Origin of the sequence: Mycetocola zhadangensis, from assembly GCF_003668565.1 — a bacterium.
In the GTDB taxonomy this organism is placed as follows: domain Bacteria; phylum Actinomycetota; class Actinomycetes; order Actinomycetales; family Microbacteriaceae; genus Mycetocola_A; species Mycetocola_A zhadangensis.
The window spans coordinates 743,735-857,904 of record NZ_RCWJ01000001.1 but is presented as its reverse complement, the minus strand read 5'-3'; the positions used below and the strand labels follow the sequence as shown (position 1 = coordinate 857,904).

112 protein-coding genes and 3 tRNA genes (2 of these 115 running past the window's edge) are annotated in these 114,170 nt (G+C 63.4%); 40 read left to right on the top strand and 75 right to left on the bottom strand.

What is annotated here, in order from left to right; translation table 11 throughout:
- The 6 genes from aceE to D9V28_RS04115 all read left to right on the top strand — a co-directional run.
- Positions 1–2,505 carry the 3' portion of a pyruvate dehydrogenase (acetyl-transferring), homodimeric type gene (aceE, locus tag D9V28_RS04140; protein WP_121658396.1) on the top strand. 222 nt of this gene lie to the left of the window's left edge, so only the last 2,505 of its 2,727 coding nucleotides appear in the window; its start codon lies off the left edge, out of view; its stop codon occupies positions 2,503–2,505.
- Between the two features lie 17 nt (positions 2,506–2,522).
- Complete coding sequence (locus tag D9V28_RS04135) at positions 2,523–3,719, top strand: PucR family transcriptional regulator (RefSeq protein ID WP_121658395.1); 1,197 nt, start codon at positions 2,523–2,525, stop codon at positions 3,717–3,719.
- Positions 3,720–3,820: 101 nt separating this feature from the next.
- Positions 3,821–4,735, top strand: coding sequence for an ACP S-malonyltransferase (locus D9V28_RS04130; RefSeq protein WP_121658394.1), 915 nt, complete (start codon positions 3,821–3,823; stop codon positions 4,733–4,735).
- A 26-nt stretch (positions 4,736–4,761) separates the two neighbouring features.
- Entirely contained in the window at positions 4,762–5,766 is a 1,005-nt protein-coding gene (locus D9V28_RS04125; protein WP_121658393.1) for a beta-ketoacyl-ACP synthase III, read from the top strand.
- Between the two features lie 83 nt (positions 5,767–5,849).
- Positions 5,850–6,098, top strand: a complete 249-nt coding sequence (locus D9V28_RS04120) for an acyl carrier protein (RefSeq protein WP_108391126.1) — start codon at positions 5,850–5,852, stop codon at positions 6,096–6,098.
- Between the two features lie 119 nt (positions 6,099–6,217).
- Entirely contained in the window at positions 6,218–7,453 is a 1,236-nt protein-coding gene (locus tag D9V28_RS04115) for a beta-ketoacyl-[acyl-carrier-protein] synthase family protein (protein WP_121658392.1), read from the top strand.
- 147 nt (positions 7,454–7,600) lie between these two features.
- Here D9V28_RS04115 and D9V28_RS04110 read toward each other — a convergent pair whose 3' ends face one another.
- Positions 7,601–8,104 (bottom strand): DUF3145 domain-containing protein, encoded by a 504-nt coding sequence (locus D9V28_RS04110; RefSeq protein ID WP_121658895.1) that lies wholly within the window; start codon positions 8,102–8,104, stop codon positions 7,601–7,603.
- A gap of 210 nt (positions 8,105–8,314) precedes the next feature.
- On the opposite strand from D9V28_RS04110, the gene D9V28_RS04105 reads away from it, so the two are divergent.
- From D9V28_RS04105 to D9V28_RS04095, 3 genes are read left to right on the top strand one after another with little or no spacing between them, the layout of a single operon-like run.
- Positions 8,315–8,893 carry a PadR family transcriptional regulator gene (locus tag D9V28_RS04105; RefSeq protein ID WP_121658391.1) on the top strand — a complete coding sequence of 193 codons (579 nt, stop codon included), beginning with the start codon at positions 8,315–8,317 and terminating at the stop codon, positions 8,891–8,893.
- A 33-nt stretch (positions 8,894–8,926) separates the two neighbouring features.
- A complete protein-coding gene (locus D9V28_RS04100; protein ID WP_121658894.1) occupies positions 8,927–9,457 on the top strand; it encodes a DUF488 domain-containing protein in 531 nt (176 codons plus the stop codon).
- Between the two features lie 3 nt (positions 9,458–9,460).
- Positions 9,461–11,980, top strand: coding sequence for an ATP-dependent DNA ligase (locus D9V28_RS04095; RefSeq protein ID WP_121658390.1), 2,520 nt, complete (start codon positions 9,461–9,463; stop codon positions 11,978–11,980).
- Positions 11,981–11,983: 3 nt separating this feature from the next.
- On the opposite strand, the gene D9V28_RS16525 is transcribed toward D9V28_RS04095, so the two are convergent.
- The 6 genes from D9V28_RS16525 to D9V28_RS04065 all read right to left on the bottom strand — a co-directional run bounded on the left by D9V28_RS16525 (position 11,984) and on the right by D9V28_RS04065 (position 17,085).
- Positions 11,984–12,367, bottom strand: a complete 384-nt coding sequence (locus D9V28_RS16525; RefSeq protein WP_483403577.1) for a four-helix bundle copper-binding protein — start codon at positions 12,365–12,367, stop codon at positions 11,984–11,986.
- Positions 12,368–12,515: 148 nt separating this feature from the next.
- Positions 12,516–13,622, bottom strand: a complete 1,107-nt coding sequence (locus D9V28_RS04085) for a Gfo/Idh/MocA family protein (protein ID WP_229727718.1) — start codon at positions 13,620–13,622, stop codon at positions 12,516–12,518.
- Positions 13,607–14,305, bottom strand: a complete 699-nt coding sequence (locus D9V28_RS16220) for a ThuA domain-containing protein (RefSeq protein WP_121658388.1) — start codon at positions 14,303–14,305, stop codon at positions 13,607–13,609. Before D9V28_RS16220 ends, D9V28_RS04085 begins: the two co-directional genes overlap by 16 nt.
- Positions 14,306–14,773: 468 nt before the next feature.
- Positions 14,774–15,124 carry an SHOCT domain-containing protein gene (locus D9V28_RS04075; RefSeq protein WP_121658387.1) on the bottom strand — a complete coding sequence of 117 codons (351 nt, stop codon included), beginning with the start codon at positions 15,122–15,124 and terminating at the stop codon, positions 14,774–14,776.
- A gap of 26 nt (positions 15,125–15,150) precedes the next feature.
- On the bottom strand, positions 15,151–15,618 hold the full coding sequence (locus tag D9V28_RS04070) for a DUF6325 family protein (protein ID WP_121658386.1): 468 nt from the start codon (positions 15,616–15,618) through the stop codon (positions 15,151–15,153).
- Between the two features lie 213 nt (positions 15,619–15,831).
- Entirely contained in the window at positions 15,832–17,085 is a 1,254-nt protein-coding gene (locus D9V28_RS04065) for a cation:proton antiporter (RefSeq protein ID WP_121658385.1), read from the bottom strand.
- Between the two features lie 348 nt (positions 17,086–17,433).
- Here D9V28_RS04065 and D9V28_RS04060 point away from each other — a divergent pair, with 348 nt between their 5' ends.
- Positions 17,434–19,809, top strand: a complete 2,376-nt coding sequence (locus D9V28_RS04060; protein WP_220700446.1) for an arylsulfatase — start codon at positions 17,434–17,436, stop codon at positions 19,807–19,809.
- A gap of 56 nt (positions 19,810–19,865) precedes the next feature.
- The gene (locus tag D9V28_RS16035) at positions 19,866–20,030 is read left to right on the top strand and encodes a hypothetical protein (RefSeq protein ID WP_183086451.1); all 165 of its coding nucleotides are present in this window, start codon (positions 19,866–19,868) and stop codon (positions 20,028–20,030) included.
- Positions 20,031–20,347: 317 nt separating this feature from the next.
- Here D9V28_RS16035 and D9V28_RS04055 read toward each other — a convergent pair whose 3' ends face one another.
- The 3 genes from D9V28_RS04055 to D9V28_RS04045 form a co-directional block, all read right to left on the bottom strand.
- Positions 20,348–21,625 carry a vanadium-dependent haloperoxidase gene (locus D9V28_RS04055; RefSeq protein WP_121658384.1) on the bottom strand — a complete coding sequence of 426 codons (1,278 nt, stop codon included), beginning with the start codon at positions 21,623–21,625 and terminating at the stop codon, positions 20,348–20,350.
- A gap of 465 nt (positions 21,626–22,090) precedes the next feature.
- A tRNA-Ile gene (locus tag D9V28_RS04050) sits at positions 22,091–22,164 on the bottom strand.
- Between the two features lie 9 nt (positions 22,165–22,173).
- A complete protein-coding gene (locus D9V28_RS04045) occupies positions 22,174–23,436 on the bottom strand; it encodes a glycosyltransferase (RefSeq protein WP_229727717.1) in 1,263 nt (420 codons plus the stop codon).
- A 265-nt stretch (positions 23,437–23,701) separates the two neighbouring features.
- Here D9V28_RS04045 and D9V28_RS04040 point away from each other — a divergent pair, with 265 nt between their 5' ends.
- Positions 23,702–24,079 carry a YciI family protein gene (locus D9V28_RS04040; RefSeq protein ID WP_121658383.1) on the top strand — a complete coding sequence of 126 codons (378 nt, stop codon included), beginning with the start codon at positions 23,702–23,704 and terminating at the stop codon, positions 24,077–24,079.
- Complete coding sequence (locus D9V28_RS04035; protein ID WP_121658382.1) at positions 24,061–25,311, top strand: RNA polymerase sigma factor; 1,251 nt, start codon at positions 24,061–24,063, stop codon at positions 25,309–25,311. Before D9V28_RS04040 ends, D9V28_RS04035 begins: the two co-directional genes overlap by 19 nt.
- Positions 25,312–25,383: 72 nt before the next feature.
- Here the strand turns inward: D9V28_RS04035 and D9V28_RS04030 are convergent, their stop codons facing one another.
- Positions 25,384–26,043, bottom strand: a complete 660-nt coding sequence (locus D9V28_RS04030; protein ID WP_220700445.1) for a TetR/AcrR family transcriptional regulator — start codon at positions 26,041–26,043, stop codon at positions 25,384–25,386.
- A gap of 30 nt (positions 26,044–26,073) precedes the next feature.
- On the opposite strand from D9V28_RS04030, the gene D9V28_RS04025 reads away from it, so the two are divergent.
- Positions 26,074–27,189, top strand: a complete 1,116-nt coding sequence (locus tag D9V28_RS04025; protein ID WP_121658380.1) for a flavin-containing monooxygenase — start codon at positions 26,074–26,076, stop codon at positions 27,187–27,189.
- A 19-nt stretch (positions 27,190–27,208) separates the two neighbouring features.
- Here D9V28_RS04025 and D9V28_RS04020 read toward each other — a convergent pair whose 3' ends face one another.
- Positions 27,209–28,135 carry a DMT family transporter gene (locus D9V28_RS04020; protein ID WP_371869988.1) on the bottom strand — a complete coding sequence of 309 codons (927 nt, stop codon included), beginning with the start codon at positions 28,133–28,135 and terminating at the stop codon, positions 27,209–27,211.
- Between the two features lie 42 nt (positions 28,136–28,177).
- On the opposite strand from D9V28_RS04020, the gene def reads away from it, so the two are divergent.
- Entirely contained in the window at positions 28,178–28,744 is a 567-nt protein-coding gene (gene def, locus D9V28_RS04015) for a peptide deformylase (RefSeq protein WP_121658379.1), read from the top strand.
- Positions 28,745–28,843: 99 nt separating this feature from the next.
- On the opposite strand, the gene D9V28_RS04010 is transcribed toward def, so the two are convergent.
- The 5 genes from D9V28_RS04010 to dusB all read right to left on the bottom strand — a co-directional run bounded on the left by D9V28_RS04010 (position 28,844) and on the right by dusB (position 34,205).
- A tRNA-Asn gene (locus D9V28_RS04010) sits at positions 28,844–28,916 on the bottom strand.
- 56 nt (positions 28,917–28,972) lie between these two features.
- Positions 28,973–29,818, bottom strand: a complete 846-nt coding sequence (locus tag D9V28_RS04005) for an ATP-binding cassette domain-containing protein (protein WP_121658378.1) — start codon at positions 29,816–29,818, stop codon at positions 28,973–28,975.
- 49 nt (positions 29,819–29,867) lie between these two features.
- Positions 29,868–31,733, bottom strand: coding sequence for a DNA primase (dnaG, locus tag D9V28_RS04000; RefSeq protein ID WP_121658377.1), 1,866 nt, complete (start codon positions 31,731–31,733; stop codon positions 29,868–29,870).
- A 53-nt stretch (positions 31,734–31,786) separates the two neighbouring features.
- Positions 31,787–33,055, bottom strand: a complete 1,269-nt coding sequence (locus D9V28_RS03995) for a deoxyguanosinetriphosphate triphosphohydrolase (protein ID WP_121658376.1) — start codon at positions 33,053–33,055, stop codon at positions 31,787–31,789.
- Entirely contained in the window at positions 33,045–34,205 is a 1,161-nt protein-coding gene (gene dusB / locus D9V28_RS03990; RefSeq protein ID WP_121658375.1) for a tRNA dihydrouridine synthase DusB, read from the bottom strand. The genes D9V28_RS03995 and dusB overlap by 11 nt, the downstream gene beginning before the upstream one ends.
- 69 nt (positions 34,206–34,274) lie before the next feature.
- On the opposite strand from dusB, the gene D9V28_RS03985 reads away from it, so the two are divergent.
- Positions 34,275–34,724, top strand: coding sequence for an aminoacyl-tRNA deacylase (locus D9V28_RS03985; protein WP_121658374.1), 450 nt, complete (start codon positions 34,275–34,277; stop codon positions 34,722–34,724).
- 7 nt (positions 34,725–34,731) lie between these two features.
- On the opposite strand, the gene D9V28_RS16030 is transcribed toward D9V28_RS03985, so the two are convergent.
- Both D9V28_RS16030 and D9V28_RS03980 read right to left on the bottom strand, forming a co-directional pair.
- Positions 34,732–34,872, bottom strand: coding sequence for a hypothetical protein (locus D9V28_RS16030; RefSeq protein WP_183086416.1), 141 nt, complete (start codon positions 34,870–34,872; stop codon positions 34,732–34,734).
- Positions 34,869–35,549, bottom strand: coding sequence for a DsbA family oxidoreductase (locus D9V28_RS03980; RefSeq protein ID WP_121658373.1), 681 nt, complete (start codon positions 35,547–35,549; stop codon positions 34,869–34,871). The genes D9V28_RS16030 and D9V28_RS03980 overlap by 4 nt, the downstream gene beginning before the upstream one ends.
- Before the next feature lie 712 nt (positions 35,550–36,261).
- On the opposite strand from D9V28_RS03980, the gene D9V28_RS03970 reads away from it, so the two are divergent.
- Both D9V28_RS03970 and D9V28_RS03965 read left to right on the top strand, forming a co-directional pair.
- A complete protein-coding gene (locus D9V28_RS03970) occupies positions 36,262–36,615 on the top strand; it encodes a hypothetical protein (RefSeq protein ID WP_121658371.1) in 354 nt (117 codons plus the stop codon).
- A 113-nt stretch (positions 36,616–36,728) separates the two neighbouring features.
- Positions 36,729–37,091 carry a hypothetical protein gene (locus D9V28_RS03965; RefSeq protein ID WP_147440906.1) on the top strand — a complete coding sequence of 121 codons (363 nt, stop codon included), beginning with the start codon at positions 36,729–36,731 and terminating at the stop codon, positions 37,089–37,091.
- A gap of 91 nt (positions 37,092–37,182) precedes the next feature.
- On the opposite strand, the gene D9V28_RS03960 is transcribed toward D9V28_RS03965, so the two are convergent.
- The 13 genes from D9V28_RS03960 to hrcA all read right to left on the bottom strand — a co-directional run bounded on the left by D9V28_RS03960 (position 37,183) and on the right by hrcA (position 50,050).
- Complete coding sequence (locus D9V28_RS03960; RefSeq protein WP_121658369.1) at positions 37,183–37,983, bottom strand: isoprenyl transferase; 801 nt, start codon at positions 37,981–37,983, stop codon at positions 37,183–37,185.
- Positions 37,984–37,985: 2 nt separating this feature from the next.
- Positions 37,986–38,720, bottom strand: coding sequence for a DNA repair protein RecO (recO, locus tag D9V28_RS03955; RefSeq protein ID WP_121658368.1), 735 nt, complete (start codon positions 38,718–38,720; stop codon positions 37,986–37,988).
- Between the two features lie 111 nt (positions 38,721–38,831).
- Entirely contained in the window at positions 38,832–40,592 is a 1,761-nt protein-coding gene (leuA, locus tag D9V28_RS03950; protein ID WP_121658367.1) for a 2-isopropylmalate synthase, read from the bottom strand.
- A 261-nt stretch (positions 40,593–40,853) separates the two neighbouring features.
- Positions 40,854–41,540: a response regulator gene (locus tag D9V28_RS03945; RefSeq protein WP_220700444.1), complete on the bottom strand. Its 687-nt coding sequence runs from the start codon at positions 41,538–41,540 to the stop codon at positions 40,854–40,856.
- Entirely contained in the window at positions 41,537–42,739 is a 1,203-nt protein-coding gene (locus D9V28_RS03940; protein ID WP_121658366.1) for a sensor histidine kinase, read from the bottom strand. Before D9V28_RS03940 ends, D9V28_RS03945 begins: the two co-directional genes overlap by 4 nt.
- 84 nt (positions 42,740–42,823) lie before the next feature.
- Positions 42,824–43,798: a GTPase Era gene (gene era, locus D9V28_RS03935; RefSeq protein ID WP_121658365.1), complete on the bottom strand. Its 975-nt coding sequence runs from the start codon at positions 43,796–43,798 to the stop codon at positions 42,824–42,826.
- A gap of 2 nt (positions 43,799–43,800) precedes the next feature.
- Positions 43,801–45,099, bottom strand: coding sequence for a hemolysin family protein (locus D9V28_RS03930; protein WP_121658364.1), 1,299 nt, complete (start codon positions 45,097–45,099; stop codon positions 43,801–43,803).
- A 3-nt stretch (positions 45,100–45,102) separates the two neighbouring features.
- Positions 45,103–45,564 (bottom strand): rRNA maturation RNase YbeY, encoded by a 462-nt coding sequence (ybeY, locus tag D9V28_RS03925; RefSeq protein ID WP_121658363.1) that lies wholly within the window; start codon positions 45,562–45,564, stop codon positions 45,103–45,105.
- The gene (locus D9V28_RS03920) at positions 45,561–46,577 is read right to left on the bottom strand and encodes a PhoH family protein (RefSeq protein WP_229727758.1); all 1,017 of its coding nucleotides are present in this window, start codon (positions 46,575–46,577) and stop codon (positions 45,561–45,563) included. The genes ybeY and D9V28_RS03920 overlap by 4 nt, the downstream gene beginning before the upstream one ends.
- A gap of 124 nt (positions 46,578–46,701) precedes the next feature.
- Positions 46,702–47,052: a histidine triad nucleotide-binding protein gene (locus tag D9V28_RS03915; protein ID WP_121658361.1), complete on the bottom strand. Its 351-nt coding sequence runs from the start codon at positions 47,050–47,052 to the stop codon at positions 46,702–46,704.
- 47 nt (positions 47,053–47,099) lie between these two features.
- Entirely contained in the window at positions 47,100–47,843 is a 744-nt protein-coding gene (locus D9V28_RS03910; protein WP_121658360.1) for a 16S rRNA (uracil(1498)-N(3))-methyltransferase, read from the bottom strand.
- A gap of 1 nt (position 47,844) precedes the next feature.
- Positions 47,845–48,945 (bottom strand): molecular chaperone DnaJ, encoded by a 1,101-nt coding sequence (gene dnaJ / locus D9V28_RS03905; protein ID WP_121658359.1) that lies wholly within the window; start codon positions 48,943–48,945, stop codon positions 47,845–47,847.
- Positions 48,946–49,027: 82 nt separating this feature from the next.
- Entirely contained in the window at positions 49,028–50,050 is a 1,023-nt protein-coding gene (hrcA, locus tag D9V28_RS03900; RefSeq protein WP_121658358.1) for a heat-inducible transcriptional repressor HrcA, read from the bottom strand.
- A gap of 240 nt (positions 50,051–50,290) precedes the next feature.
- Here hrcA and D9V28_RS03895 point away from each other — a divergent pair, with 240 nt between their 5' ends.
- Positions 50,291–50,914: a DUF4870 domain-containing protein gene (locus D9V28_RS03895; RefSeq protein ID WP_121658357.1), complete on the top strand. Its 624-nt coding sequence runs from the start codon at positions 50,291–50,293 to the stop codon at positions 50,912–50,914.
- Positions 50,915–50,930: 16 nt separating this feature from the next.
- Here the strand turns inward: D9V28_RS03895 and hemW are convergent, their stop codons facing one another.
- Genes hemW through lepA form a run of 3 tightly spaced genes read right to left on the bottom strand, consistent with a single transcriptional unit; the run spans position 50,931 to position 54,694 of the window.
- Complete coding sequence (gene hemW, locus D9V28_RS03890; protein ID WP_121658356.1) at positions 50,931–52,154, bottom strand: radical SAM family heme chaperone HemW; 1,224 nt, start codon at positions 52,152–52,154, stop codon at positions 50,931–50,933.
- Between the two features lie 29 nt (positions 52,155–52,183).
- Entirely contained in the window at positions 52,184–52,837 is a 654-nt protein-coding gene (locus D9V28_RS03885; RefSeq protein ID WP_121658355.1) for a DUF1990 domain-containing protein, read from the bottom strand.
- A gap of 3 nt (positions 52,838–52,840) precedes the next feature.
- On the bottom strand, positions 52,841–54,694 hold the full coding sequence (gene lepA, locus D9V28_RS03880; RefSeq protein ID WP_121658354.1) for a translation elongation factor 4: 1,854 nt from the start codon (positions 54,692–54,694) through the stop codon (positions 52,841–52,843).
- Between the two features lie 262 nt (positions 54,695–54,956).
- Here lepA and rpsT point away from each other — a divergent pair, with 262 nt between their 5' ends.
- A complete protein-coding gene (gene rpsT / locus D9V28_RS03875) occupies positions 54,957–55,217 on the top strand; it encodes a 30S ribosomal protein S20 (protein ID WP_121658353.1) in 261 nt (86 codons plus the stop codon).
- Positions 55,218–55,330: 113 nt separating this feature from the next.
- On the opposite strand, the gene holA is transcribed toward rpsT, so the two are convergent.
- From holA to D9V28_RS03850, 5 genes are all read right to left on the bottom strand, one after another.
- Positions 55,331–56,371, bottom strand: a complete 1,041-nt coding sequence (gene holA, locus D9V28_RS03870) for a DNA polymerase III subunit delta (RefSeq protein ID WP_121658352.1) — start codon at positions 56,369–56,371, stop codon at positions 55,331–55,333.
- A gap of 44 nt (positions 56,372–56,415) precedes the next feature.
- The gene (locus tag D9V28_RS03865) at positions 56,416–58,833 is read right to left on the bottom strand and encodes a ComEC/Rec2 family competence protein (RefSeq protein WP_121658351.1); all 2,418 of its coding nucleotides are present in this window, start codon (positions 58,831–58,833) and stop codon (positions 56,416–56,418) included.
- Positions 58,830–59,492 (bottom strand): ComEA family DNA-binding protein, encoded by a 663-nt coding sequence (locus D9V28_RS03860; RefSeq protein ID WP_121658350.1) that lies wholly within the window; start codon positions 59,490–59,492, stop codon positions 58,830–58,832. Before D9V28_RS03860 ends, D9V28_RS03865 begins: the two co-directional genes overlap by 4 nt.
- Before the next feature lie 111 nt (positions 59,493–59,603).
- Positions 59,604–62,156 carry a leucine--tRNA ligase gene (leuS, locus tag D9V28_RS03855; protein ID WP_183086415.1) on the bottom strand — a complete coding sequence of 851 codons (2,553 nt, stop codon included), beginning with the start codon at positions 62,154–62,156 and terminating at the stop codon, positions 59,604–59,606.
- 74 nt (positions 62,157–62,230) lie between these two features.
- On the bottom strand, positions 62,231–63,610 hold the full coding sequence (locus tag D9V28_RS03850) for an anthranilate synthase component I family protein (RefSeq protein WP_121658348.1): 1,380 nt from the start codon (positions 63,608–63,610) through the stop codon (positions 62,231–62,233).
- Positions 63,611–63,671: 61 nt separating this feature from the next.
- Here D9V28_RS03850 and D9V28_RS03845 point away from each other — a divergent pair, with 61 nt between their 5' ends.
- The gene (locus D9V28_RS03845; protein WP_220700443.1) at positions 63,672–64,130 is read left to right on the top strand and encodes a nitroreductase/quinone reductase family protein; all 459 of its coding nucleotides are present in this window, start codon (positions 63,672–63,674) and stop codon (positions 64,128–64,130) included.
- A 4-nt stretch (positions 64,131–64,134) separates the two neighbouring features.
- Here the strand turns inward: D9V28_RS03845 and D9V28_RS03840 are convergent, their stop codons facing one another.
- From D9V28_RS03840 to D9V28_RS03820, 5 genes are read right to left on the bottom strand one after another with little or no spacing between them, the layout of a single operon-like run.
- Positions 64,135–64,755 carry a TetR/AcrR family transcriptional regulator gene (locus D9V28_RS03840; protein ID WP_121658347.1) on the bottom strand — a complete coding sequence of 207 codons (621 nt, stop codon included), beginning with the start codon at positions 64,753–64,755 and terminating at the stop codon, positions 64,135–64,137.
- Between the two features lie 17 nt (positions 64,756–64,772).
- Positions 64,773–66,491, bottom strand: a complete 1,719-nt coding sequence (gene cydC, locus D9V28_RS03835; protein ID WP_121658346.1) for a thiol reductant ABC exporter subunit CydC — start codon at positions 66,489–66,491, stop codon at positions 64,773–64,775.
- The gene (gene cydD / locus D9V28_RS03830; RefSeq protein ID WP_147440905.1) at positions 66,488–68,134 is read right to left on the bottom strand and encodes a thiol reductant ABC exporter subunit CydD; all 1,647 of its coding nucleotides are present in this window, start codon (positions 68,132–68,134) and stop codon (positions 66,488–66,490) included. Before cydD ends, cydC begins: the two co-directional genes overlap by 4 nt.
- Positions 68,135–68,143: 9 nt before the next feature.
- The gene (gene cydB / locus D9V28_RS03825) at positions 68,144–69,181 is read right to left on the bottom strand and encodes a cytochrome d ubiquinol oxidase subunit II (protein ID WP_121658344.1); all 1,038 of its coding nucleotides are present in this window, start codon (positions 69,179–69,181) and stop codon (positions 68,144–68,146) included.
- Positions 69,182–69,190: 9 nt separating this feature from the next.
- On the bottom strand, positions 69,191–70,603 hold the full coding sequence (locus D9V28_RS03820) for a cytochrome ubiquinol oxidase subunit I (RefSeq protein WP_121658343.1): 1,413 nt from the start codon (positions 70,601–70,603) through the stop codon (positions 69,191–69,193).
- 130 nt (positions 70,604–70,733) lie between these two features.
- Here D9V28_RS03820 and D9V28_RS03815 point away from each other — a divergent pair, with 130 nt between their 5' ends.
- The 4 genes from D9V28_RS03815 to D9V28_RS03800 are packed head-to-tail and all read left to right on the top strand — an operon-like array spanning position 70,734 to position 73,845.
- On the top strand, positions 70,734–71,102 hold the full coding sequence (locus tag D9V28_RS03815; protein ID WP_121658342.1) for a BlaI/MecI/CopY family transcriptional regulator: 369 nt from the start codon (positions 70,734–70,736) through the stop codon (positions 71,100–71,102).
- Between the two features lie 19 nt (positions 71,103–71,121).
- Positions 71,122–72,060, top strand: coding sequence for a M56 family metallopeptidase (locus D9V28_RS03810; protein WP_121658341.1), 939 nt, complete (start codon positions 71,122–71,124; stop codon positions 72,058–72,060).
- A gap of 19 nt (positions 72,061–72,079) precedes the next feature.
- Complete coding sequence (locus D9V28_RS03805) at positions 72,080–72,754, top strand: DedA family protein (protein ID WP_121658340.1); 675 nt, start codon at positions 72,080–72,082, stop codon at positions 72,752–72,754.
- Positions 72,755–72,801: 47 nt separating this feature from the next.
- Positions 72,802–73,845: an App1 family protein phosphatidate phosphatase gene (locus D9V28_RS03800; protein WP_229727716.1), complete on the top strand. Its 1,044-nt coding sequence runs from the start codon at positions 72,802–72,804 to the stop codon at positions 73,843–73,845.
- 29 nt (positions 73,846–73,874) lie between these two features.
- Here the strand turns inward: D9V28_RS03800 and D9V28_RS03795 are convergent, their stop codons facing one another.
- A complete protein-coding gene (locus tag D9V28_RS03795; protein ID WP_121658339.1) occupies positions 73,875–74,573 on the bottom strand; it encodes an SOS response-associated peptidase in 699 nt (232 codons plus the stop codon).
- 100 nt (positions 74,574–74,673) lie between these two features.
- Between D9V28_RS03795 and D9V28_RS03790 the strand changes: the two genes are divergently transcribed.
- Entirely contained in the window at positions 74,674–75,819 is a 1,146-nt protein-coding gene (locus D9V28_RS03790) for a winged helix DNA-binding domain-containing protein (RefSeq protein WP_121658338.1), read from the top strand.
- Between the two features lie 10 nt (positions 75,820–75,829).
- Positions 75,830–76,885: an FUSC family protein gene (locus D9V28_RS03785; RefSeq protein WP_121658337.1), complete on the top strand. Its 1,056-nt coding sequence runs from the start codon at positions 75,830–75,832 to the stop codon at positions 76,883–76,885.
- 28 nt (positions 76,886–76,913) lie between these two features.
- On the opposite strand, the gene D9V28_RS03780 is transcribed toward D9V28_RS03785, so the two are convergent.
- Both D9V28_RS03780 and D9V28_RS03775 read right to left on the bottom strand, forming a co-directional pair.
- On the bottom strand, positions 76,914–77,930 hold the full coding sequence (locus tag D9V28_RS03780; protein ID WP_147440904.1) for a glycoside hydrolase family 3 N-terminal domain-containing protein: 1,017 nt from the start codon (positions 77,928–77,930) through the stop codon (positions 76,914–76,916).
- Between the two features lie 44 nt (positions 77,931–77,974).
- Positions 77,975–79,021, bottom strand: coding sequence for a zinc-binding dehydrogenase (locus tag D9V28_RS03775; RefSeq protein WP_121658335.1), 1,047 nt, complete (start codon positions 79,019–79,021; stop codon positions 77,975–77,977).
- A 95-nt stretch (positions 79,022–79,116) separates the two neighbouring features.
- On the opposite strand from D9V28_RS03775, the gene D9V28_RS03770 reads away from it, so the two are divergent.
- Positions 79,117–79,833, top strand: coding sequence for a trimeric intracellular cation channel family protein (locus D9V28_RS03770; RefSeq protein ID WP_121658334.1), 717 nt, complete (start codon positions 79,117–79,119; stop codon positions 79,831–79,833).
- Between the two features lie 98 nt (positions 79,834–79,931).
- Positions 79,932–80,522 (top strand): NADPH-dependent FMN reductase, encoded by a 591-nt coding sequence (locus D9V28_RS03765; RefSeq protein WP_121658333.1) that lies wholly within the window; start codon positions 79,932–79,934, stop codon positions 80,520–80,522.
- Between the two features lie 16 nt (positions 80,523–80,538).
- Here the strand turns inward: D9V28_RS03765 and D9V28_RS03760 are convergent, their stop codons facing one another.
- Complete coding sequence (locus D9V28_RS03760) at positions 80,539–80,949, bottom strand: YchJ family protein (protein ID WP_121658332.1); 411 nt, start codon at positions 80,947–80,949, stop codon at positions 80,539–80,541.
- Between the two features lie 112 nt (positions 80,950–81,061).
- Here D9V28_RS03760 and D9V28_RS03755 point away from each other — a divergent pair, with 112 nt between their 5' ends.
- Positions 81,062–81,358: a hypothetical protein gene (locus D9V28_RS03755; protein WP_121658331.1), complete on the top strand. Its 297-nt coding sequence runs from the start codon at positions 81,062–81,064 to the stop codon at positions 81,356–81,358.
- A 9-nt stretch (positions 81,359–81,367) separates the two neighbouring features.
- The gene (locus tag D9V28_RS03750) at positions 81,368–81,904 is read left to right on the top strand and encodes a hypothetical protein (RefSeq protein ID WP_121658330.1); all 537 of its coding nucleotides are present in this window, start codon (positions 81,368–81,370) and stop codon (positions 81,902–81,904) included.
- 465 nt (positions 81,905–82,369) lie between these two features.
- Here D9V28_RS03750 and D9V28_RS03745 read toward each other — a convergent pair whose 3' ends face one another.
- A complete protein-coding gene (locus tag D9V28_RS03745; RefSeq protein WP_147440903.1) occupies positions 82,370–82,735 on the bottom strand; it encodes a hypothetical protein in 366 nt (121 codons plus the stop codon).
- A gap of 26 nt (positions 82,736–82,761) precedes the next feature.
- Positions 82,762–83,748, bottom strand: coding sequence for a hypothetical protein (locus tag D9V28_RS03740; RefSeq protein WP_121658328.1), 987 nt, complete (start codon positions 83,746–83,748; stop codon positions 82,762–82,764).
- A 139-nt stretch (positions 83,749–83,887) separates the two neighbouring features.
- Here D9V28_RS03740 and D9V28_RS03735 point away from each other — a divergent pair, with 139 nt between their 5' ends.
- Entirely contained in the window at positions 83,888–84,469 is a 582-nt protein-coding gene (locus D9V28_RS03735; protein WP_121658327.1) for a cysteine hydrolase family protein, read from the top strand.
- Positions 84,470–85,413: 944 nt separating this feature from the next.
- On the opposite strand, the gene D9V28_RS03725 is transcribed toward D9V28_RS03735, so the two are convergent.
- From D9V28_RS03725 to rplU, 11 genes are all read right to left on the bottom strand, one after another.
- On the bottom strand, positions 85,414–85,617 hold the full coding sequence (locus D9V28_RS03725) for a MerR family transcriptional regulator (RefSeq protein WP_121658325.1): 204 nt from the start codon (positions 85,615–85,617) through the stop codon (positions 85,414–85,416).
- Between the two features lie 173 nt (positions 85,618–85,790).
- Positions 85,791–85,866: transfer RNA gene (locus D9V28_RS03720), tRNA-Ala, on the bottom strand.
- 85 nt (positions 85,867–85,951) lie between these two features.
- Entirely contained in the window at positions 85,952–86,329 is a 378-nt protein-coding gene (rsfS, locus tag D9V28_RS03715) for a ribosome silencing factor (RefSeq protein ID WP_121658324.1), read from the bottom strand.
- Between the two features lie 21 nt (positions 86,330–86,350).
- Positions 86,351–87,550: a hypothetical protein gene (locus D9V28_RS03710; protein WP_121658323.1), complete on the bottom strand. Its 1,200-nt coding sequence runs from the start codon at positions 87,548–87,550 to the stop codon at positions 86,351–86,353.
- Positions 87,547–88,146, bottom strand: coding sequence for a nicotinate-nucleotide adenylyltransferase (gene nadD / locus D9V28_RS03705; RefSeq protein ID WP_183086414.1), 600 nt, complete (start codon positions 88,144–88,146; stop codon positions 87,547–87,549). Before nadD ends, D9V28_RS03710 begins: the two co-directional genes overlap by 4 nt.
- A 6-nt stretch (positions 88,147–88,152) precedes the next feature.
- On the bottom strand, positions 88,153–88,350 hold the full coding sequence (locus D9V28_RS03700) for a hypothetical protein (RefSeq protein ID WP_121658321.1): 198 nt from the start codon (positions 88,348–88,350) through the stop codon (positions 88,153–88,155).
- Positions 88,351–88,400: 50 nt separating this feature from the next.
- Positions 88,401–89,714, bottom strand: coding sequence for a glutamate-5-semialdehyde dehydrogenase (locus tag D9V28_RS03695; RefSeq protein ID WP_121658320.1), 1,314 nt, complete (start codon positions 89,712–89,714; stop codon positions 88,401–88,403).
- Positions 89,715–89,724: 10 nt separating this feature from the next.
- Positions 89,725–90,534, bottom strand: coding sequence for a glutamate 5-kinase (proB, locus tag D9V28_RS03690; protein ID WP_121658319.1), 810 nt, complete (start codon positions 90,532–90,534; stop codon positions 89,725–89,727).
- Between the two features lie 3 nt (positions 90,535–90,537).
- The gene (gene obgE, locus D9V28_RS03685) at positions 90,538–92,094 is read right to left on the bottom strand and encodes a GTPase ObgE (protein ID WP_121658318.1); all 1,557 of its coding nucleotides are present in this window, start codon (positions 92,092–92,094) and stop codon (positions 90,538–90,540) included.
- 86 nt (positions 92,095–92,180) lie between these two features.
- A complete protein-coding gene (rpmA, locus tag D9V28_RS03680; RefSeq protein ID WP_108391235.1) occupies positions 92,181–92,441 on the bottom strand; it encodes a 50S ribosomal protein L27 in 261 nt (86 codons plus the stop codon).
- Positions 92,442–92,459: 18 nt separating this feature from the next.
- The gene (gene rplU, locus D9V28_RS03675; protein WP_121658317.1) at positions 92,460–92,768 is read right to left on the bottom strand and encodes a 50S ribosomal protein L21; all 309 of its coding nucleotides are present in this window, start codon (positions 92,766–92,768) and stop codon (positions 92,460–92,462) included.
- 219 nt (positions 92,769–92,987) lie between these two features.
- Here rplU and D9V28_RS03670 point away from each other — a divergent pair, with 219 nt between their 5' ends.
- Positions 92,988–93,272 (top strand): DUF4031 domain-containing protein, encoded by a 285-nt coding sequence (locus tag D9V28_RS03670; RefSeq protein ID WP_121658316.1) that lies wholly within the window; start codon positions 92,988–92,990, stop codon positions 93,270–93,272.
- Positions 93,273–93,304: 32 nt separating this feature from the next.
- On the opposite strand, the gene D9V28_RS03665 is transcribed toward D9V28_RS03670, so the two are convergent.
- Positions 93,305–95,869 carry an Rne/Rng family ribonuclease gene (locus tag D9V28_RS03665; RefSeq protein WP_371869996.1) on the bottom strand — a complete coding sequence of 855 codons (2,565 nt, stop codon included), beginning with the start codon at positions 95,867–95,869 and terminating at the stop codon, positions 93,305–93,307.
- 261 nt (positions 95,870–96,130) lie between these two features.
- On the opposite strand from D9V28_RS03665, the gene D9V28_RS03660 reads away from it, so the two are divergent.
- Positions 96,131–96,724: a vitamin K epoxide reductase family protein gene (locus D9V28_RS03660; protein ID WP_121658314.1), complete on the top strand. Its 594-nt coding sequence runs from the start codon at positions 96,131–96,133 to the stop codon at positions 96,722–96,724.
- An 81-nt stretch (positions 96,725–96,805) separates the two neighbouring features.
- Here the strand turns inward: D9V28_RS03660 and ndk are convergent, their stop codons facing one another.
- The 11 genes from ndk to D9V28_RS03605 form a co-directional block, all read right to left on the bottom strand.
- Positions 96,806–97,222: a nucleoside-diphosphate kinase gene (ndk, locus tag D9V28_RS03655; protein ID WP_121658313.1), complete on the bottom strand. Its 417-nt coding sequence runs from the start codon at positions 97,220–97,222 to the stop codon at positions 96,806–96,808.
- Positions 97,212–97,589: a DUF4233 domain-containing protein gene (locus tag D9V28_RS03650; RefSeq protein ID WP_229727715.1), complete on the bottom strand. Its 378-nt coding sequence runs from the start codon at positions 97,587–97,589 to the stop codon at positions 97,212–97,214. Before D9V28_RS03650 ends, ndk begins: the two co-directional genes overlap by 11 nt.
- Positions 97,586–98,950, bottom strand: a complete 1,365-nt coding sequence (locus D9V28_RS03645; RefSeq protein ID WP_121658311.1) for a bifunctional folylpolyglutamate synthase/dihydrofolate synthase — start codon at positions 98,948–98,950, stop codon at positions 97,586–97,588. Before D9V28_RS03645 ends, D9V28_RS03650 begins: the two co-directional genes overlap by 4 nt.
- A complete protein-coding gene (gene ileS / locus D9V28_RS03640; protein WP_121658310.1) occupies positions 98,943–102,347 on the bottom strand; it encodes an isoleucine--tRNA ligase in 3,405 nt (1,134 codons plus the stop codon). The genes D9V28_RS03645 and ileS overlap by 8 nt, the downstream gene beginning before the upstream one ends.
- A gap of 352 nt (positions 102,348–102,699) precedes the next feature.
- Positions 102,700–103,701 (bottom strand): DUF1648 domain-containing protein, encoded by a 1,002-nt coding sequence (locus D9V28_RS03635; protein WP_121658309.1) that lies wholly within the window; start codon positions 103,699–103,701, stop codon positions 102,700–102,702.
- Positions 103,698–104,048, bottom strand: coding sequence for a GntR family transcriptional regulator (locus tag D9V28_RS03630; RefSeq protein ID WP_121658308.1), 351 nt, complete (start codon positions 104,046–104,048; stop codon positions 103,698–103,700). Before D9V28_RS03630 ends, D9V28_RS03635 begins: the two co-directional genes overlap by 4 nt.
- 627 nt (positions 104,049–104,675) lie before the next feature.
- On the bottom strand, positions 104,676–105,191 hold the full coding sequence (locus tag D9V28_RS03625) for a hypothetical protein (protein ID WP_121658307.1): 516 nt from the start codon (positions 105,189–105,191) through the stop codon (positions 104,676–104,678).
- A 44-nt stretch (positions 105,192–105,235) separates the two neighbouring features.
- Positions 105,236–105,814 (bottom strand): hypothetical protein, encoded by a 579-nt coding sequence (locus D9V28_RS03620; RefSeq protein ID WP_147440902.1) that lies wholly within the window; start codon positions 105,812–105,814, stop codon positions 105,236–105,238.
- Between the two features lie 41 nt (positions 105,815–105,855).
- A complete protein-coding gene (locus D9V28_RS03615) occupies positions 105,856–106,353 on the bottom strand; it encodes an RNA polymerase sigma factor (RefSeq protein ID WP_121658305.1) in 498 nt (165 codons plus the stop codon).
- A 32-nt stretch (positions 106,354–106,385) separates the two neighbouring features.
- Positions 106,386–106,799, bottom strand: coding sequence for a hypothetical protein (locus tag D9V28_RS03610; protein WP_121658304.1), 414 nt, complete (start codon positions 106,797–106,799; stop codon positions 106,386–106,388).
- A gap of 813 nt (positions 106,800–107,612) precedes the next feature.
- Positions 107,613–107,858, bottom strand: coding sequence for an SHOCT domain-containing protein (locus D9V28_RS03605; protein WP_121658303.1), 246 nt, complete (start codon positions 107,856–107,858; stop codon positions 107,613–107,615).
- A 286-nt stretch (positions 107,859–108,144) separates the two neighbouring features.
- Here D9V28_RS03605 and D9V28_RS03600 point away from each other — a divergent pair, with 286 nt between their 5' ends.
- Both D9V28_RS03600 and D9V28_RS03595 read left to right on the top strand, forming a co-directional pair.
- Positions 108,145–108,459, top strand: coding sequence for a hypothetical protein (locus D9V28_RS03600; protein WP_147440901.1), 315 nt, complete (start codon positions 108,145–108,147; stop codon positions 108,457–108,459).
- A 179-nt stretch (positions 108,460–108,638) separates the two neighbouring features.
- Entirely contained in the window at positions 108,639–109,370 is a 732-nt protein-coding gene (locus D9V28_RS03595; RefSeq protein WP_121658301.1) for an AAA family ATPase, read from the top strand.
- Positions 109,371–109,386: 16 nt separating this feature from the next.
- Here the strand turns inward: D9V28_RS03595 and D9V28_RS03590 are convergent, their stop codons facing one another.
- A complete protein-coding gene (locus tag D9V28_RS03590) occupies positions 109,387–109,989 on the bottom strand; it encodes a TetR/AcrR family transcriptional regulator (RefSeq protein ID WP_121658300.1) in 603 nt (200 codons plus the stop codon).
- A gap of 147 nt (positions 109,990–110,136) precedes the next feature.
- On the opposite strand from D9V28_RS03590, the gene D9V28_RS03585 reads away from it, so the two are divergent.
- The 4 genes in view from D9V28_RS03585 to D9V28_RS03570 are tightly spaced (each overlapping or abutting the next) and all read left to right on the top strand, a layout consistent with a single transcriptional unit that may run on beyond the window.
- Entirely contained in the window at positions 110,137–111,795 is a 1,659-nt protein-coding gene (locus tag D9V28_RS03585) for an ABC transporter substrate-binding protein (protein ID WP_121658299.1), read from the top strand.
- Positions 111,770–112,759, top strand: a complete 990-nt coding sequence (locus D9V28_RS03580; RefSeq protein WP_121658298.1) for an ABC transporter permease — start codon at positions 111,770–111,772, stop codon at positions 112,757–112,759. The genes D9V28_RS03585 and D9V28_RS03580 overlap by 26 nt, the downstream gene beginning before the upstream one ends.
- The gene (locus tag D9V28_RS03575; RefSeq protein WP_121658297.1) at positions 112,756–113,613 is read left to right on the top strand and encodes an ABC transporter permease; all 858 of its coding nucleotides are present in this window, start codon (positions 112,756–112,758) and stop codon (positions 113,611–113,613) included. The genes D9V28_RS03580 and D9V28_RS03575 overlap by 4 nt, the downstream gene beginning before the upstream one ends.
- Positions 113,610–114,170 carry the start of a dipeptide ABC transporter ATP-binding protein gene (locus tag D9V28_RS03570; RefSeq protein ID WP_121658296.1) on the top strand. 1,053 nt of this gene lie beyond the right edge of the window, so only the first 561 of its 1,614 coding nucleotides appear in the window; its start codon is at positions 113,610–113,612; its stop codon lies off the right edge, out of view. The genes D9V28_RS03575 and D9V28_RS03570 overlap by 4 nt, the downstream gene beginning before the upstream one ends.

The following is a 114,170-nucleotide window of genomic DNA, read 5'->3' as shown; positions in this document are numbered from 1 at the left end:
GAGCCTGAGTTCCCCGGGAACGAAGACATCGAGCGCCGGTACCGCGCCTGGATTCGCTGGAACGCAGCGATCACCGTGCACCGCGCACAGCGCCCAGGTATCGGTGTCGGCGGGCACATCTCGACCTACGCGTCGTCTGCCGCGCTCTACGAGGTCGGTTTCAACCACTTCTTCCGCGGCCAGGACCACCCGGGCGGAGGCGATCAGGTCTTCATCCAGGGTCACGCCTCACCCGGCACCTATGCCCGTGCGTTCCTCGAAGGCCGGGTCTCGACCGACCAGCTCGACGGGTTCCGCCAGGAGAAGTCGCACGCTCCTCACGGCCTTTCGTCGTACCCGCACCCTCGCCTCATGCCGGAGTTCTGGCAGTTCCCGACGGTGTCGATGGGCCTCGGCCCGATCAACGCCATCTACCAAGCACAGGCCAACAAATACCTGACGAACCGAGGCATCAAAGACGCCAGCGACCAGCAAGTCTGGGCGTTCCTCGGTGATGGCGAGATGGACGAGGTCGAGAGCCGTGGCCAGCTTCAGGTCGCCGCGAACGAGGGACTCGACAACCTCAATTTCGTCATCAACTGCAACCTGCAGCGCCTCGACGGTCCCGTGCGAGGCAACGGCAAGATCATCCAGGAACTCGAGAGCTTCTTCCGTGGCGCTGGCTGGAACGTCATCAAGGTCGTCTGGGGCCGCGAGTGGGATGACCTGCTCGCCCGTGACTCGAGCGGAGCCCTGCTCAACCTGATGAATGCGACGCCCGACGGCGACTACCAGACGTACAAGGCAGAGAGCGGCGCGTTTGTTCGCGAAAACTTCTTCGGCCGCGATGAGCGCACGCTGAAGCTGGTCGAGGACTACTCGGACGAGCAGATCTGGAACCTCAAGCGCGGAGGCCACGACTACCGCAAGGTGTACGCCGCCTTCAAGGCAGCCGCTGAGCACAAGGGCCAGCCGACGGTCATCCTCGCGAAGACCGTGAAGGGTTATGGTCTCGGTCCGTCCTTCGAGGGCCGCAACGCGACGCACCAGATGAAGAAGATGACTCTGGACAACCTCAAGATGTTCCGCGATGAGATGCGCGTTCCGATCACGGACTCACAGCTCGAGGAGAACCCTTACCTTCCGCCGTACTACCACCCCGGTACGGATGACGAGGCGATTCAGTACCTGCACGAGCGCCGTCGCGCCCTCGGCGGATACGTCCCTGAGCGCCGGTCGAAGTACACAGACATCAATCTGCCTGACGACTCCACCTACGCGATCGCGAAGAAGGGTTCCGGCACCCAGGAGATCGCCACGACGATGGCGTTCGTCCGGCTGCTCAAGGATCTGATCCGCTCGAAGGACTTCGGCAACCGCATTGTGCCGATCATTCCTGACGAGGCACGCACCTTCGGAATCGACGCGTTCTTCCCGACCGCGAAGATCTACAACCCGAAGGGGCAGCACTACACCTCTGTTGACCGTGAGCTTCTGCTCGCTTACAAGGAGAGCCCCCAGGGCCAGATCCTTCACGTCGGCATCAACGAAGCAGGTGGCGCAGCTGCGTTCACCAACATCGGAACCACGTACTCGACCCAGGGTGAGCCGCTCATCCCGATTTACGTGTTCTACTCGATGTTCGGTTACCAGCGCACCGGCGATGCTCTGTGGGCTGCCGGTGACCAGATGGCGCGAGGCTTCATCATCGGCGCCACGGCCGGTCGCACTACCCTGACCGGTGAGGGCCTCCAGCACGCTGACGGCCACTCCCCTCTCCTGGCCTCGACTAACCCGGCAACCGTCACGTACGACCCCGCTTACGGCTATGAAATCGGACACATCGTCCGTGCGGGCCTCGAGCGCATGTACGGCGGTAAGCACGAAGACCCGAACGTGATGTACTACATCACCGTTTACAACGAGCCGATCGTTCAGCCAGCTGAGCCGGAGAACCTCGACGTCGACGGGCTCCTCCGCGGTATCTACAAGGTCAAGGGTTCAGAGGTCGAAGGCCCGCGTGCTCAGCTGCTCGCTTCCGGCGTCTCCGTTCCGTGGGCGATCGAAGCACAGAACCTCCTCGCTGAGGACTGGGGTGTTTCAGCCGACGTGTGGTCTGTCACCTCCTGGTCCGAACTGCGCCGCGACGGGATCCGCGCTGAGGAATACAACTTCCTCAACCCGGATGCCGAACCTCAGGTTCCGTACGTCACCGCACGTCTGAAGGACGAGCAGGGTCCGTTTGTCGCGGTGAGCGACTTCATGCACGCGGTACCTGACCAGATCCGCCAGTTCGTTCCCGGCGACTTCGCGACCCTTGGGGCTGACGACTTCGGATTCTCGGACACCCGCGCCGCCGCACGTCGCTACTTCAAGATCGACGGTCCGTCGATGGTCGTTCGCACTCTGGAGATGCTCGTGGCCCGAGGAGAAATCGACGCGTCACTGCCCGGTCGCGCGATCGAGAAATACAACCTCCTCGACGTCAACGCGGGAACCACCGGCAACGCCGGTGGCGAGAGCTAACCATCGCCACCCCGCCCGTGCCACGCTCAAAAGGCGAGACGCTCGCCTGGCTGCGCCGGCTGTCTGGTGAGCTTGCCACCACGACGCTGAAGCAACTCGAGGACACGCTGCCCTGGTATGCAGAAATGCCACCAGGGCGGCGGTCCGCGGTCGGGCTCGTTGCCCAAGCCGGCATAACCTCGTTCATCGCCTGGTTCGACGACCCCAAGTCGACACCGTGGATCGCGGCCGACGTGTTCGGAGCTGCGCCACGCGAACTCCTGCGCTCGGTGAGTTTGCAGCAGACGCTGCAGCTCATCCGTGTGACCGTCGAGGTTGTCGAGGAGCGGATCAAGGACGGCGGTGAGGACCTCCGCGAGGCGATCCTGCTTTATTCTCGCGAGATCGCCTTCGCGGCTGCCGATGTCTACGCCCGCGCCGCCGAGGCCCGCGGGCTCTGGGATGCCAGGCTCGAAGCCCTCGTCGTTGACTCCATCCTCTCGGGTGAAGCGGACGATGAGCTTCCGAGCCGAATCGCTGCGCTGGGCTGGCACGGCCACGGCGAAGTCGCTGTTCTTGTGGGAACCACACCCCCACAGCTCGACGTCGATCAGCTTCGCCGCACCGCGCGACACATGGCTGCCGATGTTCTCATCGGTGTTCAGGGCGGAAGGCTTGTTCTTGTCATCGGCAGGGCGGAGACATCGCACGGGGTTGACGACGAGGAGATCGGTACGGCCGCATCACTCAGCTTCGTTGAGATTGCGACACATCTCGAACCCGGATTTGGATCGGGTTACCTGGTTCTCGGACACGCTGTTCCGACGCTCGTTGAGGCGTCGAGGAGCGCTCGTGCGGCCCTCGCAGGATTCGCGGTTGCCCGCGCATGGCGTCACGCGCCGCGACCGGTGCAAGCCGATGACCTGCTGCCCGAACGGGCACTCGCCGGGGACGCTTTAGCTCGCACCACACTCATTGAGCGGATCTACAAACCCCTCCACGCTCACTCCACGGAACTCGTGACAACGCTTTGGTGCTACCTCGACAACGGGCGTTCCCTCGAAGCCACAGCACGTGAACTCTTCGTCCACCCGAATACCGTTCGCTATCGACTCAAACGCGTATCGGATGTCATCGGCTGGGATGCGACTGGCGCTCGCGAAGCGCTCATTCTTCAGTCAGCACTGATCCTCGGGTCCATCGCCGAACCCGACGGTCTTAAGCGTCGCCGCTAGACGGCAACCGAAAAGGCTATGTGGGACATGCACAAGCGAATCCCCCATTCTTGTGCTGTGTTCAACACAGCAGGGACTCGGTCAGTTGGCAGACTAGGACGGTGATCGTAATCGTCTGCCCTGGACAGGGCTCCCAAACTCCCGGTTTCCTTTCCCCATGGCTTGAGAACAACGACTACCTTCGCCTCGTCGAGCAGTACTCCGAGGCTGCGGGGGTCGACCTCGTCAAGCACGGCACCGAATCCGACCAGGACACGATCCGCGACACGGCAGTCGCCCAACCGCTCATCGTGGCGGCTGGCCTGCTCACCTTGCGGGCGCTTGCCGACGCAGGACATCCCGCGACCGTGCCGGGGATCGCGGGGCACTCGGTTGGAGAGATCACGGCAGCAGTTGGTGCTGGGGTGCTCACCGAAGACGACGCCATGCGATTCGTGGCCGCTCGTGCACGAGCGATGGCAGCGGCTGCTGCAACGACACCGACGGGAATGAGCGCGGTACTTGGCGGAGACGTCGATGCATTGCTCAGCCGTCTCGACGAACTCGGCCTCCAGCCGGCAAACTTCAACGGGGGTGGGCAGATTGTTGTTGCTGGAGCGCTCGATGCTCTCGCCCGTCTCTCGGAGGATCCCGTGCCAGGAACTCGCGTGATTCCGCTCCAGGTGGCTGGCGCCTTCCATTCTCGTTATATGGAGCCCGCACGCGAATCCCTGGCATCCGTTGCCGCTGGACTGACGGCATCCGACCCGGCTCTTCGCTTGTGGAGCAACAACGACGGCAGCATCGTCGACAATGGCTCGCGTTTTGTCGAGCTTCTTGTCGAACAGGTCGCCTCGCCGGTTCGCTGGGACCTCTGCATGGAGGCTTTCGCTCAGAGTGGCGTCTCGGGCATCGTTGAGGTTGCACCGGCAGGCGCGCTGACCGGCCTCGCCAAGCGTGGCCTGAAGGGCACCCCTGCCGTTGCCGTCAAAACCCCAGCTGACATTCCGGCAGCGCTCGAACTGCTTTCCGCATAATCAATCTCCGCAACCGAGAGAGACGAATGACCATTCCTATACTTCAGCAGTCCCAGGGACCCGCGTTCACACGGATTTTGGGGATGGGCGCCGCTCGCGGTGACCTGTCCGTGCCGAACGACGACCTCATTGAGCCCATCAACTCATCTGATGAGTGGATTCGTCAGCGCACAGGGATCATCGAGCGCACCCGAGCCAGCCAGGACGTGCTCGCCGTCGACCTCGCGTCCGACGCCGCGAAGGAAGCGATCGAGGCCTCAGGCATCGACCCTGCCCAGATCGACGCCGTGATCATCGCCACGATCAGCAACATCCAGCAGACCCCGTCGATGGCTGCCGTGGTGGCCGATCGTGTTGGTGCGAACCCCGCCGCCGCCTACGACGTCAACGCGGCCTGCGCCGGGTACCCCTATGCGATCGCCCAGGCGGACTCGCTCATCCGCACCGGCGTCGCGAAATACGCCCTCGTGATCGGCGCTGAGAAACTTTCTGACGTTGTCGACCCGGAAGATCGCTCCATTTCCTTCCTGCTTGGAGACGGTGCAGGCGCAGCGGTCATCGGACCAAGCGACTTCCCCGGCATTTCCGCAACGGTCTGGGGTTCAGACGGGTCCAAGGCCGGAGCCGTCGGCATGAACGCGACACTGCAGGAATACCGCCGCGGCGAAGCACCATGGCCCACCCTGCGCCAGGAAGGGCAGACCGTCTTCCGCTGGGCAGTCTGGGACATGGCAAAGGTTGCGAAGGAAGCCCTTGAGAAGGCCGGCGTCACCGCAGACCAGCTCGCCGCGTTCATCCCGCATCAGGCGAACATGCGCATCATCGACGAGTTCGCCAAGCAGCTGAAGTTGCCGGAGAGCGTTGTGATCGCCCGCGATATCGCGACGACAGGCAACACAAGCGCCGCGTCCATTCCGCTCGCCACCCATCGACTCCTGCAGGAGCACCCTGAGATTTCCGGCGGTCTGGCCCTGCAGATCGGCTTCGGAGCCGGACTGGTATTCGCGGCCCAGGTCGTCGTCCTCCCCTAGCCACACCCCTCATATGCCCGAACCGGGCGCAATGACCCCAATAGACTGGTTCACGGTCAATCGATACTCAAGGAGATAACACCATGGCACTGTCCACTGAAGAAGTCCTCGCCGGCCTGGCCGAGCTCGTCAACGACGAAACCGGAATCGCTGCAGACACCGTCGAGCTCGACAAGTCCTTCACCGACGACCTCGACATCGACTCGATCTCGATGATGACCATTGTTGTCAACGCAGAAGAGAAGTTCGACGTGAAGATTCCGGATGAGGAAGTCAAGAACCTCAAGACCGTCGGCGACGCCGTCGACTTCATCGTCAAAGCACAGGGCTAGCCCCCTGCGATGATGAGGACCGGGTCGCGGCAGACCCGGAACCCGGTCCCTCATCACGCCGCACGAGCCATCCCTGAGATCGCTTGTATCGCTGACCAGCACCAAGAGAGTTTCATCGAATGACCAAAAGAATTGTCGTAACCGGAATTGGTGCGTCGTCACCGATCGGCGGGACCGCCCAGGATTCCTGGGACAGCCTCCTCGCCGGCGCATCCGGTGTTCGCACCCTCGAACAGGACTGGGTAGCCAAGTACGAGCTCCCCGTCACCATTGCCGGGCAGGCCGCCGTGAAGCCAACGGATGTGCTCCCCCGCATCGAGACCAAGCGTCTCGATCCCTCCAGCCAGTTTGCGCTCATCGCCGCGCGTGAAGCATGGGCTGATGCCGGAACCCCCGAGGTCGACCCCGAGCGGCTTGGCGTCGACTGGGCGACCGGTATCGGTGGAGTGTGGACCCTGCTTGACGCCTGGGACACCCTGCGCGAGCGTGGACCTCGTCGTGTGCTTCCGATGACCGTGCCGATGCTGATGCCCAACGGTCCAGCTGCGGCGATCGGTATGGATCTCGGAGCCCGTGCCGGAGAGCGCACTGTTGTCTCCGCGTGCGCCTCAAGCACTGAGTCGATCGCGAATGCTTTTCAGCACCTGCAGGCCGGGCTCGCTGATGTCATCATCGCCGGTGGTTCGGAAGCCGCGATTCACCCGCTTCCGATCGCGTCATTCGCCGCCATGCAGGCATTGTCGAAGCGAATGGACGACCCGGCGACTGCGTCGCGTCCGTATGACATCTCGCGCGACGGATTTGTCCTCGGTGAGGGAGGAGCGGCCCTTGTGCTTGAGACGCTCGAGCACGCTCAGGCCCGCGGAGCACGGATCTACGCCGAGGTGCTCGGCGGAGCAGTCACCAGCGACGCTTACCACATCACCGCTCCCGACCCCGAGGGATCGGCAGCTGCCCGCGCGATGATCGCCGCAGTGGAGAATGCCGGTCTCACGTTGACCGATGTCGTGCACGTGAACGCGCACGCGACATCAACTCCGGTAGGCGACATCGCCGAGTACAACGCGCTGCGCCGGGTCTTCGGCGACCACCTCGACTCGATCGCCGTCAGCGCCACCAAGGCGTCGACGGGACACCTCCTCGGTGGCGCCGGCGCGATCGAAGCGCTGTTCACCGTCAAGGCGCTGCACGAACGTGTAGCTCCCCCGACAATCAACCTGGAAAACCAGGACCCGGCGATCCCGCTCGACGTCGTGACGTCACCGCGCGACCTCGGCTCAGGCGACCTCCTGGCGATCAGCAACTCGTTCGGTTTCGGCGGCCACAACGCCGTCGCCGCTTTCAAGAGCTTCTAAGCACGAACAGAACCCCGCACGGCGACCGCCGTGCGGGGTTCTGTTCGTTTCAGGACCAGTCGGTTTCACCATCCGCACCTGTCGGGAATCATCACCGACCTGCACAGCGTGCCACCGTTGGCCCCGGGTTTCGAGGGCGAAGAGCGCCTAACCGACCTTGTGCAGCCAGATGACGCTCGAGTTGTCAGAGGCGTGGCGGAACGGTTCGAGCTCGTCGTCCCAGGCCTGACCAAGCGCAACCCGCAGTTCGCGGTGCAATTCGGCAGGGTTCGAACCGCCGACCTCCATGGCGTAACGGATGCGATCCTCAGGAACGACAACGTTCCCGGCGCTGTCTGTCTGTGCGTAAAAGATACCGAGGTCCGGAGTGTGCAACCAACGGCCCCCGTCTGAGCCGGCGGTCGGGTCTTCGGTCACTTCGAATCGAAGGTGCTCCCAGCCGCGCAACGACGAAGCCAGGGCAGCGCCCATGCCGGGCAACCCTTCCCAGTAGTACTCGGCGCGCTGGGCGCCCTTCAGCACCGGCTGGTCCCCCCACGAGAAGTTCACAGCACGACCAAGAGCGCGACCGGCAGCCCACTCAACGTGCGGGCACAGAGCGCGCGGTGAGGAGTGAACCAAAATCACTCCTCGTGCGACAGATGCCACCATGTTTTCCTCCTTTTTCCCGTGGTACGTCTTCCCCAACGACCGGTGAAAAAAAGCAAGCAGCAGCATCCGTTATTCAGTTGTGGCGCGAAGGCGTCTCCGTCATTATGCCCCAGATAGCACAGGAATCACAACGATGTGATTATGTCGACCCGGCGTGTCTTCATAAAACTCTATACTGGGTAGAGATTGGCGAGAGACCCGAGGAGCCCCATGGCCGTGAAAGACGCGATTCTGGCGATCCTCACACTCGGTTCTGCCTACGGGCTGCAGTTGCGCGACGAACTCATCACTCGCGCTCCGCACCGCGCCGGGCTCAACGTCGGGCAGATCTACTCGACGCTTGACCGGCTGTCGAAGGCCGGGCTCATCAGGTCAGACGATGCGACGGACGACAATCTTCCTCTCTACGCCCTGACGTCGGCCGGGCGCCAGGCTGCGGAGGACTGGTTCGGCTCCCCCACCCCGCCTGACGTTCGGGACTGGTTCGACATGGCCGACCAGGTGCTCGTCGCCTCCAGCATCCCTGGGGCTCCGTGGCGCGCAATCGTGAACGGACAGATCCGGTCATGGACGGCGATAACGGATGCTGTCGCCAGCGATCCGCACGATACGTCGAGTTCCGTGCAGGGCGCTTTGGCAGTCGCAGCAGAGAACCACGTTGCCCAAGCGGCCCTGACCTGGCTTCGCGAGACCGAAGCTCGACTGACCGACGTTGGGGATCCTGCGGTGCCGCTTCGCAGCATCCGTCCACAACGTGGCAGGCGACCCGGGACATTGTCGAGGCCTTGAACCGTGCCGAACGCCGTCGATACCCTGCGAAGCATGGGACATGTTTTCACCGTCGGCCACTCGACGCAAGCGATCGAGCAGTTCGTGACCCTGCTGGCCGGATACGGCATCACCTCCGTCGCGGATGTGCGGACGGTTCCGAAGTCACGACACAACCGACAGTTCTCTGACGAGGCGCTGAGCGCGAGCCTCGGGGATCGCGTCATCGAGTACCGACATCTTCCTGCGCTTGGCGGGTTGAGGCGTCCATCGAAGGACTCCCTCAACGCCGGGTGGAACAATGCGTCGTTTCGTGGTTATGCCGACTATATGCAAACCGAAGCATTCGCGAATGGGCTCGAGGAGCTGATCGCACTGGGCAGCGGAAAGACCGTCGCTGTCATGTGCGCCGAGGCCGTGCCGTGGCGCTGCCATCGATCTCTGATCGGTGACGCGCTGCTCATTCGCGACTTCGCGGTCGACGATGTTCTGAGCGCCACAAGTATTCGGCCGCACGTTCTGACGGGCTTCGCCAGGGTCGACGGGCTCACCATCACATACCCGCCCGTCGACGGGGAGGCCTGAGCGATGGCGGCGCAAACCGGCTCACGGCAGGTCGTGAGCGTTGACGGGCGGCGCGTGACCCTGACGAATCTGGACAAAATCCTGTACCCGGAGACCGGAACCACCAAGGCCGATGTGCTCCGTTATTACGCCGAGATCGCTGACGTGATGATTCCCTACACCGCGCAGCGCCCGGCCACCCGTAAACGGTGGGTGCACGGCGTGGGCACACCCGCCGAGCCGGGTGAGGTTTTTTATCAAAAGAATCTCGACCCGGCATCAACGCCCGAGTGGGTCGCGCGCCGATCGATCGAGCACAGCAGCCGAAACAACGACTATCCGCTCGTCAACGATCGAGCGACACTGACCTGGCTGGCCCAGATTGCCGCACTCGAGATACACGTTCCGCAGTGGCAGTTCGAGCGCACGGGTGGCGCGCGCAATCCAGACCGGCTCGTGCTCGACCTTGACCCAGGCGAAGGGCTCAGCCTGCCCGACTGCGCGCACGTTGCCCTCCTGGCGCGGGACATCCTCACCGGCATGGGCCTGAACCCTTTGCCTGTGACCAGCGGAAGCAAAGGCATCCACCTTTACTCGGCGCTCGACGGCTCGCTCACCAGCGACCAGGTGTCTGACGTTGCCCACGAACTCGCGCGGGCGCTCGAGTCCGACCACCCAGACCTCATCGTGAGCGACATGAAGAAGACGCTTCGGGTGGGCAAGGTGCTGATCGACTGGAGCCAGAACAACAGGGCGAAAACCACTATTGCGCCTTACTCCCTTCGCGGTCGGTTTGCCCCAACCGTTGCCGCGCCGCGCACCTGGGAGGAGCTCGAGTCTCCGTCCCTCGCGCAACTCGATTTCGAGGAGGTGCTTGATCGGGTGGCCCGTTCAGGCGACCTGCTCGCCCCCCTGGCCCCCGCTCGGACGGCGGGACTCGAACCAACACCGGAGCATATGGCGCGGTTCGAAAGCACAGCCGCTGCCCAGGACCGCCTCGCGAAGTACCGCAGCATGCGTGATGGAACGAAGACACCCGAGCCAGTGCCTGATGAGGCGGCAACCCTCACGAGCGGAAACTCGTTCGTGATTCAGGAACACCATGCCCGAAGGCTGCACTACGACTTTCGGTTGGAACACGAGGGCGTTCTGGTCTCCTGGGCCGTGCCCAAAGGGCCACCGCTTGACGGTGCGGAGAACCACCTTGCCGTGCAGACCGAGGACCACCCGCTGGAGTATGGAACCTTTGAGGGACGGATCCCGAAGGGTGAGTACGGTGCGGGAGAGGTCAGTATCTGGGACTCAGGTTCGTTCGAGCTGGAGAAATGGCGCGAGGGCAAAGAAGTTATCGCGACCCTCACGGGGAGACCAGACGGCGGGCTCGGCGGGGTGCCGCGAAAATACGCTCTCATCCACACGCGGCGCCCGGGGGCGGAAAACAACTGGCTCATCCACCTCATGGACGGCACGGCCAGGAAGACCGGCTCACAGCATCCGTCTCCCCCGAAATCTCCGGACGCGGTAACAGCCCAGGAGCCGCGGAGAAAGAGCACAAAACGGTCGTCCATCACCGCCCCGACGACACCACTCAACCGGACCGTCATCGAGCCAATGCTCGCTGCGGCCGGTGGAGCGAAGGATCTCGATGGAGAACACGACTGGGCGTTCGAGATGAAATGGGACGGTTACCGGGCGGTCGTTTACATCGAGGATGGTGACGTCCGTCTGTTCAGTCGCAACGGCAACGACCTCACCGACACGTTCCCTGAACTCGCGCAGCCGCTTCGAGATGCCGTCGGCGCACAATCTGCCGTCCTCGACGGCGAAGTCGTGGCTCTCGATAAGAAGGGCCGGCCGAGTTTTCACCTCCTCCAGTCGCGCGCCGGTCTCAGCGAGGACGAATCGGCGGCGCGCTCGGCGAGCATCGAACTCATGCTCTTCGATCTGCTTGAGCTCGAGGGACACGACATCACCGGCGACGACTATGACGTTCGGCGAGCGGCGCTCACGCAGGTGGTGACTCCGACCGGACCTGTCCGGGTCCCGCCAGAGTTCGATGGGGATTTTGAAGCCGCTCGAGAATCGAGTTCGCAACTGGGGCTCGAGGGGGTTGTGGCGAAGGAACGAGACAGTCCCTATCTGCCTGGGAAACGGTCACGCTCCTGGATCAAGGTCAAGCACGAAATGATGCAGGAGGTGGTGATTGTGGGCTGGCGGCCGGGTGCGGGGAGCGCGACGAACGCTGTGGGCTCGCTCGTCCTCGGCATCCCCGATGAGCAAGGCATTCGTTACGCGGGTCGCGTCGGTACCGGCTTCACGGATAAGGACAGGCGGTCATGGGTCAAGAAGTTCACGCAGATGGCGGTCGAATCTCCCCCGGTGCACGACGCCCCAAGCGACGAAATCTCGCACGCAAAGTGGATCCGCCCCGAACTCGTCGGCGAAGTGACATTTCTGCAGTGGACATCCAGCGGGGCGCTTCGGCACTCCTCGTGGCGCGGCTGGCGCCCGGACAAAACCGCCCGTGACGTACGCATCGAGTAGCGGCTAAACGTCGAGCAACCGCTGGCACGCCGCTTCACAACGTCGACACGCGTCGGCGCAGACCCGGCAATGGCTGTGCCGCTCGGCGTGCCGCTCGCATTCTTCGGCGCTGAGCGCGCTGGCGGCTCGGCAGGCCGCCAATAGTGCGCGCCGCAGGTTTGCGTCATACGTCGGGTGGCGAGACAACACTTTTGCTGTCGTTCCAGCAACGTCCGCACAGTCAAGCGTCGCTCGAATGCAGTCGGCGAGGTCGGGCAGGTCCGGTTCTGACAGGCAGGCTTCCGCACAGGCCGTCGCTGTTTGCGCCCCTTCAATGCAGGCCTCGATGCACTCGGCCAGTGCTGCCCGATCGATGTGCGGAAGCGGCCGTGGATGGGCTCGAAGCATCGTCGTCGCATAACTCATCGCTAACCCCTTTGTTGCGGTGCGACGGTGCTCGCCACTACAGGGGTGTCGCACGTGCCCCCTCGTGCACCCACCATAGATTGGCGAGCATGAGTCCGCCAGCCTTTTCCGGCATTGGGCGCGAAACGACCTACGCCCGCACGCTCAGCTCCGTCAGCGGCACTGGTGTTGGGCGTTCACACGTGCTGCTGATCGAAATCGACTGGCCTGACCGAGCCGACGAGAGCACCGACTCCATGACGTCCAATGCGTGGAACGCGAGCCGCGCGCTCGCGCGAGGTTCGACATCCTTTTCTGTAACCGCGAGATCGTGAAGCCCGACCCCGCGGCTCGCGTCAACATAGCCTGCGGAGACCGGGAGGGTTTCCCACTCCGTCGAGCCGAGCCCACACAGTTTGACGTCGCCGTCGAACCGGTTGGGGTCGGGAACGATCAGCGAACCTCTCTCCCCGTGGATTTCGATGTTTGCAGCCTGGGTGGCGACCGCGTCGAAGCTCATGACGAGCGTGGACAGGGCCCCGGACTCGTGGACGAGCACGCCGGTCACATGTGTGTCCGTAGAAACGGCGATGGACTCCCCCTTCCTCGGGCCTGACCCGATGGTTCGTGAGTCGCGGGTGTGGCTGGCTGCCCCGATCACGGAAGCCACAGGACCGAGAAGGGTGATGAGCGCTGAGACGTAGTACGGCCCCATGTCGAGGAGGGGCCCGCCACCCGGCAGGTAGTAGAAGTCTGGGTTCGGATGCCATCTCTCGTGCCCTGGAGTCATCATCGTCGCTGTGGCGGAGATCGGGGTGCCGATGAGGCCGTCGTCGATCGCTCGCCGCGCGGTTTGGGTGCCGGTTCCGAGCACGGTGTCAGGAGCGCAGCCTATGGTGAGGCCGGCTTTCTCCGCGGCGGCGAGAATCGTGGCCGCCTGTACGGTGTCCGCGGCGAGTGGTTTCTCGCCGTACACCTGTTTGCCCGCCAAGATCGCTTGACGCGCGATTTCGGCGTGTGCGGCAGGAATCGTCAGGTTGAGCACGAGCTGTACTTCGTTGTCGGCCATCAGTTCGTCAACGCTGAGCGACCGCACCCCGTCATACTCTGCCGCAACAGCGTCCGCGCGCGAGCGATCCAGATCTGCAACCGCGACGAGACGCACCGACTGGAGCTTGGGAAACGTCTCGAGATAGGCACCGATGATGTGGCCGCAACCGACGATGCCTATTTTCAGCGGCGCTACCTGCTTGCCCACAACATGCCCCTCTCTACGATGGTTCGGACGTGCTCGTTCTGAAGCACCTCGACCGAATGGCCCGGGGTTGCCACGAAGATGCGACCGGCGCCCCACTGCCGTGTCCACACCGCGGGACACACGACCGGTCGAGACCATGCGTCCCACTCGCGAGCCGGGAGCGTTGTTGTTGCGAGCACATCGATGTAGTCGTCGGTGAGCACCCAATACTGCTCGGTGGTCAGGTCGAAGTCGGGAATCCCCACGGTGATTGGATGTGTGCGGCCCGCCTCGGTCATTTCCACACGGTAGTCGATGAAATTGTCGGAGGCATCGCCCACCAGCTCATCGGGGTGTTTTCCGGGATGGCAGGCGAATTGACCACCGATGAGGTGGAGGTAGTCCGAGTTGTTCCGGTACGAATCCGCGATACCGCCGTGCCAACCCGCCAGGCCGGTTCCAGCTTCGATGGCGGACCGAAGACCGGCGACTTCCTTCCTCTCGATCGTGCTCATCGTGTTGCACTGAACGATGAGGTCGACGGTCGCCATGTAGTCCACCTCAGCGTAAATCGCCGGGCCGTCTTCTACTCTCACCGTGTACCCGGACGACTCGAGGTGAGGGATAAACAGGTCGGTTGTCTCGACGGGTTGGTGCCCGTCCCAGCCTCCTCGCACAACGAGAGCGGTGCGGTTGGTTGCCATAACTTTTATCTCCCTCGATCGCGCGCGACTGTGGCCGACTATCGGCAACGCAGTCACGAGTTTGCGCGCCGGACGCGACTGCCTCCGCGGTCGTGAGGATCGCCCCGTCGCGACAGTGTCTAAATGTAGCGAGACACAACAAACAAAGTCAACCGCGCGCAGACGTGCGAGCCTCGCAGTCCCGTCTGCGCTATCGTCCAGCGGTATGAGCTTCCGCGGTCAGTTTGTGACGCCCGCTTGCGAGCGCCCCGCAGGAGAAGTTCCTCCCTCGAACCCGCCATACCGAGCCCACGCGAGCACCCGCCCAAAGAAGACATCCCGGTGACTGTGGAACCGGCATCCGTTCTCAGCGCTACCGCAGATCAACCGTATCGAGCCCCCGCGCCGTCGGTTGAGTGAGGAGAATGCGATTTGCAACGTCGCCCTCTTTCGAGGTGAACAACGCGGGTGAACGCGCGCCCGGAACAGTTAACCGAGCAGTTTGGCTTTGGCTGCGGTGAACTCTGCGTCAGACAGGATTCCCTGCGCGTGCATGGTCGCGAGGCTTTGCAGTTGCGACTGCAGGTCGCCCCCTGGCGAGGATGGCGCCGCGGCCGCCTGCTGCTGCTGCTGCTGATATTGAGCTGCCTGTTGAGCGGCAGCCTGCATCTGGGCCTGCTGTTGCTGCGCTTCATACGCTTGCGCCTCCGCTGCTTGTTGCGCGCTTGCTTCCTGGCGCGAGCGAACCCCACCGGAAACCGCCGTTGCGGTGCCAGCCACAACTGCCGTAGTTGCTGCAGCACGGAGCAGCCCCCCGCGTCCTGCACGTCGACCCAGCATAATTTTCTCCTTTGGCTTGGTTGGGGTCACGCCGTTGCGGCGGTGACAACTTCGTTGATGACCGGAGCGGGAATTCGCTCCGTGAGAAGGACGCGGCCGCCAGCTCGGTAGAGCGTCTGAGCGAACTCGCGGACCCAGAGGTGTTCGATGACCAGAAGCGCCGCAGAGGTGTCCGGCGGAATCGCGTCGGCGAGGTCATCGACGTCTTCTTCTCCGGCGAGTCCGAGCTCTAGGACCTCGAGCCCTTCCAAGCCGTATTTGTCCTCGATCTCCTCAAGCTCCATGACCGTGAGGTCCCCGTCGCTGGAGCGAGAAACGAAGAGCAAATCGAGCAGACGAATGCTACCTGACTGCACCAGCTCGAGGATCGCGTCGAGGACATTCGGGCCGGGGTGTGCTCCATCGAACCCGATCAGAAAGATCTCGACGGGACCATACTTGAATTCGGCTTCCTCAGCAGTGGGCTGCGTGCCTTCGCTGGTTTCGCTTTTCATCGGATATTCCTCTCGGCGCGTATATTGACACGCAAACATCGGTCGGTCATGTTGGGACTGACGCTAGTGCTGTGAGGCAGGGTGATCATCATCCCTCGGGGATGAAACAATCAGTGTCACTTCGCAGGGCGGCGGCTCGCTGTCGTGGGCTCTCCGACACAGGCTTGCAACGGCAAGACGTTGCGATGTGACCACACCTACCCGCTTCCTGGGCTAGTCCCCCGCGTCCATCGCACGGCGATCGCTGCGAAGGTTGTTGTTGTTGTGCCTGAGTGCGTAGCGACGCCCGAGCGGACCGGCCGAGACTCCATGCAGCACCACGCTCAGGAGTACGGTGCACGCAACAGCGGATACAGCGCGACCGACTGGTTCCGAGTTGCCCAGCTCCTCGATTGCCAACAGCGCGAATACGACCGAAGCGAGACCGCGCGGCCCGAACCAGCCCATGAACAACGCGGTTGAGGTGTCCAAGCCTGTTCTCGGCAATGCGAGAGCCACTGGCACCATCCGAATGACAGTGAGGCTGGTTACGGCGTACAGGATCGTCGAAACCGACATGAACTCGAGAGCTGCCGGCACCAGTGAGGCGCCGAAAAGAAACCACACCCCGAACGCCAGCACCTGACCGAGCAGCTCGGGCAGTTCCCCGACTTCACGGAGTGCCGAGTCATCAAGCCGCATACACGCACCGAACGCGATGCCCGCGACAAAGGCCGCAATGAACCCATTGCCCCCGAAAGTCAGGGCGAGCGCGAAACTGCCGAGTGCGGCAGCCAGTGCCGCGACGCGTCGTCCACCGAAGGAGACCCAGTTGCGTTGCCATCCCAACGTGATGAGCCTCGCTCCACCCCACCCTATGGCAAGCCCGACGAGTACCCCGATGCCCAGTTCCACGAGCGGCCCTGCTCCTGCTTCGTGCCCGCCATTGACGCTGAGCTGAGTCGCCGCGACCGCTAGAGCGAAAACGACTATTGGCGTGACGATGCCGTCGTTGAGCCCGCTCTCGACGTTGAGTGCGCGTCGAACCCGCGTCGGAATGCGTTCATCACCAATGGTTTGCGCGCTGAGTGCTGCGTCGGTTGCGGCCAGCGAAGCGCCGACGAAACCCGCAAGCGCCCAGCTCAGATCAACGAAAAGCACTGCAGCGGCTAACGTGCCCAGAAGCACTGTCAGGGGCAAACCGATAGCCAGCAAACGAACGGGCACGCTGATATCGTGCCTCAAGTCCGACACGTTCACCCTGGACGCGTCAGAAAACAGAACCATGGCGAGCGTCAATTCCGCCAGAAGATGAACGGATTGCGTCTCGATGTTGACCGAGATGGGCCCCCACTCCGGATTTGCCAGCAGGAAGCCCGAGACGGTGAACACGACCGGACCCGTAATGTTCCAGCGAGCGAGGCGATCCGAAATCACTGCCCAGCCCAAGACGATCACCATCAAGATGGCGAATGCTGATTGGGTCACCGGCTCGTCCTTTCTGCTTATTGGGTGACTGCTGCGCGTCTCGAGATTCAATGGATGACGCGACGATAGTCCCGCGCCGGGTCCTCAACCTCACGCTGCGTGTATGAGATGTATCGCGTGCGCCCTCACACGCACGCAGCTTGCACGCCGCAGCTACTCGTGCGTTCTGATGGTGGGTCTCCCTAATTGGTCCAAACCTGTGCCCGATACGACAATTCATCCGTCCGGGGTGATTCGCGCCGACCAACATCCGCGAAGTGTAAGCCCCAACGAACTGGGGGCACTCGCGTTTGCCCACGCGGGTTCCAATCCCAGAGCCACTTTCGCTCGGGCACATTGGTCCGAGCGGTGAAGGAGTATCAGGTGTCTATTGAGGAATACGAACAGGGACAACCGTTCCCCGGGACAGTTGCACGAACGATCGAGGAGTCAAAGCCAGCCTGGCCGGCGCCACGAAGGTCGCGGGAAGGATCGCCGAATATCCTGTTCGTTGTCCTCGATGACGTCGGATACGGCCAACTGTCCTGTTTCGGTGGGCTCGTGGACACACCGAACATCGACAGGATTGCTGCGAGCGGCCTGCGCTACGCGAATATGCACACCACAGCGTTGTGCTCGCCCACCCGCTCGAGCATCCTCACCGGACGCAATCATCATTCCAACGGTGTCGCCTGCATTATGGAATTGGCAACAGGCTACCCGGGCTACGACGGTCGCATGCCATTCGAAAACGGTATGCTCCCCGAGATACTGGTTGAACAGGGCTACAACACGTTCTCGGTCGGAAAGTGGCATCTTTCCCCGTCGGAGGACAACACTCCGGCCGGTCCGTTCCATCGTTGGCCTTTGGGTCGCGGGTTCGAGCGTTTTTACGGATTCCTCGGCGGTGAAACAAACCAGTGGTATCCAGACCTGACCCAGGACAATGCTTCGGTTCGCCCACCGTCCACGCCCGAAGAGGGCTACCACCTGAGCGAAGACCTTGCGGATCAAGCGATCAAAATGATCGTCGACGCGCAGGTGAACGCTCCGGACCGCCCCTTCTTCATGTACTACGCGAGCGGTGCCGGGCACGCCCCTCACCATGTTCCGAAGGAATGGGCCGACCGTTACGCCGGCGCATTCGATATGGGGTGGGATGCGTACAGAGAGACGGTGTTTGACCGGCAGAAAGAACTGGGGCTGCTTCCCCATGATGCCGAACTATCGCGCCACGATCCCGACGTGCCGGAATGGGACACGCTCTCCGATGATGAACGTCGTCTTTACTCGCGCATGATGGAGGTCTACGCAGGATTTGTCACACACGCGGATCACCACCTCGGCCGTGTCCTCGACACGCTGGAGAAGATAGGCGAGCTGGACAACACGCTCATCATGATCATCTCGGACAACGGCGCTTCCTCCGAGGGTGGCGTGTCAGGGTCATTCAACGAGATGCTCTTCTTCAACAATGTGCCGGAGGATTTTGAAGAGACGCTGGCCAGGATCGATGACTTGGGCGGTACCAAGTCCTACAACCACTATCCATGGGGCTGGACCTGGGCCGGCAACACTCCCTTCCGGCGCTGGAAGCGAGAAACATATCGCGGCGGCGTAGCCGACCCGTTCGTCGTCGCCTGGCCCGCTGGCTTTTCAGCGCGGGGTGAGATCAGGAGCCAGTACGCCCACGCAATCGACATGGTGCCCACTGTTCTCGATGCGCTCGACATCGAACCGCCGAAGGCCATACGGGGCGTGAGACAAGCTCCCATCGAGGGCGTCAGCTTCGCCCACACCTTCATGGATGCCGACGCCCGAACGACTCATACAACTCAGTACTACGAGATGTTCGGGCACCGTTCCATCGACCATGACGGATGGCGCGCTGTCTGCCCGTGGCCTGGCGCCAGCTTCACCGAGTCGGCAGAAGTCGGTCGCAAAGTGGGTGACCCGATCACAGCCGAACTGCTGGAGCAACTTGACCGTGAGGGGTGGGAGCTTTACGACATCACGGAGGATCCCTCGGAATCTCGCAACGTGGCATCCCACCATAGGGATCGACTAGAAAAGATGATCGCTCTCTGGTGGTCTGAAGCAGAGAAGTACAAAGTTCTGCCGCTGGATGGCTCACTGCAGTCCCGTCTGGCCACCGAACGCCCACAAACGTCCAAGCCTCGCAGCCAATATGTCTACTACCCGAATGGTTCGGTCGTTCCGGCCTTCGCGGCTCCGCCGATTTTCAATCGACCATACTCGATCGAGGCGGACGTGGACCTGCCTTCGGATCGCGTTGAAGGTGTCCTTGTGGCTCAGGGAGGCGACGCTGGCGGATACAGCCTGTACTTCGACAAAGGCCGCTTGACATACGTCTACAACTACGTGGGGCGAGACGAATTCGAGGTGTCCTCGCCTGATCCAGTGTCCTCAGGCCGACACGTGATTCGATTTGAGTTCGAGCCGACCGGAGAACCGGACTTTGGAAACGGCAAGGGCGTTCCTGGGAAAGCTCAGCTTTACCTCGACGGCGCCCTGATTGCCAGCACCGATTTCCCCCACACCACACCATTCCTTTTCGAGCTCGAAGGCCTGAGTTGCGGCTATGACTTCGGTGCGCCGGCATCCAGTGGCTACGAACCGCCTTTCGAGTTCACTGGGAGGATCCATTCGGTCACGTTCGACCTCGCCGGCGCGCTCATCAAGGATGACGACACCGAGATAGCACGCCTGATGGCGCAACAGTGACGCGGGCGGCCCGGGACTCCGTATACGCTGTGGGTGTTGTCGACCGAAGGAATCGTATGCCCCCACACATCGAGCACTCCCCGCCGGAGCGCGCCACCGACCCGAGCGAGCCAAGCGCACCCGACCTCGAGACTGATGAGAGCACACCTCCCCGTCCCGAGGAAGAGATCGCTGACGTCGTGCGGGCCGAACCCGACGTCGAGGACCACCCAACGATGTGAATGCATTTCTCCGGCAATCCATTGCGCGGCTTGTACCGCGCTGAGCCGGGCGACAATCGTGGTCGACGCATCTATCTTCCTGCACGCGGAACGGGCGCTCTCCCGACTCACGGTTTAGAGGGGGCTGCCGACCCAGCACCCTTCGCCACGTGGTTATGTGCGCCCGGGGGCGGCTCAAATACCGTCGTTGGCGAGAACAACAACACGCTCAAAGGCCAGGGCACGTCGGGAGGAAAGGGCCTCCCCCGCGTCTGCGCGGGAGAGACTCTTTAGTCCGAAACCCATGGGCTCCCCTCGGTCCATTTTCGAACCAGACATCAGTTCACAGGTTGGAAGTAGTTCTCGATCACCCAGTTCGACACCCGGTGTCCGAGCTCGTTACCGTCCGTCATCGCCGAACGGAAATGCAGCCCGAGCCAAATTCTCGCATTCATAGTATCTTCGTCCAGCTGCGCTGCACTGTCGTAGTGCCGGGTAACGGCGCCTCCCACCAAGTTGAGGTCGAGCGTCTCAGCGCCGAACAGGTAACTCAACGTGTGAGACGCAGCCCCTACATTGCACGCGTGGCCACTGACGTAGTCCGGGTACGGCGGGGTTACAGGCGCAAGTGGAGTCCACCCGGGCTCGGGGTCGGTCGCCGGATTGCCGTCTGTATCGGCCAGCTCGATCGCTGTGACCGGACGCCAGAAACCGTACTCATACTTCGAGTGCCAGCAGGAGATCAGGGTGTCGGCCAGCGACGTACCCATCAGCGCGAACGCGCGGGCACTTTCGACGATGTCATACCCACGACGCGTCACTTCGTCTCGCAGGCCCGCTTGGAGTTGGCTCACGACGTTGAAGTTGAAGAACAGCGCCGTCGCGGTCTGCTCGGGGGTGCGCGACGACCCTTCGCTCTCACCGAAGTCTCGCACTTCCACAAACTCCTGCGCGTACTTTTCGCTGGTCATCTCAGGCGGTCCGGGCAGGGGGAAGTCTGCCGGCGAATCATAGGTGAGCGGTTCAACGAATCCGAGCCAGGGCACCGCGAACTCGGTCAGCGAGGGTGGTGTCGGCCGCCACACCCCGGGAGCGGGTTCCTCGGTGAATGGCTTAGCGACTCCGATTCCGTCGTTTCGCCGCTCCGCGATCAGCGCCCCTGCGGCTCGGAGTCCGACCCGAACGCCGTGCACGGACGCGGCGTCTCTGCGCACGCCCTCGAAGGAGGCGAGATAGGAGGCGCGCAACTCGTCTGCCGAGTTAGGAAAGTAGTACCTGAGAACGGTGAAGGCCGCGGTGGCGGCCGCAACCTCCGACGACGCGTGCTGCTGAACGCGACGCTGCTTGAGATACGGCTCGTACCTGCCCTCGATCGCGACGACGGCGTCGTACATCGCGATGGACACGAATCCGAAGTAGAGAGAGGATGACGGCACCGGCGTCTGGTTCTCGGTGAAAATGGTGCGGTCAGCGATTTCGTTCCATTCCGCGATCACAGCAGGATCGGCGCCTGGGTGGCGGTCGGCGACGGCCGCGGTACTTGCAACGGTGGGGGCCAGAATGCCGGCGGTCGCCACAACGGCTACCCCGAGCATCCTGAGCCTGTTCTTGAACATGATGAGCCTCCAACAAGGATGAGTGGATGGCTTGCACTGGTGGGGGTGCGCCCGGTCGCGTCCGAGGCAGGCTTCAGAACAAGCTCTGCTGGGTGAGATTATCCTCCTCGATAGAGGCACCCTGCAAGGCTTCCGGTTGCTCTCATGAGCGACCTCCGCGCGGCTCGACTCGGTGCTCTGACAACCTTCGCTTCGGAGCGCGTGAGGCTTGAGCCGGTCGGTGTGCATTCACCCGATTCCGTGCAGTTGCAGGCAAGCGTGTGCTCGGCAACGCCGGTCTCGGATCACGCCGATTGGCATTTCTGTTCGGGGTTCCGGTCGACACACTGTTGAACGCCGAAGTGCGGCTAGGGTCCAGCAACGAGTCGCGGCCGCCGCATCGATGCGTAACTCTTCCGAGTAGTAGCGAGCACATTCAACGGCAGGGTTTCGGTCGGCAAGACTCTCGGGTGACCGGGTTTCTTGTAGGGCGGACGGGACTTGAACCCGTGACCGACGGATTATGAGTCCGCTGCTCTAACCAGCTGAGCTACCGCCCCGAACGGTGTCTACTCGTCAGACACCTGGATGGGAATCGCCTCGGTGACCGGATCGGTCACCGCTTGTCCACGATACATGCTCTCAAACGTTGAAAGAGTGCGCTGGATGTCGTGCGCCTTGATCATGCGCAACGATTCTCGCTTCATGGCCGTGAGCTTGTCGTCTGACGCTGTGAGAACATCCGTCAATCGATCTGCAAGCTCAGAAACGTTGCCCGGCTCGAAAAGGTACCCATTTGCATCGTCGTGAACCAGGTGCGGCAGCGCCATCGCATTCGCGGCGACGACAGGAAGAGCGGATGCCATGGCCTCCATGGTCACGATGCTCTGCAGTTCTGCAATTGATGGCATTGCAAGCACCGTGGCACGGGTGTAGGTCGACCGAAGTTCTTCGTCGCTGACGTACCCGGTGAAGGTAACCCGGTCACCGAGTCCGAGCTGCTCGGCGAGCGTTTCCAGGTTGCGCTTCTGGTCTCCGCCCCCGACAATCTCGAGCTTCGCGTCGAGCGAGGGGTCGAGGGTCGCGAACGCCTTGATGAGAACGTCGATCTGCTTCTCGCCCGTGACACGGCCGACAAACAGGATGCGGTTCTCGGTGCGCGGCTCGAAGCTCGGGGTGTACATGTGTGCGTCAATGCCGCACGAGATGGCATGAACGTCGGTGAGGCCTGTGTACTTCTCGAGGAAGTCCGCTGCGCGCCGCGTCGGCGTGGTTACCGCTTCAGCGAGGCTGAGGTTTCCTCTTGCGAGCTTCCACGCCCAGCGGACGAGGCCTTCTCGGAATCGCTCGGGAAGCAGGGTGAACTCGAGTGCGTTCTCGGGCATGAGGTGGTTGGTGGAGATGATGCGGATGCCACGCTTCGAACCTTCATTTGTCAGGCCACGGCCGACGATGAGGTACGACTGTGAATGAATGACATCGGGCTGCACGGCGTCGATGATGCGCGCTGCGTTGCGGTTGACCGTCCACGGCAGGGCGAAGCGGAGCCAGTCGTGAGGGTACCAGCGCCAGCTCGTGAGGCGGTGCACTGTCATTTCCTGACCCTCGTGGGTCTCGGTCCAGGTTCCACGCTTACGCGATGCTGCCGGAGCGACAACGTGGACTTCGTGACCACGTCCGACCATTCCCGCCGCCAGGCGCTCTGCAAAGCGGGCAGCACCGTTCACATCAGGTGAGAACGTGTCGGCCCCGATCAGGATTCTGAGCGGTCGCTTACCGGCAGTGAGCTGATCGACTGAGCCGTCGGTGTTCGAGTGAGCTGAATCTGGCAAGGTGGGGGGTTTCCTCCGTCATCGGCCGGGAAAGAACTCCCCCGACCACATCCCTTGGCTGGCAGCCTTCTGGGATCGATCGGTTTCATTGTATCCGGACCGTGGTGGGTCTTGCAGGAGCCCGTTCGCGTGCCGCCCTTTGAGTGCCAGCCACGTTTGGGGGTGAATGTGGCACAAGTGTCGATCCGCGCCGGGCTCAGTCGTCATCTCTGTAGCGGCCCTCGAACCTGGCCGCTAGCCTGACCAACCAGAGAAAGGAACTTTCATGAGGTACACGCTTCTCCTCAACAACCCGGAGCCCGAGGATGTGAACATCAGCGAGGAAGACATGGAACCCGCTCGTGCGGCATTCGATGCTTACGCCAAGTCCCTCGCGGACGCTGGAGCACTGGTTAACGTCGATATCCTTCAGCCTGTTGCCGCGTCGACCACCGTGACACTTCGCAACGGCAGCCTTCAAATTCAGGACGGCCCGTTCGCCGACACCAAGGAGAAGCTCAACGGCGTGTTCGTGATCGATGTTCCCGACCTGGACGCTGCGCTCGCGTGGGCCGAGAAGTGCCCAGCGACGCAATACGGGGTTGTTGAAGTTCGTCCAACCGCGCTGTTCTTTGCGGACGGGCAATGGCGGAGCAGCCAGTAGCGGCTCGCGAGGCGGCCGAGCAGGTTGTGCGAAATTCATACGGACGCCTGCTCGCGCTTCTCGCCGCGCGCAGTGGCGACATTGCCGCAGCGGAGGACGCGCTCGCTGACGCTCTCGAGCGGGCCGTCACCATCTGGCCCGCAACGGGGGCGCCCGCGAATCCTGAGGGATGGATCTTCACGGTGGCCAGAAATCGTCTCCGCGACCATTACCGCTCGGCGGCCGCACAGACCTCGGTGGTTCTTCACGACGTGAACGGCTTCGACGAGACCTGGGACGACATATCAATTGACTCCATCCCGGATGAGCGCCTCGCGCTGCTCTTTGCGTGCGCGCACCCCGCTATCGATCCGGCGATGCGCACCCCGCTCATGTTGCAGACCGTCTTAGGACTCGACGCCAACCTGATCGCGGACGCATACGTGATCCCGCGACCGGCTATGGCGCAGCGCCTCGTCAGGACGAAAAGACGAATTCGGGACACCCGGATCCCATTTCACGTGCCCGACCGCTCGGAGATGCCCGCACGCCTCACCGCGGTTCTTGAGGCGGTCTACGGCGCCTACGCCATCGACTGGCGTGGCATTTCCGGAACTACGCTGCGTGATTCTCTGGCGAGCGAAGCTGTCTATCTCGCAGAACTCATCGCCGATCTCCTCCCAAACGAACCGGAGGCTCTCGGACTTGCGGCGCTCCTGCGCTTATCGAGTTCGCGCGCGTCGGCCAGAGTTGAGCCTTCCGGCGAACCCATTCCCCTCGACGAACAGGATTTATCGCTGTGGGATGCTGTCGCAATTGAGCGCGGGGAAACGTACCTTCGAAGCGCATACGCGCTTCGGCAGATCGGCCGATTCCAACTGGAGGCAGCGATCGAGTCAGCTCATTGTGCACGTGCAAAGACCGGACGAACTGACCACCGAGCCCTTCTGGCGCTATACGACGCGCTCCTTCATGTTGCACCATCGCTCGGCGCGCAAGTCGCACGCGCAGCCACGATCGCTGAACTGAACGGTCCCGAAGCTGGGGTAGCCGCACTCGACGGAATCTCCTCCGCGGGGGTTGAACGGTTTCAGCCTGCCTGGGCAACGCGTGCGCACCTGCTCGCCCAGGCAGGGAACACTGTCGATGCCGTACACGCCTATGAGAAGGCAATCTCGCTCACGACCGACGCGTGGACGAGAACCTGGTTGCGCGAGCGCGCAACCCGCGTCATCGCAGCTGGAACGCCGTAACGCCGACCGCAGCGTCAGCACGACCGGATACCCAGTCCGAATGGTGCCGGGAGACGCGAGTCCCTCGTTGTCCTAGGAACCGGTGGTTACTAGCGCGCGGATCGCGCCACGCAACCATTCACGATATGCCGTTTCCGTCCAGTCAGAATCCAGAATCAACGCACGATATGTATCCGGATGTCCGACCGCCCAGATTGACGCGGCCACCTCCGAATCGGTTGTTTCCGCTCCCAGTCCTCCAAGCACTCGAAATCGACGCGCGGCTTCTTCGTAGTTGCGCAGTCGCCTGAGGGCCCTGTTTCGTTCCAATTCGTCAACATCAGCGTCGACGGCGGCGGCCTGACGGATCAGTCTGTGCATCTGGTGGGCGCGGGTATTCACCTCAACAAGCCAATCGGTGAGCACAGCGACCGCCTCCTCGATTTCGCTCGTCGATTCCATCCGCTCGCTCATGAACTCCGGGACAGGCGTCGGCGACTGAGCGCCTGCAACGGTTGCGTCGAAGACGGCGTTGAGCACAGCCGACTTGTTGCCAATCGCGTTGTAGATCGTTTGGACCACAACACCCGCTCGTTCAGCTACAGAGTCAATTGTGGTCGCCACGTAACCGCGTTCCATGAACAGCGACGTCGCCGCCTCGATGATGCGCGCTCGAGTGGCCGCGGCTTGCTCGACTCGCAATCGTTGGCGTGAGCCCTTGACCGTCTCCATGTCGCTCGAGTACCCTTCCACTCATTAGAGCCTGATTCTAACGGAGGAGTGATGGAACCGTCCACCATCATCATCGGAGCGGGACAAGCTGGTCTCGCGGTCGCCCACGAGCTCGAAGAACGGTCGGTCAGTTGTGTGGTGGTGGACCGAGCTGAAGCGATCGGTGACCCGTGGCGCGAGCGTTGGGACTCACTCCGACTGTTCACGCCAGCGGTGCATGACGGGCTTCCTGGCCTGCCATTCCCCGCTCCGCCGGCGTCACTTCCGTCAAAGGATGAGTTTGCTGACTACTTGAATGTGTACGCAGGCACCCTATCGGCTCCAGTCCACCTTTCAACGTCGGTGACACGAGTGACGAATGCTGGTGATCGATATCTCGTCCAAACCAGTTCAGGACTGATGGAGGCAGATTCGGTCGTTCTGGCGACGGGCACCCACCCACTGCCACACGTCCCGGCGTTCGCCACCGACATCGCCGCGGACATTCGCCAGCTCCATAGCAGCGGCTACAGCAAGCCGGACGATTTGCCTTCGGGCACGGTGCTTGTCGTAGGGTCCGGTACCTCGGGGCTGCAAATAGCGCTCGATCTCGCACGGTCCCACGACGTCACGGTCGCGGGGCGCCCCACACCTCACATCCCGGATGCCATCTTCCGCTTCGCTGGGGCGGCGTACTGGGCCCTGGTGAGCCACCTTCTAACAACGGCAACTCCGGTTGGGCGCAAAGTCGCCGCCACCTTTCACGACCGCGGCGCCCCGCTTATCTCGGTCTCTCCAGGCGACATCGATCGCGCCGGGATCATGCGCGTGGCCAGGATAACCGGAACGGATGCCGGGCGACCGGTCACACAGGACGGCGACGTTCTCACGCCGCGCTCCATCGTCTGGGCGACGGGCTATCGGCCGAATCTAGACTGGGTGGACGGACTCCCCCTCGACGCGCACGGGTGGCCGATCTCCATACGGGGTGTCGTTGACGCAGTGCCGGGCCTTTACACGGTGGGCTTCCCATTTCAGTTCGGGCTAACCAGCGGGCTAATCGGGGGCGTCGGTCGTGACGCCGCCCACGTGGCGGGCGCCATTCAGAGTCGTGTTTACCCGCCGGAGGCGATACGTTCGGACACGCCAACCGGGGGCACAAAGTCCGACGAACGAACCGGTTCTTAGCGGGGCAGTCCGGTTCGCTCTAGGCCTGAACCTGCGGATGGTGCCGTGCCAATTGGAACACTCCCCAGACGGCGAGAGCGCCGGCGATGGCGAACCCGAACACGGCCCAGAGAGGAGCCCCACTCGCCTCGTCGAGAACGACGATTCCGATGGCGACGGCCACCATCGGATCGACGACCGTGAGGCCAGCGATGACGAGGTCTGGCGGGCCCGACGAGTACGCCGTCTGCACGAAGTAGGCGCCAATACCGGTGGCGGCGAGCAACGCAATGACGCAGAGGATCGTGAGCCAATCGAAGTTCTCGTTGACGATGCGGTTGATGACTACCTTCGCGAGCGTCGCAACGAAACCGTAAATGATCCCGGCAGCCAGGATGAAGAAGATCGCTTTCGACCGCTTGCGGAAAAAGACGAAACCGAGCGCAAAGAGCGCGAGGACAACACCAAGCATGACGAGAATGATGATGAGGTCCAGGTCGGAGACCGGCTTCTCACCACCGACGAGGGCGGCGACGGTCACGAACAATGCAACGCCGCCCACACAGGCGGCGATCGCGACGACGCTCGCATGGTTGAGCTTCACCTTGTTGATACGCGCGTTAAGGATCGATGTAATCACGAGTGCGATCGCGCCGAGGGGCTGCACAATGATCAGCGGCGAGAAGGCGAGGGCGCTGAGCTGAAACGCGATCGCGAATCCGAGCATCAGCGTTCCGAGCACCCACGACGGCCGGGTGAGCAGCAACTTCATCTGCCGAACGCTGAGTCCGCTTGTCGCGTCAGCGCCGCTTGTGGACTCCACTTTGGTGACACCGCGGTGCTGGAATTGTGCGCCGAGCGACAGGAATACCGCACCGATTATGGCGAGTGGGATGCCGATCAGTTGGCTGGGGTTGCGAACGAACTCCGCCGTCAGCTCGTTGAAGTCGTTGCTCGCAAACATCACGATGTGAGCCTACAACGGGCGCGAACTGGTTAGGCTCAACGAATGGCCATTCTCCCCATTCGCATCACGGGTGACCCTGTGCTGCACTCCCCCGCTGACCCTGTGACCGTCTTTGATGACTCCCTCCGGCAGTTGGTCGCCGATATGTTCGACACCATGGATGCCGCTCCAGGTGTCGGCCTCGCTGCACCTCAGGTGGGCGTGCCCCTCCGACTTTTCGTCTACGGCTACGACACCGACGAGTTCGGCCCGTGGCGGGGTGTCGTCATCAACCCGGAACTCTGGATCACCCCGCCGCCTGCGGGCGAACCGGACGAGGAGGAGGAAGCGGAAGGCTGCCTGTCGTTCCCGGGTGAGCGCTTTCCGTTGCGCCGCGGCGATGACGCGATCGTCACAGGAGTCGACCTCGACGGAAACCCCGTCGAGCTGCGCGTGAGCGGCTGGCGTGCTCGGATCCTCCAACACGAGTTCGACCACCTCGACGGGTATCTCTACGTCGACAGGCTCGGCAAGCACGACCGCAAGATCGTTGCGAAGGTCACCCGCAAGATGGGCTGGGGTGTCCCCGGCGCCCAGTGGATGCCCGGGGTCGACGACCTCGACGCCTGAGCCTCAAAAGAAATAGCGCCGACCGCGGGGAAACCCGGGCCGGCGCTATTTTGCTGCATGAAAAAAGGCCACAGGGGTGGAGCCCTTGTGGCCTTTTCGCTCCTCGACTTGGACTCGAACCAAGAACCTACCGGTTAACAGCCGATTGCTCTGCCAATTGAGCTATCGAGGAATATTTCGTTGCGTGAATACTTTACCAAAGCTTTGCGAAACACAAAATCGAGAGCGTCACGCCGGGCGATTCGCGTCGACCACCGAGTGTTCGTCTGCCTCGGCGAGACCCGCCAGAAATGGGTGTGCCCGCTCACGGAGCAATTCATCGATCGGCGCGAGCCCCACAATGCGGCCCTGGTGCAGCGCAGCCACACGACGCGTGGTGTGTCGAAGCAGGGGCAGGTCGTGGCTCACCAGGATGGCGGCGAAGTCTCCTTCGACACGCAACCGTTCAATGAGTTCATTGATCGATGCGCGAACTGTGACGTCGATCCCGGCCGTCGGTTCATCTGCGATGAACAGCCGCGGGGACAGCACGAGTGAACGTGCAATGGCCACGCGCTGGCGCTGGCCGCTCGAGAGCTCAAAGGGGTATTTGTCGAGCAACGCAAGTGGCAGCTGCACCTGGTCGAGCATTGTGGCGACGCGCAAGCCGACCGCTTTGCGGTTGTAGTGACGGTCACGAGCCAGGATGGGCTCGCCGATGATGTCTGCGACCGTGAGTTCGGGAGACAACCGCGCCGCGGCATCCTGTGGCAAATATGCGACGTGGAATGTCAACTGCGTGAGTGCTTTTCGACGGATGCCACGAAGCGCATGACCGAGGACGTGCGCCTGTCCACCGGAAATTACAGGGGCAGGGTCTGTGCCCCTCGCACTTGTGAGGTCTCCAGCGAGCACCCGGGCGAGTGTGGACTTACCCGACCCGGTCTCACCGACGAGCCCGATCACCTCGTTGCTGCCGACCCGGATACTCACGCCGTCGACGGCACGGTGTGCCGGGCTTGGCCGGCGCGCCGGATAATCGATGGTGAGATCGTCGACAACTGCGGCGTCACCTGTGTGTGGCGAGGAGATCATGGTCCTATCCTGCCCCATGCCGCCCTCTCACCGGGCTGAACCGCGCCGATCAGCCCTCGCGAAGGCTCCTGCGCTCGCCCTCAAGGGCCATCAGCTGTCGCTGCAGCGACCGGTAGCTCTCTCGCTCCTTTGGATCGACACGCTGCAACCTGCCGAGCAACTCATGCGACTGGCGGAGCAGTTCACGGTCAATCAGCGCAACGGTGATCTCGCTTACGTACGCCGTGAGGTCGCGCTCCGACCGTTCAGGGATCGGGGCAACGGCGAGCTGCTGTACGACCCCGACCATCGGTGTCGGTACCATCTCGCTGACCCGGGTGAACCAGGCGTCGGTACCGAAGGCATCCATGCTCGCAGCGATCGCGTCTCGCACAACGGCGAGGGTCGGGTTCACAAAGGTGGTGAGCATGGCGCGCTGCACCAGCTCACGCCCGGCCAGGGCCGGGTGTTGGAGGATGGCCATCAGCGCGTCACGCTCAAGCCGTGTCGCCGGGTCGCGGGGCAGGTCGCGGATGGACGCGGGCCGCTCCACTACCTCGGTTGCCTGTCCGCTGCCCTGTCCCTGGCGAGACCGGCTGTCTGCAGCCGCGCTTGCGGATCCCTTCGCGGCCCGGGAGACGGCTGCCTGAACCTCGGGCAGGTCGACGCCCAGGTGTCGGGCAAGCACCCGCGTGTAGCCGGGACGGAGGGAGGGGTCGCGAATGTCGGCGATGACCGGAGCTGCCGCGCGAAGTGCCCCAACGCGGCCTTCGACGGTTTCGAGGTCGAAACTCGCCAGGGTCTGGCGGATCACGAACTCGAACATCGGCTCTTTGTTGTCGACGAGCCGTCGAACGGCGTCATCTCCGCGGTTGAGCCGCAGGTCGCACGGGTCGAGCCCGTCCGGGGCGACGGCGACGTAGGTCTGGGCAGAGAATCGGCGCTCCTCGGCGAAGGCGCGCATGGCCGCCTTCTGCCCGGCAGCGTCAGGGTCGAACGTGAAGATCACTTCGCCGTTGACGTTGTCGTCACCCATCACCCGTCGGAGGGTTTTGATGTGGTCGACACCGAATGACGTACCGCAGGTGGCGACGGCGGTTGTGACGCCGGCCAGGTGGCACGCCATCACATCGGTGTATCCCTCGACCACAACAACACGGTGGCTACGGGAAACGTCACGCTTGGCAAGGTCGAGCCCGTAGAGCACCTGGGCCTTGTGGTAGACCGGCGTCTCCGGAGTGTTCAGGTACTTGGGACCTTTGTCGTCGTCGAGCAACTTACGCGCTCCGAAGCCGATGGTCTGACCGGTGACGTCTCGGATCGGCCAGATCAGCCGCCCCCGGAATCGGTCGTAGACACCCCGGTCACCCTGCGAGACAAGACCTGCTGTTGTGATCTCCTCAACGGTGAACCCCTTCGACCGAAGGTGCTTGGTCAGGGCGTCCCAGCTCTTGGGTGCGAACCCGACACCGAACTTTGCAGCGGCGATGTGGTCGAACCCCCGCTCGCCAAGGAACCGGCGGCCCGGGTCGGCGCCCGGTGTCGCGAGCTGTTCCTGGAAGAACGTTTCGGCGGCGGCGTTTGCAGCCAGCAGCCGAGCCCGGTTGGTCGAGTCGCTCGGGCCTTCGCCGTCTTCGTAAGTGAGCTGGAAGCCGACCCGCTGTGCCAGCCGCTCGACAGCATCCGTGAAGGTGACGTGATCCATCTTCTGCAGGAAGGAGATGGCATCGCCGGACTCACCGCAGCCAAAGCAGTGATAAAAACCGAGCTGTGGGCGCACGTGGAAGCTGGGGCTGCGCTCGTCGTGGAACGGGCAGAGGCCCTTGAGCGAACCGACGCCCGCAGACTTCAGGCTGACGTGGTCGCCCACGATGTCGGCGATGTTCGTGCGCGACTTGACCTCTTCGATGTCGCTTGAACGAATACGGCCGGCCATTCGTCTATCCTACCGATCGGGTGGTGTCGAACAGCTTCTCCACAGGCACCGGTTTACCGGGTCAGCGTTGCGAGGCGTTCGTGCCACGCCAGTGCCGACTGGTCGGTGAGGCTTGCGACCTGGTCGACGATGACGCGTTTGCGTTCGGCATCGTTGGATGCCTCGGCCCAGTCGTCGGCGAAGCCGCGATCGAGCGCATCGGGCCCCTGTGAGTACAGTTCCTCGGCCAGGTCGGTGAGCACGTCGCGCTGTTTGCGGTAGATCGGCTGGCGGGAGTCGCTCGCCATCACGAATGCCGCAACAACACCCTTGAGCACGGCGATCTCAGCGGCAACCTCGTGCGGCACAACGACGCTCGCGCCGAATCGAATAAGGCTCGACTGCGGGTAGGCCGCACGGGTCGCCTGGGTGGCCGACTGCGCGAAGTGTCCGATCATCTGGCTCGTGAAGTTCTTGAGTTTGCCGAGGTCGCGCCGAGAGCCGTCCCAGCTCGACATCCACAACGGATGCGCGGCCAGCCGGTCGAAGGCCTCCGACATGTCGTCGAGGGTGAAGTCGGCGCCTGCCCATTCCTGGACGGCGGCGATAAGAGACGAGTGACCGGCCCGCGCGCTGAGGAACGCGGGGTCGATGTACTCGTTGACGATGGCGTCTTCGAAGTCGTGGACCGAGTACGCGATGTCGTCCGAGAGGTCCATCACTTCGCTCTCGATGCAGCGCTGCCGGTCGGGTGCTCCCTGACGCAGCCAGACGAAGGCGTCGCTGTCGTCGTCGAAGAATCCGTACTTGGCCCGGCCGCCGGGGTCTGTCACAGCCTGCGCGGCTGGCCACGGGTACTTGCAGCTCGCGTCGAGGCTGGCCCGAGTGAGGTTGAGTCCATAGGAACGGCCGTCGTCGCCAAAGACCTTCGGCTCGAGCTTTGTCAGGATGCGAAGGGTCTGCGCGTTGCCCTCGAACCCGCCGATGTCCTCAGCCCAGGTGTTGAGTGCGCGCTCCCCGTTGTGTCCGAACGGCGGGTGCCCGAGGTCGTGCGCGAGACACGCTGTATCGACGACGTCGGGTTCAAGCCCGAGGCTCGTGGCGAGCTCGCGCCCGACCTGTGCGACCTCGAGCGAGTGTGTGAGTCGGTTGCGGGCGAAGTCGAGCCCTGCTGCCGGGCTCAGCACCTGGGTCTTCGCGGCGAGCCGGCGCAGCGCACTGGAGTGCAGCAGCCGTGCGCGGTCACGCGCGAAGTCGGTGCGGCGTGAGGAGTGTTGCTCGGGCAGTGCCCGTTCGTTGTCGTGCTCCGAGTATGTGCCCGGAATCGGAGCGCTATCCGCCACTGGTGTCCGCCTCGGTCTCGGTCAGCGTTCCACGCCCGGCAGCACCCAGGGTGCGCGAGTCGAACCAGCCATCCGGGAGCACCGTACGCTTCGGCGAACCGGCGCGACCGCGCTGGCCCTCGGCGTCCGCACCCGGGTACGGCAATGTCCAGTCGAGGGTCGCGAGCAGTTCGTCGAGCTGTTCGAGCGATTCGACAGTGGCCAGCCGCGCGCGGAGGTCACCGCCAACCGGATATCCCTTGAAGTACCAGGCGACGTGCTTACGGATGTCGCGGCATCCGCGTTCTTCGCTCTCAAAAAATTCGGCGAGCAACTCGGCGTGCCGGCGGAACGTCGTCGCAACCTGACCGAGGGTCGGTCGGAAGCGAACGTCACTGCCGGTGAACGCCGCGGCCAGGTCGCCGAACAGCCACGGCCGCCCGAGGCAGCCGCGCCCGACAACAACACCGTCGCAGCCGGTCTCGCTCATCATTCGCAGGGCATCTTCGCCCGACCAGATGTCACCGTTCCCGAGCACCGGCACACTCGTTACGGTCTCCTTGAGCCTGGTGATCGCCGACCAGTCAGCGTTGCCCGAGTAAAACTCGCTCGCGGTGCGCGCGTGCAGCGCGATGCTCGCCACACCAGCGCCCTCGGCGGCCTTGCCTGCCTCGAGGTAGGTCAGGTGGTCAGCGTCGATGCCCTTGCGCATCTTGACGGTGAGCGGCACGTCGCCGGCAGCCTTCACCGCACCCTCGACGATGTCGCGGAACAGGTCCTGCTTCCACGGAAGCGCACTTCCACCGCCCTTGCGGGTGACCTTGGGCACCGGGCAACCGAAGTTGAGGTCGATGTGGTCGGCCCGGTCCTCTGCAACGAGGATCGTCACGGCCTCAGACACCGTTTTCGGGTCGACCCCGTAGAGCTGGATGCTTCGGGTCGTCTCCGATTCGTGGTGCTGGATCAGCCGCATCGTCTCCTTGTTGCGCTCAACGAGCGCGCGTGACGTGATCATCTCGCTGACGTAGAGGCCGACACCGAATTCGCGGCACAGCCGACGGAACGCGGTGTTGGTGATACCGGCCATGGGCGCGAGGACGACCGGCACGTCGAGGTCGAGTGAACCGATCCTCAGCGCCGGGGCTGGGCTTATCGTTGGCAGTACAGACATGTCCTTCAATTCTCCCAGAAAGCGGGCGTTATCGTGACCGCAGAGCACACGGCAGCCGGTTTGGATCGAATGCGAGCGGATGCCACGTCCCGCGGCCTCGAGATCGACGTCGTTTCGCGTCCGACCGCGGGCAGTCTCGAGGAAGCGGCCGCCCTGCTCGGCATCGACCCTGGCGACATAGTGAAAACTCTCGTGGTGAGACGGCACGACGGAGATTTCCTGTTCGCGCTCGTTCCAGGCGGGCGGAAGATCAGCTGGGCAAAGCTGCGCTCCCTGGTGGGTGTGAACAAGCTGTCGATGCCCTCAGCTGATGCCGCTTTCGAGGCAACCGGGTATCCGCGCGGAACCATCACTCCGCTCGGGAGCACAAACGCGTGGCCGGTGTTCCTCGACGAGACCGCAGCGGGCAGGCGGGTCGCACTTGGAGCTGGCGAGCACGGATTCAGCGCATTCGTCGACGCCGACGCGCTCGTAACCGCTTTCGGCGCGACGGTCGCCGACATCACCGACCCGGAGTAGCCGCGGGTTAGAAACCCGAGCGGAACGCCTTCTCGACAGCAGCGGTCACCGTGGCGAGGGACGGAAGCACGCAGGCGTCGCCCTCGCAAGCGACAGCATCCGTTTCTCCAAGGAGAGTCAGCCGCGGCCGGTTCGTGCTGTCGCTCATACCGTTGCTCCTTCTTCACGTTGCGCCCAGACCTGGTCAAGAACCTGGGCGAATGTTGCTGCTTCCTGTGCGCCTGAGACGCCGTACTTGCCGTCGATGACGAAGAACGGAACGCCCTGGATGCCGTACTCCCGGCCGAGGGCCTGGTCGGCGCGAACGTCGGAGAGGAACTCGCCCTCGGTGAGCGACCGAACAACGTCGTCGCGGTCGAGTCCGATCTCGGCGGCAAGGTCGGCGAGGTCGTCGATCCGACCGACGTGCCTGCCCTCGGTGAAGTACGCCTTGAGCAGGCGTTCCTTCGCCTCGAGCTGCTTGCCGTGTGCCTTGGCGTAGTGCAGAAGCTGGTGCGCTTTGATCGTATTGGTGTGCTTGAGGACGTCGAAGTTGTAGTCGAGCCCCGCGGCCTCGGCGATGCCGGTGACGTGCTCGAGCATTCCCTTGACCTGGTCGGCTGGCATGCCCTTGTGGGTGGACAGGAAGTCGATCTCGTCACCGTCGAAGTCGACCGGGGTATCGGGGGCGAGCTCGAAGCTGTGGTATTCGATAGTCACGTCGGGTGCGTCTGCGCCGGCCTTCTCGGCGAACGCGGCGGCGCCTGCCTCGAATTTGCGCTTGCCGATGTAGCACCAGGGGCACGCGATGTCTGACCAGATGTCGATCTTGATGGATTCACTCACACTGGGGCGAACCCGCGCTCGCTTCCGCGTATTCCCCGCCCCGGTGCGTTTCCTTCCCCGACGGATGCCACGTGGCCGGTAACACACGCACCTTCATCGGCTGCCGCGCGGCAACCGCCCGCGCACTCGTCGGTCCGTAACGACCGGTTTTCTCGCGAGAACGCACCCCAAGGGACCGATGAACCGCAAGCCGTGCACCCGTCGGTCCGTAACGCCCCGTTTCGTCGCGAGAACGCACTCCACGGGACCGATGAACCGCAGGCCGTGCACCCGTCGGTCCGTAACGCCCCGTTTCGTCGCGGGACGCGCTCCAAGCGACCGATGAACCACGCACCGGGGCCCTGCACCGGAGCCGTGCACTGGTGTCCGCATTCGTCGGTCCGCAAGATCCGGTTTCCTCGCGAGAACGCGCTCCAAGGGACCGATGAACCGCAGGCCGTGCACTCGTCGGTCTCCAAGGTTCGGCTTTCTCGCGGGAATGCACTCCAAGGGCCCGATGAACCACGCACCCGGGCCCTGCGCCGGAGCCGTGCACCGGTGTCCGCACTCGTCGGTCCGTAACTACCGGTTTCGTCGCAAGAACGCGCCCTAAGGGACCGACCAAAGGCACGGAGGCGGTGGTGCGCCACGGCGCGCAGCGTCCCGCCGAGTCGGAGCATCCCACGGCCTGCATCGTTGAGCAGCCTCCGACCCGGATCGCTACCCTTGGAGCATGGAAGCGGACTGGATCGAACATCGACGATCGGACGACGGCGAGCGAGTGGGGTGGATGAAGCCCGTCGGTGAGGGATTCGTCGCCATCGATCTGTTGGGGCGTCAGCGCACAGACAGTGTGGACTGGATGCGGGCGGAGGAAACGCTCGACGAACTCGGCTTGGGCTACCTTGCCGACCCGCATGAGTTGCAACTTGATGACGGCTCCTGGCTGCGTGTGCGTATCGCTGAAGTGTCACCCAATGCGATCCGCGTAAAGAAGGACGACTGGGGCGATATGAACGCACCCCAGATCTACTACGCGGTGTCGTTCCCCGTGACGGACGACCAGCTTCGGCCGCTGTCTCGCTGACAGCGAGGCGCTGTTTGGGTCAGCTCGCTCATAGACATCCACCCGACATTGGGGAATGCCGCGACCGGGAAGAGCTATTCGTCCAGCTTGTAGTTTCTTGCGTGGCGAACTGAGTGCTGGGACTATCAGGTGTGCTGACACTCGCTAGCTCCCGTCGCTTCTGGCCAGGCTTTGTCGGCGTTGGAATTGCCGTCGCGTTCATCGCACTCGTTTTGGCCGCGCCGAGCATGGGCGGCGGAGCCTGCGTGGAGTCGTATCCGCTGCAATGCCCCGTGATCGAGATTGACGAAAGCGGCCTTGCGGCAACCGCGGTCGGGCTGATTGCTAGCGTGCTGTTGCTCTTTTTCGCCAGCGCGAGGAACACGTTCAGGGTCCGTGCTTCAGGAGTCGTTGTGGGATTCGCGGTTCTCTTCATTGTCATCATCGTGGGCGTCAACGTGTCGTTGGCGCACAGTATTGAGTTGCGCTACTACTGACACCGTGCAGGGCATCGGCTGCAGAACCTTGCACGAGCGACGGAGCAAGCACGCCGCGGTTCGGACGATCCGCTCAGCCCCGACGCAACTCTCAGGCGCCAGGCTTGTCAACGGCCCCACCGAACCGCCGGTCGCGCGACACATAAAGGCCGATGGCCTCCCACAGGTCCGCGCGGGTGAAGTCGGGCCACAGCGTGTCGAGGAACACCATTTCGGCGTACGCACTCTGCCAGAGCATGAAGTTGCTTGTCCTCTGCTCCCCCGAGCTCCGCACGAACAGGTCAACGTCGGGGAGGTCCGGGATGTACAGCTGGCGCTGGATGGCCTTCTCGGTGATGCCAGAAGGTTTCAAGGTACCCGCCGCAACCTGCTCTGCCAGCTGGCGGACAGCATCCGTTATCTCCGTCCGACCGCCGTAGTTGACACACATGGTCAACGTCAACACATCGTTGTCTGCGGTGAGTTTTTCTGCGTACTGCAATTCATTGATGACGGATGCCCACAGGCGCGGCTTGCGACCGGCCCAGCGCACGCGGACACCCCATTCGTTCAGCTGGTCACGGCGTCGGTGCAGAACGTCACGGTTGAAGCCCATGAGGAAGCGCACTTCGTCAGGTGACCTGCGCCAGTTCTCGGTGGAGAAGGCGTACACGGAGAGGTGCTTGACCCCGACCTGGATGGCGCCGGCGACGACATCGAGCAGCGCCGCCTCCCCCGCGCGGTGACCCTCGACCCGCGGCAGACCCTTACGGTTGGCCCAGCGCCCATTTCCGTCCATCACGATGGCGACATGTTCGGGCACGCCGGCGGCCGGGAACTCCGGCGGGTACACTCCTGTCCAGTCGAGCGGGCGGAATGGGACGGCGTCCTTGTGCGTGAATGGCTTGGGCAAAGTTACTGTGCTCGCTCTCGTGACACGTGGACAAGGGATCGGAGGCCGCGCTCAAGGTGCCACTGCGTGTAGGCGGCGACGACGCCGCTCGCACGGGACCGGAGGGAATCGTCGCTGGAGTCAGCGGCATCCCAGTCTCCGGTGAGCAGCGCGGCGAGGAGTGTGATGACGGTCTGCTCGAGTCGCGGGCTTCCCGGCGGCGCGCAGTTGTCGCACACGACCCCGCCGAGCTGCACGACCATGTGCTGGTGCGGCCCCGGCGCCTGGCAGCGGGCGCAGTCGAAAAAGCTTGGCGCCCATCCGGCCAGCGACAGGGACCGGAGCAGGTAGGAGTCGAGGATGAGGGTCGCGTCGTGGTCGTGCCGGGACAGTGCCCGGAGCGCGCCGACCAGGAGAAGGTACTGCTGCAGCGAACCCTCAGACTCGGTGAGTTTGTCGGCCGTTTCCACCATCACCGTGGCAGCCGTGTAGCTGGCGTAGTCCGCCGCGATCAGTGCACCGTATGAGGCCAGGGTCTCGGCCTGGTTGATCACGTCGAGGGACCTGCCCTCGTAGAGCTGCAGGTCGGCGACCATGAACGGCTCGAGCCGAGCACCGAACTTGGAGCCGGTGCGACGCACTCCTTTAGCAACGGCGCGAACTTTACCGTGCTCGCGAGTGAGCAGCGTGACGATGCGATCGGCCTCGCCCAGCTTGTGGGTGCGGAGGATCACTCCTTCATCACGGTAAACGGGCACAGTCCAGTATCTCGCGTTCCAGCTGAATGGTTGCTCCCCCGGCCGCGTGCCTCAACCAAGGCGAAAGCCCTCCAACCACGGGCTGGAGGGCTTTCGTGCGGATCAGCGAACTTAGACGCCGGCGAGCTCACGCGCGGAGGTCGAGGAGCGGATCGCACGGTTGACCGCTGACACGACGGCCTTGAGAGATGCCGTCGAAATGTCGGCGTCAATACCAACACCCCACAGCCGACGATCGCCGACCTGGAGTTCGACGTACGCCGCTGCCTGTGCGTCACCGGAGGCGCTCAGAGCGTGCTCGACGTAGTCGTAGAGCGTGACATCGATGCCGCGGTCACGCATCACCGTGAGGAACGCGGCGATCGGTCCGTTACCTGTCGCGGTTGCCTCGGACACCTCCTCGCCGTCGCGGAGGTCAATGGTGAGCTCAACGGCACCGGCGAGGCGGCTCGAGGTGCGGGTGGCCTGCAGTTCGAAGCGCCCCCACTTTTCTGTCTCGGTGTTCGCCGGGAGGTACTCGTCCCGGAAGATTCCCCAAATCGCGTCGCTGGTGAATTCACCACCCTGCTCATCGGTGCGGGCCTGAACAACCCCGGAGAACTCGATTTGCAGCTTACGAGGCAGGTCGAGTGCGTGATCGGCCTTCAGCAGGTACGCCACACCGCCCTTGCCTGACTGCGAGTTCACACGAATGACGGCCTCGTAGTTGCGGCCGAGGTCCTTCGGGTCAACCGGAAGATACGGCACTGCCCACTTGAGCTCGTTGACGTCCTTGCCTTGCGCAGCCGCGTCAGCGGCCATCGCCTCGAAGCCCTTTTTGATCGCGTCTTGGTGCGAGCCGCTGAACGCCGTGAAAACGAGGTCGCCTGCCCACGGGCTGCGTTCGTGCACTGAAAGCTGAGTGCAGTACTCCGCTGTGCGCTTGACCTCGTCGATGTCGCTGAAGTCGATCTGCGGATCGATGCCCTGGGTGAACAGGTTGATACCCAGTGCCACGAGGTCGACATTCCCGGTTCGTTCGCCGTTGCCGAACAGGCAGCCTTCGATCCGGTCAGCACCGGCCAGGTAGCCGAGTTCCGCAGCCGCGACAGCGGTGCCGCGGTCGTTGTGCGGGTGCAGCGAGATGAGCACGTTCTCGCGGTGGTTGAGATGACGACTCATCCACTCGATCGAGTCGGCGTAGACGTTGGGGCTGGCCATCTCGACTGTCGACGGCAGATTGATGATGACCTTGCGCTCAGGGGTCGGCTCGAACACCTCGAGTACCTGGTTGCAGACGTCGACGGCGTACTCGAGTTCGGTACCGGTGTAACTCTCGGGCGAGTACTCGTAGTAGACGGTGGTGCCTGGAATCGTCTTCTCCATCTCGCGGCACTTGCGTGCGCCGTGGAGGGCGATGTCGATGATTCCCTGCTTGTCCGAGCGGAACACGACCTCGCGCTGGAGCACGCTGGTCGAGTTGTAGAGGTGCACGATGGCCTGTTTGGCACCGGCGATGGACTCGTAGGTACGCTCGATCAGGTGGTCGCGGGCCTGGGTCAAAACCTGGATGGTGACGTCGTCGGGGATCGCGTTTTCCTCGACGAGGCTGCGGACGAAGTCGAAGTCGGTCTGGCTCGCACTTGGGAACCCGACCTCAATCTCCTTGTATCCCATCTTGACGAGCAGGTCGAACATGATCCGCTTGCGCTCCGGGCTCATCGGATCGATGAGGGCCTGGTTTCCGTCGCGGAGGTCGACGGCACACCAGCGGGGCGCGGCGGTGATCCGCTTGTCCGGCCAGGTGCGGTCGGGAAGGCTGACGTCGAACGTGTCCTGGTACTGGCTGTACTTATGGACCGGCATGCCCGACGGGGTCTGGGTGTTTTGCATCGTTTCTTCTCCTCGCGTGTGATGTTCAGCCAACGATGAACTCCGCGACGAGAGGGCTAAAGAGCTAAGCCTCGCCGCGGCAGCTAAGAAGGAGGGCGTCGAACAACACAGAAACAGGCTAACACCGTTCCGCGCCCCCTCGTACCGAATCTGTGCAGTTTGAAACCAAATACGCTCAATCCGAGCAGATCTGCTCGATCAGGGCCCACGGCGCGGTGGCGCTAACGGGCGGGATGCCCGATCCCAGAACATGCAGCGGCCTCAGGCGCCCTTCGCGTCCGGGGTGATGAGTCCGTGTTCGTAGGCGAAGATGACAAGCTGCACCCGGTCTCGAAGACGGAGCTTGCCGAGCACCCTCGAAATGTGGGTCTTCACCGTGGCCTCGCTCAGGAACTCCCCCGCCGCGATCTCAGCGTTGCTCATCCCCCGCGCCGCGAGGGCGAAGATGCCCTGTTCCCGAGCCGTGAGGCTCGCGAACTCCTCAGGCACCGTTCGGGTGGGAGCGCTCGAACCGAAATGGCTGAAGAGCGCTCGTGTTGCGCCAGGCGCGATCACTGCGTTTCCCGCGTGCACGGTGCGGATCGCCGCGAGCAGGAAGCCAGGCTGGGTGTCCTTAAGCAGGAAACCGCTCGCGCCCTGTCGCAGGGCGTGCGCGGCCCCTTCGTCGAGATCGAATGTTGTGAGAACAATGATGCGGGGCGGAACGGTGCCCGTGGCATCCGCTGCTTCAAGGATCGCGATCGTCGACTGGATGCCGTCCATCACCGGCATGCGGACGTCCATCAAGATCACGTCAGGCTGAGTCTTCTGGGCGAGGGCAAACGCTGCGCGACCATCACCGGCTTCGCCAACGAACTCGAAGTCCGGCTGCGAATCGATGAGCATGCGGATCCCCGCACGGAACAGTTCCTGATCGTCGACGAGCGCGACCCGAATCTTCTCGCTCAACGCACCACTCCCATCTGGGCTGTGTTCGGCACCGGAACATACGCGGTCACCACAAAACGCCCGTTGTCCGATTGTTCAGCTGTCAGCCAGCCACCGACGAGGGCCGCTCGTTCCCGCATGCCTGGAACCCCGTGACCGAATGCGTCTGACGAGAATGGAACGGATGCCACGGCGTTATCCACGCGGACGGCGACGCCCGATTCCTGCCACGTAACGCCCACATCGACGGGAGCGAATCGGTTGCCGTGGCGCAGTGCGTTCGTCAGTGCCTCCTGAAGGATCCGGTAGATCGAGATCTGGTGCCCTGCCGGGAGTTGCTGCTCCATGCCCGTCTTGGTGACGTGGATGTCGAGCCCAGCGCTTCGCATCTGTTCGAACAAGGCGTCCAGGTCGGTGAGCAGTGGCTGCGGGCCCTCGCCCTGCCGATGACGAAGCTCGGCGAGGAGCAGACGCACATCGCCGAGCGCGCCCCTGGCTGTGTCGGCGATCGTGGCCAGTGTTGTGTCCATCGCCTCCGGATTGTTCTTCTGGGCGTACCTGGCACCGTCCGCCTGCGCAATAACGACGGCGAGAGAGTGCGCGACGACGTCGTGCATGTCGCGGGCGATCCGGTTGCGCTCCTGCTCGACCACAACACTCTGCTGCGCGAGGCGCTGCTCCTGCTGTGCCTGCTGTCGACGGATGCTCTCCGCCTTGGCGGCCTGGGAGGTGCGCACCAGCAAGCCGACAGTCCACGACAGGGTGAAGACAAAAATCGCCGCTACGGAGCCGATCAGGGAGCCGAGGACGATACCGGGGACGCTGCCCAGATTCCGGAGGTCGAGGCCGCCCGGCGAATAGAAGAACGAGAGATATGTCGCGGCAAGCACGCCACCGCCAATAGCGGAGACCAGTCCAGCCCACCGCAACCACGTCTCGCCGTAACAGCCTGTGGCGTACAGCACAGCAATGATCGCAATGTTCGACGGCACTGGTTCCATGCCGCTGGTGAGTTGCACGGCGACGGCCGCCCACGCGACAACGAGTGCGAGCCCAGGTGAGATCCGGCGAAGCGCGAGGGCAACCGTCATGCCCATTATGACAATCACCGGAGGCATGCCGTCAGTCATAGGGAGTTCGATTCCACTGACGATGAGCCCGAACAGCGCCGCGACCACGATGTCCACGGTGATTTGCGGCGGCGAGAGGCGACGGAACATACGTCAACGCTAGTTCGTGTCGCAGCCGCGGCGCTGCCAAAAGGGGCCGCTGGAGGTGAAGATCATCCTCCAGATGTACGCAGGCTAAAAGCCGAGGCGTCCGAGCAGCTTCGGGTCGCGCTGCCAGTCCTTGGCCACCTTCACCCGCAGCGAGAGGAACACCTGCTTGCCGACGAGCTTCTCGATCGGCACCCGCGCCTGCTGGCCTACGTCACGCAGCCGAGAGCCGCCCTTACCGATGATGATGGCCTTCTGACTGTCACGCTCGACAAAGATGTTGGCGTAAATGTCCAGAATGTCCTTGTCCTCACGATCGATCATGTCGTCGATGGTGACGGCGATGGAGTGCGGCAATTCGTCATGGACACCCTCGAGAGACGCCTCGCGAATGTACTCCGCGATGCGGTCTTCGAGGTTCTCGTCAGTAACGGCATCCGATGGGTACAGTGCTTCGGACGTCGGCATGAGTGAGATGAGCTCCCGAACCAGAATGTCGAGCTGGAGATCGTTTGTCGCTGACACGGGGATGATGAGGTCCCAGTCGCGGAGTTCCTGAATGGCGGCAAGCTGCTCAGCAGTGGTCGGGCGGGGCGCAGCGTCGATCTTGGTGACGATCGCCACCTTTTTTGCCCGCGGGTACTGGTCGAGCTGTTCGTTGATGAACTTGTCGCCTGGCCCGATCTTCTCGTTGGCTGGAACGCAGAGTCCAATAACGTCGACGTCGCTGAGGGTCGTCTGGACGAGGTCGTTAAGGCGCTCACCGAGGAGTGTGCGCGGGCGGTGAATACCGGGCGTGTCAACGATGATGAGCTGGCCGGCATCGTCGTGGACGATGCCGCGGATGGCTTTCCTGGTGGTCTGCGGCTTCGAACTGGTGATCGCGACCTTCTGCCCGACCAGTGCGTTGGTCAGCGTTGACTTACCAACGTTCGGGCGGCCGACGAACGAGACGAATCCCGCCCGGTACCCGTTGTCGGGAAGAATCTCCCGTTCGGGCTGAATGTGCTCGGTGTTACTTTCCGGCGCCTGGGCGCCGTCTGTCTGATCGTCATGTGTCATGACTACTTCTCCTCTTGTTGGTCGAAAGATTGCTGCACATCCCGAAGCGCTTCGGTGCGCTCGACCAGGATGGTGCTGACGCCCTTGCGGCGCCCCTCTGTGCGCTCGGCGGTGAGCACGAGTCCGTCGGTCTCGACTCGAGATCCGGTGACCGGAAGACGCCCGAGCAATTTGGTCAGTAGTCCGCCGACGGAGTCGACTTCATCGTCGTCGAGCTCAAGATCGAAGAGTTCACCGAGTTCGTCGACGGCGAGCCGCGCGTTCACCCGGAACCTTCCGTCCGGCAGTTCCTCAACCTCGCGGCTGTCGGCGTCGTACTCGTCCGAAATGTCGCCGACGAGCTCTTCGAGCAGGTCCTCAAGCGTGACAAGGCCGGCGATTCCGCCGTACTCGTCGACGACCATGGCGAGGTGATTCGACTCGAGCTGCATCTGCTGCAGCATCGAGTCGGCCTTTTTCGATTCGGGGACGAAAAGCGCCTCGCGAGCCAGGCTGCGCACCGTAATGCTGTTGGCTTTGGCGTCGCCCTCATGCACGAGCCGGACGACGTCCTTGAGATAAAGGATCCCGACGACCTCGTCGACCTCTCCGTCTGTGACGGGGACCCGGGAGACGCCTGTGCGCAGGAAGAGGCTCATGGCCTGCTGAACGGTCACCGACGCATCGACGGTGACCATGTCCGTGCGCGGGATCATCACCTCGCGAACCACAGTTTCGTTGAACTCGAAGATGCTGTGGATGAGCTCGCGGTCGTCCTCTTCGAGCACGTCGAGCTCGGTCGCTTCGTCGACCATGCTCAGCAGTTGTTCCTCGCTCGAGAACGACGCATTGCGTGCGACCCCGGGTGTCACCCGGTTACCGAGGGCGACGAGGGCGTCGGCGAGGGGGCCGAGAAGCACCCGGATGAACCGAACGAGCGGCCCTGCCAGGCGAAGGATGGTGTCCGCATGGGTCCGCCCGTAACTGCGAGGGCTCGCACCAACCAGCACGAACGAAACAGCGGTCATGATGAGGGCGGACAGCAGCAGCACGAGCCACTGGGACTCGAGGCTGAACGCGAATGCCAGCGTCACGAGGACGGCGGCCGTGGTCTCGGCGAGGATACGGATGAAGTTGACGGCGTTGAGGTGCGCGTTCGGGTCGTCAGCAATCCCCTGAAGCGATGCGGAACGGCGCGAGGTCGACGCGAGTTCGGCGATGTCAGCACGTGACTTGACGCCGATCGCGGCGTCGACTGACGCCATCAGGCCGCCGAAGGCCACCAGAAGGATGGCGACGGCAATGAACCAAAAAAGTGTCATGGCCTAGGAACGGCGCTCCTCAACACTGAAGCCGAGCAGGATGTCGCGTTGAATGCCGAACATCTCACGCTCCTCGGCGGGCTCGGCGTGGTCAAACCCGAGCAGGTGCAGGATTCCGTGCGTCGTCAGGAGCAGTAGCTCCTGGAGTGTGGAGTGGCCAGCGGTTTCGGCCTGGCCCTCAGCGACCTGCGGGCACAGGACGATGTCACCGAGCAGTCCAGCCGGTGTTGGTGCGTCTTCGGTTCCGGGCCGCAACTCGTCCATCGGGAAGCTGAGCACGTCGGTTGGGCCTGGTTCGTCCATCCACTGTACGTGGAGCTGTTCCATGGCCGCCTCATCGACGAGAACTATGTTGAGGTCTGCTTCGCTCGAGACATGCATGACACCGAGGGCGTAGTCGGCCAGCCGGAGAATCGCCGCCTCGTCGACGGGGATGGCTGACTCGTTGTTGATCTCGATGCTCAAGAGCTTTTTCCTCTTCTCTGGGCGCGGTCGCGCGGTGCGGCGCCCCTGCGTTCTGCCCGATTGGCGAATTCCTGAGCCTGGCTTCGCTCGAAGCGTTCTGCCTGCTTGACCTGGTCGTACTCGCTGTAGGCGTCGACGATTCGGCCGACCAGGCTGTGCCGGACGACATCGTCGCTCGTGAGCCGCGCAAAATGAATGTCGTTGATGCCATCGAGAACGCGAGTGACGAGCCGGAGGCCGGAGGCCCCAACGGGCAGGTCGACCTGCGTGATGTCACCGGTGACGATCATCTTGGAGCCAAAGCCCAAACGGGTGAGGAACATCTTCATCTGTTCCGGTGTGGTGTTTTGAGCTTCATCCAACACGATGAAGGCATTGTTCAGTGTGCGACCACGCATGTACGCCAGGGGCGCCACCTCAACGGTTCCGGTCGCGAGCAGCTTGGGCACGAGCTCCGGATCCATCATTTCGTTGAGCGCGTCGTAGAGCGGGCGAAGGTACGGATCGATCTTGTCCGTCAGAGTCCCCGGCAGGAACCCGAGGCGCTCCCCCGCCTCAACGGCGGGACGGGTCAGAATGATGCGTTCGACTTCTTTGCGCTGAAGCGCTTGAACCGCCTTGGCCATCGCCAGGTAGGTTTTACCGGTTCCGGCGGGGCCGATTCCGAACACTATGGTGTTCTCGTCAACGGCGTCGACGTACTCTTTCTGACCGAGGGTCTTCGGCCGGATCGTCTTGCCGCGTGAGGTGAGAATGGACTGCCCGAGCAGCTCGGAGGGCCGCCCTGACGCGTCATCGAGAATGCGGGCCGATGACCGCACTTCGATCGGGTCGAGGTCCTGTCCCTGCTTCACGAGTTCGATCAGTTCCTCGATCAGCAGCCGTGCGGCCCGAACCTGATCGGGGTCACCGCTGAGGGTGATTTCGTTTCCACGAACGTGAAGCGAAACCCGGGGATATTGGGTTTCGATGGTGCCAAGCAGGCGGTCCTGTGCGCCGAGGAGTCGCACCATCGCGACGCCGTCAACGTGCAACCGCGCTTCGGCTGTGTCGGGTGACGACGGCGATGCAGCGTCCCGATCCTGCGATGCCCGGTTTGGTGTCGTCGGTTCGGGCGGGGCGGATTGATCTTGTGATTCAGGCAAGTGTTCCCTCTCCAAGGGGCCCAGCGAGGACGTGGGCATGAACGTGAAAAACTGTTTGTCCGGCCGATGGGCCGGTGTTGAAGACGAGGCGGAAGTCGCCGCCTGCGCGTTCGGTTGCAAGCTGCTGCGCCAGGGCGACCATCTCGGCCATCAGACCTGGGTCGCCTGAAGCGAGCTCAGCCACATTCCGGTAGCTCTCCGTCTTCGGAACGACCAGCAAGTGAACCGGCGCCTGCGGTGCGATGTCCTCGAATGCGATGAGGGTGTCGGTCTCCGCGACGATCGTTGCTGGGATTTCGCGTGCAATGATGCGGCTGAAAATGCTGCGCTCAGTTTCGGACATGGCTCTATCCTACGAACGGAGCGACGGTTGTGACCGGGCTTGACACGTTACCAGCGCCCGAGAGCGAGGTTCAGCACGGCGAGTGCCGCCGGACCCGCAGTCGACGTCCGTAGAACGGTGTCTCCCAAACGGACTGCTCTGGCGCCGGCAGCCGTCAGACTGGCGATCTCCGCCGGGCTGATTCCGCCCTCGGGACCGACGACGAGGAGGATGTCGCTCGACGATTTATCGCCGTCGACCGGCGCGAAGTCGGAGAGCCTGTCGGTCGCTGTCGGTTCAAGCAGCAGCACCCTGGACTCCGCCGCAAGCGTTGCGAGTTCTGCGGTGCTCACGATCGGCTCGACGGGAGGAACAAACGAGCGAATTGACTGCTTCGACGCTTCGCGAACGATGGTTTCCCACCTCGCCCTGCCCTTCTCCTTCTTCTGGCCCTCCCAGCGGGAGACACTGCGGGAGGCTGCCCACGGGATGATGCGCGAGACACCCAGTTCCGTGGCCGCCTGGATGGCGAGCTCGTCGCGGTCGCCTTTGGCGAGGGCCTGAACGAGGACGAGGCCAGGAGTGACCGGCTCGTCGTTCCGGACGGCCGAAACGCGGATGCCGACACGGCCAGCCTCGATCGTCTCAATGATTCCCCACACGAACAGGCCACGACCGTTTCCGACCAACAGATCGTCTCCGACCTTCGCTCGGCTCACCGTTGTGACGTGTTTGGCCTCGGGCCCGGAGAGCTCGATGAGCTCTCCGGGTCGTGTTTCGGTGAGGGTTTCGTTGAGGTAGAGGTTCGCCACGTTAGCCCAGGAACTTGTCGCGGAGCTTGGAGAACAGACCCTGCTGGAAGTGTCCAAGCTGCGTGTCCTGCTGCTTACGACCTGCGGCGAACGACTTGATCAGGTCCTTCTCGCGGTGGTCCAGCTTCGTCGGCGTGACGACCTGGATCCCGATGCGCAAGTCACCACGGCCATTACCGCGGAGCTTGGTGACGCCGCGACCCTTGATCGTGAGCACTTCGGAACTTTGGATTCCCGGCTTCAGGTCGAGGTCCACATCACCGTCGAGAGCGTGAATTGTGGTCTCGACGCCGAGGATGGCATCCGTCATTTGCACGTCAAGGGTGCAGAGCAGATCGTCACCGTTCCGACTGAAGACGTCGTGGTTGCGCACCTTAATCTCGAGGTAGAGGTCGCCGTGCGGGCCACCGGCCTGGCCGATTTCGCCGCTGCCCGGCATTTGCAGGCGCAGTCCGGTGTCGACGCCCGCCGGGATGTCGACGGGGACCGAGCGACGCGCGCGAACGCGGCCCTGGCCCTGGCAGGAGACGCAGGGCGAGACGATGATCGTGCCGTATCCGCGGCAGCTGCCGCAGGGGCTCGACGTCATGACGTTGCCGAGAAGCGAGCGCACTGCCCGCTGGATCTGGCCGGACCCGTGGCAGATGTCGCAGGTAATCGGTGAGGTGCCCGGCTGGGAGCAGGACCCCTGGCAGGTCTCGCAGAGCACTGCGGTGTCGACCTCGAGGTCGCGGTGGGTACCGAAGATGACCTCGTCCAGGTCGATCTCGACCCGCAGGAGGGCGTCCTGGCCACGCTCACGCCGAGACTTGGGTCCACGCTGGGTCTGCCCGCCACCGAAGAAGGTGTCAAAGATGTCGCCGAACCCACCGAAGTTCGCCCCGCCGCCCATTCCGCCGGAGCCGCCCATGTCGTACTGCTGGCGCTGCTTGGCGTCGCTGAGCACGTCGTAGGCGTGCGTCACTTCTTTGAACCGTTCGGACGCGTCGGCGCCCGGATTCACATCGGGGTGCAGTTCGCGGGCAAGCCGGCGGTATGCCTTCTTGATTTCATCGGTAGTCGCCTCGCGCGACACTCCGAGTACTTCGTAGTGGTCAGCCACTCATGGCCCTTCGTCGTTGGGAAGCTGGTGCGCTCGAGGAGCTTCCGGGTAGTTCACTGCGCCGAGCCGCGCAGAAGTGTAATTAGTTTTCGCCAATCTGGCGGGAGAGGTAGCGTGCGACCGCGCGCACGGCTGCCAGGTTGTTTGAATAATCCATTCTCGTCGGTCCGAGGACACCGAGCCTGGCAAGTTCGCCAGCAGAGGAACGATAGTTGCTCGTGATGATGGACGTTTCGCTGAGTCCGAACGACGCGTTCTCCCGTCCGATGCTCGCGGAGACACCATGGGAGTCCGTCGCCATCTCCCCGAACAACCGGAGCAGCACGACCTGTTGTTCGAGCGCCTCAAGCACGGGGTAAAGACTTCCGGAGAAATCTTCCTCAGTGCGGGCGAGATTGGCGGCCCCGGCCATGATGAGCTTGTCGTGCCGGTATTCCGCCAACTGGTCGGTGAGAGCAGCGATGATGCGTTCGAGGAGCGCGGTGTCGTCTGGCGAAGCTCCGTCGGTCAGCGAGTCGAGGATGCCGGACGCCTCCTCGACCCCAAGTCCGACGAGCGTTGCGTTGACCCGCGACTTCATCGACTCGAGCCGTTCCTGGGAGACCGGGCCGTGGATTTCCACGACGCGTTGTTCCACACGACCGGTGTCGGTGATGAGAACAGTGAGAAGTCGGTGATCGCTCAGTCCGACGATTTCGACGTGGCGGACCGTCGCCCGCGCGAACGACGGATACTGCACGATCGCTACCTGGTTTGTGATCTGAGACAACAGTCGAACCGTGCGCACCAGAACGTCGTCGAGGTCCACGGACTGGCCGAGGAACGTTTCGATCGCTTCTTTCTGTGCCGGTGAAAGAGGGCGACGCTCGACCAGTTGGTCGACAAAGAGCCGATATCCCTTGTCGGTCGGGATGCGCCCGGACGAAGTGTGCGGGGCGCTGATCAGCTCTTCTTCTTCGAGCTGCGCCATATCGTTGCGGATGGTCGCTGCGCTGACGCCGAAGGAGTGGCGGTCGACAATACCCTTCGACCCCACCGGCTCTCGACTGGCGACGTAGTCCTGCACTATGACGCGAAGAACCTCGAGACTTCGTTCGGAGACCATGTCCGTTCTCCCTCCGCTCCCTGAGAATCCGTCGGCGCGCGTTCAGCCGAGTCGGATTGGCACTCTTTGCTCCTGAGTGCCAATTCTAGCGCCGCGCTTCGCGAGGTCGTAATTGTTGTTGGCGTTGCTCGCGTCGGGTAAATCGCAGTACCGTGGGGTCACCACCGGGCGCACACCTGTGCAGCGACGATCGTCGATGCGGCCGGGCGTACTGCTCCCTCTGATTGAAAGGCCAAGGCCATGACCGACCCGAACACCCCTCCCCAGCCAGAGCCCACGCCGGGCGAGGGTGGCCCCGTTCCTCCTCAGCAGCCCTACGGCGGCCAGGTTCCTCCACAGCAGCCACCGTACGGGGCTCCTCAGCAGCCGCCTTACGGTGGGCAGCAGGCACCCTACGGTTCACAGCAGCCGCAGTACGGGGCACCTCAGTACGGCGGACCACAGCAGCAGTACGGTGGGCAGCAGCAGCAGTACGCTGGCCAGCCGGGTGCACCCCTGACGCAGGCGGACGACAAGCTGTGGGCATCGCTTTCGCACTTCGGCGGAGCGCTCGGCGCGTTCCTCGGCGCCGGTACCGCTGGCTGGATCGCACCACTGGTGATTTACCTGGTCTTCAAGGACCGCGGACCGTTCACACGCCAGGAAGCCAAAGAGGCGCTGAACTTCCAGCTCACCATCACCATCTTTGTGGCGGGCCTGTACCTCGTCGGCACCGTCCTCGCCTTGATCCTGATCGGCTTCCTGCTCTACCCGTTGGCCGCTGTCGTCGGCATCGTGGGCATCATCTTCGGCATCATCGGCGGAGTGAAGGTCAACGGCGGCCAGGCCTACCGTTACTTCTTCGCGTTCCGCATGGTGAAGTAGCCAGCGGAACAGCACGTCAGGCGGTAAGCCGCCGAACGACAACATCTGCCAGAAGCCGCCCTCGCAAGGTCAACTCGATCGTCCCGGCGAGGGCGGCTTTGGCGTTAACCAGGTCATCCGCAATCAAACCCGCAACAGCCACGCGCGCTTCGCTTGCCAGCGACTTGATCTGTATGCCATCGCGAGTACGGGCGCCGAGCAGGACACGCTCCAGCTCGCGCGCGTCGCCGTCAAGCGTTTCCCTGCCCACCGCGGGCGAAACCCCGTCAGCCATCCGACCCGCGTATGCGGCCGGATGCTTCACGTTCCACCACCGCACGCCGCCAACGTGACTGTGCGCTCCCGGGCCGACTCCCCACCAGTCCTGACTCTGCCAGTAAGCAAGATTGTGCCGTGATCGCGAGGATCGCGAGGTGGACCAGTTGCTGACCTCATACCAGGAGAACCCGGCGGAGGCGAGACGCTCATCGATCAACTCGTACATATCGGCCTGAAGATCCTCGTCAGGGAGCGCGACAAACCCCGACTTGATTTGCCGAGCGAGCTTCGTCCCCTGCTCGACGATAAGTGAATACGCCGATATGTGATCCGGCTGTGTGGCGAGAGCAGCGTCGACCGACGTTTCCCAGTCGTCGAGCGTCTCGCCCGGCGTGCCGTAGATGAGGTCCACACTCACCTGCAGGCCGGCTGCCTTGGCCCATTCGACTACCATCGGGACCCGCGCGGGGTCATGAGTTCGCTCCAGAGTGGCAAGCACCCGCGGCACGGCGGACTGCATTCCGAAGGACACCCGGGTGAAGCCCGCGTCAGCGAGTTGGCGAAGGTAGCCTGCGTCGACCGAATCAGGGTTCGCTTCCGTCGTGATTTCCGCATCAGGCGAGACACCGTGGTGCGCGCGAACCGCCTCGAGCATCCGGACGAGGTCGGACGCCGGCAGGAGCGTGGGGGTGCCTCCCCCGAAGAATATTGTCTCCACTTCACGGTGCGGCAACCCTGACTGCTGCAGTGCCCGAGCGGCGAAAGCGACCTCGGCCGCCGCTTCATCGGCATAGTCAGATTGTTTGGCCCCGCGGAGCTCGGTCGCCGTGTACGTGTTGAAATCGCAGTAGCCGCAACGCACCCGGCAGAACGGAACGTGCAGGTAGAAGGCCAGTGAGCGCGAATCTGCGCCGTCGACCGCCGACGCGGGAATCATGCCGTCCGGCGGTGCCGGATCACCGAGCGGAAGTGGTCCGGCCATTACAGACTTCTCAAATACGACGTGGCCACTTAGGTGGCCGGGCCCGTCCACAGCGGGGAGAGCGCACGAAGATATGCCGTCGTCAGCCGCTTTCGCCGCATCGTCATGGCAGGCGGGAAGAGTCGGTAGCGCAGAGCGAGCGGGCGCATGAACGAGCGAGCTTCGAACCAGACTGAGTCGTCGTCGCGGCGGGTGATGCGGAAGGAGTCCTCACCGCTCACTCTCTTGCCACCAACCGTTCCGTAGGCGAACGCGACAACGTCAGGTTCCTCGATGAGGTACACGACACGGATGTTTTCCTCGAGGCGAAACATACCAATGCGACCGTGCAACCGGGCTGTTGTGCCGGACGCAACATACGGGGTGCCGTCGGCGGCGAATCGCTGCTCGGTCGACAGGTGGATCGGCTCGAGGGCTGATCCGTCTTCGGCGTACCGGATCCCGCCGTAGCGTTCGCCTTCCCCGGACTGAATGTCATCGACACGCAAACCGGCGCCGCGCTGAACTGCCCAGCTCAGCAACGACGTCGACGCAGATTCGAAGCGCTCAGCTCCACTCCCCAGGCGGATCGATGCCTCGTATGGCACAAATCCGTGGGGCGGGTACTGCATAAGGTCGTGCGCCTGGGTGGCGCCGACTGCTGCGTAGTCGACGGGCTGGTCTTCGAAGTTGCTGCGGCGCATGGGCTACTTTTTGTCCTTCGCGACCTCGGTGTCACCGCTCAGCGCAGCGATGAACGCCTCCTGTGGGACCTCAACGCGGCCGACCATCTTCATGCGCTTCTTTCCCTCTTTCTGCTTCTCGAGCAGTTTGCGCTTCCGGCTGATGTCACCGCCATAACACTTGGCGAGCACGTCCTTGCGCATGGCCCGAACCGACTCCCTCGCAATGATACGAGCGCCGATGGCCGCCTGGATAGGAACTTCGAACTGCTGGCGCGGAATGAGTTTCTTCAGCCGCTCGGTCATCAGCAGCCCGTACGCGTATGCCTTGTCACGGTGGACGATGGCGCTGAATGCGTCGACCTGCTCACCCTGGAGCAGGATGTCGACCTTGACGAGGTCAGCGGTCTGCGAACCGGACGGCTCGTAGTCGAGCGAGGCGTAGCCCTGCGTGCGGCTCTTCAAGTGGTCGAAGAAGTCGAAGACGATCTCGCCGAGCGGCATCGTGTAGCGCAGTTCGACCCGGTCTTCGCCGAAGTACTCCATGCCGAGAAGCGCGCCACGGCGCCCCTGGCACAGTTCCATGATCGTTCCGACGTAGTCCTTGGGAGCGAGGATGCCGACCTTGACCATCGGTTCCTCCACGGTGGAGATCTTGCCGCCCGGGAACTCGCTCGGGTTCGTGACCGTGACCGTCTTCTTGTCGTCGGTCGTCACCTCGTAGGTCACGCTTGGCGCTGTCGCAATGAGGTCGAGGTTGAATTCGCGTTCCAGCCGTTCGGTGACGATCTCAAGGTGCAGCAGTCCGAGGAAGCCACACCGGAAACCAAACCCAAGGGCGACGGATGTTTCCGGCTCGTAGTTGAGGGACGCGTCTGAGAGCTTGAGCTTGTCGAGCGCATCGCGGAGAACCGGGTAATCGCTGCCGTCAATCGGGTACAGACCCGAGAACACCATTGGTTTGGGGTCGGTGTAACCCGGAAGCGGATTGGTGGACGGCTTGGTGGCCGTCGTGACGGTGTCACCGACCTTCGACTGCCGAACGTCCTTCACACCAGTGATCAGGTAGCCGACCTCGCCGACACCGAGTCCCATGGTTGGAGCGGGCTCGGGCGAGCTGACGCCGATCTCAAGCAGTTCGTGAACCGCACGCGTTGACATCATCTGGATGCGCTCACGTGGGCTCAGCTGCCCGTCGATCATTCGCACATAGGTGATCACGCCGCGGTAGGTGTCGTAGACGGAGTCGAAAATCATCGCGCGGGCGGGCGCGTTGGGGTCACCGACCGGGTTCGGGATTTTCTGAACGACACGGTCAAGCAAAGCTTCAACACCCATGCCGGTCTTGCCGGACACCTGGAGAACGTCTTCAGGCGATCCACCAATGAGGTTGGCGATCTCCTTGGCGTACTTCTCAGGGTCGGCGGCAGGCAGGTCGATCTTGTTGAGAACCGGAATGATCTCCAGGTCGTTCTCCATGGCCAGGTACAGGTTCGCGAGCGTCTGCGCCTCAATGCCCTGCGCCGCGTCGACAAGAAGGATGGCACCTTCACACGCCGCGAGCGAACGCGACACCTCGTAGGTGAAGTCGACGTGCCCCGGGGTGTCGATCATGTTAAGGGCGTAGGTCTGCCCGTCGAGCTCCCACGGCATGCGAACGGCCTGGCTCTTGATCGTGATACCGCGCTCGCGCTCGATGTCCATCCGGTCCAGGTACTGTGCACGCATGTCGCGGTCAGCGACAGCTCCAGTGACAGACAGCATCCGGTCTGCCAGCGTCGACTTACCGTGGTCGATGTGCGCAATGATGCAGAAGTTGCGGATGAACGACGGATCGGTAGCGGCGGGCTCGAGTGCCTTAACAGCTTTGGGGCTCACGCGTTCCTCAGGATTCAAGAGTGGGACGGACTAACTCCCCATTGTCCCACGGAGACGAAGACAGTCGAGCCGACAGCATTATCGAGAACGGATGCCACGGGGCGGCGTGTGAGGCTGCCGCACGAATTTCTCGTAATTGGTGTCGGCTGATAGAGTGACTTGTTGACTTGCGTGTGGAGAAATTCCGCACGATCTTTCGTCGGAATGCGCCCTCTCTCGCTGACCGGCACTTCCATTCAGAACACAACGAAAGCGTATAAACGTGGCAAACATTAAGTCGCAGATCAAGCGAATCGGCACCAACAAGAAGGCAACCGAGCGCAACAAGGCGGTCAAGAGCGAGCTCCGCACCGTCGTGCGCCAGGCCCGTGCAGCGATCGTTGCCGGTGACAAGGCTGTGGCAGAAGCGACCGTGAAGACCGCGTCGAAGAAGCTCGACAAGGCCGTCAGCAAGGGCGTCATCCACAAGAACCAGGCTGCGAACCGCAAGTCGGCCCTCGCCAAGAAGGCCGCTGCACTCTAAGCATTCCGACTTCGGTCGTTCAAAAAGGCTCCGCTTCGGCGGAGCCTTTTTTGTTGCCTGCGTGCTGCATCACCGCGGCGGCACGAAGCTCACAGCCTGGTGGCGAGCACCTCTTAGCGCGGCAGGCGTCCACGCCCGGCGACGGTATGCACCATGCGCTCGAGGGCGTACACCGGGTCACGGCCCTCGCCCTTCACGCTGGCATCCGTGTCGGCAAGCACTTGGATGCAACGGCCGAGCCCCTGATCTGTCCACCCGGACAGGTCACGCCGAGCCCGGTCCACCTGCCACGGCGCAAGTCCGAACTGACGGGCAAGGTCAGCAGACGATCCGCGGCCGCCCTGCACCTTCGCCATCGTGCGGAGCTTGCTGGCGAACGCGGCAACGAGCGGAACCGGGTCTGCTCCGGAGTCGAGAGCATGTCGCAGCCCAACGAGGGCCTCCGCGTAGCGACCGGCAATCGCCGCGTCGGCGACGGCGAACGCGTTGGTCTCCACCCGGCCGCCGTAGTAACGATTGACAACAGCTTCTGTCACCTCAGCGCTGCTGTCCGAGATGAGCTGCGCACACGCGCCAGCCAGCTCGGCGAGATCGTCGGAGAATGCGGACACGATGGCCCGGAGAGCAGCGGGACGGATCGACTTACCTGCGGCCTTGAACTCCGCGGCGGCGAAGTCGAACTTGTCACTGTCTTTCTTCAAATCCGTACAGACGACTTCGATGGCGTTCGCCTTGCTCGCCCGAACCGCATCGAGGAGCTTCTTTCCCCGCACGCCTCCCCCGTGCCGCAGCACGACGTACGCGCCGTCTGCCGGAGACTCGAGGTAGTCCAGCGCGTCGAGAAGAAACGCATCGGTGCTCTTTTCGACGTTGCTGATGCGAACGAGGCGCGGTTCGGCGAACAGGGAGGGACTCGCGAGCGTCAGCAGTTCACCTGGCGCATAGCTGTCGGCCTGGATGTCGTTGACCTCCAGGCTCGGGTCCTCAGCCTTGAGGAAGTCGCGCAACAGTTTGATGGCACGATCCGCCAGAAAACTTTGGGGCCCGGAGACCAGGACGACAGGTGCTGGTCGAACCTCGTTCCAGCCCAGCTGGGGAATCGCGACTTTCGTCGCCGTTCGAGCGGATGCCCCGCCTCGTGCAGCTGCCACCATTCACCGTCCTTCGGTTTCAAGCTTACCGGCGCACCCTGACAGCATCACGGGCAGCCAGCCGCGGCGTGCTCCGCCCACACCGTCAGCCCCGAATCGGACGGCCCGAGCACGACCATGCCGCACCGGTCGGTGCGAAGTGCGGTCGTCCCCGACCCGCGCAGAAGGTCAAGAATCGACGGTGCCGGGTGGCCGTAGTCGTTGTCTGCGCCGACCGAGATGAGCCCGGCGCGCGCGTCGACCTGCCGATACAGGCGCTCGCTCTGGTCGGCGGACCCGTGGTGGGCCACCTTGACGAGATCCACCGTCCCGCGGAGCGCCCGCGTGGCCAGGAAAGCTTCCTGGGCTCGCTCGGACAGGTCGCCGAGGAAGAGCGACCGGATCCCATTGCCGTCGAAGACCGTGACGACGCTGCCGTCGTTTCCGGTCGGCGGGCTCCGTGTTCGTGCCGGTGGCCAGAGCACCTCCCACGCGGTTGACCCGAGCCGTCCCCGCGTACCGGCTGCCACCTCGGAAACGTGAGCTCCTGCCGCAGACAGGTCGCGCAGCATCCGCTCGTCAATTGAATTTTCAGGAACGCCGGTGAGCACTCGGTCGGTTCGACCGGTGACCGCTCGGACACCACCTACGTGATCGAGGTCGAAGTGAGTGAGCACCAGAAGGTTCACCCGGGAAACGCCGAGGACGTCGAGGCAGTCGCTGAGCAGCGCCGGGTCGGGTCCGGTGTCGATGAGGGCGACGACACCTGAACTGCGAATCAGCACGGCATCACCCTGCCCAACATCGCACGCGGCGTAACTCCAATCCTTGGGCAACGAGAGTCGCGGCCCGATTCCACCGGCGACCAGTGTGCCCGCGTATGCGCCCCCAGAAACGACGAGGAGCGCCGAGAGCACGAGCGCGATACGTCGTCGCTCACGTGTTCGCGCGAGCGGGATCGCGATGGCCGCCGCTGTGATCGCGCTCAGCAGCACTGCACCGATTCCTCCCTCGAGCCACGGCAGGCGTGCGCCCGGAAGCGTGGACAGTGTTGTGGCGATGCCGGCGATCCACGACGCCGGCAGCCAGCCGAGCCACAGGGCGAGCCAACTGAGCGGTGGGAAGGCTGTTGCCGAAAGGCAGCCAAGCAGGCCAAGCAGGGTCGCTGCCGGAGCGGCCGGCGCGGCGAGCAGGTTGGCCGGGATACCGTACAGCGGCAATGACGCATCAAGTAGGATCAGCACAGGTTGGCACGCGAGCTGGGCGGCAAGCGGGATCGCGATCGCCGCAGCGATCGGGCGCGGCATCCATATGGTCAGCGCTCGGGTCAGCGGACGGGTGAGAGTGAGCAGCCCCGCCGTCGCCAGAACAGACAGCGCGAAGCCGTAGCTGCGGGAAATCCACGGGTCGCCGACGACGAGCACCAGAACGACCAGACTCAGGACGGGGAGGCCAGCGACGGGCCTGCCGCTGGCCAGAGCGAGGAGTACGGCGACCGCCATCAGTGCGGCGCGGACGACGCTCGGCTCGGGTGTCACCAAAATGACGAACAACCCCAGCCCGACCAGGGCGCCGACGATCCGGAGCCAGCGCGGCGACCCGAGAGCGGACAGCAGCATCACGATGACCGCAACGATTACAGCGCAGTTCGCGCCGGACACCGCTGTGAGGTGGCTGAGCGAACTCGCCTTCATGGACGCGTCAAGTTCCTCCGAGACCGCGCTGGTGTCACCTGTCGCGAGCCCGGGCAGCAGTTCACCGCCCATTCCGGGCAACTCTCGGGCCTTTTCGACCAGGCCAGCTCGCATCTGCGGTGCCCACGCCAGCCAGGCCGGTGGTTCCGCAACAGTGGTCACCTCCCGGGCGAAGATCAGCGCGGCCGCCCGCTCCCCCGGCTCTGTCAATTCCACCTGCCCGGTCACCGACACTATTTCGCCGATCACCGCGACGCCGTTCGGCCCTGTCTCAGCGAAAACGACGACCGGTACCGACGCCGCTGCCCTCGCGCGGCCCACCGTGATCTCGATCACGGTCCCGCGGATTCTCTGCTCGGCCTCGCTGGGCTGACCGGCGTCCGTCGCCCGGTCCCATGGGTGAGCCTGGTTGCCCACTTGCAGCTCTGTCTTGTCCGTCACTGAGAGAGTCACCGTAACCGAGCGACCCGAGTCGACAGCTGAAGTCAGAAGGGGCGGCGAACGTGACGCATCACGAAGCGTGAGAACGGATGCCACGAGCGAGACGGCAAGGAACGTCACGGCGACCACGCCCTCCCAACCCGCCAGTCGCCGGCGAGTTTTGTTGTCCCGCGCGTGGCGAGGAACCGAACGCTTCCGGCCGCGCCGCACGGCGATCGCCGCAAGCGCCAGTGTGAGCATCAGAGCACCGATCGCAACCCACACGGCCATCCTGGGCATGCCGACGAGAACTGCAGCGGCGATCCAGGCCGCAATGGCAGGACAAGTGAGTCGCTGATCGCTGGCGTTCACACAGTCACCAGATCTTTGAGCGCATCGAACGTCTTCTCGCCAATCCCGGTGACGTTCATCAGGTCTTCGACGGCGGTGAACGGTCCGTTGGCGTCGCGCCAGGCGATGATTCGTGACGCCATCTCTGGTCCGAGGCGCGGCAGCTCCTCGAGTTGTTCGCTCGTCGCCGTGTTGAGATTGACCTTGCTGGGAGCTGTGGCTCCCCCACCCGGCGGTGCTGCGGTTCCGGGCGGGCCGGCCCCGATCTCAGGAACGAGGATCTGCTCACCATCGACGGCGAACCGAGCCAGGTTCACGCCCCGTTGATCTGCGTTTGGCGTGAATCCGCCAGCCGCAGCCACGGCGTCGAGCACGCGGTCTCCGTCGCGCAACTGATAAACACCAGGCGCCGCGACCGCGCCGAGGATGTGGACGTAGACCGCGACTCCGCTCGGCTCGGTGCTGGTCGGCAGCGTGGGCGGCGGCGAGACAGCGAGGGTCGATGTGCTGCCCGCCGAGCCCAGGAGTGAGATGACCACAGCGACAGAGAGTCCGCCGATGAGCAGCACGAGAAGGGCGCTGATGCCCAGGCGGACACGCGCAGGGCGACGGCTCCGCAGAGACACCGGCGTTCGCTCCGACGCACGATGCGCTGGGCGCGGGTCTGACTGCAGAGTCATGCCTGCAAGCCAACCCAGTTTCATGGGACTGCGCGTCCCGACACCGCCGGGTGTGAGGAAAAGAAAAGGCCCGCCGCCCTGTGAAGGGGCGGCGGGCCGAGACGATGCAGCTTACTTACGGGTGGCGATGCTCACCACTCGGGGGGCTCGCACAACGACGTTGACGATCTCGCGGTCACCGATGGCGCGAACGACCGCGGCCGAGGCACGTGCCTGCTTCTCGAGTTCGTCCGAGTCGATCTTCGGCGAGACCTCGAGGCGGTCGCGAACCTTGCCGTCGACCTGCACAACACAGGTGACGCTCTCCTCGACGAGGAGTGTCGGGTCGGCCTTGCGCCAGAGCACCTTCGCCACAGTCGGCTCATAACCGAGCTTTTCCCACATGTCTTCCGCCGTGTATGGCGCAAACAGGTTGAGGGCCACGGCCGTGACTTCCGCTGCTTCCCGCACCGCGGCATCCGCTGGGCCAGCACCGGTGTCGATGACCTTGCGGGTCACGTTGACGAGTTCCATCAAGCGCGCGATGACGACGTTGAACTTGAACGACTCAACCAGGCCTGGTGCATCGGCCAGGAAGCGGTGAGTCACGCGACGAAGGGCCGGGTCGCCCTTCTTCCAGACGACGTCCGGTGCGCTCGTGACGTCCTGCGCCACACGCCAGGCGCGTGCCAGGAACTTCGCCGAACCGGCCGGAGACACGTCGGCCCAGTCGATGTCATCTTCTGGCGGGCTGGCGAACGCGAGGGTCACGCGGAGTGCGTCAGCACCGTACAGTGACAACTCGCTCGCGAACTCCACGAGGTTGCCACGGCTCTTGGACATCTTCGCGCCGTCCATGAGCACCATGCCCTGGTTAAGCAGCGACGTGAACGGCTCTGTGAAGGTCAGGTAGTCGAGGTCGTAGAGCACCTTGGTCATGAACCGCGAGTAGAGCAGGTGCAGGATCGCGTGCTCGACTCCGCCAACGTACTGGTCGACCGGCGCCCACCTCTCGGCCTCGGCCGGGTCGAAGGCGACAGTGTCGGAGGTCGCGTTGAGGTAGCGCAGGTAGTACCAGGAGCTGTCGACGAAGGTGTCCATCGTGTCCGAGTCGCGCTGGGCCGGACCATCGCAGTTCGGGCAGGAAACGTTGATCCAGTCCTCGGCCGCACCGAGCGGGCTCGTGCCCTTCGGCTGCAGGTCGAGACCTTCAGCGGATGGCAGCTTGATCGGCAGCTGGTCTTCGGGGACCGGAACCTCACCGCACTTGTCGCAGTGAATGATCGGGATCGGGGTGCCCCAGTAGCGCTGGCGAGAGATCAGCCAGTCGCGCAGGCGGTAGTTCTTGGCGCCGCGGCCGAAGCCGGACGATGTCAGCGCCTCGGTCACCTTGGCGATGGCGGCGTTCTTCGAGAGGCTGTTGAACGGGCCGGAGTTGATCAGGCGGCCAGGCCCGACGAGTGCTTCTCCGGTGACCTTCGGGTCTGTCGGCGGCAGATCGTCTGGCAGCTCACCGTCGATGAGCACAGGGATGGCTCCGGTGACGGGCTGGTTGGTGTCGACGACAACCCGGACGGGCAGGTCGAACGCGCGCGCGAAGTCGAGGTCACGCTGGTCGTGGGCTGGGACGGCCATGATGGCGCCGTGGCCGTAGTCGGCGAGGACGTAGTCGGAGGCCCAGATCGGGATGCGCTCACCGTTGATCGGGTTCACAGCGTACCGCTCGAGGAAGACGCCGGTCTTCTCGCGATCCGTGCTGAGCCGATCGATGTCACTCTCGCCTTTGACCCGGTCGAGGTACTCGGCGAACGCGGACTGCGTTTCCGCTGGAGCATCGGTGACGAGCTCCGCAGCAAGCTCGCTGTCGGCGGCGACAACCATGAAGGTCACGCCGTAGAGGGTGTCGGGGCGGGTGGTGTAGACCGGAACGACCCCGTCGCGGCCCTCGATGGTGAAGTCGACATCGGCACCGGTTGAGCGACCAACCCAGTTGCGCTGCATGCTGAGCACCTTGGTCGGCCATGCGCCCTCAAGCTGCTTGAGGTCGTCGATGAGGCGGTCGGCGTAGTCGGTGATACGGAAGTACCACTGGTTGAGCTTCTTCTTGGTGACGAGGTTGCCACAACGCTCACAGCGACCGTCGACGACCTGCTCGTTCGCGAGAACCGTCTGGTCGAACGGGCACCAGTTGACGGCGCTGTCCTTGCGGTAGGCCAGGCCCTTCTTGTACAGCTGCAGGAACAGCCACTGTGTCCAGCGGTAGTACTCAGGGTCTGAGGTGTGGAGTTCACGGTCCCAGTCGAACGAGGGCGCGTAAGTGCGGAAGCTGTTCTTCTGCTGGGCGATGTTCTCGTAGGTCCAGCCGCTCGGATCGACACCGCGCTTGATGGCGGCGTTCTCGGCTGGCAGGCCGAAGGAGTCCCAGCCGATCGGGTGCAGAACGTTGAAGCCCTGCTGACGCCAGTAGCGGGCGACGATGTCGCCGAACCCGAACGCTTCGGCGTGGCCCATGTGCAGATCGCCTGACGGGTACGGGAACATGTCGAGCACGTACTTGCGGGGGCGGCGATCCGTGGAGTCGCTCGTTGCGAAGGGCTTCATTTCGTCCCACACGGGTAGCCACTTTTTCTGGATCGCGGCAAAGTCGTATTTGTGGCCGGCCTGATTCAGTTCGTCGTGTGACACGGGGCTCTCATTCATAAGCTGGGAAGGAACCGTCCGGGGAGCGGGGCGAGCTCATCACGGTCCAGCCAACTAGCCTACTTCCTGTTGGCTACACCGAGCGCATCCAGAAGTGCCGCGGCTTTGAGGCGGGTTTCGTCGATTTCTTCCTCGACGACGGACAGAGCCGTGATGCCACCGCCTGTTCCGAGAGACGCACCTTTGTCATCGATCAGGATGCTGCGAATCACCATGGCAAGGTCGACGGCACCGTCGGCGCCGAAATAGCCGAAGGCACCTGAGTACACGCCACGCGGACCCGCTTCCAGACTGTCGAGAAGAGTCATCGCGGAGATCTTTGGAGCGCCGGTCATTGATCCGGCGGGGAACGCGGCCGCGACCACATCGACAGCTGTGACGCCGGGCGCCTGTTGCGCTGTCACCGTGCTGACCAGCTGGTGAACCTGGGCGTAGCTTTCCACCGCCAGGAGCTCACTCACCCGGACGCTGCCGAGTGCGGCCACCCGGCCGAGGTCGTTGCGCATGAGATCGACGATCATCAGGTTCTCCGCGCGTTCTTTTTCGCTAGCCAACAGGTCGAGGCGCTGCGTGGCATCCGCTTCGAAATTGTGACCGCGTGGGCGCGTGCCCTTGATCGGGCGGGTGGTGATGGTGCCGTCCGGGGTGATGCGAAGGAATTGTTCGGGAGACGAACTGACCAGCGCCACCCCTCCGATCCGGAGCAGGCCGCCGTGATGAGTCGGGCTGACGTGCCGGAGCCGCCGATACACCGCGACGGGCTCGAAGCTGCCGTCGACGAGCACCTCGTTTGTGACGCACAGCTGGTAGGCGTCGCCGGCGCTGATGCGTTGCTGTGCGCTCCGGATGAGGTCGCCGTAGGCCTGTCTGTCGTGCCGCCAGCGAGCGGACGCGTCGGTCGCGAGCGGCGCATCGAGTGGGGGTTGGGCCTGTTCCAGGGAATCGATTCTGCCCAGCCAGTCGAAGTCGGCATCATCCGCGGCCGAGTCCTGGGTCACCAGAGCGGTCACCGCGCGGCGTTCGTGGTCGAAGACAAGCATGCGCTGCGGCTGGAGGAACGCGGCGTCTGGATACCGCGAGCTGTGCCGCGGGGTGTGCTGAAGCTCAGCACCGACCTCGTACCCGAGCCAGCCCACCCAGCCCGGCACAAATTCGCCGGTCGAGATCGGGTGGTGTGGTTCGCGCAGCACATCGGACAACGCGTCAAAGATCGTTCCCGCAGTTGTTTCGGCGTCTGCACCGTGCGAGTGGGTCACGGTGCCCGTGTCGACGGACGCGGTCAGGGTGCGGTTGCCGTCGCCGAGGTAGCTGTACCCGGTGACGGCGTCCCTCCCGCTGTCCAGCCAGAAGGATTGCTCCGAGCCGGCGAACAGGGCGAGGAAGGCCGTTTCGGGGTCGATCCACGCCGACAGGGCACGCGACGTTGTTCGGAGTTTCACATTTCCACCCTAGGTCGCGCCGGGTTCGCCTCCGTCACGCACGCGACATACACTTCCTTCCATGGGGGTTCGGAATACGGCAACAGATCTGACCATGCGTGCGATGAACACGGTTCACCGCCTCGTGCTCGCCCTCTCGCGCGGCCGCGTCGGCCAGACTCTCGGGCGAATGGACGTCGTCGAGCTGCACACGGTTGGCCGCTCGACCGGCATCGTCCGATCGACGCTGCTGACCGCCCCGATCGCCGAGCCGGAGCGTCTGGTGCTGGTCGCATCAAAGGGCGGAAACGACGCTCATCCGCAGTGGTACCTCAACCTTCGCGCTCAGCCGAACGTCGAGGTAACGGTCGATGGTGAGCGGAGGAAGTTTCGAGCACGCACCGCAACACCGTCCGAGAAGGCCGAGCTGTGGCCGACGATAGTTGCGGCCTACCCGGGGTACGCCAGGTACCAGAGCAAGACTGATCGCGATATTCCGGTGATCGTCTGCGAGCCTCTGCGCGCGCCCGAAGAAAGCTGAGTGATCAGCCCGCCTGGGCGATCCGTCGGATCAGGGTGGAAGCGTGAACGAGGATGTCTTCGGCCGACCCGGACGCCGACTCGGCGAACAGTTTCTGCAGGGCGAAGCGCAGGGCCGTGAACGCGAGAGCGACAACCATCGCTGCCTCGTCGCGCAGGTCATCCCCGGTTCGTTTCTCTACGGCGAACCGCCGTAGGACGAGGTCGGTGAGGTCGGCTTCCTGCGTGTTCATCCACACCATCTGGCGTCCGAGGAGTTCAGGTGTGGTCGTGATGATGAGAAACCTGGCCTGAAGAAGCTCGGCGTCCAGGGTGTCATCCAGAAGAGCGGATGCCACGATTCTCACGAGATCGAGGACGATATCGTCACCACGCTCCGCGACGAATCGCTTTCCGTCGAGAGCGTCGAGTGAGGGCGGGGGTCCGAGGATCACACCCTCTTTCGATCCGAAATAGTTGAAGAACGTGCGCTGCGAAACTTGGCTTTCATCGCACACCATCTCGATCGTGACATGGTCGTACCCGTGCTCGCGCACCAGTCGGATCGCGGTTTGCTCGATCGCGGAGCGGGTCGCCGCACGCTTGCGCGCGCGGAGGCCGACCGGTTGTGCGTCAGTGTCACTCATGGTCTCTCCTTTGTACCTCACAACGGTGATTGTGGTGCCACCGACTGCAGTGTGCCGTGCGAGATCCGAATGCGACGATCGACAATCGACGCCGGAACGTCCGCATGGGAGATGAGGATAACTGCGCGACCCGCGTCGTTCGTGGCGCCGAGCAGGTCGCGCAGCAGGCTCTCTGCGAGATCGGCTTCAACGTTCGCGGTCGGCTCGTCGAGCACGATCACCGGGAAATCGCGAAGCAGCGCTCGAGCGAGGGCGATGCGTTGGGCTTGCCCGCCCGAGACGAGCGCGCCGCGCTCCCCCACCCTGGAGTCCAGCCCGCCACGGGCGACCAGCCATTGCCCGAGCCCCACCCGGTCGAGAACGTCCGTGAGTTCGGCGTCGGTCGCGGTGTCGCGTGCAAAGAGCAAATTTTGCCGGATGCTTTCATCGAACAGGTAGGGCACTTGCTCACACAACCCGACGAAACCCCGAACGGATTCAAGCGGGAGGTTTCGCACGTCCTGACCGGCAAGCAGGTACGTGCCGTCGTACTCGAGGAACCGCACAAGCACATGCGCCAGCGTCGTCTTTCCGGCACCGCTCATTCCCTCAATCAGGACGCGCTCTCCTGTTTCGATTCGCAAAGCGTCGACGGTGAGTGCCGGCTGCTCCGCACCAGGCCAGGTTGCCTGGACCCCCGACAGCTCGAGCACTGGTGCCCCAGGCTGCGGCGCCCACCCAGCGCTTCCGCCATCGAGCGGAAGCTCCGCCGGCACGTCAGCCGGGGCGATCTTCGCGATTCGTTCGGCGCTGGATCGCACCTGCCGCCATGCGCTCGCAGCGAGCGGAACGCTCGCGACGATTTCGAAGACGGCCAGCGGCACCAGCACGATAACAGCGAGTGCCGGTCCGCTCAGCGTGCTCCCCGCGGTCGACACCGCGGGTATCCCGGCAACGAGCGACCAGGCGACCGCGAGCCCGGAAAACAAGGAGAGTGACGCCCCGGCGATTCCAACGCCGGCAGCCCGTGCGGTCAGCGCCCTGGTGAGTGCGGCGTCCGCTGCCTCCACGGTGCGCCTGCCCGATTGCTCGGCTCCGTAGGCAATGAGGACATCGAGATTGCTCAGGTAGTCCAGGACGGCGTCCACAAGCGCCGCACGACGCGGGGCGAGCGACCTCTCGGCTGATGCGGCCAATCGGGCGGCAACAAGGGTTCCGATGAGGAAGGCCGCGAGCAACGCAATCGCCAGGCCGACCGCCGCGGCCGGTGACAGAATCGCCACAACCCACACGGCGATGGCTGCGACACCGACGGATGTCACAAGCGGCTGGAGCACGCGAAGCGGCAGGTTCTGCAGCTCATCCACATCCGAGACCAGGGACGACAAGAGCGAGCCGCGGCGAGAACGCCCCAGTCCGTCTGGTGCAAGCGGAATGAGCCGACGAAGCAGGTCCACCCGCACCGTTTCGAGCTGACGGAAGGCGGCGTCGTGGCTGGCCAGCCGTTCCAGGTATCGGAAAAAGGCGCGTCCGAGGGCGAACGCCCGCACGCCGACGACGGCCATGGACAGATAGAGGATCGGGGGCTGTTCGGCTGCACGAGTGATCAGGTACGCGCTCGTTGCCAACAGGGCAACCGTGCAGAGAGCTGCGAGGATCCCGAACAGCACACCGAGAACGCCACCTGTCGTTACCGGGAGGGCGGTTCTCAGGATCGCGAATGTCTCACGGCGTCCGGTTTTCGAAGCGGCACTCATACCGTCACCGCCGATCGGGGCGAGATCCGAACGACCGAGTCGGCGCGCTCGATCACGGCCTGCCGATGGCTGACCACAACGACCGCGATGCCTGTGCGTGCCACGGCAGCGAGTCCATCGAGAAGACGCGCCTCTGTGGCGTGGTCGAGGGCGGAGCTTGGCTCGTCGAGGAGCAGCACCGCGCAGCGACGGTCGAGTGCGCGGTAAATGGCACGTGCAAGGGCGACGCGCTGCGCCTGGCCACCGGAAAGGCCTGCCCCACCAACCCCAACGGGGAGGTCGGGGTCGAGCTCTGGCGCGGCTGCGAGCTGGAGCGCCCGGCCGACCAGGCCGAGGTCGACCTTGTCGGAACCGAGCGCAACGTTGTCGGCGATTGTGCCCATGCTGAGTGAAGGGCGCTGCCCGGCCCAGGCTAGCCAGCCGCGTTCCGTCGCTGACGACGAAATCGGATGCCCGCCAAGGCTGACGGACCCGGAGTACGGTGCAAAGCCGAGAATCGCCGCGAGCAGACTGGACTTGCCGACACCACTTGGACCGGCAAGAACGGTCAGGACTCCCGGAGTAAAGTCGACGGAGACCGGCGCCGCTACGGCACCCTCCCCGTAGTCGACCGTGACGTCCCGGAGGGACAGCACCCCCGAGACCAGAGCGCCGTGATCGAGCGCGGGAGTCGCGTCGGCCGGGATCTTCCGTGCGTCGTCAAGCAGGGCGAATGCGTCGTCAGCCGCGGCAACGCCCTCGGCCGACGCATGGAAGTTCGCTCCAACTTGGCGCAGCGGCAGGAAGGCTTCCGGAGCGAGCAGCAGCACAAAAAGGCCAACAGACAAGCCGAGTGAGCCGTCAACCAGCCGCAGGCCGATGGAGACCGCGACAAGCGCAACCGACAGGCTGGCCGCCAGTTCGAGCGCGAAGCTCGAGAGGAAGGAGATCCGCAGCACACGCATCGTCTGGACCCGATAGGCGGTCGTGATTGATCGCATCCGTTTGACCTGTCGGAATTCTCTACCGAAAATTTTGAGGGTTGCGAGGCCACCGAGCGTGTCTACGAAGCCGCTGGAGAGGTCACCGAGCACTGACCACTGCTTTCGCTGGACCGCCTGGGTAGCCCAGCCGATCAGCACCATAAAGACGGGAATGAGCGGCAGGGTCACCAGAATGAACACCGCGGACACCCAGTCGGAAAGAAGCACAACGAACACCACGATGGGCGTGACGATGACGGTGAGGATGAGCTGGGGCAGGTATTTCGAGAAGTAGTCGTCGAGTGCGTCCATGCCCCTGCCGAGCAGCGTCGCGACGCGGGCGCTGTTGCGCTCGGCCAGAAACGAGGGACCGAGCCGACGCACCGCGTCGAGTACCCCGAGCCGCAGCTCGCTCTTGACCTTTGCAGCGCCGCGGGCTGCGATCAGGTCCTGTGCGTAAACCAGGCCGGCCCGCAGTAACGCGACTGCGGCCAGTATGCCGATGTACGGGGAGAGCTCGGTGAGGCCGCGGCCTTCGATCGCCCCGGTGACGCACTCGGTGATGAGCCACGCGAACGCCAGGATGCAGGCGGTGGTCGCTAGACCGAGGGCTGCCCCACCGGCCAGGAACCATCTGGCGCTGACCGCATAGCGAAGGAGTCGGGGATCAAGGGGACGCACCTTCACAGGTTAGTGCGCCGCTTCAACTGTCGCTTCGGTGTCCGGGTGGGCAGCCGAGTCGATGTGGGAGCGGGTCACCCGTTTGCGGAACACCCAGTAGGTCCAAACCTGGTAGGCGAGGATCAACGGCAGCGCGGCGAGGGCCGTCCAGCTCATCACCTGGAGGGTGTACGGGCTTGATGACGCGTTGGCGATCGTCAGGCTGTTCGCCGGGTCGTTGCTCGCGGGCATGACAGCCGGGAACAGCGACGCGAAGAGCGTGAGAACCGCAAAGCCGATGGTGAAGGCCATCAGTGTGAACGCCGCTCCTTCCTTGCGACGGATGTTCGCGACGACCGAGGCGATGAGCGCGACGGCGGCGGCGGCCGCGAGAACGAGTGCCGGCAGGGTGCCAAACTCGAGCACCGTCCAGGCCAGGAACACGGCGGCGACCACGACGGTCACCACTCCGGCGCGAAAAGCCAGGGTTCGAGCCCTCGAGTGGATCGGTCCCTCGGTCTTCAGCACCAGGAACAAGGCTCCGTGGGTCAAGAAGAGCAGAAGCGTTGTGACTCCGCCGAGAAGTGCGTATGGGTTCAACAGGTCGAAAACTGTGCCCGTGTAGTTGTGTCCTGAGTCGAGGGGAACACCGCGCACGATGTTCGCGAATGCGACACCCCAGAGCAGCGCCGGAACGGCAGAGCCGAACACGATCATCCTGTCGAACCGCTGCTTCCACAGACGTTCGGGGCGCTGGTGGCGGTATTCGAAGGACACGCCGCGCAGGATGAGGGCAACGAGGATCAGCAGCAGAGGCAGGTAAAACCCGCTGAACAGAGTCGCATACCACTCGGGGAACGCCGCAAAGAGAGACGCTCCGGCCACGATGAGCCACGTCTCATTGAGGTCCCAGACCGGACCGATGGTGTTGATGACCACTCGCCGGTCGGTGTCATCCTTCGAGACGAACGGCATTGCCATTCCCACGCCGAAGTCGAAGCCGTCGAGGACGAAGTATCCGATGAACAGGAAGGCGATGATGCCGAACCAGAGAACCGTGAGATCCATGGTGTCCTCCTAGTAGACGGTCGTGTGGACGAGGGGCTTCCCGGTTTGTTCATCGGGATCGCCGAGCGGGGCGGGGCCAGCCTGGGCGGCCTTCTTGATGAGGCGAAATTCGACGACGGCGAGAGAACCGTAGACGACGGTGAACACGACGAGCGAGATCAGCACTTCAATGCCTGTCACACCAGGTGACACTCCGTCGGCTGTTTCGAGGAGCCCGAAGACCAGCCAGGGTTGCCGTCCCATTTCCGTGAACACCCAGCCGACGATCATCGCTCCAAGGGACAGTGGGAACGACCAGACCGCAGCCTTCCACACCCACTTGTTGGTTGGGAGCTGTCCCTTGCGGGTGAGCCACAGGCCGACAACCGCAACAAAGATGTGCAGCAGACCGAGGCCGATCATCCAACGGAACGACCAGTAGGTTACCCAGATGATCGGTGTGTAGTCGCCGGGGCCGTACAGGGTCTGGTACTGCTCCTGCAGGTTGTTGATGCCTTCGACAGTGCCGTCAAAGGTGTGCGTCGACAGGAATGAGAGCAGGTATGGAATGCGAATCGAGAAGAGTTCATGAACGCCGTCCGGAGTACCCAGTGTGAAGATCGAGAACGACGCGTCCGCACCGGTTGACGTTTCGTACATCGCCTCGGCTGCGGCCATCTTCATGGGCTGCGTTGCCACCATGGCGAGGCTGAGCTGGTCACCGGCAAGCGTGGTGAGACCTCCGGAGATCAGCATCGCCCACAAGCCGAACTTCAGCGTCGGCCGCATGGTGTCGAGGTGCTGGTTCTTCGACAGGTGCCAGGCAGCAACCGTGATGATCAGGCCGGCCGACACCATGAAGCAGGCGAAGATTGTGTGCGGGAACGCGGCGAGGGCCACGGGGTTGGTGAGCAACTCCCAAATGCTGGTGAGTTCCGCTCTCCCTTTCTCCTCATTGATCCTGAAGCCGACGGGGTTCTGCATGAACGCGTTAGCCGCAATGATGAAATATGCCGAGAGGATGCTCGCAGTTGCGACGATCCAGATCGTCGCGAGGTGAAGCTTTTCGGGCAGCTTGTCCCAGCCGAAGATCCACAAGCCGATGAAGGTTGCTTCGAGGAAGAAGGCCAGCAATCCCTCGAACGCGAGCGGGGCACCGAAGACATCGCCGACAAAGCGGGAGTAGTCAGACCAGTTCATGCCGAACTGGAACTCCTGAACGATGCCGGTGACGACGCCCATCGCGAAGTTGATGAGGAAAATCCTGCCGAAGAAATGGACGAGCTGAAGGTAGTGCGTCTTACCCGTTCGCACCCACGCCGTCTGGAAGATGGCGACAGTGAGCGCCATACCGATCGTCAAAGGCACAAACAGGAAGTGATAGATGGTCGTCAGCCCGAACTGCCAGCGGGACAGCAGCAGCGGATCGAGTAGCTCGTTCACAACACCTCCACTTAGTCTTCTACGCCGCGTAGAAAACCTTTCTCTTGAAGCATAGACGCAGTTCTACGCGTCGTAGAACTTATTTCTACCGAATGTAGAACTTTTTCGGAACTGGACGTATTCTTGACTCATGGCAACACTGGGTGAACTCGAACGAACCGTCATGGATGTCCTTTGGGGCGCGGACGGATCGCTCAGCGCGAACGAACTCCGCGACAGGCTCGACTCGGCGAACGGCGCCAAGGAACTCGCCGTCACCACCGTGCTCACCGTGCTCTCCCGACTGGAGAACAAGGGATTCGTCGAGCGGGATCGTTCGAGCCGCCCTCACCTGTACCGTTCAGTCACCACTCGCGCAGAGCACACAGCAGATCTCATGCACGAGGTGCTCGGTTCGGCACCCGACCGCGAAGCCGCACTGGCACGATTCGTCGGCCAGGTCAGCCCCGAAGAGGCAGAGACCCTGCGTGCCCTGCTGAGCGGAACTCGCAACTCCTGACAGTAAACTCCGAGTCGTGATGTTCACCGCCTCGGTCGTTCTGGCTGCTCTCGCCCTGACGCTCGCGTGGCCGGTGCCACTGATTCTGGCTCGCGCGGCGTGGCCGGCGCGGGCCCCGGGGACGGCCCTCGTTCTCTGGCAATCAATTGCGCTCGCCGGTGGCCTGTCGATGATTGGCTCACTCGTTCTCTACGGCCTCATCCCTTTCGGTGGCAACCTCATCGAGGGTGGATTCGAGTTCGTTCGTCACCTCTTCGCCGGAACGCTGCCCCCCGACGCCAACTTCAGCCAGATGTTCGCGCTGTGCCTTGCTGCGCTTCTGACCGGACATCTCCTGCTGAGTCTTCTCCTCACGGTTGTGCGAAGCGAGAAGCAGCGCGCTCGGCACCTCTCGCTGGTGAACCTGTTGAGCGCACCGCTCGAGGGCAACCCGGGAACCCGCGTGCTCGACCACCCCTCCCCCGTCGCCTATTGCCTGCCAGGCACGACAAGCTCGGTCACTGTTCTTTCCGAGGGCTTGTTGACCCTTTTGGACGAGTCGCAACTGCGAGCGGTCATCGCGCACGAGAACGCCCACCTGGCCCAGCAGCACCACCTGGTTCTTCTGGCATTCAAGTCATGGCACAGTGCACTGCCGTGGTTCCCCATTGCCAACCGCGCGGAAACCGCTGTCGCGGTGCTCGTCGAGATGCTCGCTGACGATCAGGCGCGGCGGGCGACAGATGACCGGACACTGGCGACAGCGATCGCCTTGGTCGGCTCGGGAGCCGCAACCGACCCGGGTGCCCCTGAACTGACCTGGGCCAATCGCGGAGAGATCGAGCCTGGACTCGTGGGACCGCGAGTGGTTCGCCTGCTCAACCCACAACATCCGCTCTCTTCAAGTGCTCGTGCGGTCGTCCTGCTCGCCGCAACCGCGCTCCTGGTCATTCCTACCGTGCTGTTGGTGCTCATCTAATGCCCCTAGGCTCTGCATCGTGAACGAGATCCTCACCTGGCTGCTTGACGTCGTGCAGAGCGTCGATCCGATTCTGCGCACCCTGCTCGCCGGGATTGCCATGCTGCTCGAAACGAGTGTCCTGGTGGGACTGATCGTGCCAGGCGACACCGTCGTTATCGTCGCGAGTACCGCCGTCGATGGCCCAGCGCAATTCGTCGCTCTCATCGCCGCGGTGGTGATCGGGTCGCTCGCCGGCGAAACTATCGGTTTCGCCCTCGGCAGGTACTTCGGTCCACGCATTCGCGCAAGCCGACTTGGACAAAAGATCGGCGTTCGGCAGTGGCAGCGCGCCGAGAATTATCTCGACAGGCGAGGCGGTATCGCGGTCTTTGTCTCCCGCTTTCTGCCCGTGCTTCACTCCCTGATTCCGCTCACGGTCGGAATGAGCACCATGACGTACCGCCGATTCATCAGCTGGACCATTCCTGCTTGCCTGTTGTGGTCTGTCGCCTACGTATCCGTGGGTTCGGCCGCTGCGGGCACGTACCGACAGCTCGCTGACCAGCTGCACTACGCCGGGTACATCTTTGTGGGAATCATTGCCGGGTTCCTCCTGATCGCGTACGTCGTGAAGCTGGTTCTCAAACGGTCTCAAGAGCGTCACATGAATCACCCCGACGAGAGCGACACAAACGCCGCCGACGCTGACTGAGCCGGCGGGCGGACTCGACTCGCTCTCCGGCGTGCCAGACTTGACGGGTGAAGTCACGCGATAAGCCCGCAAGGGAGACCCCGTTGGCCGTGCTGAGGCTGCACAGGGCTGCGCGAATTGATGATGCGTTCCTGGACTGGCGGGCCCGCCGTGGTCGACGTAAGGGACTGCAGGCCGCCGTCATTCCTTACACCGGGTATGGATCAACAACCTGGGTACGTGTACTCGCTCGAGTTCTGCTGGTCAAGCCCGACGTGGCGCAGACGGCAACGCCCGTTCAGCGTGTTCGAGGGTGGCGGAGCTTCACAAGCATCCCCGTCGTCGCCGCCGAGGTCACGATCACCGTTGGCACGGAAACGCACGTCGTGAAGGCTGACAGGGGCGGAGTTATCGACGCGCGCATCGCGGTCGAGCTTGAACCCGGCTGGCAGCAAATCACTCTGCAGGCCGAGGATTCGCGGCCCGTGGTTGAAAACGTCTTCATCGTTGACCCTGAGGTTCGGTTCGGCGTGCTCTCCGATATCGATGACACCGTCATGGTCACGGCGCTGCCCCGCCCGTTCGTCGCGGCCTGGAACACCTTCGTCCTCGACGAGCACGCCAGGACCCCTGTCCCCGGCATGGCTGTGTTCCTCGAACGGGTCGTTCGCGACCACCCCGGATCGCCGGTGATCTACCTCTCGACGGGCGCCTGGAATGTCGCACCGACGCTGTCGCGCTTCCTCACCCGTCACCTGTATCCCTCCGGTGCTCTGTTGCTCACCGACTGGGGCCCCACCCACGACCGTTTCTTCCGAAGCGGCCGTGCCCATAAGGCCAACAACCTGCGCCGGCTTGCCGAAGAGTTTCCGCAGATCAAGTGGCTGCTCGTTGGAGACGACGGACAGCACGATGAGGAACTGTACGGCGAGTTCGCGAGCAGATTCCCCACCAACGTCGCCGCGGTGGCCATCCGTCAGCTGTCCCCCGGCGAGGCGGTCCTCGCGGGAGGTCGTTCAAAACCGGAAGAGCACGAGTCGAAGATCCCCTGGGTTTACGCCCCGGATGGTGCCGGGATGCTCGAACAGCTCGACGACATCGGCCTGGCCTGAGCCACTAGCACCGTCGCACGAGCGGCGGCTCACAAGGCGATCGGCGCAACGAGCTCAGGGCCGTCGTTTTTCACACTGTTGACGGTCTTCGCAACGGCATGGAAACCGAGGTCGTGCGCCACCTCAAACGACGTCTGGTCAAGAAGCCCGAGCAGCTCCTGCGGCGCGAGCTCATTGCTGAGCCAGGCGTCATAGTTCTCCGGCGTCAGGCACGCCGGCATTCGGTCGTGCACCTCGCCGGGCGCGACGTGGGAATCGCGGGTGATGATGGCCATAGACAGCCGCCAATAGTCAGGGTCACTCGGATCTTTTGAGCGGTCAGCCCACGCACGGATGATCCCGGCCATCGCGAGGTCCGACTTCTCGCTGGAGATGAAGTACGGCTGCTTTGCGCCGTCCTGCAGTTGCCACTCGTAGTAGCCCGCCGCTGGGACTATGCATCGGTGTGAGGTGAACGCTCCCTTGAAGAGCCCGTTCGTCGCGACGGTTTCGATCCGTGCGTTGATCACTGGCTTGCCGCCGCCGAACGTGGGAGACGAGGGAGACACGATGCCCCACCGAACAAGGTCCAGTTCGCGCTCTCCGTGACGTTCCCTGATCACCGGGACCGAATCCGTGGGCGCAACGTTCCATGACGGTCGCCATTCCGGTGCAGGCCTGCCCGTCGTCGTCATGAACTCACGAATGAGATCGTCTGTGTCCTTGTCCATCGCAAATCGTCCGCACATGCCTCTATCTTGACGCAGGCCGGCGACAAGAACACGGCTTCAGGGCACGCAATCGCCAGAGAACGGGCCGTACGTCAGTGGCGTGCGCCAGAATCGAAGCATGGCACGCCAACTGAGGCCCGTTGATGTTGCTCGACTGCGCCTGCACGCGCAGAACATCCTCGAATCTGCTGTGGCCACCCCGGTAGACGCCGTGCACTCGATGCTCGCCATGCAGGGTCAGGATCTACCTGGCACACTGTGGGCGATCGGCCTACGAGCACAGGCCACTGAGCAAGAGGTCCGCCGCGCGTTCGACAGCGGCGAGCTGGTGCGGAGCTGGCCGATGCGCGGGACGCTGCACGCCCTCACCCCTCAAGACCTGCGACTCATACTTCCGCTCTCGCGGGATCGGCTGGTGTCATCGCTCGCAGCGAGGCACCGCGAGTTGGGTATCGAGGCGAACGACGTCACCGCCGCGAGGCGCGCGGCTGAGGCCGAGCTGTCCACGGCGAGTCCGGCCCTGACTCGGAAAGAGCTGTTCGCGGTCTTCGAAAGGGCTGGCCAGCTCACGGCGGGCCAGCGCGGCGCTCACCTCATCTTTCTGCTCGCCCACGCGGGAGTGCTCTGCCTTGGTCCGTTCCGCGGCAAGGAGCAGACCTTTGTGCTCCTGGATGTTTGGGCGCCGGCGTTAGGACAGCTCCCCGGTCGCGACGAGGCGCTCGCTGCCGTCGCACTGCGCTACTTCCTGTCGCACGGTCCAGCGACCGTGGAGGATTTCGCATGGTGGACAAAATTGACCTTGACCGACGCGCGAGCCGGTGCCGCCGCGGCGCGATCGCAACTCGCGGAACTTTCTGTCGGCGGTCGCGAGTACCTGGCGTCGCCCCAAATCGGTGAACTCGCGACGCGGATTCCAGGCGCCCGCTCGACTCTCGCACTCCCCGGCTTCGACGAGTACATCCTCGGCTACACCGACAGGTCTGCGGCCCTCGCGGCCGAACACTCCGAGCTCATCGTCCCCGGCAACAACGGCATGTTCAAATCAACGCTCGTCGCCGGTGGACGCGTCATCGGCACCTGGTCGCGCACCGAGCGCGCCCAAACCATCGACGTCCATGGCGAGCTTTTCCGTGAGATCACCGATACCGAAGCCCACGGTCTGGTTCGCTCGCTGGAGAGTTATGGCAGGTTCCGAGGCAAAGCCGTGACGGTGACGACGAGCGTGAAGCCGATGGCGAGGGCCGACGCCGCAACTGGCGGGTAACCTGAGGCTCATGCACCTGCCAGCCGCTTTCTCCCCGACCCGGCTTCGTACAGCCAATCGGGTGCCGCTGCTGCAGGTCGTCAAAACCACCGTCGCCACAGTGGCCGCCTGGTTTGTGGCCGTTCTGCTCCTGCCGTCCGAGCTCCCGATCTTCGCGGCAATCGCCGCCCTTCTGGTGGTGCAGCCGAGCGTCAACCAATCCTTCGGCAAGGCCGTCGAGCGCAGCGTCGGTGTGATCACCGGGGTAGTGATCGCTTCCCTCATCGGCCTGGTCTTCAGCGGCCAGACCTGGGTGATCCTGCTCGCCATCGTCGTTTCGATCTTCTTCGGCTGGATCTTCCGGCTCACCCCCGGTTCGGCGAATCAGATTCCGATCAGCGCAATGCTTGTGCTCGCCATCGGCGCGGCGACTCCCGGCTACGCGCTCGACCGCATCATCGAAACCCTCATCGGCGCGGCGCTCGGCGTTCTCGTGAACATCCTCATCGTCCCGCCGGTTGCCCTTGGACCGGCCGAACGCGACGTGAATCTGCTCGCAGGTGAACTTGCCGCAAGCTTGGAACGCCTTGCAGCTGCGCTCACCTCTCCACAAACGCAACAGCAACTCGATGGGTTGATGATCCAGGCTCGCCTGCTGCGACCGATGCGCGAGTCGGCTGCAGCCTCGGTTCAGCAGGGTGAGGAGTCGCTCACCCTGAACCCCCGCAGGTCTGCGCATCGCACCCGCTTCGAGGTTGTGTCGCAACTCCTCGACAGGTTCACACCCGTCGTGACCCGCGTCATCGGTATGACGCGCGCCTTCCACGATCACTACGACTCCTCGCTCATTGATGAACCGGCCCTAACCTCGATCGCGAAAGAACTTCGTCGCGCTGCCCACGACCTGCGGCTGCTTGCCTCCCCGACATTCGTCAGAGACGAAGCGGATGCCACGGAGCCGGACACCGACATCCCCGCGTTGACAGCTCCGTTGCGTATCGCTCGGCCTCACCCCGAGCACTGGCTGCTGATCGGGTCACTCATGGAAGACCTGCGCCGGATCCGCGAAGAAATCATCGGGAACTGACGACGAGGTGGTCCGAACCGGCCTCAGATCAGTGAGGCGTGGACTCGAGGCCTGCCGCCGGTCGCGCTTGGAATCGCAGCTTCAGGAGCTTCAGCGCCGCCGCATCGATGAGGTTGTTCGTCAGGCGTCCGTCGTCGATGGCTGCACCGATCTCGGCAACTAGCCGCGTCGGATCCGTGCCATCCACGGCCGCGTTCCCCCGAAGCACGTACAGGAGCATGGTCGCCCCGGCGGCGAGGGCGCGAACGGCGTTGACCGCCGGGTTCCGGTACTCGGCGATCCCGCTGTCACGCAACATCAACATGTCGTCGGTGATGATCACCCCGTCGAAACCCAGTCGTTCGCGAAGGATGGTATGCCATGTCCTGGACAGTGTTGCCGGGGCGTCGTCGACGGCGGCGTATCTCAGATGACCAACCATGACCAGCTCCGCACCCGCCGCGATCCCTGCCGCAAACGGGACAGCATCCGTTCTCGACCAGGTTTCGAGATCGATATCCGTCTCGGGGACGGAGGTGTGCGAATCACCCTCGGTTCTGCCGTGGCCAGGGAAGTGCTTGAGGGTGCGCAAGACACGGCCGGCTTCTCCCCGAACGGCAGCACGCACACGGTCGGCTGCGTCGGCGGATGTCTCGCCGAGAACGCGGCTCGAAATGAACGAGTCGGGATTTACGGTGACGTCGGCGACGATTCCGAAGTTGACGCTGATGCCGGCAGCGACCAGCATGCCTGAGCGCTGGGCGAACGCGTCGAACGTGTCGCTGGGTGGGCGGTGCCTGAGCGTGCCGGCTGAGGCGAAGGTGTCGGCGGTGATGCGCCGCACCTGGCCGCCCTCCTGGTCAAGAGCAATGAGCACGGGAAATTGCTCGTCCAACGTTGCAGCGCGGGCGAGCCGAGCAATGTCGGCGAGCGTTGGTGAGATGTTGTCGGGCATGAAAATCAGCCCACCCGGCCGATGTTCTTCGGCGAAGGCGCGGACTACCTCCTCGTCGGTACCGGCAACGTGAAGCATCAGCAGGCTGGCGATCTTCTGTTGACGAGTCATCGCTGCGAGCTGTGTGCGCGCGGCCTCTTCCGACTCGCGAGCATTCACCGGACATCCGGCCGGATTATCGTGACACCGGCGGCGTTTCTGCCCTCCGACATGGCAACCATGGCGGCGGGTGCGGCGTCGAGGCCGATTGTCGCTGTGACAAGGTCCTGAGGACGCAGTCGACCGGAAGCGACGAGATCGAGCATCGCCGGATACTCCGCGGCGCTCATGCCGTGACTACCCAGTATCGTCAGTTCGCCCGCGACGATCTCAGCCATTGGAATGCGCGGCGGTTCAGAGAAAAGGCCGACCTGGACGTGCCGCCCTCGCTTGGCCAGTGAACGGATGGCGAGAGCTGTGGTCCGTTCGCGGCCGAGCGCTTCGAGCGAGACCTGCGCTCCACCGCCGGTCAGGTCCCTCACCGCCGCGACCACGTCGTTGTCTGTGTGCGTCGCCGAGTTGATGACGTGTTCGGCGCCAACGGTTGCGGCGAGCTGAAGCGCCTTCTCGGAGATGTCGATTCCGATGACGCGCGCACCGAGCGCGGTTGCGATCATCACCGCGCTGAGTCCGACTCCCCCGCAGCCGACAACGACCACCCATTCTCCCGGAACGACCCGGGCCTGTGCGGCGAGTCCGCGGTAGGAGGTCGCGAACCGGCAGCCGAGGATGGCGGCGGCGCCCGGATCCAGCGCAGCGGGCACCTCGATGAGGTTGAGGTCCGCCGACGTCACGACAACGCGCTCAGCGTACGAACCCCAGTGGGTGAAGCCCGGTTGCGTCTGGTTACGGCAAACCTGCCCGTTGCCGCTCGCACACTCGGGGCAGCTCCCGCAGGCACAGACGAACGGCACGGTGACTCTCTGCCCCGGTCGAAAGCGGGTGACGCCCTCGCCGACGCTCTCGATTCGACCCACGAACTCGTGGCCGGGCACGTGCGGCAGCGCGACACCGTCGTCGTGTCCTTCCCACGCATGCACATCACTGCGGCACAGCCCGGTCGCTTCGACAGCGATCACGGCGCCGCCGTCTGGCGCTGTCGGGTCAGCGACACTCGCGACGGTCGGCAGTTGGGAAAAGGAGTCGTAGTACACCGCGCGCATGAGGCAAGTATCCCGCAAGCCGCGTGCACCGCTCGACTACGCTGGAACAGGCCGGATCACGATCGAGCTGGCCGACGATTCGCCGGAGGGACGGCATGGACGCGACGGCGGAAACTGTTAATCAGATCATTCGATTTGTCGATCTGGCCGGTGTTCTTGCGAACGCGATCCTGGGCGGAATCGCGGCACGCTCGGCCCGCCTCGACATCGTCGGCTTCGTCATTCTGGCCGTGATGAGCGGACTCGGCGGTGGCCTGATCCGCGACACACTTCTCCAGCAGGGTCCACCGGTGGCACTAACGGACCCTGCCTACCTCGGGCTAGCCATCACGGGCGCGATGATCGCCTTCTTCGTGCCGTTTCGCGGTATCTGGTCGCTCCGGTCGCTCATCCTGATGGACGCGCTGGCCGTCGGCTGTTGGGCCGCGGTTGGGGCACAGAAAACCCTTGAGGCCGGTCTCGGCTGGCTGCCAGCCATTGTGATGGGCATCATCACTGCCGTCGGCGGCGGCGCGGTGCGTGACGTCATGCTGCTTCACGTTCCGCGCATTTTCGGCGGGAACACCCTGTACGCGACGAGTGCCCTGGTCTCGAGTGTGGAGATGGTTGTGCTGTCGAAGCTCGGAATGCCCACCCTGGGCTCCGCCGTCGCGATGGCAAGTGGAGCAGTGCTCTCGCTGCTTGCTCGGCGCTACGGCTGGACCCTGCCCACCGAGATCCGGATCCCGCGACCGCGCCTGATTGTCGACTATCGAGAGCGCAGACGGGCAGCTCGGGGCGGGCCCGAACCCGAAGCACCCGTGGGCCGCTGACCGGCACTGGACACCTCGCGAACCCGGTCGTAGCCTAGGAGCATCCGGGCGCGTGCCGGGAGACATCCGCCATTTCGAATCTCGAGGAAGAGTTCACCATGGCCACCATTCACGAGCACGAACCGCCGTACTCCGTCGGCTATTTCATTGGAAGCCTCTCAACGGCGTCCATCAACCGACAGCTGGCCGGAGCTCTGGTGAAGATCGCTCCCGCTGAGCTGCACATGCGGGAGATTCCGATTGGTAACCTTCCGCTGTACAACTACGACTTTGACGAGGACTACCCACAGTCAGCGCGCGAGCTCAAGCGATCCATCGCCGACGTCGACGCTGTGCTCTTCGTGACACCGGAGTACAACCGGTCGATTCCCGGTGCGCTGAAGAACGCCATCGACTGGGCCAGCCGCCCCTGGGGCCAGAACTCGTTCACGAACAAACCGTCGGCGGTGATCGGCGGGTCCATCGGCGCCATCGGAACCGCGGTCGCCCAGCAGAACCTTCGCAGCGTATTGAGCTTCTGCAACTCGCCGCAGATGAACGCACCAGAGGCCTACCTGCAGATCACCCCTGGCCTGATCGCCGAGGACGGCACGATCACGAACGACGGCACCCGGCAGTTCCTCACCGACTGGATGCAGGACTTTTACCAGTTCATCACCCGCGTGCTCACGGTGCTCCCCCGCAGCTAACGGGCGGCGCGAGCACTCAGTCGACGGCGTCGATGTAAAACCACTGCCGATTCTCGCGAACGAATCGGCTGACCTCGTGCTGGTCGCTTCGTCCGTCGGGTCCTTTACAGAACGCACGGAACTCGACGGTTCCTGTGGAGTCCAACGGTCCACCGGACCGGCGATCGAGAATGTCCAGGCGATACCAGGTCAGGTCGGCGTCCAAATCCAGGGCGGCGGGTCTTGTCGACGGATGCCACGTGGCAAGCAGGTAAGACGCGTCACCGACCGCGAATGCGGAGAAACGCGAACGCATGAGCGCCTCGGCTGTTGGCGCTGGTGCGGTACCCGCATGGAACACACCGCAACAGGAGCCGTAGGTGTTCCCGCTCAGGCAGGGGCATCGGTCCGTCGCGGAAAGTGATCGTCGGGTCGGCGCAGCAGTCACCCTGCCATTATCGCCGACTGTGGCGAGGCGGATGCAGAGGTTGCCCCATCGTCAACCCCTCTCTTTTCGAAACGGTCCCGGCTTTCATGGAGGTGTGGCGAGGGGGTGTCTCATGACTATCGAAACGGCCGCACAGGCTCAGACACAGAGGCGACCGACGCAGTCGGCGGACGACACATCACGACAGCGACCGGCTGGGCTGGAAGTGGTTGCTGTCGCCGAACATGAATGGCGTGTCAGCGATCCGACTCGCGCTGAGCTCGGTTCGATTCCTTTGATCGGGTTCGTTCGCGAGATCGATCACCTGTTCGAGGTGACCCGGCTGGGCTGTCCCCTCGAACGCCTGCGCTTCGAGTCGCTCGCCATGGCCATTTCGTACCTGCGGTGGCCGGAATCCTCATCGGCGTAACATTCTGATGTGACCGAACACGAGGACGATGCGAACCTGGCCGATGGCATCCGTTCTTCGCTTCGTTCCACACGCGACCGGCTCGAAACGGCGGGGGCCCGAGATGAAGCGCTCGCGACCTTCGTGCCGGCGCATCGAGGGCGCCTGTTCGCCAAGAAGGCCACAATGGTGCCGCAGGGCAGGGTGTGGCGGCTCGGCGTGCTGCTGCTCGACCACGACGCGCAGCTCTACGAAACGGGACTGACGGCAAGGGCCCTTGAACCGGGGCGACCCGCCTACCAGTCAGTCTCCGCTGAGCAACGCCGTGAGTACCGTGCCGCGGCGTTTCGGGGAAAGTTCACGCGCGGAGAGACGGTCAACTTCGACGCTGCGCCGATCGAGCTGGATGCGGATGCGCTGAGGGTGTCGACCGGGGCGCTGTTTCTGCGGAACGACCGAGTGCTTGTCCGATGGAGCCCGACGGCGTCGGATGAGGCAGCAGTTGACCTTGACGACTATCTGACGGACCGGGCAGGTCTGCTGCTCGACCCGCCGGAAGGTGCCTGACCGCACTCGTTGAGTATCTGCGGGCGCACGAAAAAGCCCGACATCCGTGTGAATGTCGGGCTTCGTGAGTGGATCTGCGGAAATTCGAACCCCTGACACTCTGGACGTTCCGGCCAACTGCCGATCCTCACTGATCGTCTCGAGGAACTCGCGGATACCCTTGTGTGAACAGGGAACCAAGCAGTTCGCTGCCTCTGATTCGACCTGATCGGTTCCGGTCGCGCCCGGTTGATTGTGATGGGTAAATGGTGAGGAAGACCTCTTCGAGTCGGACCTCCCCCGCCCTTTCATCGAGGATCCGTGACGTGCCGGCGGATGAGCGCAACGAGAGTCGTCGCAGGAACGCCCGCGCTGCGAATCTCGTTGCTTCCTCGGGTGGCCTCTGTGAACATATGGAGGATGCGAGCGGCGTCAGAGCGGGAACCGAACAAGGTCGCTTCGCTGAGCTTCCATCCGCCGATGGCGTTAGCGTCGTGCTGGTTGACGATGAGGAAGAGGTTGTAAAGGTCGGCTATGTCTTTCGCTTCCAGGCGCGAACGTGTCGACCGCGACCTCTCCGCCCGCTCCTCGCTCGTAGTGGTTGCCGCTCACCGCCTCATAGCCCTCCGCGACGAGCCTGTCATGCACGGTCCCGGATGCCGCGATTGCAGTTGTCATCGCGGCGTCCGCGTCGCCGGTGCGCCGGGCGATCGACCCAGTCGACGGGAAGGCGATCAGCAATAGGGATGCGATCTGCCCGCCGATGACGAGGATGTCGTCGAGATCAACGGCGATCGCAGCAACGTCCTCGAGCGCCTGGAATGCGGCGTCATCAGCGTCGGAGGTCGACACGGTCTCAGCACCCACCCGGGTCGTTGTCAACTCGGGGCCCTCTGGAGCACTCGCCTGGCCAAGCGATCGATCGCTTCGCCCGCGTCGGGGCCACCGGTTCGCCGGACGTCCCACGCCGCCAGAACCGGATCCACAGTCCGTGGATGCGCGGACCACGCTGCGGCAGTCGCCCAGATCGTCGGATCTGCAGGAATGATGACCTCGAGGCTAGCTTCGTCTCGCCCCGACTCGGCGAATTTTGCTCGGGCCAACGGCAGCCCCGTCTTCGCATAGACGAGGGCCTTCGTGGGCACCCGCCATGGCGCGATAGTGTCGGCGGCCGCGTCCCCTGAGAGCAGCACGTCCGGACTCGTGGCCTGGGCATCCTCGGCCTGCTTAATGATCGGGTCGAGGCTGTACCAGGACTCGGTGATGCCGCTGGGCCCCGGATAGGTCTCCAGGAAGCGGTCCCAGAGCCCCTCCGGCTTGACGGCGCGCCAACGGCCGTTGACTTTCTCGACGGTCCCCGTCCAGTCTTTGAGCGCCCTGGAAACCGCAGCCTGGGAGGTGCCTATCTGCGCCGCAAGCTCCACCTGCGTGCGCGGCTCATCGGAAAACAGAAGGGCCCGCATCAGCGCATGGCGACCCCACGATGGTCGCCCCCTCGGCCGGCCAACGTCCTCGATGCCGCCGACGAGGTTAAGGAACTGCGTCTTCCTGCCCCAGATCAGAATGCTGTCGTTGACGCCGGCGACGGCGAGGTCTGGCATGTCCTCGGCGAGCTTGCGAATCGACGTCGGCACGCTCGGCATCACGATCAGCAGTCGCCTGTCCGTGCCCTCATTCCGCACGCCGCGCTGGCGAGCCCGATCAAGCATCCTCATCGCGTCTGACGGTGAGGGGTTGCGGGCGCACACCTTCAACTCGACGGGGACGCCACCGACGACGAGGTCGCTCGCACTATCGATGGCTACATCCAGGCCGGATGACGCGAGCAACTCGATGCCAGCATCCGCCGTCACGTAAGGTACCAAGTGTCCAGGCTATAACTTAATGTAGACAATTTCACATTTAGTTATACGCGCGTCTGTTCGTTCCGGGCGACCATGGCTTGAGAGTTGCAGTGAGTTGACACGCCATACTTTGAGCGGGGATTCACCAATGGAGAAGGCAATGTCACTGAATATCAATGATCGAACCGCCCTCGTCGTGATCGACGTGCAGCAAGGATTCGAGGATGCCGCTTGGTGGGGTCCCCGAAACAACCCGGACTGCGAAGCGAACATAGAACTTCTACTAGCGGAATGGCGGAACGGTCAACGCCCGATCGTCTTCGTGCAACACAGTTCAACCAATCCGCTGTCACCGCTGCATCCCAGCAACCCGGGTCACGCGCTCAAAGTGTTTGTGTCCGGGGAGCCGGACCTTCTCGTCGATAAGAGTGTCAATTCCAGCTTCCACGGCACCCCAGATCTGCATGACTGGCTGCAATCGAACACCATCAGTTCCCTCGTCATCTGTGGGATCACCACGAATCACTGCTGCGAGACAACTGCGCGGGTTGCGGGTAACCTCGGCTACCAGGTGTTCTTCGCCCTGGACGCGACGCACACGTTCGACCGGAAGGACGTCGACGGAGGCAACGTCCACGCGGCCGAGCTGTCCCGAATCACGGGCGTCAACCTGCACGAAGAATTCGCTACCGTAGTGAACACGCAATCGCTGCTAGCGAACCGCACTTCGCGAACCAGGTAGTATCAGCCGCCGAGAAGCGCGGTGCCTAGGTCGCTTCTGTAGCACAGCCCTGTTCGACCATGACGTGTCGTTGTGACGAAGCGGCCGGCGACAAGGGCTCGGGGGTGCTGGTTCACGGCGGACGTCAACACGCCCGTACCGAGGCCCAGCTGTGCGGAGGATGCTGGCGTTGTCTGTTGATCAAAAGCTACCCAAAAAGGCCACGACATGAGTATGTCTCGCTGAGCTACGGCGACTGCGACAGCCCCGGCCCGGGACGCACGCGGGGAAGCTGCGATGCAAGAGCAGCCTTTGCTGCCGATCAGCCAGGTCACGCACTTGCTATCGGTTCGATTCGCCATCACAAATGACGGCTCTACTGGTCCACGTTCGCCTCTGCTCGTGCACCGCGTTCGATACTCCGAGCACTGAACCCTGCCTGTAGGTCCACAAGAAGTCTGGCTGCGAGGTCCGGGTTTTTTCACGACCCAAAGCCCTGCCAGCGCGTCAAGCACGGCAGTGCGAACGCCCAGACGGCTGCTTAGGCCGCTAACCCAGTCATGATCATCCGCTCCCTGCAGCTCGCCGGTTCCAACCGCGAGAGGCTTGCCCTTGTGTGGCCCTCCTACACTTTCGGTAAGGAACGTCGGCCGCCCCACGGGCTCGCGCACGACGACATATACGCCATGGCCCGGAGGCAGGTCGTTACGTTTCGACAGATGCAAATCGCTCCCAGCCCTCAAAGCCGAGGCCCGCCGCGGTGAAGCTCGCCCGCACGCGCCCCTTGTCATATCCACCATCAATCCGCCGGTAACACAACGTGCGACGGACGCGACCATCAGGCAGGTTTTGGAATGTGATCTTGCCATGTGAGCCCGGATCTATCTTGCTTCGTGCCATCGGATTGCCCTCAGTCCGAGGAGTGCGGCATCGCCGACCCGGTTACCGTCTGTCGGTTCGGGACTTCAGCCAGGCCTCGACGTTCCCTCGGCTGTCGCGCAAGTGCTTGCCGAGCTTGGTTGTCTTCGACCGGTGCCTTCGAGACGCCAGTGGCAGATCGTCTCTTTGGACAGCTGCAGATATTCCGCGAGCTCGTCGACGGTGAGATAGTCACCCAGGCTCTCGATGACGCGCGCGGGCGGGTACGTGGTGGGGACGGATGTGCTCATACTCCTTATGAGTGCAGCACAGACCCAAGGTCGTCGCCGTCCGACGTGATCCGTTGTGGATCGCTGTGGAAGGAGGGGCCATTTCAAAAAGCTCCCAAAAAGGCCCCAAAGCACTTCAGAGGCCTTTTCTGACGAAAAGAACCCCTGACGAACTTGACGTTCACCAGGGGTTTTGGTGGATCTGAGGGGATTCGAACCCCTGACCCCCTGCATGCCATGCAGGTGCGCTACCAGCTGCGCCACAGACCCATTTCGGCCGCTTCGATCGCTCGAAGCAACCTGTTTAGATTACTACATAATTCTGAATGTTCCGAATCGAGCAGCAACCTGAGCGTTACTCAGCGGCGGCGGCAGCTGGAACGGCGAGAGGGAGAACCGGGCAGTCCTTCCACAGACGCTCGAGCGAGTAATACAGTCGCTCTTCTTCGTGGAAAACGTGCACCACAAGGTCACCGAAGTCGATGAGAATCCATCGGCCCTCGGATCGGCCTTCCCTGCGAAGGGTTTTGTGCCCTGCAGCGTTCAGCTGATCTTCGATCTCCCCTGCGACGGCCATGACGTTGCGCTCGTTGCGGCCGGTGGCAATGAAGAAAACGTCAACAAACGGAAGCGGTTCAGATACGTCGAGAGCGACGAGGTCCTCGGCTCCCTTGTCGTGGGCTGCCTGGGCGGCAATGTTGAGCTGTTGGATTGTGGATTCGCGTGCTGTCACTTGGAAGTGGCCTTTCTGAGGTTATTGCGACTGGAAAGCGCCGGCCGCAATACCGACGATGATGACCGACAGCACCGCAACGGCCAAAACTCCGGCGGTGATCGCCAGGATGAGAAGGAGTCGATTGCTGCGGGCAGGCGCCGGAGGGGTGATGACGTCGCGCGTTGCGGTGTGCGTCGACACCGCGCGACTGGCAGAGACGGGAGTTCCGGCGGTGGCCGGTCGAGACTCGTCTTCTTCGTCGAACATCGCATCGATGTCTGACTTGTCGAAGCTGTTCGGGTGACCGCCGGTCGATCCGTTTCCCGAGGAAATGTCGATCGATCCGGTGATGACGACGCCACCCTGAGCGGAAAGCGGACCGGTGAACGGGTCACCAGAGGGCATCGACGGCAAGATTAAGGAACTGGTTCCAACGCCGTTTCCGGCCTCTTCGAGGCCACGGGCGATGATCTGGTCAAATGGCTGCTCGAGCTCAGTGTGGAGCTTGTCCCGCTTGGGGGCTGAAGCGTCGAGCACGGCCTCGCCGAAACTGCTCGAGAGTCGGGGCTCGTCCTCGTCATCCTCTGCAGGAATTAACGCTGCCAGACCGTCTTCCGGTTCGGCGATGGGCAGACCGAACGACGTACGTTTCGGCGCCGAACGCTCCTCGGGATTGTCGGTGACCGGAGCAGTCGACTCCTCGTCTTCGACGACATCGACAGGAGCAGCGGATGCAGGAACGAACGCTGGCATGCGCGGGGACGCAGGCTCAGCGGTGGGGACCGGTGGATTGGACCCCCCGTTCTTCTTCGTCCGCGGCTTTTTTGCGGGCTTCGTGTCCGCCGCCTCGCGCTCAGCGGGCTTGACGACCTCGGTCGGCTCGACGATGTCGGCCGGCGCGGGCGTCTTCTTCGCGGCTGCGGGGTCCGACGGTTCGACGAGGGGCGGCACGATTGTCAGCGATGCCGTCCGCACACGTTCGAGGTCGCGGGCTTGTCGCCGGGTCAGTGGTTTACCCGCCGCCTCTGCTTCTTCAAGCAGGTTCACCTGATCGGTCGTGAGCGCGGGCTCGACCCGAGCCGGCTCGACTTCCGGACCGTCATTCTCGCGGACTTCTCGTCCAGGCGCGGCAGAGTTCGGCACCTGTGGTGATTCGGTGTCTGGTGTCGCGTCTGTCGTGCGCTGCTGCTCACGCAGCTGGCGACGAGAGAGCGGTTGCTCGTCGGGCAGCGGGGTCATGCATTACTCCGATACAGGTGATGTTTGGTGATGTACTGAACGACACCGTCGGGAACCAAATACCAGACCGGGAAACCCCGGCTCACCCGGCTCCGACAGTCGGTCGACGATATCGCCAGGGCCGGAACTTCCAACAAGCTTACGTCCTGGTGTGGTAATCCTGAAACACTGAGGGTATGTCCCGGTCGACTCACAGCCACGAAGTGAGCAAGCGACCAGAGTTCTTTCACGTCTTTCCAGCTCAAAATCTGAGCGACGGCATCGGCACCTGTGATGAAGAAAAGCTCGGCTTCCGGCCGCTCTTTGTGTAAATCACGGAGGGTGTCGATCGTGTAGGTCGTGCCCTGCCGGTCAACATCGACGCGGCTGACGGTGAATCTGGGGTTGGACGCCGTGGCGATCACGGTCATCAGGTAGCGATGCTCTGCTGGCGTTACGACGTTTTTGTGCCAGGGCTGACCCGTTGGAACGAAGATGACTTCGTCAAGGTCGAACGACTGAGCCACCTCGCTTGCCGCGACAAGGTGACCGTGGTGAATGGGATCAAACGTTCCACCCATGACGCCCACTCGCGGCGGGCGTGGCACAACTGCCATCGGGCTCTAGTGACCGTGTCCAGGTTCAGCTGCGGCTCGCGAGGGCCGCGAGGTGCTGTGACGGTTTGCGACGTCGCGGTAGCTGAATGTGGCTACGCCAAGGAACACGAAAACGATGAGCGCGATTACGCCGTACATCCAGGTAGGCATCGGCAGTTCAACGTGTCCTGCTGCTTCTGCGAAAAGGATCGTCGCAAACGACATCTGTGCTCCATTCATTGTGGCGGGCGAGTGCGCCGGAACCAGTCTACCGACTAACTCCGCACCTGGCCGGTACCTCGGACTATCCACTTTGTGCTGGTGAGTTCCGAAACGCCCATTGGGCCTCTCGCATGTAACTTCTGGGTCGAAATTCCGACCTCCGCACCGAACCCAAACTCACCACCATCGGTGAATCTGGTCGACGCGTTGACCATCACCACGGCCGAGTCCACCTCGGCGAGGAACCGCTCAGCATTCGCCACGGACTCGGTGATGATCGACTCTGTGTGGCCGGTCGAGTACGTCCTGATGTGCTCGATGGCCTGATCCAGGTCGTCCACCACCCGAACCGAAATGTCGAGACTCATGTGCTCGGTTGCCCAGTCCTCCTCCGTAGCGATTCGCGCGTCAGGCCAGATCGTACGGGTTGCCTCGTCGCCGTGGATGGTGACACCAGCGTCCGCCAACTGCTGAAGCACGCCGGGAAGCACCCTGCCCGCCGCGCCGGCATGGACGAGGACAGTTTCGACCGCGTTACAGACGCTCGGGCGCTGCACCTTCGCATTGTGGACGATGTCGGCGGCCCAGTCCTCCCGCGCGGTCTCGTCGAGGTAGATGTGAACAACGCCGGCACCGGTCTCGATCACCGGCACCCGTGACTCGGTCACCACCGTCTGAATCAGCGAGGCACTCCCCCGCGGCACAAGCACATCGACCAGGCCCCGTGCCTGCATCAGCCGTGTCGCCCCGTCCCGACCGAACTCATCGATCGTCTGAACGGCGCCTGATGGCAGCCCCACGGAACCGAGAGCATCCTGAATCACTTCGACCAGCTGCCCGTTGGTGTTCTCTGCGGCCGATCCGCCCCGAAGAACAACAGCGTTTCCGCTCTTGAGCGCGAGGGCAGCGATGTCGACGGTCACGTTCGGCCGCGCCTCGTAAATGGCACCAACCACGCCGAAGGGAACGCGAATTTGATCAATCCGCACACCGTTGGGCAGCCGGGATCCGCGAACGCTTTGCCCGATCGGATCGGTCAGGGCGGCGATCTCGCGGATCGCGGCTGACAGCCCGGCCAGCCGGTTCTCATCCAGTCGAAGACGATCGAGCAGCCCGTCACTGAGCCTGTTCGTTCGACCGTTATCGAGGTCTCGCGCGTTCGCGGCAAGTATTTTCTCCGCGGCCTCGGCAAGTCCGTTCGCCATCGCCTCGAGTGCGGCGTTCTTCAGATCACCGGATGCTGTCGCAAGCGTCCGCGACGCCTCGCGCGCACGGAGCAGCCGTTCGTCGAATGACACACTTTGCCCGGGGTCAGCGAGTGTCGGAGACGTGGGTGAATGCGGAGCTGCGGCGACGGTGTCGGTCATAGGACCGATTTTAGCCAGCAGACGGCCGTCGCGACGAACGTTCGTTTGGGACGAACCAGGTACCGACATGTTCGCCGTTCAAAGCACGCGCGACGTTGCCGGTCGAGGTGATGAGCACGCCAGCTCCTGAGTCAGCAGCCAGCCGTGCGGCTGAGACCTTGGTCGAGGCGCCACCTGTTCCGACGCCCGCCGCACCAATGTCACCGAAGGTGACCTCGGCAAGACTGTCTGATCGCTCTATCAGGTGAATCGGTTCGGCGCCCGGTTCGGTTGGCGGCTTAGTGTACAACGCGTCGACATCGCTGAGCAGGACCAGCGCGTCTGCTCCGATGAGGATGGACACGAGTGCCGCGAGCCTGTCATTGTCACCGAACCGGATCTCGTGAGTCGCAACCGTGTCGTTTTCGTTGACGATCGGGAGGATCCGCAGCGTAAGCAACCGTTCCATCGCCCGCTGCGCGTTCGACCGGTGCGCGTCGTTCTCCATGTCGCCGGCCGTCAGAAGCACCTGCCCGGCCACGATGTCGTAGCGGTCGAGGCTGTCCTGGTAGCGATAGATGAGAACGTTCTGACCAACCGCGGCTGCCGCCTGCTGTGTCGCGAGGTCGGTCGGCCGGTTGGTGAGCGCCAGATAGGGCATTCCCGTAGCGATCGCGCCACTCGACACCAGGACGATTTCCGTGCCCCTGGCATGTGCGGCGGCAAGCGCGTCGACGAGCGGCGAAATCTGGCCAGCGTTGTCGCCGCTGATCGACGAAGACCCCACCTTGACGACAACTCGACGCGCCGTCGCCAGGCCCGCCCGATCCGCTACGGTCATGCGCTACTTGTCCCCTTCGGTCCCGTCCGAGAGTGCGTCGGCGGCTTCTTCCGCTTCGTACTGGTCACGCCAGATCCCAGCCTCGCGCTCCCGCAACAGCTCGGCGCGAGCTTCGGTCTTCGCATCCATGCGCTCGAAGTATTCCTCGCGACGCTGGTTGCGGGTCGGCCGGTTGTTCGCGTCGAGACGCGCATCGAGACCACGCGGGGTGGTGATCATCTCGGCCGATGACGTGAGCGTCGGCTCCCAGTCGAAGACAACACCGTTGTCTGAACCGATGATGACGGTCGACCCGCCGACGGCTCCGGCCTTGAACAGGCCGTCTTCAACGCCGAGTTTCGCCAGACGGTCAGCGAGGAAGCCGACGGCCTCGTCATTGGTGAAGTCAGTCTGCTGGACCCAGCGTTCGGGTTTGGTGCCCCGGACCCGGTAGATGTTGCCGAAGCTGCCGCCCTCGACGGTGACGGTGAATTTCGATTCGTCCACCGGCCGCGGACGGATGACGATGCGCGGGTGGGCAGCTTCGTGCTCCGCCTTCGCTTTACGTTCGTCCTCGACAAGCTGACCGAGCGCGTAGGAGAGCTGGCGCATACCTTCGTGGCTCACCGTCGAGATCTCGAATACGCGATAGCCCCTTGCCTCAAGCTCGGGTTTGACCAGCTCGGCCAGGTCTTTGCCCTCGGGCACGTCGACCTTGTTGAGCGCGATCAGCTGCGGGCGCTCGAGCAGCGGAGTCTGACCCTCGGGCACCGGGTAGGCGCCGAGTTCACCGAGGATGATGTCGAGGTCGCTGATTGGATCGCGGCCGGGCTCGAGCGTTGCGCAGTCGAGCACGTGCACGAGCGCTGAACACCGCTCGACGTGACGGAGGAACTCGAGGCCAAGGCCCTTGCCTTCGCTGGCACCTTCGATGAGTCCTGGCACGTCGGCGACGGTGTAACGGCTATCGCCGGCCTGAACGACACCGAGGTTCGGGTGCAGTGTGGTGAAGGGGTAGTCGGCAATCTTCGGCTTAGCGGCGCTCATGGCGGCGATCAGGCTGGACTTGCCTGCGGACGGGTAACCAACGAGGGCAACGTCGGCGACGACCTTGAGCTCGAGGGTGACTGAACCTTCCCAGCCGAGCGTACCGAGCAGCGCAAAACCAGGCGCTTTGCGCTTGGTGGTCGACAGTGCAGCGTTGCCGAGCCCGCCCTGGCCCGCCTGCCCGACGACATAGCGAATGCCCGGCTCGGCGAAGTCGATGAGTTCGTTGCCGTCGGCGTCCTTGACGACGGTACCAACAGGGACGGGCAGTTCAAGCTCTTCACCAGTGGTGCCTGCGCGGTGGTCCCCCATTCCCGGGCCACCGTTCTGGGAGCTGCGGTGCGGAGAGCGGTGGTAGTTCAGGAGCGTCGTGACCTGCGGATCTGAGACGAGGACGATGTCGCCACCGTTTCCACCGTTTCCGCCGTCAGGACCGGCAAGGGGCTTGAACTTCTCCCGACGCACAGACACGCATCCGTTACCGCCGTTTCCAGCACGCAGGTGCAGTGTCACCTGATCGACGAATGTGGCCACGAGAGCCCTCCCAAATTGTTTGTACTTCTACATAAAAAACTCAGGGGCGAGCCGAAGCTCGCCCCTGAGACAAATCCAACGGATGCCTATTCGGCAGCTGCCGTCACGATGTTGATGACCTTGCGGCCGCCCTTGGCGCCGAACTCGACAGCTCCTGCTTCGAGAGCGAAGAGGGTGTCGTCTCCACCGCGTCCGACGTTAACGCCGGGGTGGAAGTGGGTGCCACGCTGGCGAACGATGATTTCGCCTGCGGAGACAACCTGACCGCCGAAGCGCTTCACGCCGAGGCGCTGTGCGTTGGAGTCGCGACCGTTGCGAGTGGAACTCGCACCTTTTTTGTGTGCCATCTCTGTTCTCCCTCAGGCTTACTTGATGCCGGTGATCTTGACGCGCGTGAGCTCCTGGCGGTGCCCCTGACGCTTCTTGTAACCGGTCTTGTTCTTGAACTTCTGGATGTGAATCTTGGGACCGCGGAGGTTCTCGATGAACTCGGCCGTAACGGTGACCTTGGCGAGCGACTCTGCATCGGTGGTGATCTTGTCACCGTCGACGAGGAGGACAGCGGCCAGTTCGACCTTGCCGTTCTCGATGCTCTTGACACGGTCCATCGTCACAATGGTGCCGACCTCTACCTTTTCCTGCCGACCACCGGCGCGCACTACTGCGTAAACCACTTCTCGTACCTACTTCTCTGGGGAGCTCGCGCTCCGAGTTGAATCTGTCAAGGAATATTCACTGTGCGGTAGACCCCAGCGGGAAGGGAGGTCAAGCTGACAGAAAACCATGGGCAAAACGCGGGATAAGCCAACGTGCACCAACAGGCAACTTTACTTCATCGCACCGAATCGCACAAATGCACTCGACCCCGTGTCGCATTTCGTAGACTTCCCGTCATGACCGTGCTCATCGATCCCCCGATGTGGCCGGCTCACGACACCCTCTGGTCCCACCTCGTCAGTGACGCTTCCCTGAACGAACTGCACCAATTCGCCGCCGCACACGGTCTCCCTCCGCGGAGTTTTGACCTTGACCATTATGACGTCCCTGCGGCACGGTATGACGCTCTTGTGTCGGGTGGCGCGGTCCCAGTGAGCGCGAATGAGCTGGTTCGGCGACTGATCCGAAGCGGTCTTCGCGTGACGGCAAAAGAACGCAAACGGCGGCCGCACCCTGGATGAGGGCACGACCGCCGGCGGCGTCGAGTTGAAACCTACTCGGACGAGGTGGGAAGTGACCCCTCGGCCTCATGGGAGACCGGAGTGCCCGTGAGAGCGGCTGTCGTCACCCGACGACGACGACCGCGGCCGGTTCCCGGCTGCTTGGGCTCCGGAAGAGCGTCGAGAACCGACCCGAGCAAGTCTTCGGCATCGCGCGGGTCGACACGCTTGGGCTTGCGCGCGGGCTCGAGCGGAATGTCGAAAATCGACAGGGCGGCGGAGTCGGCCGCAGGCGGCGTTTCGGCCTTCGGCTCTTCGACCCGCGCGTCGGCCTGGACCGGCTGAGCAACTGTCTCGTTCGAGTTGTTCTGACCGTTGCGGTTCTGGCCCTTCTGGCCCTTCCGTCGGTCGTTGCGCCTTTCGCTGCGCGACTCGTTGCGTCGCTCAGCGGCCGGAGCGACCGTCTCAGCTGACTCATCGGTCGACGGCGTCTCGTCGGCATGCGCCGCGAGTGTGGATGCCGCGATCTTGGCGAGGGCGTTCTTGGCGTCGTCGGTGATGGCGTGAGTCGGAACCTTTGGCGCCTGGCTCTGGGCGTTCGAGTTGCCGTTGCCGTTGGAGTTGCCGTTGGAGTTCTTGCCTCGACGCTTGGCCTCAGGCTGCGGTGTCTGGCGGTGCTTGACCACCGGGTCGTGGGAGACGACGACTCCGCGTCCCGCACAGACCTCACACGGCTCGCTGAAGGATTCGAGCAGCCCGAGTCCCAGCTTCTTGCGTGTCATCTGTACGAGACCAAGCGAGGTCACTTCAGCAACCTGGTGCTTGGTGCGGTCGCGGCTGAGGCATTCGATGAGGCGGCGAAGCACGAGGTCACGGTTGGACTCGAGCACCATGTCGATGAAGTCGACAACGATGATGCCGCCGATGTCGCGCAGTCGCAGCTGGCGGACGATCTCTTCCGCGGACTCGAGGTTGTTCTTGGTGACCGTCTCTTCGAGGTTTCCGCCAGAACCGACGAACTTTCCCGTATTGACGTCGACAACGGTCATCGCCTCTGTGCGGTCGATGACGAGGGAACCACCCGATGGCAGCCAGACCTTACGGTCAAGCGCCTTCTCGATCTGCTCGGTGATGCGGTACTCGTCGAAGACGTCGCGGTTGCCCTCGTACCGTTCGACGCGCTCGAGCAGGTCAGGAGCGACACCACGAAGGTAGCTTTCGATGACTTCCTGCGCGTCGTCGCCGGCGATCAGCATCTTCTGGAAGTCTTCGTTGAAGACGTCGCGAACGATCTTGATCAGGAGATCGGGCTCGGAGTGCAGCAGCGCTGGCGCCTGAACGGTCTCCATCTGACGGGATATCTCGGCCCACTGGTTGATGAGGCGGTTGACGTCGAGCGTCAGCTGCTCCTGGGTTGCCCCCTCGGCGGCGGTGCGCACGATCACGCCGACGTTATCTGGAAGTACCTCTTTGAGGATCTTCTTGAGGCGGGCACGCTCGGTGTCCGGGAGCTTGCGAGAAATGCCGTTCATCGAGCCGTTCGGCACGTAAACGAGGTAGCGGCCAGGCAGAGAGACCTGGCTGGTCAGGCGAGCACCCTTGTGTCCGACGGGGTCTTTGGTGACCTGGACGAGCACACGGTCGCCTGGCTTGAGTGCCAGTTCGATGCGGCGCGGCTGGTTGCCGGTCTCGGCGGCGTCCCAGTCGACCTCACCTGAGTACAGCACGGCGTTGCGGCCGCGTCCGATGTCGACGAAGGCAGCTTCCATGCTTGGCAGCACGTTCTGCACCCGACCGAGGTAGACGTTGCCGATGAGGGACGCCTCTTCGTTGCGGGCCACGTAGTGCTCGACCAGAACGTTGTCTTCGAGAACGCCGATCTGAATTTTGTTGCTTTTGGAGCGGACGATCATCTTGCGGTCGACGGACTCACGACGTGCGAGGAACTCGGCCTCGGTGACAACGGGACGTCGACGGCCTGCGTCGCGACCGTCACGACGGCGCTGCTTCTTCGCTTCGAGGCGGGTCGATCCCTTGATGCGCTGCGGCTCGGTGATCTGTTCGACCTCGCGGGGCTCACGCTGTTCGCGCGGCTGGCGCACCTTGACGACGGTGTTGGCTGGGTCGTTAGAGCCGGACCTGCGCTCGTCACCGGAACGGCGACGTGCGCGACGACGAACAGTCGACGGTTCGTCGTCTTCGTCGTCCTCGGGGAGGTCGTCGTCTCGGTCGTCACGGGCGGGCAGCGGCTTGACATCAGGGGCCTGGAAGAAGAGTGCCGTCGTCGGAGCGGTGGAGAAGGCGGCGAAGATGTTGGAGGCGGCAGGCGCTTCCTCGGCCTTCGCGGGTTCCTCTGCCGGCTCGCCCTGCTGGGCGTCGTGCTGCGGCGCAGCTGGCGTAACGTCCGCAGACGTGCCTGGCGTGGCATCCGTCGTCTGCGTTTCGGCGATTTCAGTATCGCTTTCGGGCGCTACGCTCTCGGGGTTGGTTGATGTGTCGGCCGTGTTATCAAAATTTTCATTCACCATTCCTGGTGCACTCCTCATCCGGTGCGACAGCCGCGCTGCCCATCCGGGAACTCTCGAGCGGTTTCTCGCTTTCGCGTACTCCCCGCAAATCCTGTATGTTCGCGACCGGCCCTCTGGCTCTAGTCACGCACCTTCTTTGTCGGCCTCACCCACGTGAGTTGTGGCCAACGAAAACTTTTGTCTCAAACACTGGGCGAACGCTGTTTCATTACGAGCGCCGTGCCCAATAAGCCTTCTGTTGTACGACTGTAGAGCGCGGCCCCACGGTCGTGCTCTCATTATCGCACGCCGGGTGCGTTCACAGCGATTCCCACGGCTGACCAAAGTCAACGTTGTGTCATAATCCGAAGCGTGCAGAGAACCGACGACAGCCCTCGTGTGCTCGCCGTCTTTCTCATCCTCGCCGGAGCCATCGGCGAAGTCGCCGCGTTCGCGCTCACTCTCGAAAAGCTGCACACGCTGACATCGCCAGGTGAGGCGCTTTCCTGCGACTTCAGTGTGCTCGTGCAGTGCGGAGCGAACCTGGAATCCTGGCAAGGATCGGTGTTCGGGTTCCCGAACCCGCTTCTGGGTATTGCCGGCTGGGTCGCACCCATCGCCGTTGGTGTCGCCATCCTCGCAGGGGCACGCTTTGCACGCTGGTTCTGGGTGCTCTTCAATATTGGGCTCGCCGGAGCGTTGGGGTTCGTGATCTGGCTGATCTCCCAGAGCATTTTCGTGCTCGGCACGCTGTGCCCGTGGTGCATGGTGACGTGGGCGGTGACGATTCCCGTGTTCCTCGCGGTGACGCTGTACAACGTCAGCAGGGGCAACCTGCCAGCATCGGCCGGCATTCGACGCGTGGCAAGCGCCCTGTATGGCTGGCTGGCTCCGCTGACGGTGGCCTGCTACCTGGTCATCGCGATTGTGGCGCAGCTGCGACTGGACGTGCTCCGCACACTGTAAGCGCGGGTCGGTGCCGGACCGCGGCCCCAACGACGAAGCGAGGCGCCCCGTTCAGGGACGCCTCGCTTCGGTGTTCGAGTGTTACTTGAACCAGAGGGAGAGTTCGCGCGCTGCGGACTCGGGGCTGTCCGAGCCGTGCACCAGGTTCTGCTGAACCTTGAGGCCCCAGTCGCGACCGAAGTCACCACGGATCGTGCCGGGTGCCGCTGTCGTCGGGTCTGTCGTTCCGGCGAGGCTGCGGAAGCCCTCGATCACACGGTCACCTGCGACACGGATCGCCACGATGGAGCCGGAGAGCATGAACTCGACGAGGGGCTCGTAGAAGGGCTTGCCTTCGTGCTCTTCGTAGTGCTTCGCGAGGAGCGAGCGGTCGGGCTGCACAAGGCGAATGTCGACGAGCGAGTACCCCTTTGCCTCGATGCGGCGCAGGATTTCCCCGGTGAGGTTGCGGGCGACACCGTCCGGCTTTACCAGAACAAGTGTTTCTTCAACGGCCATGTGTTTCGTCTCCAAGTTGTGCTGCAGCGGCGGCTTTCTGACGGTCGATCCGACCGCCGGCCACCATGGAGTAAACCCACATGCCAGCGAAAAGCGCGCCAATTATGAACATGATCGGCACGAAGATGCCGGTAGCAACGATAACGCCTTGCACCACCCAGCCCACAATGATGCCCCAGCGGTGGCGCAGCAGCCCGAGTGTTGCCACGATCACCAGGCAGAGGACCGCTCCACCGATCAGGGCGACAGGCGCTGAGAGCGCTTTGAGCCCAAACGCGACGAGAGCCGCGAGAAACACGACGACGAGCTCGAAGCCGAGAACTATCGACGCGAGTGACTGCTGCACGCTCTGGCGTTGACGCCTCATGCTTTTTTCCATTCCTCGGCTTCGGCGAGGTCAAGAATCTCGCCGGCGAGCACGACAGACCCCGTCACAACGACGAGTCGTGACGTACCCTCGTTTGCCCACTCACGTGCTGCGAACACCGCGTCCTCTGCCGAGTCGAAGGCGTGAACCAGCCCAGGCACGGTGATGGCGGCGGCGCGTTCAGCCAGTTCGTCCACAGGGATCGACCGGGATGACGACGACGCGGTGATGTGAATTCGTGCGGCGATCGGCGCGAGAACCGAGAGGATGCCCTCTGCGTCCTTGTCGCCGAGCACACCGAGCACGAACACCGTCTCTGCGAAGTCGAAGTACTTGTCCAGGGCGGCCGCAAGTGAACGGGCGCCGTGCGGGTTGTGCGCGGCGTCGACGAGCACGGTCGGTTCGATTCCGACGAGTTGCAGGCGACCGGGTGAGGTCACTTCCGAAAGCCCTTCGACCAGCGGGTCATTGCCGAGCGGCTGGCTGCCGTCGCCGAGGAATGTCTCAACGACGGCGATCGCCACTGCTGCGTTTTGACCCTGGTGGTCTCCGTACAACGGCAGGTACAGGTCGGTGTACTCCCCCGCGCGTCCACGAACGCTGATCACCTGGCCGCCAACGGCGACGTGGTCGGCTGTGAGTTCGAAGTCGACGTCCTGGGCGATGACGACTGCTTCGTCACGTTCCGCAGCCTTCCGAATTTCTGCCAAAGCATCCGGATGCTGCGCCGCAGTGACAACAGTGGCCGCCGGTTTGATGATTCCCGCCTTGGTGCGCGCGATCTCCGCGATGGTCGAGCCGAGACGCGCAACGTGGTCGAGGTCGATCGGGGTGAAAACCGCGATCTGTGCGTCAGCGACATTGGTGGAGTCCCACTCGCCGCCCATTCCCACTTCGATCACACCGACGTCGATGGGAGCGTCGGCGAAGCTCGCGTATGCGAGCACGGTGAGCACCTCGAAGAAGGTGAGCGGTTCGTTCCCGGCCTCCGCGAGTTCAGCGTCCACCATCTCGACGTACGGTCGGATGTCATCCCAGTTGCGTGCGAGCGCTTCGTTCGAGATCGGTTCACCGTCAAGAACTATGCGCTCGTTGAAGGACACGAGGTGAGGGCTCGTGAACAGTCCGGTGCGCAGTCCGTATGCGCGAAGGATGCTCTCGATCAGGCGGCTCGTGCTGGTTTTGCCGTTGGTTCCGGTCAGGTGGATGATCGGGAATGCCCGCTGCGGGTCGCCAAGCAGGTCGAGCACCCGGCGGGTGGGCTCGAGCCGCGGCTGTGGGGCCGCCTCGCCCGTTCGGGCCAGGAGCGCCTCGTAGACGGCCTGGCCCTGTTCAGCGAAGTCGTCGTCATACTCAGACATTGAGGCTCCTGGTCGCACGGCGGACCGCAACGATGAATGATCCGGCATTCGCGAACTGTCCGGCCGAGAATTCCTTGTAGAACTCCGGCTCGTCGCCGAGAAGTGCCGGGAGCCACTCGGACGGAGTGCCAGCGAGCTGGGACTCGTCGACCTCGGCGTACGCGTGAAGTGACTGAGTCGTCGCCAGCGTCTCTGACGCGATGTCGACCTCTGTAACGAAAGTGACAGCATCCGCGTCTGCAGCGCTCTCGAAAACGAGACCGAGGCGGATACGGTCGCTCACGTCGAAACCGGCAGCCTTGCGAGTGTCCTGCACGGCTCGGACAACGTCGCGGGCAAGGCCTTCGGCCTCCAGCTCGGGAGTGGTCTGGGTGTCGAGGAGGACGAAGCCGCCCTCGGGAAGCAGGGCAAGGGCCTGTTCGGCTGCACCCTCGGCTGCAGCGGTCTCAAGCACGAGGTCATACTCGCTCGGGAGCAGTTCCACTCCCCCTGCCGTCACGACGCCGTCGACTTCGGTCCAGTCGCCAGCACGAGCGGCCTTGATGACTGTCTGCACGTTCTTGCCGAGGCGTGGTCCGGCAGCGCGGGCGTTGACGGTGAGCTTCGAGGTGATTCCGTAGTCGGCCGCACTCGAGTCGGTCAGCGTAACGAACTCGACGTTCTTAACGTTGAGCTCGTCACGGAGGATGTCGCCGAAACGCTTCAGGTGTTCGGGGTCTGGAGACACAACCGTCAATGTTGCGAGCGGCAGACGCACGCGACGGCCGGCCTGCTTGCGAAGCGAGAGCACCGTGGAGCTGATCGCACGGATCTGGTCCATCGACGCGACGAGCACGTCGTCAGCCGGGAAGGCCGAGCTGTCCGGCCAGTCCTCGAGGTGCACGCTGCGGCCTCCGGTGAGGTCCTTCCAGATGCGTTCTGCGACGAGCGGCAGCAGAGGCGCCGCGGCGCGGGTGATTACCTCGAGCACCGTGTACAGGGTGTCGAATGCCTCGGTGCCGTTGCCGTTCTCGTCGACGCCGGCCCAGAACCGGTCACGCGAGCGACGAACGTACCAGTTGGTGAGAACGTCGGCGAAGTCACGCAGTGTTGCTGCGGCGAGCGTCGAGTCGAGGTTCTCGAAGTGACCGGCAACCTCGTCGACCACAACGCGGGTCTTCGCCAGGATGTACTGGTCGAGGACGTCGGTCGAGTCGGTGCGCCACGAGGCGTCGTATCCACCCTCACGTGCCGTGTTGGCGTACAGGCTGAAGAAGTACCAGGTGTTCCAGAGCGGCAGGAGCATCTGTCGGACGCCCTCACGGATGCCCTCTTCGGTGACGATGAGGTTGCCACCGCGGAGGACTGAGCTCGACATGAGGAACCAGCGCATTGCGTCGGAACCGTCGCGGTCGAACACCTCGTTGACGTCCGGGTAGTTTCGGAGCGACTTCGACATCTTCTGCCCGTCGCTTCCGAGCACGATGCCGTGGCTCAGCACGTTCTTGTACGCGGGCCGATCGAACAGCGCGGTCGAGAGCACGTGGAGTGTGTAGAACCAGCCGCGGGTCTGACCGATGTACTCGACGATGAAGTCGGCCGGATTGTGCGAGTCGAACCACTCGCGGTTTTCGAACGGGTAGTGCACCTGGGCGAACGGCATCGAGCCCGAGTCGAACCACACGTCGAGGACGTCGGTGATGCGGCGCATCGTGGACTGACCGGTGGGGTCGTCGGGGTTCGGCCGGGTCAGTTCGTCGATGTAGGGGCGGTGCAGGTCGGTCGGACGCACGCCGAAGTCCTGCTCGAGCTCGTCGAGCGACCCGTACACGTCGATGCGCGGGTACTCGGGGTTATCGCTCTTCCACACGGGGATCGGGGATCCCCAGTAGCGGTTGCGGCTGATCGACCAGTCACGGGCGTTGCCGATCCATTTGCCGAACTGGCCGTCCTTGACGTTGTCAGGAACCCAGTTGATGTCCTGGTTGAGGTCAACCATGCGGTCGCGGAACTCGGGAACCCGGATGAACCAGCTCGAGACCGCCTTGTAGATCAGCGGGTTCCGGCAGCGCCAGCAGTGCGGGTAGGAGTGCTCGTAGCTGGCCTGGCGAAGCAAGCGACCCTCGGCCTTGATGAGCTGGGTGAGCGGCTTGTTGGCGTCGGACCAGAGCAGCCCAGCGACGTCGGTCACGGCCGGCAGGAACTTGCCACCGTCGTCGAGCGAGATGATGACGGGGATGCCTGCGGCCTCGCAGATCTTCTGGTCTTCTTCACCGTACGCAGGTGACTGGTGAACGATTCCCGTTCCGTCTTCGAGCGTGACGTAGTCGGCGACGAGGATGCGCCAGGCGTCCTGCATGCCGTACTCGTCCACGTCGGAGTAGTAGTCGAACAGGCGGTCGTATGTGACGTCCTGCAGTTCAGATCCAACGACGGTGCGTGAGATCGCCGCGAGAGCGTCTTCCGCGGAGTCATACCCAAGGTCTTTGGCGTAGTTGCCGACCAGAGCCGTGGCGAGGAGGTATTCCCCGCCGAGCACCTCGGTGGAGTCGGAAAGGTTCGGGTCCTTCTCACGCAACACAGTGGCATCCGGTGTTCCATGTGGTCCAGCGAGAACGACGGCGTACTCGATCTCAGGACCTACGGCGAGTGCCGCGTTCGTGGGAAGAGTCCACGGCGTCGTCGTCCAGGCCAGCGCGCGCACGCCGGTGAGGCCGAGCGACTCGGCCTTGACGCCGACGAGCGGGAACGTGACGGTGACTGTCTGGTCCTGGCGCATCTTGTAGACGTCGTCGTCCATGCGCAGCTCGTGGTTGGACAGCGGGGTCTGGTCGCGCCAGCAATACGGGAGAACGCGGTAGCCCTCATAGGCGAGCCCCTTGTCGTGCAGCTGCTTGAACGCCCAGATGACGCTCTCCATGAAGGTGATGTCGAGCGTCTTGTAGTCGTTTTCGAAGTCGACCCAGCGCGCCTGACGGGTGACGTAATTCACCCAGTCCTCGGTGTACTTGAGCACGGAGTCCTTGGCGGCACCGTTGAACGCTGCGATGCCCATCTCTTCGATCTGGCTCTTGTCGGTGATGCCGAGCTGGCGCTCAGCCTCGAGCTCAGCCGGGAGGCCGTGGGTGTCCCAGCCGAAACGGCGGTGCACCTGCTTGCCGCGCATGGTCTGGAACCGCGGGAAGAGGTCCTTCGCGTAGCCGGTCAGGAGGTGACCGTAGTGCGGCAAACCATTCGCGAACGGCGGGCCATCGTAGAACACCCACTCGTCAGCGCCTTCGCGCTGTGAAACGGATGCCTCGAAGGTCGCGTCGTTCTTCCAGAACTCGAGAACGTCCTTCTCGATGTTCGGGAACGTCGGAGAGGGAGTCACGCCGAAGGCTGCTCCAGCGGCGTCGTGTGATTTGGGGTATGGCATTGTTCTCCCGGCAGGTTCAGTGTTCACCTGCGAGGGCGGATCAGATTTCGATCCGCGGTACCACCTCGCTTGCCGCGCATGTCGGCCGCTCGTTCGTTGGCTATAACGGGCCAGCCCCGTTCGGTTCTACTGGGCTCCGCAGGTGCACGGTGCTGTTCTTCCGAAGACTCCCCGGTGATGGCCGGATCGCAGTCGCTCCCCCAAGGATAGCGGGGAATTCGGTTCACCGGGGCGGCGAGGCGCTGAAACCTCTCGAAGTCGGCGCTCGACGCGGGGCTCCCCAACCGCTGGGGCCTGCGCGTCGGGCCCTCCACTCTTCGAGCACCCGACACATCAAACGATCCGGATGCCGTCAAACGGGACTGCGGGACGCGAGCGTCTGCAGCACCCTGGCGGCTGTCTCGGCGTCATCGACAGTGACGACCAGTCGTTTCCCGTTACGCCTCGCGACCTCGATCGCTTCTCCTGACCGAAGAATGATTCCGGTGCGGTTGCCCGAAGCCCAGCGCCAACCCCAACCGCCAAAGTCCGCTGTGGGATTCACCTGAACGACGCGGACCTCAGCAATTTCGGTGGCGGGAATGCTGACTCGCGGCCAGCCGAGCAGTCCGCGTACGGCAAACCCGCGCCGGTCGGCACGCACCCGCCAGAACGACATGCCAAGAGACAGCACCATCACGAAGCCAGCGGATGTCAGGACGACCGGCAGGCCGGACGACGAGCCTATCGACGCCAGGATGCTGCTCCCGACCGCGAGCGCGACGACGAGACCCATCACGGTTGCCACACCGCCGGAAATGCGCACGGTTCGCGACCAGTACACGCTTTCGGATGGGGCCAGATCGAGCGGCTCGACTGCGGTTTCAGCTTCAGTGACGGTCGGCACAGCCTTGGGCAGGGCGAGCCATGCGGCTCCCGCGAGCAGGAAGCCACCAACCGCGCCGATGATCATCGGCGCAGCAATGTTCGGTGCGTCAGCCGCGTCGTTCAGTCCACGCTGGACGGCGAGCGAGCCGAGCACACCGACCGTGAGCAGGACGCTCATGAAGAGCCGAGACACGACGAGGATCTTTTCGGTACTCGTCAGCCCGCCGCGACCGGGGGCGTTTAATAACGACAGCTGCGTCACAACGGTGAAACCGGTCACGACACCGAGCGGCAACAGAATCATGGTCCAGGCACTTCCGAACCCGTCGGCGCCCTCGCTGCTCCAGTGGACCGCTACCGGGTCCGGGAGATCGGGAAGCCAGGAGGCTGCCATGACCGCTCCGACCAGGGCGATCAGCAGCGGAAGCACCAGCCCGATCATTCTGTAACGGGTGCGTCCGGGCATCGGTCGTGCTTCGGTGGTCATCTCAGGGCCTCTCGGAGTAGGGCGGCTACGGTATCTGGGCTGAGTTCCAGGGTGCGGGCTTCAGCGACGACCGCGTCGATCGCAGCGCTGAGTTGCGAGTATCGTGCGGCGCGATCGGTCACGACTGCGCCGCGCCCGCGGCGGAGATCAACGAGACCCTCGTCACGAAGTACTTGATATGCGCGAAGGACCGTGTGCACGTTGATGTCGAGCGACTCAGCCAGGTCGCGGGCGGCCGGCAGCCTCTCCCCCGCCTTCACGCTGCCAGCGATTGCTGCCGCGCGGATGCTCGCCGCGAGTTGGTCGAACAGCGGGGTTGTCGACGATTGGTCGATTCGCAGGAGCATGTCTTCATTCTATAGTTCTAGTTCAACTAGAACAAGTTGCGAATGCGTCGGTCGTCTCGGCCAGATTCAGCACGCGGAGCCGGCACCTCGGCCGCGCGGCTCCTCGGCGACGGCAAGCATGTTCTGTGTCGATCACCTCAGCCGGCCCAGGGAGGTCATCTCGCCGGACGCCGGCGGCCAAAAGGTCCACCTACTGCCAATCAATAAATTGCTGGCGCGTCGATAGGCGCGCCTAGCCAATCAGCTTCGTCACGCTGCTCCCAGGTGTCTCATAACCAATGATGAGCACCGCAATTTGACCAGGAGGTTACGCGACGTAGTTATGAGACTCGCCCGGTTGCGACATTCCGTCATTTTCCAGGATGCGCGAGCCGCGGCCATGACACGTCTCGTATCCCTAGGGTTTTGAGACAACAGCGTGGCAAACGCCGCCGCACTGCAGCGATCCAAGCGGGATTCTCCAACAGACGGTGACAGTACCCGGAGGCATCCGCACGTCAGCCCCAATTCACCACACGTGTGCCGCGCCGGATTGCCGCAACATCGGGTCCATTGTCATCGATCCGGAACGGTCTCGGAGGGCCGCGTCAAATGCACCTGACTGAACGATCGGTTGTTTGTTGCGGGTCACGTACTGACCCCGACGTCCCGTAAGGTCAGCCCGCTGTCCTGGGGTAGGGCTCGAACCGCGTTGGCGGGACAATCCACGTCAGTCAACGTGATCGCCTCGCCGTCGTACTCTATTCCGGCGCAAACGAAGAAATATTGGCTGTCGAAGGTCCACCCGCCCCCTGACTGGCCCTGACCCGTGAAGATTACGCTGAATATCAGGGTGGCTTGATCCGATTCCAGGCCGAAGATTTGTGGAAGCGCGGATGATCCGCCACCGTTGGGCCAGCTCGTAGTTTGCTCCGGGTTGAAGAGGGCCAACTCACGTCTAGTGATTTGATCGAAGGCCTGTTTCGTCGTTGCCCCGGCGCCGACCACGTCCGGCAGAGTGTCCGTGAAGTGTTTTATGTTGGCCCGCACGCTGTCTTTGGCAAGCGCTGTTGCGTCCTTGACGACGCACGAACTTACGAACGGTAGCGAGAGCATCAAGACGAGTGGCGCGAGAACAAAACGCCTTCTGGTGGAGCTGGGCACCGTATTCGCTCGTTCAACTATTGGATGACGCGCCGGCAGCGGTCTCATGGCGCGTCCATGGTGACTATTTCGGAGCCGTTATTGCGGCACGCGTCGTAAAGCGGGTTCCATACCAAGTCGAATCCCGGTTGGCTGCTCCATGGGTCGAAAAGTGCTCCGGATGGGAGTGGCGCTTGCGCACGGACGAAGCCCAGCAGTTCGTCGATCTCGGTCTTGAGTCCTCGTTGACCGAAGGTGAAGTTGGCCAGGGATTCAAAACTCACGATTGTTGAGTTCACGATCGCAGCTTGTTGTTCGGCCGTGATTTCACCTGACTGATGGCGATCCCACGCATCTTTAAGAGTGGTGGCGATGACGGAAAGTCCTGCGCAGGTCATGGCGACATCGGGTGCGAGGGCATCCGGTTCAGCGAAGTCCGGGTCCGCAGGCCATGTGCTCTGGGGCGTCTCGACGGTGCTTTTCGTGTCGGCGGTGGGATCGACGCCGGGCTCCGGTGCTGACACGCACGCCGAGAACAGTGCCACGCCGGCTACCGCCATGGCGAGCGGGATGCCGAGCTTGCGGCGGATGTGACCTCGTACGGGTCTCGGCGGCGGGACAATCCCATGCGGCTCGATTGTCATGTCAGGCCTCTCTGTGGTTCGGTACGGATCACGACGGCTCATCATTCGGTCGCCATGGGGGCGTAGTCGTGGAGGACGGTTCGAAGTGATTGCAGCGCCGTCGCGTAGCGGGATCGGGTGGTTGATTTCGATGCAGACATCAGACTTGCGGCTTCGGTCACGGTGAAACCATCGCCGTGTACGAGCAGCACGAGTTCCCGCTGCACGGCAGGCAGCGTAGCGACTGCCGCCCATATGTCGGTGTGCTCGTCGGCGGGGTCGTTGTCGCTTTTGCTGCGGTCGGTGATTAGGGTGTGACGCAGCTTGGCTGCGAGGTCGCTATGCCTCATCTTGCCGCGCTCATAGTTCGCGAGGACTCGTCGCGCGACCCCAAACATCCACATCCGGGCGCGGGTCTCATCGGTCGGGAGATCAGCGACCCTGCGCCACACCGTCAGCAGCGTCTGGGCTAAGAGGTCGGCAGCGTCTTCGGTCGGATTCGCCCGTCGTCGAAAGTACGCGAGAACGTCAGCAGCATTCGCCTCGACTGCTGCGGTCATACGACGGGTCCGTTCGTCCCGTCTCGAACCGCTCACTCGCCTGTCCCAGGGCGGCAGTCTGAGCTGCCTTCGACAGATATCCCGCTACTGTGGCCGTGCGCACTTAGATCTGCTACGACTAAACCGAACAACGCGTACCCGACCCTCGCGCCCTCCTCGGTCGCGTTGAATGGATTTTCCGGGTCAGCCTCTATTTCTGCAAGTCGTTCGTCCAGCGGAAGAGCGTTGAGGTCGAGACTGCGGAGGTATTCCTTGGCACTTTCAATGGCTTTGTCTGATTCGTCGCTTGCCACTTGATCCGGCGTCAGCACGTATTCGAGTGTGCAGGTCATTCCGGTATCGAGCACTAGTGTGCTGCTGACGTCTGGATCGAAGGTGAACCACTCGACCACTTTCGGTGCGGCCACGGCAGCGGTTGCCGTAGCGCCGCTGAGTACGAGTACCATGCTTAAAATGGCCACTGTCCGTCGACTAAAACGGTCTCGGAGAGGCGGCGATGGACGGGATCCGCCCCCGATTTCTGCAACTAGATCAGTTGTTGCACCCCCGATATCGGCGCTCGTGCGGAGACGCAACGCTTCGTCCAACTGCCGCTCAACAGAATCGTGCATTAGACCTAGTTCCTCACATAGATGCCGGTTACTTAGGTATCTGTCCAGCATCCGCGGATTCGTCCGAGCAACCTCGTGCATTATTTCGGAAACAGGATGCCGCGCTCCGCAGCCACTCGGAAGCTAGTCGTGGAGCCAGAGCCTACTGGTCGACATCCCGGATCTCGTGCCCACATTCGGGGCGACGAGACCACTGAGGATTCACCGGCGTCGCGCTTGCTTTCGCAACTGGACTGTCGCATAACCTACCTGTCTCGAAACCCATGTGTTTCGAGACACCTGGGCTACGAGACACATCGTGGATCCAGCCGATGATGCGCGTCAAAACGCCTCGGTGGGGACGTTATCGAAGGCGCTGATGGGGTACGCATCGAGATTGGGATCCTTGGAGATCCGGTTCGCAGTGCTCCGGGTACAGCCCACGAAGAGGCTTCGTGCATGAATGCCCTGACCAACAAATCAGCGGAGATCCGACGGCCACCAAAACATCTGTTTGCTGCCATGTAAAACTGCCCATGCGAGGCGGGCCTCCTGCGGGGAGGTCTATCGATGCGTTAACCCGCGAAGGCGGGCATTCCGCAAGACGGTCATTCCACGAGGGGCCAAGTGCAACGTGCGGATTCGCCCAGAGCCGACGCTCGCGAAGCGTTAGTTGCGGCTCAAGACCTCCGCGCGCTTCGCTTCATACTCTTCATTCGACAAAAGTCCTTCGTCGCGAAGCTGCGCGAGCAGTTGAAGCTGTCCAGTCGGGTCGACAGACGCCTTTGCCCATTGCGGCGTATTTCTGCGTGAAAGACGAACGGCTATGACTATGACAGCAACGACGACCACAACGACTACCAACGGCACTCCGGCGATGACGACAAGGTGCCATCCGGTGAGATTACCGAGCATTTTTCTCCCTATTCGGCATCTGCCGATCAACGTGACACTATCGGATTCGTTATGGATCTGATTTCAGTTCATAGATCGGAGCAACGGTCACCAAGAGGACCCAACCCAACTTTCATACAGCACAAGCTGGCGCTGAGGGTTCCCCTTGCGAGAACGTGCAGAGCGCGTGTGCGAAGTGCCTCGAAAGGGCCTCCGCACCGAACTACACGGACTAGCTGCGCGCCGCAGATTGAGGGAACCAAAGACGGGGTACCACGGCGACCGCGCGAGCGGTGATGATGGCCAGGTGAGCAAAACGACCTCCTGGACCCTGATCGCAACGATGACTGCAATCTCCGTCCTCATCCTCGGCTTCGTCGCAACCTACCGCTTCGCGATGCCACTGGTGTATCGCGGTGACATACCCACGCCGGACTACGAAGTTCAGGCACTCATCGCGGGAACCTCGATCATTGTGACTCTCACGGGCGGCGTCGCAGCCGGCATCCATGCGACGCGGCACAAAGATGACCGCAGACGAATCGTAGGCTGGGCGGCAGCGGCTCTCACCGCCGGAACCGCGCTGGGAACGATCCTCGCGTTCACGCTCAGCGCACAGTAAGACAGAAGCACCAAGGACGGTCGCCTGTCGCACCCGCGACCCTTCCGGTTGGCAGCGACGATCCACCCTTTCTGGATAGGTCACGGGCAACAAAGGATGGACTGCCAAATCCCGCCGAGCGGCGCCGTGTGGAGTACATTCGCGGAACACGGTGCACGCGCCGGTGCCAGAATGGCCGAATGACCAGCGCCGACCCATTTGCCGACAGGCGCCTTGTCCGAGAGATTCGCCGCGCCGCGGACGTGAGCGTTCCGCACAGCACATGGCCGGCAACAATTCCGGCGGTCGCCGCCGTGCTCGACTCAGGCCTGCAGCTCGGCGACGGTGTCACTTTCCTCGTCGGCGAGAACGGCAGCGGCAAATCGACGCTGATCGAAGCTGCGGCAGCGGCGTACGGACTCGGGCCGGAGGGTGGAACCGTTCATTCGGCTCACACAACTCGACAAACTGAATCACCACTTGGCGACTGGATCAGCCTCGCCAAAAAGCCTGGAGCACCGAAATGGGGCTTCTTCCTTCGCGCTGAGACGATGCACGGCTATTACACGTTTCAGGACTCCCTCGTCGGCGGTCATGATTTCCACAGCATGAGCCACGGAGAATCATTTCTGGCGGTCGCCGAGACCTACCTGACGCGCCCAGGGTTCTACTGCCTCGACGAGCCTGAAGCCGCCCTGTCGTTCAGTTCGACACTGGCGATGATCGGGGTGCTGGCCGAGGTCGTCGCGAACGGGTCCCAGGTGCTGTGCGCTACTCACTCCCCTGTGCTGGCGTCACTTCCCGGCGCAACTATCTACGAGTTCGGTGATCACGGCATCCGCCGTACAGCGTGGGAAGACCTCAACCTCGTCACGCATTGGAAGTCGTATCTGGACGGACCGGGGCGCTACCTGCGCCACGTTCTCAGCTGACGCGTCCACAACCGGGTCAAATCGCGGCCGCGAAACCCGCGCAGGTCGGCCCGACCGCTTCGGCGACATAGTCAGCGAGAGGGCGGCGCGACACACCGGCACTTGCCCAGACTCCGGCGGCCGCTGCTGCAGCGGCCAGCACGGCGAAGGCGACGGCCTGGGGAAGGAGATCCCCTGCCCCATCGCCGAGGCGCCGCGACAGAAAGTCGCGCAATACCTCGCTCTGCTTCATGAGGCGGCGAAGGCCGGATGCTTCGAGGTCATCGCGAGTGCCCATGAGGTCAACCTGGGTCAAGGCCCACGGCACTCGGCCATCGGGGTGCGCGGCCGCCACCCGGATTACAGCGTCTCGGACTGCGTCCATCGCTGGAACATCCGTGGGAGCTAGAGCGAGCTCATCCGCGAGACGCTCCAGTGTCTCGTCAACATCCACCCAGAGCACGTCAGATTTTGATCCGAAGTAGTTGAAGAACGTGTTGCGGCTTACCCCTGCTCGCTGAGCGATCTGGTCGACGGTCGTTCCCGCATAGGTCTGCTCAAGGAAGAGTTCGGCGGCGGCTTCCTCGAGGGTGCGCTTGGACGAGCGACGCGGTCGCCCGACCGGCTGAGCCTGGTTCATGTCGACTCCTTCCCCACAGAAGCGTATCTAGCCGACTCGCTTCGTGGGAAAAGGGAACAGAACAAGGCGCTACAGTGTTTATTAGACCGCGTCCAAAAACTCTTTGCGCTTCGCCGTTCATCCCCCTCAAGCTTTCAAGGATCAATCATGCATTCGTCAACCCAGCATCGTGCCCGACGGGCGCTCGCGTCTGTCGCATCGGCGACCGTGCTCGCCCTCCTTCTGGCTGGTTGCCAGGCGTCCCCGGACGCGGCATCGTCAGCGCCTGTCGAGGGCGGGACTCTGACATATGCGAGCGGTGACGCCGAACCGTCATGCCTCGACCCGCATGTTGGCGGCAACTACCCGCAGGCGCTCCTCGCAGGCCAGTTCCTCGATTCGTTGGTGTCGCGTGATGCCGACGGCGAGATCATTCCGTGGCTCGCCACCGAATGGTCCGCCTCGGAAGATCGACTCAGCTGGGAATTCACACTGAGGGACGATGTCACATTCACTGACGGCACACCGTTCAACGCAGAGGCCGTCAAGGTGAACGTTGAGCACCTCAAGGACCCAGCGACTGAGTCGTCGACCGGTTATCTTGCCCTCGGCAAGGTGGAGTCGGTCGAAGCCGTCTCGGACACAGTGGCGCGGTTCACGCTGAGCGCCCCCGACAGTGCACTGCTCGAGTCCCTCTCCATGCCGTGGCTCGCTATCGAGTCGCCGGCTGGTATTGCCCGCGGAATGGAAGAGAACTGCCAGGCGCCTATCGGCACCGGGCCGTTCATCGTCGATGAGTGGGTGAAGCAGGACCACGTCTCGCTCGTCCGCAATGACGACTACAACTCGCCGCCTGCAGACGCCAAGCACGATGGGAAGGCGTACCTCGAGGCGATCGAGTGGCGTTTCATTCCGGACTCCGCCTCGCGCTATGCCGCTCTGCAGGCAGGTCAGGTCGACGTTCTGGACAACGCGCAGCCCGACACCATCGCCTCGGCGGAGAAGACGACGACGCTGGCACACCTCGATGCACCGCGGCCAGGTGCCTCGAACCGGATCGAGCTGAACGCCGGTGCCGCACCGTTTAACGACCCGGCGGTCCGGGAAGCATTCATCCGCGCCGTCGACGTAAATGACGGCATCGAGTCGCTGTTCTTTGGTTCGGCAGAACGCTCGTACTCACCGCTGTCGAGCGTCGAGTCGGCGGGCTACTCGGACGAATCGCTGTTCGGCACCGACCTGGACGAGGCGAACACCCTGCTCGATGAGGCCGGTTGGAGCGAGAAGGACGCAGACGGCTACCGGGTGAAAGACGGCGAGCGCCTCACCCTCGACTTCCCGGTTTCCACAAACCAGTCGATCCCGGCTGAGCAGTCCCTCTTCGAGCAGATTCAGGCCACCGCGAAGCAGGCCGGTTTCGACGTGCAGCTCAGCCTTCTCGATCTGTCGAGCTGGTACGGCGTGCTCGCTGAGAACGAGTACGACCTTGTGAGCGCTCCGTACACGAAGGTCGGGCCTGACGTCCTGCGAATCCTGTACCACTCCGACGGAATCGTTCCCGCGCCGAGTGGCTACTTCGCCAACCTCTCACAGGTCAGTGATCCGCAGCTTGATGACCTGCTCACCCGGGCAAGCGAGATCTCCGACAACGACGAGCGTTCGGATCTCTACGAGCAAGCACAGAAGATCATTCTCGAGGGTTTCCACATCCTTCCGCTCTACGACCAGCAGAACCACTTCCTGCTGAGCACCGAGGTCAAGGGCACCCGCTCCATGCCCACGGTGTCGACTCCGACGTTCTATGACACCTGGCTCGCCGGCAAGTAAAGTCGAGCGCTCGAGGAGTCGCCGCGTTTCGCGGTGGCTCCTCGTTCAGCTCGGTGGCGCCGTCTTCGTGTTGTGGGCCGTGGCGACCCTCACCTTCTTCGCCATCCGCCTGATCCCCGGCGATCCGGCTGAGGCCGTCCTCGGTGGCCCAGGTTCCCAGGCTTCTCAGGAAACGCTTGACCAGGTTCGGCGCGAGTACGGACTCGACCTCCCTCTCGTCACGCAGTACCTCCAGGCACTCGGCCGACTCCTCGCAGGCGACCTGGGCTCCTCATACGCGCTTAAGGTACCCGTCGCCGATCTGCTCGGCGCCCAAATCGGCGGCACACTCCTGCTTGCGCTCTTCGCACTCGCGCTGGCCTGGCTGTGCGCGCTCGCCCTCTCCCTCTGGTCAACCGGCGGGAGCCGCACCGCCGCTTCCGTCGGACAGGGCATCGAACTCACCAGCGCCGCACTGCCCCACTTCTGGCTCGCCACAGTGCTGATCGCTATCTTCAGCACCACCCTCGGCTGGTTGCCTCCGGTCTCCACGGGAGGAGCCGCTGGCATCATCCTGCCCGTTCTCACCCTCGCCATCCCGCTCGCCGGATTCCTCGCCCAGGTCATGCGCGAGACGCTCCTCGACACGCTCGACGCCCCATTCATCGTCTCGGCGCGAGCACGCGGCGAAAGCGAGCGAGGCATCCGTCTTCGCCATGCCCTCCGACACGCGAGTCTTCCGGCCATCAGCCTGTCTGGCTGGGCTCTTGGTTACCTCATCTCGGGCGCCGTTGTCGTCGAGACGATCTTCGCGAGGCCGGGCCTGGGTCGCACACTTCTTCAGGCAGTCACACTTCGTGACGTCCCAGTCGTCACCGGCGTTGTCCTGTTGGTCGCGTTTGTCTACATTGTGATGACGATTCTGACGGATGCCGCCTCCCGGCTCGCAGATCCACGCCTGCGTAGTGCGGAGACCAGGCGATGAGCGAACTCGACCTGCGGACGGCTGCGGCGAGCGCCACACACGTCCGCCGAGTGCGCCTGAGCGTCGGTGAAGTACTCGCCAGCCTCTTCGTGCTCTTCCTCGTGGTGGCGACAATCGCCCCCGGCGTGCTCTCCTCCATCGATCCGAACGCCATCTCCGCGAAGGAAGCGTTTGAGAGCCCGTCGACCGACCACTGGTTCGGCACAGATGAATCCGGCAGGGACATCTACAGCCGAGTGGTAGCTGGAACCTCAACCTCACTCCTCATCGGCATTTCCGCGACAGCCATCGGCCTCACCCTCGGACTGATCCTCGGAGTGCTCGCGGGCTTCGGCGGACGGGCACTCGACTTCACCGTCAACCGCGTCATCGAGGTGCTCTTCGCCTTCCCCGGTCTCCTCCTCGCGCTTCTCGTCATCGTGATCGCCGGCCCAGGGCCCGTGACGGCAACCATCGCCGTCGGCCTGTCAACAGCGCCAGGGTACGCGCGCATCATCCGCGGCCAGCTGATCAGCATCAGGTCATCCGGCTACGTCGAGGCGGCCCGCGTACTCGGCCACGGTCGGTGGCGCGTCCTCACCCGTCACATCCTGCCCAACGCCCTTGCCCCTCTCGTTGTCCTCGCTACCCTCGGCGTCGGCCAGGCTGTGGTCTGGGCCGCTGCACTCAGCTATCTCGGTCTCGGAGCCCAACCACCGGCTGCGGAGTGGGGCGCCATGCTGTCCGCCGGCCGCACCTACATCGGTACCGCGTGGTGGCTCACCGTCTTCCCCGGCCTGATGATCGTGCTCACCACCATCGCCACAACAGTGCTCGGCCGAAGCCTCACTCGACGAACGGCGGCAAACGCGTGAACTCCCCACTGCTCTCCGTCGACAACCTGTCCGTCTCGTTCGGCGACAACACTGTGGTCCACGACCTCAGCTTCTCCGTGAACCCCGGCGAGTGCGTCGCGATTGTCGGTGAATCGGGTTCGGGCAAGAGCGTCACCGCTCGCTCGCTGCTCGGCCTGGCTGGCGCCCGCTCGCGGGTCTCCGCATCGACCCTCAGCCTCAACGGCAGGGACCTCAGCACCGCCTCAGACCGTGACTGGCGACGCATCCGCGGATCGCAGGTCGGTCTTGTCCTCCAGGATGCCCTCGTTTCCCTCGACCCGCTGCGCCCGATCGGCCGAGAGATCGGCGACGCCCTCCGGCTGCACGGTGGCCTGTCGGCGCTCGCGGCCCAGACCCGAGTGCTCGAGGTTCTCAGCCAGGTCGGCATGCCGTATCCCGAACGCGCCGTATCCCAGCGCTCAGGTGACCTCAGCGGCGGCCTTCGCCAGCGCGCCCTCATTGCCGCAGCTCTCGCCCTTCACCCGCCGCTCCTGATCGCCGATGAACCAACAACCGCTCTCGACGTCACCATCCAG

What these genes read in the sequence shown, in the direction of transcription:
- dusB (WP_121658375.1), bottom strand. Translation starts at nt 34,205, where the DNA reads ATGTCTGTACTGCCAACGATAAGCCCAGCCCCGGCGCTGAGGATCGGT.
- D9V28_RS03780 (WP_147440904.1), bottom strand. Translation starts at nt 77,930, where the DNA reads ATGACTCGTCAACAGAAGATCGCCAGCCTGCTGATGCTTCACGTTGCC.
- D9V28_RS03790 (WP_121658338.1), top strand. Translation starts at nt 74,674, where the DNA reads ATGGCACGCCAACTGAGGCCCGTTGATGTTGCTCGACTGCGCCTGCAC.
- D9V28_RS04005 (WP_121658378.1), bottom strand. Translation starts at nt 29,818, where the DNA reads ATGATCTCCTCGCCACACACAGGTGACGCCGCAGTTGTCGACGATCTC.
- rpmA (WP_108391235.1), bottom strand. Translation starts at nt 92,441, where the DNA reads ATGGCACACAAAAAAGGTGCGAGTTCCACTCGCAACGGTCGCGACTCC.
- D9V28_RS03785 (WP_121658337.1), top strand. Translation starts at nt 75,830, where the DNA reads ATGCACCTGCCAGCCGCTTTCTCCCCGACCCGGCTTCGTACAGCCAAT.
- D9V28_RS04110 (WP_121658895.1), bottom strand. Translation starts at nt 8,104, where the DNA reads ATGGTGGCATCTGTCGCACGAGGAGTGATTTTGGTTCACTCCTCACCG.
- D9V28_RS03580 (WP_121658298.1), top strand. Translation starts at nt 111,770, where the DNA reads ATGACACCTGGCTCGCCGGCAAGTAAAGTCGAGCGCTCGAGGAGTCGC.
- D9V28_RS03630 (WP_121658308.1), bottom strand. Translation starts at nt 104,048, where the DNA reads ATGCTCCTGCGAATCGACCAATCGTCGACAACCCCGCTGTTCGACCAA.
- D9V28_RS03620 (WP_147440902.1), bottom strand. Translation starts at nt 105,814, where the DNA reads ATGACAATCGAGCCGCATGGGATTGTCCCGCCGCCGAGACCCGTACGA.
- D9V28_RS03915 (WP_121658361.1), bottom strand. Translation starts at nt 47,052, where the DNA reads ATGTCCGAAACTGAGCGCAGCATTTTCAGCCGCATCATTGCACGCGAA.
- D9V28_RS03725 (WP_121658325.1), bottom strand. Translation starts at nt 85,617, where the DNA reads ATGAGCACATCCGTCCCCACCACGTACCCGCCCGCGCGCGTCATCGAG.
- D9V28_RS16035 (WP_183086451.1), top strand. Translation starts at nt 19,866, where the DNA reads ATGCCCCCACACATCGAGCACTCCCCGCCGGAGCGCGCCACCGACCCG.
- D9V28_RS03815 (WP_121658342.1), top strand. Translation starts at nt 70,734, where the DNA reads ATGGCAACACTGGGTGAACTCGAACGAACCGTCATGGATGTCCTTTGG.
- D9V28_RS03895 (WP_121658357.1), top strand. Translation starts at nt 50,291, where the DNA reads ATGACCGACCCGAACACCCCTCCCCAGCCAGAGCCCACGCCGGGCGAG.
- holA (WP_121658352.1), bottom strand. Translation starts at nt 56,371, where the DNA reads ATGGTGGCAGCTGCACGAGGCGGGGCATCCGCTCGAACGGCGACGAAA.
- ileS (WP_121658310.1), bottom strand. Translation starts at nt 102,347, where the DNA reads ATGCCATACCCCAAATCACACGACGCCGCTGGAGCAGCCTTCGGCGTG.
- D9V28_RS04125 (WP_121658393.1), top strand. Translation starts at nt 4,762, where the DNA reads ATGACCATTCCTATACTTCAGCAGTCCCAGGGACCCGCGTTCACACGG.
- D9V28_RS04100 (WP_121658894.1), top strand. Translation starts at nt 8,927, where the DNA reads ATGGGACATGTTTTCACCGTCGGCCACTCGACGCAAGCGATCGAGCAG.
- D9V28_RS04115 (WP_121658392.1), top strand. Translation starts at nt 6,218, where the DNA reads ATGACCAAAAGAATTGTCGTAACCGGAATTGGTGCGTCGTCACCGATC.
- D9V28_RS03775 (WP_121658335.1), bottom strand. Translation starts at nt 79,021, where the DNA reads ATGCGCGCGGTGTACTACGACTCCTTTTCCCAACTGCCGACCGTCGCG.
- nadD (WP_183086414.1), bottom strand. Translation starts at nt 88,146, where the DNA reads ATGGCAGTTGTGCCACGCCCGCCGCGAGTGGGCGTCATGGGTGGAACG.
- D9V28_RS03605 (WP_121658303.1), bottom strand. Translation starts at nt 107,858, where the DNA reads ATGCTCGGTAATCTCACCGGATGGCACCTTGTCGTCATCGCCGGAGTG.
- D9V28_RS03885 (WP_121658355.1), bottom strand. Translation starts at nt 52,837, where the DNA reads ATGCGCCGCAGCAACTTCGAAGACCAGCCCGTCGACTACGCAGCAGTC.
- D9V28_RS04095 (WP_121658390.1), top strand. Translation starts at nt 9,461, where the DNA reads ATGGCGGCGCAAACCGGCTCACGGCAGGTCGTGAGCGTTGACGGGCGG.
- D9V28_RS16030 (WP_183086416.1), bottom strand. Translation starts at nt 34,872, where the DNA reads ATGAGCGACAGCACGAACCGGCCGCGGCTGACTCTCCTTGGAGAAACG.
- D9V28_RS03940 (WP_121658366.1), bottom strand. Translation starts at nt 42,739, where the DNA reads ATGTTCCGTCGCCTCTCGCCGCCGCAAATCACCGTGGACATCGTGGTC.
- D9V28_RS03765 (WP_121658333.1), top strand. Translation starts at nt 79,932, where the DNA reads ATGGCCACCATTCACGAGCACGAACCGCCGTACTCCGTCGGCTATTTC.
- D9V28_RS03770 (WP_121658334.1), top strand. Translation starts at nt 79,117, where the DNA reads ATGGACGCGACGGCGGAAACTGTTAATCAGATCATTCGATTTGTCGAT.
- D9V28_RS03735 (WP_121658327.1), top strand. Translation starts at nt 83,888, where the DNA reads ATGTCACTGAATATCAATGATCGAACCGCCCTCGTCGTGATCGACGTG.
- D9V28_RS03795 (WP_121658339.1), bottom strand. Translation starts at nt 74,573, where the DNA reads ATGTGCGGACGATTTGCGATGGACAAGGACACAGACGATCTCATTCGT.
- D9V28_RS03650 (WP_229727715.1), bottom strand. Translation starts at nt 97,589, where the DNA reads ATGAGGCGTCAACGCCAGAGCGTGCAGCAGTCACTCGCGTCGATAGTT.
- proB (WP_121658319.1), bottom strand. Translation starts at nt 90,534, where the DNA reads ATGACCGTAGCGGATCGGGCGGGCCTGGCGACGGCGCGTCGAGTTGTC.
- D9V28_RS03575 (WP_121658297.1), top strand. Translation starts at nt 112,756, where the DNA reads ATGAGCGAACTCGACCTGCGGACGGCTGCGGCGAGCGCCACACACGTC.
- hemW (WP_121658356.1), bottom strand. Translation starts at nt 52,154, where the DNA reads ATGGCCGGACCACTTCCGCTCGGTGATCCGGCACCGCCGGACGGCATG.
- D9V28_RS03920 (WP_229727758.1), bottom strand. Translation starts at nt 46,577, where the DNA reads ATGGTGCGACTCCTCGGCGCACAGGACCGCCTGCTTGGCACCATCGAA.
- D9V28_RS04075 (WP_121658387.1), bottom strand. Translation starts at nt 15,124, where the DNA reads ATGCTGGGTCGACGTGCAGGACGCGGGGGGCTGCTCCGTGCTGCAGCA.
- D9V28_RS03670 (WP_121658316.1), top strand. Translation starts at nt 92,988, where the DNA reads ATGACCGTGCTCATCGATCCCCCGATGTGGCCGGCTCACGACACCCTC.
- D9V28_RS04070 (WP_121658386.1), bottom strand. Translation starts at nt 15,618, where the DNA reads ATGAAAAGCGAAACCAGCGAAGGCACGCAGCCCACTGCTGAGGAAGCC.
- D9V28_RS03840 (WP_121658347.1), bottom strand. Translation starts at nt 64,755, where the DNA reads ATGAGTGACACTGACGCACAACCGGTCGGCCTCCGCGCGCGCAAGCGT.
- D9V28_RS03615 (WP_121658305.1), bottom strand. Translation starts at nt 106,353, where the DNA reads ATGACCGCAGCAGTCGAGGCGAATGCTGCTGACGTTCTCGCGTACTTT.
- def (WP_121658379.1), top strand. Translation starts at nt 28,178, where the DNA reads ATGGCCATTCTCCCCATTCGCATCACGGGTGACCCTGTGCTGCACTCC.
- D9V28_RS03810 (WP_121658341.1), top strand. Translation starts at nt 71,122, where the DNA reads ATGTTCACCGCCTCGGTCGTTCTGGCTGCTCTCGCCCTGACGCTCGCG.
- D9V28_RS16220 (WP_121658388.1), bottom strand. Translation starts at nt 14,305, where the DNA reads ATGGCAACCAACCGCACCGCTCTCGTTGTGCGAGGAGGCTGGGACGGG.
- leuA (WP_121658367.1), bottom strand. Translation starts at nt 40,592, where the DNA reads ATGCAAAACACCCAGACCCCGTCGGGCATGCCGGTCCATAAGTACAGC.
- D9V28_RS03755 (WP_121658331.1), top strand. Translation starts at nt 81,062, where the DNA reads ATGACTATCGAAACGGCCGCACAGGCTCAGACACAGAGGCGACCGACG.
- D9V28_RS16525 (WP_483403577.1), bottom strand. Translation starts at nt 12,367, where the DNA reads ATGCTTCGAGCCCATCCACGGCCGCTTCCGCACATCGATCGGGCAGCA.
- D9V28_RS03635 (WP_121658309.1), bottom strand. Translation starts at nt 103,701, where the DNA reads ATGACCACCGAAGCACGACCGATGCCCGGACGCACCCGTTACAGAATG.
- cydB (WP_121658344.1), bottom strand. Translation starts at nt 69,181, where the DNA reads ATGGATCTCACGGTTCTCTGGTTCGGCATCATCGCCTTCCTGTTCATC.
- D9V28_RS03930 (WP_121658364.1), bottom strand. Translation starts at nt 45,099, where the DNA reads ATGACACTTTTTTGGTTCATTGCCGTCGCCATCCTTCTGGTGGCCTTC.
- D9V28_RS03860 (WP_121658350.1), bottom strand. Translation starts at nt 59,492, where the DNA reads ATGACTCTGCAGTCAGACCCGCGCCCAGCGCATCGTGCGTCGGAGCGA.
- D9V28_RS03710 (WP_121658323.1), bottom strand. Translation starts at nt 87,550, where the DNA reads ATGACCCCGCTGCCCGACGAGCAACCGCTCTCTCGTCGCCAGCTGCGT.
- D9V28_RS03595 (WP_121658301.1), top strand. Translation starts at nt 108,639, where the DNA reads ATGACCAGCGCCGACCCATTTGCCGACAGGCGCCTTGTCCGAGAGATT.
- D9V28_RS04025 (WP_121658380.1), top strand. Translation starts at nt 26,074, where the DNA reads ATGGAACCGTCCACCATCATCATCGGAGCGGGACAAGCTGGTCTCGCG.
- D9V28_RS03970 (WP_121658371.1), top strand. Translation starts at nt 36,262, where the DNA reads ATGGAAGCGGACTGGATCGAACATCGACGATCGGACGACGGCGAGCGA.
- era (WP_121658365.1), bottom strand. Translation starts at nt 43,798, where the DNA reads ATGACACATGACGATCAGACAGACGGCGCCCAGGCGCCGGAAAGTAAC.
- D9V28_RS03610 (WP_121658304.1), bottom strand. Translation starts at nt 106,799, where the DNA reads ATGGTACTCGTACTCAGCGGCGCTACGGCAACCGCTGCCGTGGCCGCA.
- ndk (WP_121658313.1), bottom strand. Translation starts at nt 97,222, where the DNA reads ATGGCCGTTGAAGAAACACTTGTTCTGGTAAAGCCGGACGGTGTCGCC.
- D9V28_RS03695 (WP_121658320.1), bottom strand. Translation starts at nt 89,714, where the DNA reads ATGACCGACACCGTCGCCGCAGCTCCGCATTCACCCACGTCTCCGACA.
- D9V28_RS04055 (WP_121658384.1), bottom strand. Translation starts at nt 21,625, where the DNA reads ATGTTCAAGAACAGGCTCAGGATGCTCGGGGTAGCCGTTGTGGCGACC.
- D9V28_RS03585 (WP_121658299.1), top strand. Translation starts at nt 110,137, where the DNA reads ATGCATTCGTCAACCCAGCATCGTGCCCGACGGGCGCTCGCGTCTGTC.
- D9V28_RS03590 (WP_121658300.1), bottom strand. Translation starts at nt 109,989, where the DNA reads ATGAACCAGGCTCAGCCGGTCGGGCGACCGCGTCGCTCGTCCAAGCGC.
- D9V28_RS04040 (WP_121658383.1), top strand. Translation starts at nt 23,702, where the DNA reads ATGAGGTACACGCTTCTCCTCAACAACCCGGAGCCCGAGGATGTGAAC.
- D9V28_RS03985 (WP_121658374.1), top strand. Translation starts at nt 34,275, where the DNA reads ATGCGAGCGGATGCCACGTCCCGCGGCCTCGAGATCGACGTCGTTTCG.
- D9V28_RS03645 (WP_121658311.1), bottom strand. Translation starts at nt 98,950, where the DNA reads ATGTCTGAGTATGACGACGACTTCGCTGAACAGGGCCAGGCCGTCTAC.
- D9V28_RS03700 (WP_121658321.1), bottom strand. Translation starts at nt 88,350, where the DNA reads ATGTCGTTTGCGACGATCCTTTTCGCAGAAGCAGCAGGACACGTTGAA.
- D9V28_RS03845 (WP_220700443.1), top strand. Translation starts at nt 63,672, where the DNA reads ATGGGGGTTCGGAATACGGCAACAGATCTGACCATGCGTGCGATGAAC.
- hrcA (WP_121658358.1), bottom strand. Translation starts at nt 50,050, where the DNA reads ATGGTCTCCGAACGAAGTCTCGAGGTTCTTCGCGTCATAGTGCAGGAC.
- cydC (WP_121658346.1), bottom strand. Translation starts at nt 66,491, where the DNA reads ATGAGTGCCGCTTCGAAAACCGGACGCCGTGAGACATTCGCGATCCTG.
- D9V28_RS04105 (WP_121658391.1), top strand. Translation starts at nt 8,315, where the DNA reads ATGGCCGTGAAAGACGCGATTCTGGCGATCCTCACACTCGGTTCTGCC.
- D9V28_RS04035 (WP_121658382.1), top strand. Translation starts at nt 24,061, where the DNA reads ATGGCGGAGCAGCCAGTAGCGGCTCGCGAGGCGGCCGAGCAGGTTGTG.
- D9V28_RS04120 (WP_108391126.1), top strand. Translation starts at nt 5,850, where the DNA reads ATGGCACTGTCCACTGAAGAAGTCCTCGCCGGCCTGGCCGAGCTCGTC.
- dnaG (WP_121658377.1), bottom strand. Translation starts at nt 31,733, where the DNA reads ATGGCCGGCCGTATTCGTTCAAGCGACATCGAAGAGGTCAAGTCGCGC.